The 111538-nt window shown below is 72.7% G+C and carries 106 protein-coding genes, 1 tRNA gene and 2 pseudogenes (2 of these 109 cut by a window edge); 71 read left to right on the top strand and 38 right to left on the bottom strand.

From position 1 onward, the window contains the following. Positions 1 to 517, bottom strand: partial view of a rhomboid family intramembrane serine protease gene (locus ACIPW5_RS13730; protein WP_401244266.1) — the 5' portion only. It extends 98 nt beyond the left edge of the window; 517 of the gene's 615 nt are visible here — the first part of the coding sequence; it begins with the start codon at positions 515 to 517; the stop codon falls past the left edge of the window. Positions 518 to 608: 91 nt separating this feature from the next. Here ACIPW5_RS13730 and ACIPW5_RS13725 point away from each other — a divergent pair, with 91 nt between their 5' ends. Then, positions 609 to 1280, top strand: coding sequence for a UbiX family flavin prenyltransferase (locus ACIPW5_RS13725; RefSeq protein ID WP_401244264.1), 672 nt, complete (start codon positions 609 to 611; stop codon positions 1278 to 1280). A gap of 5 nt (positions 1281 to 1285) precedes the next feature. On the opposite strand, the gene ACIPW5_RS13720 is transcribed toward ACIPW5_RS13725, so the two are convergent. Then, the gene (locus tag ACIPW5_RS13720) at positions 1286 to 1420 is read right to left on the bottom strand and encodes a hypothetical protein (protein WP_260613643.1); all 135 of its coding nucleotides are present in this window, start codon (positions 1418 to 1420) and stop codon (positions 1286 to 1288) included. Between the two features lie 122 nt (positions 1421 to 1542). Between ACIPW5_RS13720 and ACIPW5_RS13715 the strand changes: the two genes are divergently transcribed. The 5 genes from ACIPW5_RS13715 to ACIPW5_RS13695 all read left to right on the top strand — a co-directional run bounded on the left by ACIPW5_RS13715 (position 1543) and on the right by ACIPW5_RS13695 (position 6006). Continuing rightward, on the top strand, positions 1543 to 1998 hold the full coding sequence (locus ACIPW5_RS13715; protein ID WP_401244262.1) for an Lrp/AsnC family transcriptional regulator: 456 nt from the start codon (positions 1543 to 1545) through the stop codon (positions 1996 to 1998). Positions 1999 to 2060: 62 nt separating this feature from the next. Continuing rightward, positions 2061 to 3224, top strand: a complete 1164-nt coding sequence (mqnE, locus tag ACIPW5_RS13710) for an aminofutalosine synthase MqnE (protein ID WP_401244260.1) — start codon at positions 2061 to 2063, stop codon at positions 3222 to 3224. 116 nt (positions 3225 to 3340) lie between these two features. Next, positions 3341 to 3865: a GNAT family N-acetyltransferase gene (locus ACIPW5_RS13705; protein WP_401244258.1), complete on the top strand. Its 525-nt coding sequence runs from the start codon at positions 3341 to 3343 to the stop codon at positions 3863 to 3865. An 80-nt stretch (positions 3866 to 3945) separates the two neighbouring features. Beyond that, a complete protein-coding gene (locus ACIPW5_RS13700; protein ID WP_401244256.1) occupies positions 3946 to 4251 on the top strand; it encodes a DUF4229 domain-containing protein in 306 nt (101 codons plus the stop codon). Positions 4252 to 4677: 426 nt separating this feature from the next. Continuing rightward, positions 4678 to 6006, top strand: a complete 1329-nt coding sequence (locus ACIPW5_RS13695) for a dicarboxylate/amino acid:cation symporter (RefSeq protein WP_401244254.1) — start codon at positions 4678 to 4680, stop codon at positions 6004 to 6006. 68 nt (positions 6007 to 6074) lie between these two features. Here ACIPW5_RS13695 and ACIPW5_RS13690 read toward each other — a convergent pair whose 3' ends face one another. Continuing rightward, complete coding sequence (locus ACIPW5_RS13690) at positions 6075 to 6509, bottom strand: VOC family protein (RefSeq protein WP_401244252.1); 435 nt, start codon at positions 6507 to 6509, stop codon at positions 6075 to 6077. Between the two features lie 154 nt (positions 6510 to 6663). On the opposite strand from ACIPW5_RS13690, the pseudogene ACIPW5_RS13685 reads away from it, so the two are divergent. Next, a pseudogene (locus ACIPW5_RS13685) lies at positions 6664 to 7059 on the top strand (glycosyltransferase); the annotation flags it as partial. A gap of 76 nt (positions 7060 to 7135) precedes the next feature. Then, positions 7136 to 8257 (top strand): hypothetical protein, encoded by a 1122-nt coding sequence (locus tag ACIPW5_RS13680; protein WP_401244250.1) that lies wholly within the window; start codon positions 7136 to 7138, stop codon positions 8255 to 8257. A gap of 7 nt (positions 8258 to 8264) precedes the next feature. Here the strand turns inward: ACIPW5_RS13680 and ACIPW5_RS13675 are convergent, their stop codons facing one another. From ACIPW5_RS13675 to ACIPW5_RS13660, 4 genes are read right to left on the bottom strand one after another with little or no spacing between them, the layout of a single operon-like run. Beyond that, positions 8265 to 8570: a hypothetical protein gene (locus ACIPW5_RS13675; protein WP_401244248.1), complete on the bottom strand. Its 306-nt coding sequence runs from the start codon at positions 8568 to 8570 to the stop codon at positions 8265 to 8267. A gap of 26 nt (positions 8571 to 8596) precedes the next feature. Continuing rightward, a complete protein-coding gene (locus ACIPW5_RS13670; protein ID WP_401244246.1) occupies positions 8597 to 10552 on the bottom strand; it encodes a WD40 repeat domain-containing serine/threonine protein kinase in 1956 nt (651 codons plus the stop codon). A gap of 45 nt (positions 10553 to 10597) precedes the next feature. Continuing rightward, on the bottom strand, positions 10598 to 10786 hold the full coding sequence (locus tag ACIPW5_RS13665) for a DUF397 domain-containing protein (protein WP_401244245.1): 189 nt from the start codon (positions 10784 to 10786) through the stop codon (positions 10598 to 10600). Then, positions 10783 to 11640 (bottom strand): helix-turn-helix transcriptional regulator, encoded by an 858-nt coding sequence (locus ACIPW5_RS13660; RefSeq protein WP_401244243.1) that lies wholly within the window; start codon positions 11638 to 11640, stop codon positions 10783 to 10785. Before ACIPW5_RS13660 ends, ACIPW5_RS13665 begins: the two co-directional genes overlap by 4 nt. Before the next feature lie 156 nt (positions 11641 to 11796). Here ACIPW5_RS13660 and ACIPW5_RS13655 point away from each other — a divergent pair, with 156 nt between their 5' ends. Next, a complete protein-coding gene (locus ACIPW5_RS13655; protein ID WP_401244241.1) occupies positions 11797 to 12225 on the top strand; it encodes an ATP-binding protein in 429 nt (142 codons plus the stop codon). A 118-nt stretch (positions 12226 to 12343) separates the two neighbouring features. Here the strand turns inward: ACIPW5_RS13655 and ACIPW5_RS13650 are convergent, their stop codons facing one another. Beyond that, positions 12344 to 12487 carry a hypothetical protein gene (locus ACIPW5_RS13650; protein WP_401244240.1) on the bottom strand — a complete coding sequence of 48 codons (144 nt, stop codon included), beginning with the start codon at positions 12485 to 12487 and terminating at the stop codon, positions 12344 to 12346. A gap of 316 nt (positions 12488 to 12803) precedes the next feature. Here ACIPW5_RS13650 and ACIPW5_RS13645 point away from each other — a divergent pair, with 316 nt between their 5' ends. The 3 genes from ACIPW5_RS13645 to ACIPW5_RS13635 all read left to right on the top strand — a co-directional run bounded on the left by ACIPW5_RS13645 (position 12804) and on the right by ACIPW5_RS13635 (position 15955). Further along, complete coding sequence (locus tag ACIPW5_RS13645; RefSeq protein WP_401244239.1) at positions 12804 to 13628, top strand: helix-turn-helix domain-containing protein; 825 nt, start codon at positions 12804 to 12806, stop codon at positions 13626 to 13628. A 192-nt stretch (positions 13629 to 13820) separates the two neighbouring features. Continuing rightward, positions 13821 to 14369: a DUF1062 domain-containing protein gene (locus ACIPW5_RS13640; RefSeq protein WP_401244237.1), complete on the top strand. Its 549-nt coding sequence runs from the start codon at positions 13821 to 13823 to the stop codon at positions 14367 to 14369. A 119-nt stretch (positions 14370 to 14488) separates the two neighbouring features. Beyond that, positions 14489 to 15955 carry an FAD-dependent monooxygenase gene (locus ACIPW5_RS13635; RefSeq protein ID WP_401244235.1) on the top strand — a complete coding sequence of 489 codons (1467 nt, stop codon included), beginning with the start codon at positions 14489 to 14491 and terminating at the stop codon, positions 15953 to 15955. Here ACIPW5_RS13635 and ACIPW5_RS13630 read toward each other — a convergent pair. Beyond that, the gene (locus ACIPW5_RS13630) at positions 15948 to 16856 is read right to left on the bottom strand and encodes a DUF2199 domain-containing protein (RefSeq protein ID WP_401244233.1); all 909 of its coding nucleotides are present in this window, start codon (positions 16854 to 16856) and stop codon (positions 15948 to 15950) included. The two genes, ACIPW5_RS13635 and ACIPW5_RS13630, sit on opposite strands and share 8 nt — an antisense overlap. 104 nt (positions 16857 to 16960) lie before the next feature. Between ACIPW5_RS13630 and ACIPW5_RS13625 the strand changes: the two genes are divergently transcribed. From ACIPW5_RS13625 to ACIPW5_RS13615, 3 genes are all read left to right on the top strand, one after another. Next, entirely contained in the window at positions 16961 to 18406 is a 1446-nt protein-coding gene (locus tag ACIPW5_RS13625; RefSeq protein ID WP_401244231.1) for a hypothetical protein, read from the top strand. A 113-nt stretch (positions 18407 to 18519) separates the two neighbouring features. Further along, positions 18520 to 20454 carry a DUF4173 domain-containing protein gene (locus tag ACIPW5_RS13620; protein WP_401244229.1) on the top strand — a complete coding sequence of 645 codons (1935 nt, stop codon included), beginning with the start codon at positions 18520 to 18522 and terminating at the stop codon, positions 20452 to 20454. A gap of 111 nt (positions 20455 to 20565) precedes the next feature. After that, positions 20566 to 21279, top strand: a complete 714-nt coding sequence (locus ACIPW5_RS13615) for a hypothetical protein (protein WP_401244228.1) — start codon at positions 20566 to 20568, stop codon at positions 21277 to 21279. On the opposite strand, the gene ACIPW5_RS13610 is transcribed toward ACIPW5_RS13615, so the two are convergent. Next, positions 21257 to 23572 (bottom strand): HEAT repeat domain-containing protein, encoded by a 2316-nt coding sequence (locus tag ACIPW5_RS13610; protein ID WP_401244226.1) that lies wholly within the window; start codon positions 23570 to 23572, stop codon positions 21257 to 21259. The genes ACIPW5_RS13615 and ACIPW5_RS13610 overlap by 23 nt on opposite strands. Positions 23573 to 23749: 177 nt before the next feature. On the opposite strand from ACIPW5_RS13610, the gene ACIPW5_RS13605 reads away from it, so the two are divergent. Beyond that, positions 23750 to 23881 (top strand): hypothetical protein, encoded by a 132-nt coding sequence (locus ACIPW5_RS13605; protein WP_401244225.1) that lies wholly within the window; start codon positions 23750 to 23752, stop codon positions 23879 to 23881. On the opposite strand, the gene ACIPW5_RS13600 is transcribed toward ACIPW5_RS13605, so the two are convergent. After that, on the bottom strand, positions 23866 to 24597 hold the full coding sequence (locus tag ACIPW5_RS13600) for a hypothetical protein (RefSeq protein ID WP_401244223.1): 732 nt from the start codon (positions 24595 to 24597) through the stop codon (positions 23866 to 23868). The genes ACIPW5_RS13605 and ACIPW5_RS13600 overlap by 16 nt on opposite strands. A 216-nt stretch (positions 24598 to 24813) precedes the next feature. Here ACIPW5_RS13600 and ACIPW5_RS13595 point away from each other — a divergent pair, with 216 nt between their 5' ends. Both ACIPW5_RS13595 and ACIPW5_RS13590 read left to right on the top strand, forming a co-directional pair. Beyond that, positions 24814 to 26709 carry an AMP-dependent synthetase/ligase gene (locus ACIPW5_RS13595; protein WP_401244393.1) on the top strand — a complete coding sequence of 632 codons (1896 nt, stop codon included), beginning with the start codon at positions 24814 to 24816 and terminating at the stop codon, positions 26707 to 26709. A 91-nt stretch (positions 26710 to 26800) separates the two neighbouring features. Beyond that, positions 26801 to 28333, top strand: a complete 1533-nt coding sequence (locus ACIPW5_RS13590) for an alpha/beta hydrolase (RefSeq protein ID WP_401244221.1) — start codon at positions 26801 to 26803, stop codon at positions 28331 to 28333. Between the two features lie 20 nt (positions 28334 to 28353). On the opposite strand, the gene ACIPW5_RS13585 is transcribed toward ACIPW5_RS13590, so the two are convergent. Together ACIPW5_RS13585 and ACIPW5_RS13580 are read right to left on the bottom strand one after the other, a co-directional pair. Next, positions 28354 to 29514: a lipase family protein gene (locus ACIPW5_RS13585; RefSeq protein ID WP_401244219.1), complete on the bottom strand. Its 1161-nt coding sequence runs from the start codon at positions 29512 to 29514 to the stop codon at positions 28354 to 28356. Between the two features lie 282 nt (positions 29515 to 29796). Continuing rightward, entirely contained in the window at positions 29797 to 30807 is a 1011-nt protein-coding gene (locus tag ACIPW5_RS13580; protein WP_401244218.1) for an AraC family transcriptional regulator, read from the bottom strand. Positions 30808 to 30924: 117 nt separating this feature from the next. Between ACIPW5_RS13580 and ACIPW5_RS13575 the strand changes: the two genes are divergently transcribed. Next, positions 30925 to 32718, top strand: a complete 1794-nt coding sequence (locus ACIPW5_RS13575) for an AMP-dependent synthetase/ligase (RefSeq protein ID WP_401244216.1) — start codon at positions 30925 to 30927, stop codon at positions 32716 to 32718. A gap of 49 nt (positions 32719 to 32767) precedes the next feature. After that, positions 32768 to 33661, top strand: a complete 894-nt coding sequence (locus ACIPW5_RS13570) for a hypothetical protein (protein ID WP_401244214.1) — start codon at positions 32768 to 32770, stop codon at positions 33659 to 33661. Positions 33662 to 33771: 110 nt separating this feature from the next. On the opposite strand, the gene ACIPW5_RS13565 is transcribed toward ACIPW5_RS13570, so the two are convergent. From ACIPW5_RS13565 to ACIPW5_RS13555, 3 genes are all read right to left on the bottom strand, one after another. Then, a complete protein-coding gene (locus ACIPW5_RS13565) occupies positions 33772 to 33984 on the bottom strand; it encodes a DUF397 domain-containing protein (RefSeq protein ID WP_125817612.1) in 213 nt (70 codons plus the stop codon). Between the two features lie 221 nt (positions 33985 to 34205). Continuing rightward, the gene (locus tag ACIPW5_RS13560) at positions 34206 to 35090 is read right to left on the bottom strand and encodes a helix-turn-helix domain-containing protein (RefSeq protein ID WP_401244212.1); all 885 of its coding nucleotides are present in this window, start codon (positions 35088 to 35090) and stop codon (positions 34206 to 34208) included. 316 nt (positions 35091 to 35406) lie between these two features. Continuing rightward, a complete protein-coding gene (locus tag ACIPW5_RS13555; RefSeq protein WP_401244210.1) occupies positions 35407 to 36156 on the bottom strand; it encodes a GPP34 family phosphoprotein in 750 nt (249 codons plus the stop codon). A gap of 185 nt (positions 36157 to 36341) precedes the next feature. Here ACIPW5_RS13555 and ACIPW5_RS13550 point away from each other — a divergent pair, with 185 nt between their 5' ends. The 3 genes from ACIPW5_RS13550 (at position 36342) to ACIPW5_RS13540 (ending at position 41286) form a co-directional block, all read left to right on the top strand. Beyond that, a complete protein-coding gene (locus ACIPW5_RS13550; RefSeq protein WP_401244208.1) occupies positions 36342 to 39167 on the top strand; it encodes a hypothetical protein in 2826 nt (941 codons plus the stop codon). Positions 39168 to 39185: 18 nt separating this feature from the next. After that, positions 39186 to 40994 carry an MFS transporter gene (locus tag ACIPW5_RS13545; protein WP_401244206.1) on the top strand — a complete coding sequence of 603 codons (1809 nt, stop codon included), beginning with the start codon at positions 39186 to 39188 and terminating at the stop codon, positions 40992 to 40994. 88 nt (positions 40995 to 41082) lie between these two features. Continuing rightward, positions 41083 to 41286, top strand: coding sequence for a hypothetical protein (locus tag ACIPW5_RS13540; protein ID WP_401244204.1), 204 nt, complete (start codon positions 41083 to 41085; stop codon positions 41284 to 41286). A 65-nt stretch (positions 41287 to 41351) separates the two neighbouring features. Here the strand turns inward: ACIPW5_RS13540 and ACIPW5_RS13535 are convergent. Continuing rightward, a tRNA-Arg gene (locus ACIPW5_RS13535) sits at positions 41352 to 41424 on the bottom strand. Positions 41425 to 41760: 336 nt separating this feature from the next. Between ACIPW5_RS13535 and ACIPW5_RS13530 the strand changes: the two genes are divergently transcribed. From ACIPW5_RS13530 to ACIPW5_RS13475, 12 genes are all read left to right on the top strand, one after another. Then, positions 41761 to 42054, top strand: coding sequence for a hypothetical protein (locus ACIPW5_RS13530; protein WP_401244202.1), 294 nt, complete (start codon positions 41761 to 41763; stop codon positions 42052 to 42054). Between the two features lie 139 nt (positions 42055 to 42193). Beyond that, positions 42194 to 43579: a B12-binding domain-containing radical SAM protein gene (locus ACIPW5_RS13525; RefSeq protein ID WP_401244200.1), complete on the top strand. Its 1386-nt coding sequence runs from the start codon at positions 42194 to 42196 to the stop codon at positions 43577 to 43579. Then, the gene (locus ACIPW5_RS13520) at positions 43563 to 44435 is read left to right on the top strand and encodes a GNAT family N-acetyltransferase (RefSeq protein WP_401244198.1); all 873 of its coding nucleotides are present in this window, start codon (positions 43563 to 43565) and stop codon (positions 44433 to 44435) included. The genes ACIPW5_RS13525 and ACIPW5_RS13520 overlap by 17 nt, the downstream gene beginning before the upstream one ends. After that, positions 44432 to 45667: a dienelactone hydrolase family protein gene (locus tag ACIPW5_RS13515; protein WP_401244196.1), complete on the top strand. Its 1236-nt coding sequence runs from the start codon at positions 44432 to 44434 to the stop codon at positions 45665 to 45667. Before ACIPW5_RS13520 ends, ACIPW5_RS13515 begins: the two co-directional genes overlap by 4 nt. Continuing rightward, the gene (locus ACIPW5_RS13510; RefSeq protein ID WP_401244195.1) at positions 45661 to 46665 is read left to right on the top strand and encodes a radical SAM protein; all 1005 of its coding nucleotides are present in this window, start codon (positions 45661 to 45663) and stop codon (positions 46663 to 46665) included. Before ACIPW5_RS13515 ends, ACIPW5_RS13510 begins: the two co-directional genes overlap by 7 nt. Beyond that, positions 46662 to 47945 carry an MFS transporter gene (locus ACIPW5_RS13505; protein ID WP_401244194.1) on the top strand — a complete coding sequence of 428 codons (1284 nt, stop codon included), beginning with the start codon at positions 46662 to 46664 and terminating at the stop codon, positions 47943 to 47945. The genes ACIPW5_RS13510 and ACIPW5_RS13505 overlap by 4 nt, the downstream gene beginning before the upstream one ends. Beyond that, positions 47938 to 49245, top strand: a complete 1308-nt coding sequence (locus ACIPW5_RS13500) for an AMP-binding protein (RefSeq protein ID WP_401244192.1) — start codon at positions 47938 to 47940, stop codon at positions 49243 to 49245. The genes ACIPW5_RS13505 and ACIPW5_RS13500 overlap by 8 nt, the downstream gene beginning before the upstream one ends. Then, positions 49227 to 49559: a phosphopantetheine-binding protein gene (locus ACIPW5_RS13495; protein WP_401244190.1), complete on the top strand. Its 333-nt coding sequence runs from the start codon at positions 49227 to 49229 to the stop codon at positions 49557 to 49559. Before ACIPW5_RS13500 ends, ACIPW5_RS13495 begins: the two co-directional genes overlap by 19 nt. Positions 49560 to 49587: 28 nt before the next feature. Continuing rightward, positions 49588 to 50310, top strand: a complete 723-nt coding sequence (locus ACIPW5_RS13490) for a 2OG-Fe(II) oxygenase (protein WP_401244188.1) — start codon at positions 49588 to 49590, stop codon at positions 50308 to 50310. 34 nt (positions 50311 to 50344) lie between these two features. Further along, positions 50345 to 51151 carry an aspartyl/asparaginyl beta-hydroxylase domain-containing protein gene (locus tag ACIPW5_RS13485; protein WP_401244186.1) on the top strand — a complete coding sequence of 269 codons (807 nt, stop codon included), beginning with the start codon at positions 50345 to 50347 and terminating at the stop codon, positions 51149 to 51151. A 13-nt stretch (positions 51152 to 51164) separates the two neighbouring features. Beyond that, positions 51165 to 51830: an O-methyltransferase gene (locus ACIPW5_RS13480; protein WP_401244185.1), complete on the top strand. Its 666-nt coding sequence runs from the start codon at positions 51165 to 51167 to the stop codon at positions 51828 to 51830. A 15-nt stretch (positions 51831 to 51845) separates the two neighbouring features. Then, complete coding sequence (locus ACIPW5_RS13475; RefSeq protein ID WP_401244183.1) at positions 51846 to 52571, top strand: class I SAM-dependent methyltransferase; 726 nt, start codon at positions 51846 to 51848, stop codon at positions 52569 to 52571. Positions 52572 to 52641: 70 nt separating this feature from the next. On the opposite strand, the gene ACIPW5_RS13470 is transcribed toward ACIPW5_RS13475, so the two are convergent. Both ACIPW5_RS13470 and ACIPW5_RS13465 read right to left on the bottom strand, forming a co-directional pair. Next, positions 52642 to 52806, bottom strand: coding sequence for a hypothetical protein (locus ACIPW5_RS13470; protein ID WP_401244181.1), 165 nt, complete (start codon positions 52804 to 52806; stop codon positions 52642 to 52644). 131 nt (positions 52807 to 52937) lie between these two features. Beyond that, complete coding sequence (locus ACIPW5_RS13465) at positions 52938 to 53216, bottom strand: hypothetical protein (protein WP_401244179.1); 279 nt, start codon at positions 53214 to 53216, stop codon at positions 52938 to 52940. 120 nt (positions 53217 to 53336) lie between these two features. Between ACIPW5_RS13465 and ACIPW5_RS13460 the strand changes: the two genes are divergently transcribed. Next, positions 53337 to 54356, top strand: coding sequence for a LuxR C-terminal-related transcriptional regulator (locus ACIPW5_RS13460; RefSeq protein WP_401244178.1), 1020 nt, complete (start codon positions 53337 to 53339; stop codon positions 54354 to 54356). An 84-nt stretch (positions 54357 to 54440) separates the two neighbouring features. Here the strand turns inward: ACIPW5_RS13460 and ACIPW5_RS13455 are convergent, their stop codons facing one another. Together ACIPW5_RS13455 and ACIPW5_RS13450 are read right to left on the bottom strand one after the other, a co-directional pair. Then, positions 54441 to 54929, bottom strand: coding sequence for a RidA family protein (locus tag ACIPW5_RS13455; RefSeq protein ID WP_401244176.1), 489 nt, complete (start codon positions 54927 to 54929; stop codon positions 54441 to 54443). A 35-nt stretch (positions 54930 to 54964) separates the two neighbouring features. Continuing rightward, complete coding sequence (locus ACIPW5_RS13450; protein WP_401244174.1) at positions 54965 to 56242, bottom strand: M6 family metalloprotease domain-containing protein; 1278 nt, start codon at positions 56240 to 56242, stop codon at positions 54965 to 54967. Between the two features lie 282 nt (positions 56243 to 56524). Between ACIPW5_RS13450 and ACIPW5_RS13445 the strand changes: the two genes are divergently transcribed. The 3 genes from ACIPW5_RS13445 (at position 56525) to ACIPW5_RS13435 (ending at position 59842) form a co-directional block, all read left to right on the top strand. Beyond that, positions 56525 to 57289 carry a TetR/AcrR family transcriptional regulator gene (locus tag ACIPW5_RS13445; protein WP_401244172.1) on the top strand — a complete coding sequence of 255 codons (765 nt, stop codon included), beginning with the start codon at positions 56525 to 56527 and terminating at the stop codon, positions 57287 to 57289. Positions 57290 to 57379: 90 nt separating this feature from the next. Further along, a complete protein-coding gene (locus ACIPW5_RS13440; RefSeq protein ID WP_401244170.1) occupies positions 57380 to 58921 on the top strand; it encodes an MFS transporter in 1542 nt (513 codons plus the stop codon). Positions 58922 to 59053: 132 nt separating this feature from the next. After that, positions 59054 to 59842 carry a dioxygenase gene (locus ACIPW5_RS13435; RefSeq protein ID WP_401244391.1) on the top strand — a complete coding sequence of 263 codons (789 nt, stop codon included), beginning with the start codon at positions 59054 to 59056 and terminating at the stop codon, positions 59840 to 59842. Here ACIPW5_RS13435 and ACIPW5_RS13430 read toward each other — a convergent pair. Continuing rightward, positions 59839 to 60492 carry a Uma2 family endonuclease gene (locus ACIPW5_RS13430; protein ID WP_401244169.1) on the bottom strand — a complete coding sequence of 218 codons (654 nt, stop codon included), beginning with the start codon at positions 60490 to 60492 and terminating at the stop codon, positions 59839 to 59841. The genes ACIPW5_RS13435 and ACIPW5_RS13430 overlap by 4 nt on opposite strands. A 577-nt stretch (positions 60493 to 61069) precedes the next feature. Here ACIPW5_RS13430 and ACIPW5_RS13425 point away from each other — a divergent pair. Then, entirely contained in the window at positions 61070 to 62047 is a 978-nt protein-coding gene (locus tag ACIPW5_RS13425) for an RNA polymerase sigma factor RpoD/SigA (protein WP_401244167.1), read from the top strand. A 115-nt stretch (positions 62048 to 62162) separates the two neighbouring features. Here the strand turns inward: ACIPW5_RS13425 and ACIPW5_RS13420 are convergent, their stop codons facing one another. After that, the gene (locus tag ACIPW5_RS13420; RefSeq protein ID WP_401244165.1) at positions 62163 to 63104 is read right to left on the bottom strand and encodes a helix-turn-helix transcriptional regulator; all 942 of its coding nucleotides are present in this window, start codon (positions 63102 to 63104) and stop codon (positions 62163 to 62165) included. Between the two features lie 62 nt (positions 63105 to 63166). On the opposite strand from ACIPW5_RS13420, the gene ACIPW5_RS13415 reads away from it, so the two are divergent. Both ACIPW5_RS13415 and pfkB read left to right on the top strand, forming a co-directional pair. After that, positions 63167 to 64726: an MFS transporter gene (locus tag ACIPW5_RS13415; protein WP_401244163.1), complete on the top strand. Its 1560-nt coding sequence runs from the start codon at positions 63167 to 63169 to the stop codon at positions 64724 to 64726. Between the two features lie 157 nt (positions 64727 to 64883). Then, positions 64884 to 65822, top strand: a complete 939-nt coding sequence (pfkB, locus tag ACIPW5_RS13410) for a 1-phosphofructokinase (protein WP_401244161.1) — start codon at positions 64884 to 64886, stop codon at positions 65820 to 65822. Positions 65823 to 65864: 42 nt separating this feature from the next. Here the strand turns inward: pfkB and ACIPW5_RS13405 are convergent, their stop codons facing one another. Further along, positions 65865 to 66647: a DUF6227 family protein gene (locus tag ACIPW5_RS13405; protein ID WP_401244159.1), complete on the bottom strand. Its 783-nt coding sequence runs from the start codon at positions 66645 to 66647 to the stop codon at positions 65865 to 65867. 192 nt (positions 66648 to 66839) lie between these two features. Between ACIPW5_RS13405 and ACIPW5_RS13400 the strand changes: the two genes are divergently transcribed. Then, positions 66840 to 67478, top strand: coding sequence for a vitamin K epoxide reductase family protein (locus ACIPW5_RS13400; protein ID WP_401244158.1), 639 nt, complete (start codon positions 66840 to 66842; stop codon positions 67476 to 67478). A gap of 145 nt (positions 67479 to 67623) precedes the next feature. Here the strand turns inward: ACIPW5_RS13400 and ACIPW5_RS13395 are convergent, their stop codons facing one another. Next, a complete protein-coding gene (locus tag ACIPW5_RS13395) occupies positions 67624 to 68025 on the bottom strand; it encodes a rodlin (protein WP_401244156.1) in 402 nt (133 codons plus the stop codon). Positions 68026 to 68306: 281 nt separating this feature from the next. On the opposite strand from ACIPW5_RS13395, the gene ACIPW5_RS13390 reads away from it, so the two are divergent. Then, entirely contained in the window at positions 68307 to 68843 is a 537-nt protein-coding gene (locus tag ACIPW5_RS13390) for a hypothetical protein (RefSeq protein WP_401244154.1), read from the top strand. A gap of 166 nt (positions 68844 to 69009) precedes the next feature. Further along, on the top strand, positions 69010 to 69252 hold the full coding sequence (locus ACIPW5_RS13385) for a chaplin (protein ID WP_401244152.1): 243 nt from the start codon (positions 69010 to 69012) through the stop codon (positions 69250 to 69252). A gap of 78 nt (positions 69253 to 69330) precedes the next feature. On the opposite strand, the gene ACIPW5_RS13380 is transcribed toward ACIPW5_RS13385, so the two are convergent. From ACIPW5_RS13380 to ACIPW5_RS13360, 5 genes are all read right to left on the bottom strand, one after another. Beyond that, positions 69331 to 69675 carry a hypothetical protein gene (locus ACIPW5_RS13380; RefSeq protein WP_401244151.1) on the bottom strand — a complete coding sequence of 115 codons (345 nt, stop codon included), beginning with the start codon at positions 69673 to 69675 and terminating at the stop codon, positions 69331 to 69333. A gap of 179 nt (positions 69676 to 69854) precedes the next feature. Continuing rightward, a complete protein-coding gene (locus ACIPW5_RS13375; protein WP_401244149.1) occupies positions 69855 to 71078 on the bottom strand; it encodes a chaplin in 1224 nt (407 codons plus the stop codon). Positions 71079 to 71203: 125 nt separating this feature from the next. Further along, on the bottom strand, positions 71204 to 71437 hold the full coding sequence (locus ACIPW5_RS13370; RefSeq protein WP_401244147.1) for a chaplin: 234 nt from the start codon (positions 71435 to 71437) through the stop codon (positions 71204 to 71206). Between the two features lie 246 nt (positions 71438 to 71683). After that, on the bottom strand, positions 71684 to 72094 hold the full coding sequence (locus tag ACIPW5_RS13365; protein ID WP_401244146.1) for a rodlin: 411 nt from the start codon (positions 72092 to 72094) through the stop codon (positions 71684 to 71686). A gap of 118 nt (positions 72095 to 72212) precedes the next feature. Beyond that, complete coding sequence (locus ACIPW5_RS13360; protein ID WP_401244144.1) at positions 72213 to 72461, bottom strand: chaplin; 249 nt, start codon at positions 72459 to 72461, stop codon at positions 72213 to 72215. Positions 72462 to 72635: 174 nt separating this feature from the next. Here ACIPW5_RS13360 and ACIPW5_RS13355 point away from each other — a divergent pair, with 174 nt between their 5' ends. From ACIPW5_RS13355 to ACIPW5_RS13315, 9 genes and pseudogenes are all read left to right on the top strand, one after another. Next, on the top strand, positions 72636 to 73739 hold the full coding sequence (locus tag ACIPW5_RS13355; protein WP_401244142.1) for a DUF3344 domain-containing protein: 1104 nt from the start codon (positions 72636 to 72638) through the stop codon (positions 73737 to 73739). A gap of 19 nt (positions 73740 to 73758) precedes the next feature. Further along, positions 73759 to 74955, top strand: coding sequence for a glycosyltransferase family 4 protein (locus ACIPW5_RS13350; RefSeq protein WP_401244141.1), 1197 nt, complete (start codon positions 73759 to 73761; stop codon positions 74953 to 74955). Next, positions 74952 to 76478, top strand: coding sequence for an exopolysaccharide biosynthesis polyprenyl glycosylphosphotransferase (locus ACIPW5_RS13345; RefSeq protein WP_401244139.1), 1527 nt, complete (start codon positions 74952 to 74954; stop codon positions 76476 to 76478). Before ACIPW5_RS13350 ends, ACIPW5_RS13345 begins: the two co-directional genes overlap by 4 nt. A 2-nt stretch (positions 76479 to 76480) precedes the next feature. After that, positions 76481 to 77857, top strand: a complete 1377-nt coding sequence (locus ACIPW5_RS13340; RefSeq protein ID WP_401244137.1) for an O-antigen ligase family protein — start codon at positions 76481 to 76483, stop codon at positions 77855 to 77857. A gap of 224 nt (positions 77858 to 78081) precedes the next feature. Continuing rightward, the gene (murJ, locus tag ACIPW5_RS13335) at positions 78082 to 79818 is read left to right on the top strand and encodes a murein biosynthesis integral membrane protein MurJ (protein WP_401244389.1); all 1737 of its coding nucleotides are present in this window, start codon (positions 78082 to 78084) and stop codon (positions 79816 to 79818) included. Next, positions 79808 to 80584: a polysaccharide deacetylase family protein gene (locus ACIPW5_RS13330; RefSeq protein ID WP_401244135.1), complete on the top strand. Its 777-nt coding sequence runs from the start codon at positions 79808 to 79810 to the stop codon at positions 80582 to 80584. The genes murJ and ACIPW5_RS13330 overlap by 11 nt, the downstream gene beginning before the upstream one ends. 44 nt (positions 80585 to 80628) lie before the next feature. Continuing rightward, positions 80629 to 81738: pseudogene (locus ACIPW5_RS13325) on the top strand (glycosyltransferase); the annotation flags it as partial. 446 nt (positions 81739 to 82184) lie between these two features. Then, on the top strand, positions 82185 to 82874 hold the full coding sequence (locus ACIPW5_RS13320; RefSeq protein ID WP_401244133.1) for a lipopolysaccharide biosynthesis protein: 690 nt from the start codon (positions 82185 to 82187) through the stop codon (positions 82872 to 82874). Continuing rightward, complete coding sequence (locus ACIPW5_RS13315; protein ID WP_401244132.1) at positions 82871 to 84013, top strand: GNAT family N-acetyltransferase; 1143 nt, start codon at positions 82871 to 82873, stop codon at positions 84011 to 84013. Before ACIPW5_RS13320 ends, ACIPW5_RS13315 begins: the two co-directional genes overlap by 4 nt. Before the next feature lie 11 nt (positions 84014 to 84024). On the opposite strand, the gene ACIPW5_RS13310 is transcribed toward ACIPW5_RS13315, so the two are convergent. After that, positions 84025 to 85758: a glycosyl hydrolase gene (locus tag ACIPW5_RS13310; protein WP_401244131.1), complete on the bottom strand. Its 1734-nt coding sequence runs from the start codon at positions 85756 to 85758 to the stop codon at positions 84025 to 84027. Positions 85759 to 86052: 294 nt separating this feature from the next. Here ACIPW5_RS13310 and ACIPW5_RS13305 point away from each other — a divergent pair, with 294 nt between their 5' ends. From ACIPW5_RS13305 to ACIPW5_RS13290, 4 genes are all read left to right on the top strand, one after another. After that, positions 86053 to 87369 (top strand): ATP-grasp domain-containing protein, encoded by a 1317-nt coding sequence (locus tag ACIPW5_RS13305; RefSeq protein WP_401244129.1) that lies wholly within the window; start codon positions 86053 to 86055, stop codon positions 87367 to 87369. A 196-nt stretch (positions 87370 to 87565) separates the two neighbouring features. Continuing rightward, positions 87566 to 88855, top strand: a complete 1290-nt coding sequence (locus ACIPW5_RS13300; protein ID WP_401244127.1) for an NAD(P)-binding domain-containing protein — start codon at positions 87566 to 87568, stop codon at positions 88853 to 88855. Between the two features lie 424 nt (positions 88856 to 89279). Beyond that, entirely contained in the window at positions 89280 to 91283 is a 2004-nt protein-coding gene (locus ACIPW5_RS13295; protein WP_401244387.1) for a SpoIIE family protein phosphatase, read from the top strand. Between the two features lie 158 nt (positions 91284 to 91441). Continuing rightward, positions 91442 to 91618 carry a hypothetical protein gene (locus ACIPW5_RS13290; RefSeq protein WP_401244126.1) on the top strand — a complete coding sequence of 59 codons (177 nt, stop codon included), beginning with the start codon at positions 91442 to 91444 and terminating at the stop codon, positions 91616 to 91618. A gap of 37 nt (positions 91619 to 91655) precedes the next feature. Here ACIPW5_RS13290 and ACIPW5_RS13285 read toward each other — a convergent pair whose 3' ends face one another. Further along, the gene (locus ACIPW5_RS13285; RefSeq protein WP_401244124.1) at positions 91656 to 92096 is read right to left on the bottom strand and encodes a DUF6299 family protein; all 441 of its coding nucleotides are present in this window, start codon (positions 92094 to 92096) and stop codon (positions 91656 to 91658) included. 172 nt (positions 92097 to 92268) lie between these two features. Between ACIPW5_RS13285 and ACIPW5_RS13280 the strand changes: the two genes are divergently transcribed. Continuing rightward, the gene (locus ACIPW5_RS13280) at positions 92269 to 92901 is read left to right on the top strand and encodes a DUF4352 domain-containing protein (RefSeq protein ID WP_401244122.1); all 633 of its coding nucleotides are present in this window, start codon (positions 92269 to 92271) and stop codon (positions 92899 to 92901) included. A gap of 56 nt (positions 92902 to 92957) precedes the next feature. Continuing rightward, on the top strand, positions 92958 to 93449 hold the full coding sequence (locus tag ACIPW5_RS13275; protein WP_401244120.1) for a DUF5949 family protein: 492 nt from the start codon (positions 92958 to 92960) through the stop codon (positions 93447 to 93449). Positions 93450 to 93559: 110 nt separating this feature from the next. On the opposite strand, the gene ACIPW5_RS13270 is transcribed toward ACIPW5_RS13275, so the two are convergent. Both ACIPW5_RS13270 and ACIPW5_RS13265 read right to left on the bottom strand, forming a co-directional pair. After that, complete coding sequence (locus ACIPW5_RS13270; RefSeq protein WP_401244118.1) at positions 93560 to 94813, bottom strand: cytochrome P450; 1254 nt, start codon at positions 94811 to 94813, stop codon at positions 93560 to 93562. 75 nt (positions 94814 to 94888) lie between these two features. Further along, positions 94889 to 96061: a low temperature requirement protein A gene (locus ACIPW5_RS13265; RefSeq protein WP_401244116.1), complete on the bottom strand. Its 1173-nt coding sequence runs from the start codon at positions 96059 to 96061 to the stop codon at positions 94889 to 94891. Positions 96062 to 96296: 235 nt separating this feature from the next. Between ACIPW5_RS13265 and ACIPW5_RS13260 the strand changes: the two genes are divergently transcribed. The 11 genes from ACIPW5_RS13260 to ACIPW5_RS13210 all read left to right on the top strand — a co-directional run bounded on the left by ACIPW5_RS13260 (position 96297) and on the right by ACIPW5_RS13210 (position 109071). Further along, positions 96297 to 97703: a NarK family nitrate/nitrite MFS transporter gene (locus tag ACIPW5_RS13260; protein WP_401244114.1), complete on the top strand. Its 1407-nt coding sequence runs from the start codon at positions 96297 to 96299 to the stop codon at positions 97701 to 97703. Positions 97704 to 98371: 668 nt separating this feature from the next. Continuing rightward, on the top strand, positions 98372 to 98692 hold the full coding sequence (locus ACIPW5_RS13255; RefSeq protein WP_401244113.1) for a hypothetical protein: 321 nt from the start codon (positions 98372 to 98374) through the stop codon (positions 98690 to 98692). Positions 98693 to 99037: 345 nt separating this feature from the next. Beyond that, entirely contained in the window at positions 99038 to 101308 is a 2271-nt protein-coding gene (gene pflB / locus ACIPW5_RS13250) for a formate C-acetyltransferase (RefSeq protein WP_401244111.1), read from the top strand. 90 nt (positions 101309 to 101398) lie between these two features. Then, positions 101399 to 102250, top strand: coding sequence for a pyruvate formate-lyase-activating protein (gene pflA, locus ACIPW5_RS13245; protein ID WP_401244109.1), 852 nt, complete (start codon positions 101399 to 101401; stop codon positions 102248 to 102250). A 67-nt stretch (positions 102251 to 102317) separates the two neighbouring features. Continuing rightward, positions 102318 to 103412, top strand: a complete 1095-nt coding sequence (locus tag ACIPW5_RS13240) for an MFS transporter (protein WP_401244108.1) — start codon at positions 102318 to 102320, stop codon at positions 103410 to 103412. After that, positions 103409 to 105727, top strand: coding sequence for a molybdopterin oxidoreductase family protein (locus tag ACIPW5_RS13235; protein WP_401244106.1), 2319 nt, complete (start codon positions 103409 to 103411; stop codon positions 105725 to 105727). The genes ACIPW5_RS13240 and ACIPW5_RS13235 overlap by 4 nt, the downstream gene beginning before the upstream one ends. Positions 105728 to 105734: 7 nt before the next feature. Continuing rightward, entirely contained in the window at positions 105735 to 106334 is a 600-nt protein-coding gene (locus ACIPW5_RS13230) for a 4Fe-4S dicluster domain-containing protein (protein ID WP_401244105.1), read from the top strand. Next, positions 106331 to 106990 (top strand): ubiquinol-cytochrome c reductase iron-sulfur subunit, encoded by a 660-nt coding sequence (locus ACIPW5_RS13225; protein WP_401244103.1) that lies wholly within the window; start codon positions 106331 to 106333, stop codon positions 106988 to 106990. The genes ACIPW5_RS13230 and ACIPW5_RS13225 overlap by 4 nt, the downstream gene beginning before the upstream one ends. Next, positions 106987 to 107355, top strand: a complete 369-nt coding sequence (locus tag ACIPW5_RS13220; protein WP_401244102.1) for a hypothetical protein — start codon at positions 106987 to 106989, stop codon at positions 107353 to 107355. Before ACIPW5_RS13225 ends, ACIPW5_RS13220 begins: the two co-directional genes overlap by 4 nt. A 2-nt stretch (positions 107356 to 107357) precedes the next feature. After that, a complete protein-coding gene (locus tag ACIPW5_RS13215) occupies positions 107358 to 108785 on the top strand; it encodes a NarK family nitrate/nitrite MFS transporter (RefSeq protein WP_401244101.1) in 1428 nt (475 codons plus the stop codon). A gap of 64 nt (positions 108786 to 108849) precedes the next feature. Then, positions 108850 to 109071, top strand: coding sequence for a hypothetical protein (locus tag ACIPW5_RS13210; protein ID WP_007264613.1), 222 nt, complete (start codon positions 108850 to 108852; stop codon positions 109069 to 109071). A 13-nt stretch (positions 109072 to 109084) separates the two neighbouring features. Here the strand turns inward: ACIPW5_RS13210 and mscL are convergent, their stop codons facing one another. From mscL to ACIPW5_RS13190, 4 genes are all read right to left on the bottom strand, one after another. Beyond that, complete coding sequence (gene mscL / locus ACIPW5_RS13205) at positions 109085 to 109594, bottom strand: large conductance mechanosensitive channel protein MscL (protein ID WP_401244099.1); 510 nt, start codon at positions 109592 to 109594, stop codon at positions 109085 to 109087. 123 nt (positions 109595 to 109717) lie between these two features. After that, positions 109718 to 110119 (bottom strand): hypothetical protein, encoded by a 402-nt coding sequence (locus tag ACIPW5_RS13200; protein WP_401244097.1) that lies wholly within the window; start codon positions 110117 to 110119, stop codon positions 109718 to 109720. A 304-nt stretch (positions 110120 to 110423) separates the two neighbouring features. After that, positions 110424 to 110981, bottom strand: coding sequence for a carboxymuconolactone decarboxylase family protein (locus ACIPW5_RS13195; RefSeq protein WP_401244096.1), 558 nt, complete (start codon positions 110979 to 110981; stop codon positions 110424 to 110426). A 175-nt stretch (positions 110982 to 111156) separates the two neighbouring features. Beyond that, on the bottom strand, positions 111157 to 111538 hold the 3' portion of the coding sequence (locus ACIPW5_RS13190) for an S-methyl-5'-thioadenosine phosphorylase (protein ID WP_401244094.1). It continues 452 nt past the right edge of the window; the window shows 382 of its 834 coding nt (coding positions 453-834); its start codon lies beyond the right edge, outside the window — the gene reads right to left on this strand; its stop codon occupies positions 111157 to 111159.

Raw genomic sequence — 111538 nt, 5'->3', positions numbered from 1 at the left:
TCGTCGGGTCCAGCGGCAGCAGGCCGAGGAAGAACGTTCCGCCCCAGTACGCGGCGACGGCCACGCCCACCAGGACGCCCAGCACCTTCCGCTCGACGAACCCGCGCACCACCACGTAGCCGAACAGTCCGTAGACGACGCCCGAGGCGCCCAGCGTCATGCCGTCCGACGGGGCGATCAGCCAGGTGCCGATGCCGTCCGCCAGGAGGATCAGCACGGAGACGGCGAGGAACCGCCGGATCCCGGACAGGGCCGTGATGAAGCCGAGGACCAGCAGGGGCACGCTGTTGGAGGCCACGTGCTCGAAGCCGAAGTGCAGGAAGGACCCGGTCAGGACGCCCGTCAGGGTGTCCGGGTCGCGGCCCACGATCCCGTACGCGTCCAGCGCGTGCCCGGTGGCGTAGTCGACGGCCTCGATCGCCCACAGGAGGGCCACCCAGCCCAGCATCAGCTGTGCGGCCGCCTTGGCGCGTTCGGTCCGGCTCCAGGCCGGCTCGGTCGTCGTCGTGGTGCTCATGGTGGTGCTCCCCCTCGTGCCGTCCCACCCCCTGGGACGTCCGGACACCTTACCGAGTGCCCCCGGGCCGTGGCCGGATAGTCTCGGAGGTATGACTGACGGCAAGCGCACCCCGTGGGTGGTCGGGGTTTCCGGGGCGTCCGGGACGCCGTACGCGGCGGCGGTGGTACGGGGGCTGCTGGCGGCCGGCGAGAGTGTGGACCTGGTGGTCAGCCGGGCCTCGCGGCTCACCCTTCTGGACGAGACCGGGATCGCCTTCCGGGACGCGCACTGGCGCGCGGACCTGGCGGAGTGGCTGGGCCGCGGCGCGGACGGCAAGCCCGGGACCTTCGCGGGGTTCGACCTCGACGGAGTGCGGTACTGGGGTGCCGGGGACCTGGCGGCCGGCCCGAGTTCGGGCTCGTACCCGGTGAAGGGGATGCTGATCGTCCCGGCCTCCACCGCGTGCGTGGCGGGTGTGGCGCTCGGGCTCTCGAAGGACCTGCTCCAGCGCGTCGCGAGCGTGACGCTCAAGGAACGGCGCCGACTGGTGGTCGCGGTGCGGGAGACCCCGCTGAACGGACAGACGCTGAAGCACCTGGTGGCGCTGGACGAGGCGGGCGCAGTGGTGCTGCCCGCCTCTCCGGCGTTCTACGCGGGCGCGACGCACATCCAGGATCTGGTGGACTTCGTCGCGGGGCGGGTGCTCGACGCGGCAGGTGTACCGCACGGGCTGTACCGCCGTTGGGAGGGGGAGCTTGGCAGCGCCCGCCCCCGTGAGTGACGGCGCTAGCGCTTCTTGGCGCTGCCCGGGCGACGGGTCTTGTCGACGCGACGGGCGGCGGCGGGCTGGTCGGTGCGGGATCGGTTGGCCAGCTCCTGGAGCTGTCGCATGTGCGCGTAGGCCGCCTCGATCGTGTACACGGTTTAACCACTCCTGAAGATCGTCTTTGATCTGTTGAAAGATTCACAGGGTGTTGACCCTGCGTGCCTTTGATTCTATACCTAAACTTGCAGGATCGCCGAATAATGGAAGGCTCCACGTAATGGACACGGTGGACAGGCAGCTCATCCAGGCGCTTCGGGAGAACGGCCGCGCCTCGTACGCGGAGCTGGGCCGTCTCGTGGGCCTCTCCGGCCCCAGCGTCACCGACCGCATCAACCGGCTGGAGACCGCCGGCGTGATCACCGGCTACCGCGCGACGGTCGCGGCCGCCGAGCTCGGCCTCGGCGTCACCGCGCTGATCGGCATCTCCCTCTCCGACGCCGCCGACCACGAGGACGTGGCCCGCCGGCTGCGCGACTTCGCGGAGATCGAGGACTGCTGGTTCATCGCCGGCGACGACTCGTACATGCTCAAGGTGCGCGCCGGTGACGTCGACGGCCTGGAGAGGATCATCCGCAAGCTCTCCGGAACCAAGGGCGTCTCCCGGACCCGCACCACGATCGTGCTCTCCACCAAGTGGGAGAACCGGGTCGGCGAGCTGCCCGAGGACGCCTGAGAGTACGGTGGGTGGCGGTTGGAGACAGGTGCTGGACAGGGACAGGTAGAGGAGACACCGGCATGGACGCGGGGCTCAAGCGTGAGCTGGAGGAGAAGGTCCGCTCCGGCGAGCGGCTGACGCGTGAGGACGGCATCGCCCTCTACGAGTCGGACGACCTGGCCTGGCTGGGCGGCCTCGCCCACGAGGTGCGCACGCGCAAGAACGGCGACGTGGTGCACTTCAACGTCAACCGTCACCTCAACATGACGAACGTGTGCACCGCCTCCTGCGCCTACTGCTCGTTCCAGCGCAAGCCGGGCGAGAAGGACGCGTACACGATGCGCATCGAGGAAGCCGTTCGCCTGGCCAAGGCCATGGAGAACGAGAACCTCACCGAGCTGCACATCGTCAACGGCCTGCACCCCACCCTCCCGTGGCGGTACTACCCGCGCTCGCTGTCCGCCCTCAAGGAGGCGCTGCCGAACGTCTCCCTGAAGGCGTTCACGGCCACCGAGATCCACCACTTCGAGACGATCTCCGGCCTCTCGGCCTCCGAGATCCTCGACGAGCTGATCGAGGCCGGCCTCGAATCGCTCACCGGCGGCGGCGCGGAGATCTTCGACTGGGAGGTCCGCCAGCACATCGTCGACCACAACACCCACTGGGAGGACTGGTCGCGCATCCACCGCCTGGCGCACGAGAAGGGCCTCAAGACCCCGGCGACGATGCTCTACGGGCACATCGAGGAGCCGCGCCACCGGGTGGACCACGTGCTGCGGCTGCGCGAGCTCCAGGACGAGACCGGCGGCTTCCAGGTCTTCATCCCGCTGCGCTACCAGCACGACTTCGTGGACATGCAGGACGGCAAGGTCCGCAACAAGCTCCAGGCGCGCACGACGATGGCCACGGGCGCCGAGGCGCTGAAGACCTTCGCGGTCTCCCGCCTGCTCTTCGACAACGTGCCGCACGTCAAGGTCTTCTGGGTGATGCACGGCGTGCAGACCGCCCAGCTCGCGCTCCAGCACGGCGCGGACGACATGGACGGCTCGGTGGTCGAGTACAAGATCACGCACGACGCGGACAACTACGGCACCCCGAACAAGCTGGGCCGTGACGACCTCCTGGAGCTCATCCGCGAGGCCGGCTTCCGCCCGGTCGAGCGCAACACGCGCTACGAGGTCATCCGCGAGTACCCCGGCCCGGACGCCTCCCTGCGCGAGACCCCGCAGGCGATGCGCGTCTGACGCGCGACCGCGTACGCGTACAGGAGCCCCGGACCGTCCCCGACGGTCCGGGGCTCCTTCGTACTCCCGGCCGGAAACCCGTTGCCCGGGGAATCGGTAATAGATACTCTCGCTATATGACCCTTACCTTCACCTTCGATCCGGTCGTAGACCCCGCCCTGCGCGACGGCATCGCACAGCTGTGGACCGAGGTCAGCAACGCCGGCGGCGCGGTCGGCTTCGTCCCGCCCGTCACCGTCGACGACATCCGCCCCGCGCTGGTCAAGCACCTCGTCGCACTGGCCGAGGGCCGCCACCGGCTGCTGATCGGACGGGACGCGGAGGGCGCCGTCCAGGCCGTCGCCTTCCTCGCCTTCGAGGCGCACCCGTTGCGGAAGCACTGGGTCTGGGCGTACACGGTCATGGTCGGCCCCGCCCTCCAGGGCCGCGGCGCCGGACGCGAGCTCATGGCCGCCCTCGCCGACGCGGCGCGCTCGCTGGAGGGCATCGAGGCCATCCGCCTGGAGTGCCGCGGGGGCGTCGGACTGGAGCACTTCTACGCGGCGTGCGGCTACAAGGAAGTCGGCCGCGTGCCCGGCGCCATCCGCGTGGCCCCCGGCGACGACCGCGACGACATCACGATGCTGCTGCCCCTGCACTGACCCCACCGGGCCGCAGCGGGGGCCCGGCGTGCTTCACTGGACGGGCACGTGCCGACGTACGAAGAGAGGGAGGGGTCACCGTGGCCCTCAAGCCGAGCGCGACGATCCGCTACACCGCGATGCGCCTGGGCATCTTCGTCGGGTGCCTGGTGCTCGTCGCCGTCCTGGTCAACCTGGGCTGGGTGCCCTCCGGGCTGGGCGACGCCAACTTCGCCTGGATCGTGCTCCTCGCGCTGGTGCTCTCCGCGCCGCTCTCCTTCGTCCTGCTGCGCAAGCAGCGCGACGAGATGTCCGAGCAGATCTCCGGCCGCGTCGCGGGTGCGAAGGACCGGCTCGCCGCGAACCGCAGCCAGGAGGACGCGGCCGACGACGCCGCGCGCGCCTGAGTCCTTCCTCACAGCGGCCCCGTCGCCGCTCCGCCCACCGATACGCCCCAGCGCCGGGAACACCCCCCGCCACGCTGGGGCTTCGTCGTTTCCGGGGCCGTGTCCGGCCGGTGGGTCCACCCCCGCGCGATCCGTGCTCAAAGCATCTCTTTGAGATTCCCAAAGCCGAAGTGTTAGCGTGTTCAACATGTTGACCGCAGCCGCACACCCGATGAGCCGGAGCGTCCCGCTCGTGGCGCTCGTGGCACGCCTGCACGTCGACCTCTGCCGCCGCGTGTCCGCGGCCTGTTGCTGTCGCCGCTCAAGCTGAAGCCCAGCCGCCCCAGCAGCGGTCCCCGGCCGGCCCGGCCCCTTTCCGGCTGCCGCCGTACCGCACCCCTTGCAGAAACCTTCCGCCGTACGTCCGTGCGTCCCCCGGAGAATGCCGTGTCCGCGTCCCCCCAGGCCCAGGCTCCCGCCAAGGCCTCCTTCTCGTTCCCGTTCTGGGCCCAGATCGTCACCGGTCTCGTGCTCGGCGTCCTCTTCGGCTGGATAGCCCGCAGCCAGGACGTCAGCTGGCTCAAGACCACCCTCGAACAGGTCGGCGACATCTTCATCCAGCTCCTCAAGCTGGCCGTCGCCCCGCTCGTCTTCTTCGCCATCCTGGTGTCCATCACCAACCTGCGGAAGGTGAACAACGCCGCCCGGCTCGCCTCCCGCACCCTGCTCTGGTTCATGATCACCTCGCTGATCGCGGTGGGCATCGGCCTCGCGATCGGCCTGCTGACCGACCCGGGCGCCGGCACCGGCCTCACCCCGGCCGACGGCAAGGAGCCCAAGCGGCACGGCTCCTGGATCGACTTCCTGACCGGCATCGTGCCGAAGGACATCGTCACGCCCTTCACCGAGCTGAACGTCCTCCAGATCGTCTTCCTCGCCGCCGTCGCCGGCATCGCCGCCCTCCAGCTCGGCGCCAAGGCCCAGCCCGTCCTGAACCTCGCCGAGTCCGTCCTGGAGCTCCTCCAGAAGGCCCTGTGGTGGGTCATCCGCCTCGCTCCGATCGGCACCGTCGGCCTCATCGGCACCGCCATCGCCAGCTACGGCTGGGACCTCATCGGCAAGTACGCCACCTTCACCGCCGACGTCTACATCGGCTCTGCGCTCGTCATGTTCGGCGTCTACCCGCTGCTGCTGTGGACCGTCGCCAAGGTCAACCCGGTCCAGTTCTTCAAGGGCGCCTGGCCCGCGATCCAGCTGGCCTTCGTCTCCCGCTCCTCGGTCGGCACCATGCCGGTCACCCAGAAGGTCACCGAGCGCCTCGGCGTCCCGAAGGAGTACGCCTCCTTCGCCGTCCCGTTCGGCGCGACCACGAAGATGGACGGCTGCGCCGCGATCTACCCGGCCCTCGCCGCGATCTTCATCGCGAACATCTTCGACGTGCAGCTGGGCATCAAGGAGTACCTGCTCATCGCGTTCGTCTCGGTCGTCGGCTCCGCCGCCACGGCCGGCCTCACCGGCGCGACCGTGATGCTGACCCTGACCCTCTCCACCCTGGGCCTGCCGCTCGCCGGCGTCGGCCTGCTGATGGCGATCGACCCGATCCTGGACATGATGCGCACGGCCACGAACGTCGCCGGCCAGGCGGTCGTCCCGGTGATCGTCTCCGCCCGTGAGGGGATCCTCGACAAGGAGGCCTACGCCGCCGCCTCGTCCTCCCCGCTGGACGAGAAGGCCGCCGCCGAGCCGGCCGCCGCGCCGGTCCCCGTCGCCGCCTGATCGTCGCCCCGCGGAACACGAAGCGGCCCCCGCCCGGGATCCCGGGCGGGGGCCGCTTCGTTCGTGCGTCAGTCCAGGCAGAACTCGTTGCCCTCGGGGTCGGCCAGCACGATGATGCCCTCGTCGATGCCGTCGGGGTCGAGGCGGTAGAGGCGCTTGGCGCCCAGGGCCTCCAGCCGCGCGGCCTCCACCTCCAGGGCGTCCATCCGCTCCGCGCCCTTCAGGCCCGGCGCCGAGCGGACGTCCAGGTGCAGGCGGTTCTTCGCCGTCTTGCCCTCCGGGACCCGCTGGAAGAAGATCCGCGGACCCTTGCCGTCCGGGTCGCTGATCGCCGACCGGCTGTTGTGCTGCTCGGGCGGCACGCCCCACGCTGTCAGGGCGGACGGCCAGTCGGCGAAGCCCTCCGGCGGCGGCTGGACGCGGTAGCCCAGCACCTCGGCCCAGAAGGCCGCCAGCGCGGCGGGATCGGCGCAGTCGTACGTCACCTGGATTTCCTTGGCCATGACCAACGTATAGCGCAGCCCCGGGCTTGCCACAAGATCATCACGGTGGTGCAGACTCTCCAACCTGAGCCGGAACACGGGGGATTGGGAGTACGGAATGCGTGTGGTGCTGTCCGCCTACGATTCGCGCGGGGGAGTCGAGCCGCTGGTCGGCCGCGTGCTGCTCTCCCGGGGCTGGGCCGACCTCGCCCTGACCGGCACCGCGGACGACTGCTTCGTCGTCGGCGAGGCCAATCACCAGGCGCTGTTCCCGCGGGTCGCGGCCGTCGTCCACCACGGCGGCGCGGGCACCACGACCACCGCCACTCGCTCCGGGGCGCCCCAGGTGATCGTCCCGCAGGCGGCGGACCAGCCGTACTTCGCCTCCCGCGTGGCCGGCCTCGGCATCGGCGCGGCCCACGACGGCCCGACCCCGACGGCGGAGTCCCTGTCGGCCGCGCTGGAGGCCGCGCTGACCCCGGAGACCGCCGCCCGGGCGGCCGCGGTGGCCGCCGGGTTCGGGGAGGACGGGGCGGCGGTGGCGGCGAAGCTGCTGGTCGAGCTGGGCTGATGGGCTGATGGGGCAGGTATAGGCGGGATTCCTAACGTCACGGGGAACGTTCGATCCGTTAGACGGGGGAATCCGCATGACTTCGACCGCCAGGCGCGCGGCCACGGCCCTGGCCGTGGCCGCCGCCCTCCTCGCCGGGACCGCCACCGCCGCCACCGCCGCGGGCCCGGCCGCCGGGACCGTCACCCCGGTCGGGCCGCTGCCCGCGAACGGCGACTCGGCCCTCGACGCGGCGATCAGCCCCGACGGGCGCTACGTGGCCTACACCGAGGGCAACGCCTGGTTCCTGGACATGTGGTGGGTCCGTGTCGTCGACCTGGCGACCGGCAAGAGCGAGTGGGCCCTGCCCAACAGCGGCTACGGCGCCGGCCGTACCGCCTTCAGTGCGGACGGCCGGTACGTCGGGTACGGCACCCGCGAGGACAAGACCGCGCGGATCCACGACCAGGTGACCGGGCAGAGCACCGACTTCACCCCGCCCGGCTCCGCCACCTACGCGTGGGGCCGCTTCGAGGCCCTGACGCCGGACGCGCGGTTCGTCGCGTACTCGGTGGGCGCCACCGGCCCGAGCCTGTACCGGGTACGGGACCGGGTGTCCGGCACCGACGAGGGCTTCACTCCGAAGGCCGCCGCCGGCCGCACCGGCGGCACCGTGGGCCCGGTCGGCCTCTCCCGCGACGGCGGCAAGGTCGCCTACGGCTACGACTACATGGGCACGATCGCCGACAAGGGCGACGTCCACGTCCTGGACCGGGCCACGGGCACCGCCCGCCAGGTGGACGCCACCCACAACGGCGCCGCCGCCAACGGCAGTTCCCAGCTGGTCCGGCTCACCGAGGACGGCACCGCCGTCTACTTCAACTCGGCGGCCACGAACCTCCTCCCGACCGCGGTCCCGGCCGGCAGCCAGGCCTACCGCTACGACCTGACGACGAACCGCCTGACGCACATCGGCCCCGCCCTCCAGAGCATCACCGACGACGGCCGGTACGCCGTGGTCGAGGAGAACGGCCTGCTGTACCGCCAGGACCGCACGGCCGGCACCCGGGTCCAGATCGGCACGGCCAAGGCCCACTGGTACGGCCGCCGCGCGATCTCCGCCGACGGGAAGGCCTACGCGTTCAACACCAGCGACAAGGCGATCACCGGCGTGGACAGCTGGTACACGCGGGTGTACCTCCGCCGCTTCGAGCAGTAGCCGCTCCTCAGACCGTCAGCCACCGCCAGTACGCCACCGACGCCAGGAGGAACGGGACGGCGTACCACCACCGCCCCAGGGTGCGGTGGAAGACGGGGACGGCGGTCAGGAGCAGCCCGAGGAACCACAGCCCGACCGAGAGGACGGCGTTGACGCGCGCGTCGTCGCGCATCGGGTCGTACGGGTAGTCCGGCTCCAGCACCAGGGAGCCGTAGAGGAAGAAGGCGGCGGGCAGGTAGAGGAAGAGGGTCAGGGGTACGGCGAGCACCCAGCGCAGGCACCCCTGGTCCTCGGGCCGGTCTATGGAGGTCATCCGGCCATCATGGCCGGAGTCCGCCGTCAGGACCGCTTCCACACCTTGATGCTGTCGTCCTCGCTCGCGCTGACGAAGGCGTCGCCCTTCGGGCTGAACGCGACCGAGGTCACGCCGGCGGTGTGCCCGTTGAGCGTCGCACGGGGCTTGCGGGAAGCGACGTCCCACAGCCGGACGGTACGGCCGCCGCCGCTGACGAGGGTGGTGCCGTCCGGGCTGAACGCCAGCGACCGGACGCTGCTGTTGTGGCCGGGCAGGGTGCCGGTGACGTCGCGGGTGGCCGGGTACCACAGCCGGATGGTGAAGTCGGCGCTGCCGCTGGCGAGGACCTTCCCGTCGGGGCTGAACGCGACCGCGGCGACGGCCTTGGTGTGCCCGGTGAGGGTGGCCGTGGAGGTGCGGTTCGAGGTGTCCCAGAGGCGGATGGTGCCGTCGGCGCAGCCGCTGGCGAGGGTGCCGTCGGGAGCGAACGCCAGGGACAGCACCGGCTTGGTGTGCCCGGTGAGGGTGGCGACGGAGACGGTGGAGCGGGTCGCCACGTCCCAGAGGCGGACGGTGCCGTCGTCGGCACCGCTGGCGAGGGTCCTGCTGTCCGGGCTGAACGCCACCGCCCGCACCAGCCCCGTGTGTTCCGCCAGGACGGCGAGGAGCTCCAGACTGTAGACGTCGTGCAGGCGCAGGACCTTGTCGCTGCCGCCGACGAGGACCTTGCCGTCCGGGCTGTACGACACGCAGGTCACCCCCGCGTCGTGCGTCGGCGAGAGGGGGATGCTGCCTCCGCCGGCGAAGTTGGACACCCGGAGGGTGCGGTCGTTGCCGCCGCTGACGAGGAACCTGCTGTCCGGGCTGATCGCCACCGAGTCCACGGAGCCGGCGTGCTTCCTGAACTCCTGCACCGTGCGGAACCCGTCGGTGCCGGGCCCGTCCGTCCCGTCGTCGGAGGCCCCGCCGGTGTTCTTGTCACCGGTCTTCTTCCCGCCGTCGTTCTTGTTCCCGGTCAGCCGCCAGACGGCGTACGTCCCGCCGCCGGCCCCCGCCAGCACCCCGAGCCCGCCGAGCAGCACGTTGCGGCGGCTCGGGCCCGGGTCTGCGGCGGTGGCCGCGCCGTCGGCGGCGCGCCCGGTCAGGTCCATGGTGGGCACGTCGCGCACGGCGGGCCGCTGCAGCAGGGCGCGCAGCCGCCCGGTGACGGCCGGGGCCTCGGGCCGGTCGGCCGGGTCCTTGGCCAGCATCGACGCCACCAGCTCCACGAGCGCGGGCGGCGCGTCCGGGCGTACGGAGTCCAGGGCCGGGGGCTCCTCCTCCAGGTGCATCCGCATCAGCACCCAGGCCTGGTCGGTGCCGGAGAACGGCGGCGCGCCGGTCAGCAGCGCCCACAGCACGCACCCCAGGGCGTACACGTCGCAGCGCCCGTCGACCTGTTCGCCCCGCCACTGCTCGGGGGCCATGTAGGGCGGCGTGCCGAAGACCCGGCCGGTGGCGGTCAGCCCGCCCGAGGCGTCGGCGGTGCGGGCGATGCCGAAGTCGCAGATTTTGACCCGGCCGTCGGTGAGGAGGAAGAGGTTCCCGGGCTTCAGGTCCCGGTGCACGACCTGCTGGGCGTGCGCGGCGGACAGGGCGTCCGCCGTCTGGAGGGCCAGATCGAGCGCGTGGGCCAGGGGCAGGCCGCCGGCGGGCGCGTCGGCCAGGTGGTCGGAGAGGTCCCGCCCGTTGAGCAGCTCCATGACGATGAAGAGCCGGTCGTCGTGGTGGCCGATGTCGTGCACGACGGTGATGCCGGGGTGCTGGAGCCGGGCCCCGATGGCCGCCTCGCGGCGGAAGCGGGCGAGCAGCTCGTCCGAGGCGTCGAACTTCAGCAGCACCTTCACCGCCACGGCCCGGCCGAGCTCGGTGTCGTGGGCCCGCCACACCTCGCCCATGCCGCCGTGCCCGAGCTCCCCGTCCAGCCGGTACCGCCCGGCCAGCTGCTCCCCCGGCTGCATTTCCGCCCCCTGGCCGCCCCTGTCAACTCCTGCGCGTGCAAGGGGTCATTGTGCCGTAAGGAACCCCGCCCAGGCGGACGGACCGAAGGTGAGGTGGGGGAGGGCGGTGTCCTTGGAGTCGCGGACGTGGATCAGGGTGGGGGTGTGCGCTCGGGCCACCTCGACGCAGTCATTGACGTCCCCGCTGTCGCTGTAGCTGCTTTTGAACCACTCCAGCTCTGCCTTGTGGATCATGTCTCTCCCAGCACTTGCTCGATGAATGCGACGGACTCCCGAGGCGTGAGAGCCTGCGATCGGATCATGGCATGGCGGTGCTCCAGGATTCGGAGCTGCCTCGGCTCGGAGACGGGGCGGCCGCGGAACGCCCCCTCCGAGCGCCCTACGGCAGTGCCGTCCGGGAACTTCAGGATCTGGATCAGCCCGCCCATTCCGGCGTGCTCTTCGATGTCGGTGGGCATGATCTGGATCGTCACGTGCCTCAACTCCGCGAGTTTCAACAGGTGCTCGAGCTGAGCTCGCATCACCATTGTCCCCCCGATCCGGCGGCGCAGGGTCACCTCTTCCTGGACGAAGCAGAGGGCGGGTGCCGGAGTACGCTCGAAGATCGACCGGCGTGCCGTCCTGGCGGCCATGCCGCGCTCCACCACCTCCTTCGTCTGCGGCGGCTGCCACATTTCGAAGAGGGCCCTGGCGTAGTCGTCCGTCTGCAACAGGCCGTGGATGTTGTGGCTGCCGTAGGCGGACAGCTCGACCGCCTGGCCTTCCATCTTGACCAGGCTCCTGACTTTCGTCGGATACCGGATCTGCTCCGTGTCCGCCTTCATGGCGGAGACCTTTCCGGCCGCGCCCAGTACCTTGTCTGCCTTGTCCAGGTACTCCGGGCGGGGGATCCGCTTCCCTCCCTCGATCTTGCGGACCATGTCCTCGCCGTATCCGACCTTCGCTCCGAAGTCGGCTGCCCGCATGCCCGCTTCCTCCCGCCACGCCCTCAGCTGACGGCCGAGCGCGGCCAGCACCGCCACTCCCTGTGTGTCTTCCGGGTCGACGTTCCAGCTCGCGTCTTCCGCACCGTCACCGTCCACAGCCATGTGTGCCCCACCTCCGACGGACCGAAATTCCTCAACGCCCCCTGCCCACACGGCTTCCAGGACAGCCCGGACAGCGCCGGACAAGCGCCGGACAAACCCCGGACGCACCGGCGGCAACGCTTCTCACGGTAGCCACGCCGCCCCACGCTGGGTGACGTGACGATTCAAATCTGGTGCTCTGCACATCAGTTCGGCGCCCAGCTGCCCGCCACGCCCCGTGGCGCCCGGCAGGCGCGGCAGCTCGCCGTCGAGAAGCTGCTCGCGTGGGGGATGCCCACGGACGGGCCCGCGCTGATCGTGGCCGAGCTGGCGGCCAATGCCGTGACCCACGGGCGGGTGCCCGGGCGGGACTTCCTGGTGGTGCTCAGCCTGGCGGGCGGGGCGCTGCGGATCGAGGTGGTGGACACCTGCCGGGACCGGATCCCGCTCCTGCGGGACGCGGGCGCGAGCGACGAGGGCGGCAGGGGGCTGGCGGTGGTGGAGGCGTTGGCCGACCGGTGGGGGGTGGAGCAGGGGCCGCCGCCGCGCAAGGCGGTGTGGGCGGAGGTGGACCTGCCTACAGGCGGGACGCCAGCAGGATCGTGACCGGGACCGGGGCCACCGCGATCCAGCCCGTCCAGCGTCCGGCGGCGATCAGGGCCGGGCGTCGGCGGAGCAGCCGGCCGGCGAGGGCGAGCGCCGGGGTGGCCGTCCAGGAGGCGAGTCAGAACACCTTCAGCACGGCCACCGCCTCGGGGTGGGCCTGCTCGGCCATCCCGCCCAGGGCCCCGAAGAGGAAGGCCACCGGGACCAGGGCCAATGCCAGTGCCGTGGCCCAGGCCAGGGCCGTGTCGTTGCTCTCGCGCATGGGTCCAGCCAAGCCGCCGCGCGGGCCTCCCGCCTGCGCCGCCGTACTCAGGATCCGCCGGTCCGCGTACTCATCCGGGACGTGGGCCGCCCGGATCCGGTGACCCTCGACGTCCTTTAAGTACCGGGGTAAAACCACCCCACCCACCCCCCGGCCCCCGCTCTCACTCGGGCGGGTGAACAATGCCAACTCGACTGGTTTTCCGGGTGGTTGCCGGGCATATGCTCGCCGCGACAACTTGCAGACATGAGACGGCCCCCGCCGGGACTGGCATCCCGGGCGAGGGCCTGACCAACGAGGAAGACGCAACTTCCCAATGGCTTTCCAGAACCCTAGCGCGCCCACGCGCGCGGCGTCCCGTGTTCGAGGCGGGACCATCCCATCAGGTGTCATCCACGTCAACGTGCCGCACACCGGCCACTACGTGGTGATCGGCAACCACCTCGCCCAGCACCAGGCCCTCTCCCTGGTGGCCATCGGGCTCGCGGTGCACATCCAGTCGCTGGCCGCCGGGGCCAGGATCGGCATCAAGGAGCTCGCCGCCCGCTTCCCCGAGGGGGAGATCCGGATCGCCGCCGCGCTGCGGGAGCTGGAGGCGGCCGGGTACCTGGAGCGGAGCCGCGTACGGACCTCCGAGGGCAGGCTCGCGACCCGGACGGTGTCCTACAACCGCCCGCGCGGCAGCGTCCCGCCGGAGGACGACCCGCCGCCGCCCCCGCCGGCCGACCGGACCCCCGTACCGGAGCCGGAGGCAGCGGCACCGGCACCCCGCCAGGACGCCGTCGACCTGCTCGCCCGGCTGCGCGGGGACGACCCCCGGCTGCTGCTCGCCGAGCGGGACGTACGGCGGCTCGCGCCCGGGGTGGCCGCCTGGCTGGACCGGGGGGCCGAGCCGGAGGCCGTACGGCACGCGCTGGCCGGGGACCTGCCGCCCGACATGCGCAGTCCGGCGGCGCTGATCGGGTACCGGCTGCGCGAGGGGATCCCGCCGCGGATGCCGGCCGCGCCACCGCCGCACGCCGGGACGGCCGTCCGGCGGCCCGACCCGATGCAGAACTGCGACGGCTGCGAACGCGCCTTCCGGGCCCCCGCCCCGGGCCGCTGCCGCGACTGCCCGCCCGAGGACCCGCTCGCCGCCTAGGCCGCGGCACGCCGTAAAACCAGTGGAGTTGCGGCGTCGGGTGCCGTTACCGTCCTGCCGAACACGTCGTCGAGGCAAGGGCGTTCCGTTGTACACCGTGTGAGACCCCCCGAGTGCTGATTCGTCGCGCGTCGCGCCTGTGCGCCGCGCTCCTTTCTGCTGCGGTCTTCTCACCGGAACTGGTGTACTTCTGTGCTCAATACCTGGGTGGTCGCTCCCACCTGCCTTCCTGCCGTCCTCCGCCGATGCCACGCGTGCGCGTCCGAGCGCTTCCGGGCGAACGGCAAGTTCCGCGTCAACGCCAACCACAAGCTCCTCGACGCCTGGCTCCTCGTGCTCTGCACCCGTTGTGGGGACACGGCGAAGCTCACGGTCCTGGAGCGGGCCCACGTGCGGTCCGTACGGCCCGAACTGCTGGACCGCATGCACGACAACGACCCGGGCCTGGCGGCCGAGCTGCTCCAGGACCCGGTCCTGCGGCGCCGCAACCGCATCGCCCTCGACTGGGACGGCGCCTGGCGCCTCGACACCGGGGGATCGGACCACCTGGACCGGGAGGTCATCGACGTGTCGGTGCGCTTCGCGGCGCGGATCCCGGTCCGGCCGGTGCGGCTGATCTCCGAGGGGTGCGGTCTGCCGCGGGCCGAGGTCGAGCGGCTGATCGCGGACGGGAAGCTCGTCTCGGCGGCCCGGCTGGGCGGGAAGCTCTCCGGGGACTTCGGCTTCTTGCTCAAGCGCTGATCCCCCCGGGAAACGGCTATGGCGAGGAGCTCATGAGCTCCTCGCCATGATCAAGTTATAGCCCGACGGGGGTCTTGCCGCAAGGCCCCCGTCATGCTCCAGAATTCCCGCTCGTAGCCATGACCTGGGGAAACGGGGAGCAGTTGAAGAAGAGCGACGCCATCGACGTGGTCATCGCGGGCGGCGGGCCCACCGGCCTGATGCTGGCCGCCGAGCTGCGGCTCGCCGGGGTGCGGACGGTCGTGCTGGAACGGCTCACCGAGCCCGCCGGGCAGTCCCGCGGACGCGGGATGCAGGTGCGCAGCGTCGAGATGCTGGACCAGCGGGGGCTGCTGGACCGGTTCCTCGCGGTCGGGGAGCCGTACCGGACCGCCGACTTCGGCGGGCTGGTCAAGCTGCGTCCGGAGCTGATGGACACCGCGCACCCGTACGGCCTCGCCACCCCGCAGACCGTCACCGAACGGCTGCTGACCGAGCGGGCCGTGGAGCTGGGTGCCGAGATCCGGCGCGGCTGCGAGGTCGTCGGGCTGGAGCAGGACGCGGACGGGGTGGACGTCGGACTGTCCGACGGGACGCGGCTGCGGGCGCGCTACCTCGTCGGCTGCGACGGGGGCCGCAGCACGGTGCGCAGGCTGCTCGGCGTCGGCTTCCCGGGGGAGCCCGCCAGGACGGAAACGCTGCTGGGGGACGTGGAGTTCGCCGAGGCCGCCGAGACGGTGGCGGCCGTGACGGCGGAGGTGCGCAAGGTCCACGTCCGGTTCGGCACCGTCCCGATGGGGGAGGGCGTGTACCGGGTCATCGTGCCCGCCGACGGGGTGGCGGAGGACCGTACGGCCGGGACGACCCTCGACGAGGTCAAGGAGCAGCTGCGGGCGTACGCGGGCACCGACTTCGGGGTGCACTCGCCGCGCTGGCTGTCCCGGGTCGGCGACGCCACCCGGCAGGCCGAGCGCTACCGGGTCGGGCGGGTGCTGCTGGCCGGCGACGCGGCGCACGTCCACCCGCCGACGGGCGGCCAGGGCCTCAGCCTGGGCGTCCAGGACGCGTTCAACCTCGGCTGGAAGCTCGCCGCCGAGGTGGGCGGCCGGGCCCCGGCCGGGCTGCTCGACACGTACGAGGCCGAACGGCACCCGGTGGGCGCGGCCGTCATCGCCAACACCCGGGCGCAGACGGCGCTGCTGGAGAACACGGCCGGGGCGGTGGCCCTGCGGGAGCTGTTCTCGAAGCTGCTCGACTTCGAGGAGGTCAACCGGTACGTGACCGAGCTGACCTCGGCCGTCGGCGTCCGCTACGACCTCGGCGGCGGCCACGAGCTGGTGGGCCGCCGGATGCGGGACGTCACGCTGGGGACGGGGCGGCGGCTGTACGAGCTGATGCACGCCGGCCGGGGCCTGCTCCTCGACCGGACGGGCGCCCTGTCGGCGGCGGGCTGGGAGGACCGGGTCGACCACGTCACCGACCCGGGCGCGGAGCCGGGTGCCCCCTCCGTGCTGCTGCGCCCGGACGGCTACGTGGCCTGGGCGGGCGGGGACCCGACCGAGCTCCCCGCCCACCTGGCCCGCTGGTTCGGCGGCCCCGTCAGCTGACTCCGTCGTACGCCAGGGAGCGCCACATCCCCTGCGCCCAGGCCAGGGCGTCGGGCTCCTCGTGGGTGCAGAAGATCCCGGCGCCGCTGCCGGAGGGGTGCAGGGTGAACCCGTAGAACTCGTGGCGCGGGCGGCCGCTGTCCTGGGGGGTCAGCCAGAACGCGTACCGCACGCCGCCGTCGGGGAGTTCCTCGCGCAGCCGCTGGGCGGGGCGGGTGTCGGGGGCGCCCGACAGCAGGGCGGTGAGGAAGTCCGACGGGGCGCGGCCGGGGACGTCGTCGCGCTTCAGGCTGACGGCCGCAGTGCGGTCCGGGGCGGTGAAGCGGTCGTATCCGTCGGCGAAACCCGCCGTGAGGCCGGCGTTCCGCACCACCCGCCAGCCGTCGCCGAGGTCGGTGCGCACGTCCACGGGGAGCGGGTGCGGGAAGCGGCTGAGGACCTCGTCGCGGTCCCAGACCTCCGTGACCACGCGGGCGGCCACGGGGTGGCGTACGGCGGTGACGACGGGCAGTTCGTCCGGGTCGGCGACGCGGGTGGCGACCTCGGCGCCGAGCAGGTCGTCGCCCCAGGGCCGGATGTGGTTGGCGAACGTGCCCGTGAAGGAGAAGTCCGCGTAGCCGGGCTCTTCCCACAGCTCGTGGGCCCGCCGCAGGGTGGCGTCGTCCACCTGCACCCAGGCGCCGAGGGCGAGCTCGGTGTCCTGACTCAGCCGGACGGGCAGCAGGCAGCGGATGAAGGAGCCGACCCCGTCCGCGCGGAGCAGGGCGCGCACGCCGAGCCGGTGGAGGGCCTCCCCGGGCAGGCCGACGGCGGCGTCGGGCAGGTTGAAGCCGAAGTCGATGCGGCGCTCGTCGTGGAGCGCGTCGCCGCAGCAGGAGCAGGTGGGGAGGTGCGTCGTCACCCGGGCACCCTACGGGGGGGGCCGGTCGCGGGCCGGGGAGCGGCCCGGTTCGGTGTGGAGTAGCCCCGGGTGCGGGGGTCCGGTGCGGGGCCGAGCCTGGGGGCATGGGTACGGGTACGCGCAGGGTGGTGGTGCAGGCGCCGGACGCGCGCGGTCTGCGCGCGGTCACCGTCGACGGTGAGCCGGCCGGCAGCGCCTGGTCCCCGGCCGATCTGCGCAGGCAGCTGTGCCGCGCCGGGCTGCCGGCGGACACGGACCTGTCGGACCGTTCCCGGGTGAGCTGGCGCGGGGCGGACGCCGCCACCTGGCCGGACCGCGCGGGCCGTCGGCACGCCGTCATGGCCGGGCTGGCGGCCGGGCTGCTGGTGTCGGCGCTCCTCCTCGCCCGGGTGGGGATGGTGGACGCGCTGGGCGCCCTGACCTTCTCGGCGCGGCTGGCCGGGATGCTGTTCGTGCTCGCCGGGGCGGTGCAGGTCGTCGCGGTGGCCGCGGTCCTCGACTTCTGGGGGAAGCGGACGGTTCCGTACGCGGGCGCGGCGGTGCTGGTGGGCGTACTCGTCACGGTGGGGACCGAGGCGCTGCTGCTGGGGGTGTGGTTCCAGGAGCGGGAGTGGACGCCGTACCTGCCGGTGTTCCTCGCGCTGGCGGTGTGGGCGGTGTGGGCGTCGTGGACGGTGTGGCGGGAGCGGGCGTGGCAGGGGATCCCGCATCCGAAGAGCTTCACGGCCGGTGTGGTGGCGACGGCGGTGCTGGCGTCCGCGAACTTCGCCTACTCGGCGGTGTACCAGCCGAGCGCCGCGCTCTTCCACTTCAAGGTGGAGGCGAAGTTCGGGACGCCGAGGAAGGATGCGGAACGCCCCGTCGCCTACCTCCCGGTGAAGCTCCGCGTCACGAACGACGGGGCGGTTTCCGCGTACGTCGTCAACAGCATCTTCTGGGTGTGGGGGCGGGAGGCCCTCTTCGACGCGGCGAAGACGAGGCTGGACCAGGACCTGTGGCGGGTGGAACTGGAGTCGGGGGGAGACACGGAGCTCCACGTGCGGCCCACCGGGTACACGCTCGTCGACACCGGACCGGTCGTGCAGGGGGAGGGCGCCTGGATCGCGCCGGGGACGGACTTCACCTCGGAGCGGGTGGTCCAGGTGCCCACGGACAAGACGTACGACATCGTCATGACCCGCATGTCCATCACCTTCATGCGGGGTGACCGGGGGGTGATCGACAGCGGCTACTACCTCCCGATCCTGTCGTGGAAGGAGAAGCCGGGCAGGTACTTCGACTGCCGTGAGCCGTGCAGCGACCACGTCATCCACTACGGCCGGGTGCGGCACAACAACAACATCGTCAACGTGACGCGCAGGCCCCGCTACCTCACGTCGATCCGGTGGGTGACCGGGACGGAGAGCGGATCGACCTCTCTGATCGCCCCGCTGGACTCCGGGGGACGTCTGTCGAAGGACTACGAGAGCGCCGACCGGTACGGGGTCACGCAGTACGACTCCGGCCTGACGATGCTCCCTTACGCCGAACTCGTGGCGGCCCGTCCGTAGGCGGGCCGCCGGCTCTGCGTTTGTCACGGTCCTGACACAAGGGCGAGTTGAATGTGTTCAAAACCGGGGGGTGCGGGCCTACGCTGGCGGCTCCGCAACAGGGGAGGGACCCGATGTCCGAGAACGCAGACGGCGCCGCCGAGCAGGCGAGAGCGGGCGACCCCGCGCAGGGCCTGCCGGGCGGCGGGGCTCCGGTTCCGCCGGGCGGCGCGGGGGCGGGGGCGGCGCCCGCCGGCCCGGCTCCGGCTGCGGCCGCGGGGCCGGCTCCGCAGCCCGCGCACGATCCGTGGGCCGTCCGGGCGCCGGGGGCCGGTCCGGCTCCGGGTACGGGGCCGGCTCCGGGTACGGGTCCGGGTCCGGCTCCGGGTACGGGTCCGGTTCCCGGGGCGCAGCCCGGCCAGGCGGCGCCGCCGCCCGGCCAGGGGCCCGTTCCGCCGCCCGGTCCGCCGCCCGTCGCGCCCGGGCTGCCCAGGCACGATCCGGCCGCCTGGCACCTCTGGCAGATGCAGCAGTTCCAGCTGCGCCAGGAGGCGGCCCGCAAGGAGGCCGCCGCGCGGGCCGCGAACTCGATGTGGCGCCGGATACGGCCCGCCGAGGCCGCGCCGGTCCACACCGTCACCCTCGTCGCGGTGCTCGCGGCCGGACTCGCCACCGCCGTCGCCCTCGGGGACGGCATGGGCCCCGGACTGCTGCTCGCGGTACTGCCCGCCGTGGTGGCCGCGTACGCCGCCGCCCGCGCGGCCGGGCGCAAGGCCCGCCCCTGGAGCCTGCTCTGGGCGGCCGGCTGCCTGGCCCTGCTCGCGGTCCCGGCGCTGCGGGACTCCGCCTGGCCCTCCACGCTGGCCATCCTGGCCGCCGTGCTGCTCGCCGCCCTGGCCCTGCACGGCACCAGCCGCTGGCCTGGCGTACTGCTCGCCCCGCTCGGCTTCCTCGACAGCGCGGTCAGCGGCGTCGGCTGGGCCTGGGCGGGCGTACGGGCGCGCGGTGGCGGTGCGGGCCGCGAGCGCTGGGCGTCCGTGGTCAAGGCGACGCTGGTGGCGGTGGTCCTGCTGTTCGTCTTCGGGGCCCTGTTCGCCTCCGCCGACGCGGCCTTCGCGGACCTGCTCGGCGACCTGCTGCCCGACGTCTCCGTCGGAGAGGGGCCGTTCCGGTTCCTGCTCTTCCTGCTCGGCGCGGTCCTGGCGCTCGCCGCCGCCCGCACGGCCGCGGCCCCGCACCGCTGGGACCAGGTCGAGTCCAAGCAGTGGAAGGCGCGTTCCCGGGTGGAGTGGAGCCTGCCCCTGATCGTCCTGAACCTGCTGTTCGCCGGGTTCAACGCGGTCCAGCTGGCCGTGCTGTTCGGCGGCTACGACAAGGTCCTGGAGAGCACCGGCCTCACGTACGCCGAATACGCGCGCCAGGGCTTCTGGCAGCTCCTGTGGGCCACCCTCTTCGTCCTCGCGGTCATCGCCTTCGCGCTGCGCTGGGCGCCGCGCGGCGGGACCGGGGACCGGCGCCTGGTCCGCTCGGTCCTGGGGACGCTGTGCCTGCTGACCCTGGTGGTCGTCGCCTCGGCGGTGCGCCGCATGGACCTGTACGTGGACGCGTACGGCCTGACGCGGCTGCGCCTGTCGGTCGTCACCATGGAACTGTGGCTGGGCCTGGTCATCGTGCTGCTGATGGCGGCTGGGATCGCGGGCGGCCGCTGGCTGGCCCGTGCGGTGGTCGGCAGCGCGGCGGCGGCGGTGCTGGCCTTCGGGCTGGCCTCGCCGGACGGGATCATCGCCGAGTACAACGTGAACCGCTACGAGCAGGACGACAAGCTGGACCTCGCCTACCTCCGCGACCTGTCGTCGGATGCCGCCCCCTACCTGGACCGCCTGCCCGAACCCCGGCGCTCCTGCGCCCTGATGGAGATCGAAGCCACCCTGCGCGACGCGGCGGACGCCCCCTGGTACGCGACGAGCCTGGGCGAACACCGCGCCCGGCAGATCCTGCGGGAGCGCCCGGTGACGGCGACGGTCGCGGAATGCAGCCGGCTGGGCGCGTTCGCGAGCCGGGAGGAGTAGCGGAACGGGCGGGGGCCGAGGACACAACTGTGTCGACTCCGGGACGAAGCGGTCGTGGGCATGCCATCATGACGGCCCGCCAGCCCGCTTCGCCCCAGGAGTAACCCCACCGTGCGGATATCCCGGCACCTCGCTCCCCTCGCCGTCCTCTGCGTCCTCGCCCTCACCGGCTGCGGCGCCGGCACCCAGACCGACCCGAAGGCCAACGCGGCGACGACGTCGTCCCCTTCACCCTCCCCCACCCCCACCGCCACCACCTCCCCTTCCCCGACGCCCACTCCGCCGCCCGCACCCCGGTCCATGCCCGACCTGGCGGGCCGCACCGCGCAGGCGTCGCGGGAGGCGCTCGGGGCCCTGTCCGTGTCGGCCACCCGCATCACCATCACGGCCCTGCACACGGACGTCGTCCTGCCGGACGCCCACGACACCTGGTACGTGTGCACCACCACCCCCAAGGCGGGCGACCCCCTCCCGGCCACGGCCGACGTCACCCTCAACCTGGCGGCCAAGCAGGCGGACTGCTCGGTGAGCCACCACGGCTACCTGGACCAGAAGAACGACCCGGCCTACACCCCGCCCCCGGCCCCGGCCGCGACGAAGACCAAGCCCGCAACGACCGGCGGCGGCAGCACCGGTGGCGGTGGTGGCGGCATGACCACCTGCCCCGACGGCAAGAGCGGCTACGCCTGCACCTCCAACGGCCACCCGGTGGTGGACGGCCAGTTCTGCCCGAACGCCGACCGCGGCCGCACGGCCCGCGCCACGAACGGCACCACGGTCACCTGCTCCTACGACCCGAGCATCAAGCCGTACCGCTGGCAGTAGGGGTCTCGGGCCAGCCCCTGGCGAGCGCCCTGGCGGCGGCGTCGCGGACATCGGGGGCCTGGTCCTCCATCAGTCGCAGGACGATGTCCCGCGCCGCCGGATCGCCGGGGTGGCCCCATGCGAGGGCGTTCGCGACCCGGCGGCGGACGCCCTCGTCCGGGTCGGCGGCCAGCAGGATGACGATGTCCAGGGCGTCCCGCCCGCCGCCCCGGCGATGCCCCAGAGCGAGGGCAACGTTCTCGCGGACTTCGGTGTGCCGGTCTGTGGCCAGCCCTCGTAGCGCTTTCCTGGCCAGGGGATTCCCCAGCCATCCCCGTGCGACCCCGAAGACCGTCCTCGCCCGGACGTCTCCTTCCGCGTCGCAGGCCAGCCGCAGCACGGCCTCCAGAGCGGCGGGTTCCCCCGCCCAGCCGATGGACAGTGCGCCGGCCACGCCCGAGCGGACGGCCGGGTCCACGTCGTTCGACAGCGCGAGCACTGCCCTGAAGACCATGGGGTCGGCCTTCCACCCGCGGGCCAGGGCCCAGGCCGCGTGCGAGCGACCCGGTGCCTGCTCATCATGGGCGAGCCGCAGAAAGGCCTTCCGGACATCGAGGTCACCGGGCCAGCCCTCCGCGAGGGTCCGCGCGGCCGGCCAACGGACCTCCTCGTCCGGGTCACCGAGTAGCCCGATGACGGTGTCGCGGGCCTGCTCGTCGCCCCTCCATCCTTCGGCGAGAGCGGTGACGACCTCCTTGCGGACAGAGGCCAGTCCATCGCCGGACAGCCCTACCAGGGCTTCCCGGGCCACGTAATCGCCGGGCCAGCCCTTTGCGAGTGCCGTGGTCATGTACTGGCGGACGACCGCCGAATCGTCGGAAGCCAGGTGTACTACGGCCTTCAGTGCCTCGGGGTCACCAGCCCAGCCGTTGGCCAGTCCGGCGGCCACCCGGGTGCGGATCTCCGCGCTCTCATCGTTCGTGAGTCTCAGGAGGGCTTCCCGGGCCATCGGGTCACCGGGCCATCCTGCCGCGACTTCGTCCACAGCGCTTCTTCGGATGCGGGGATCGGGGTCGCCGGTCAGTCGCATGATGGTGCCCCGGGCGTTCTGGTCGCCGCGCCACCCTTCCTGGAGGGCAAGGAGGACAGCGAAGCGGACGCCGTCGTGCGGGTCGTGGGCCAGCCTTTGCAAGGCTTCCAGGGCTGCGCGGTCCCCCGGCCAGAGCTGGGGCAACTGGTTGATGGCGCTGCTGCGCACCTGCGCGTCGGGGTCGTGGGCCAGGCGGATGACCGCCTGCCGGGCGGCGTCACTGTGGCCCCAGTGGGACACGAGCTCCCACAGGGCACTGCGACGGGCACTGGGGTCGGCCAAGCGGGTCGAGGCCAGGAGGACCGCGAGTTCAGCGTCCGGGTCGAGGAAGTCCTCCGTGCCGGAGAGGGCCTGGCGCAGCTCCCGACTCTTCTCCTCCTCGCGGGTGTTGACCTCGTGCGCCTTCGTCAGGGCGGCGGCGATGTCCTCAAGGGCGTGTTGCGCGAACAGGTCGGACGGGGGCACCGGGCGGAGAGAGTCGCCGGGGTCCGGTTGGGGGACGGTGAGTTCCGAGACGTCGGGGTGCTGGGCGAGGCGTTGGAGGTCGGCGCGGGCGCGGGACCAGAGCTGTTCCAGGGTGATCCTGCGGGCGAGGACGCGGTCCGCCTCCTGCTGCGCCGTCGACTGGTAGCCCTCCGCCCGGCGGGTCTCGTCGTGGACCCGGGTGAGTTCGTGCGCGTCTGTGGTCCGTAGGGCGCGGAGATCGTTCCCGGCGATGATCTCGCGCAGCGCGCCGGTGATCTGGAACAGCGTCAGGAGCAGCAACTCCGCGTCGCGCAGGGCGTAGCGCAGGCGGATCTCGGTGCCGGCGGCCGAGGCCAGGTCGCGTTCGGCACGCGCCAGGTCCCGTTGGGCGAGGGCCAGGTCCCGCTGGTGGCGGAGGTCGGCGGTGTCGTCCTGCGGCGGGGCCGCTGTCGCGCGGAGCAGGGAGCGGGCCTCGTCACAGCGGCGCTCGTGCTCCTGTGGGGTGAGACCGGCGGCCTTGTTGGTGATGCGCAGGAACTGGATGGTGAAGGGGACCGGAGGCCTGGGCTTCGTCTGGGCGCTGTAGAGGCGGTCGATGTGGGACTTCGAGTACGCCATCTCGCCGATGCGGCGGCCAGGGTTCCGCAGGGCCGCTTCGGCGAAGGCCTGCTCGATCTCGCGCGGGCCCATGCCGGCCTCTGCGGCCTGGGCCCGCAGGAAGGCCCCGTACCGCTGCCAGGCCTCGGTGTCGGACCGCATGTTCCTCCTGCGCTGGTCGTCCCTGGAGCGGATCGGTTCGTCCCCGGTGGTCTGGGGACGTCCAGGTCAGTGGCTCCGGCCGTCCCTGGGCGTCCCTGACCGGGTGGGGACCGGGTGCGGACGGGCGATGGTCTCCTCGGGTCCCGGTTCCGGGGCCGTCGGGTGAAGGAGGGGCGTATGTCCGCTGTGCAGGAGCTGTTGCTCGCCGCCGTGCCGGAGGCGGTCGGTGGGGTGGTGGCCGCCGTTGTCGTCGGGGTGGGCGCCTGGGTGTGGCGGCGGGTGGCCGGGAAGGGTCAGGCGCGGGAGTAGGAGCCGATGCCGACCAGGCAGTAGACGTACTGGTTGATGACGCTTCCGTTGAGGGTGTACTGGTACGAGAAGCCGTACTCGGTACGGGGGTTCGCGTCGCAGCGGCTCATGTCGCTGGTGCCGGGGAAGCGCTGGATGACCCGGTAGTGGGCGTCGGTGGCCGAGCAGGAGACCTCCTTGACGCCGTACACCGTCTGCGCGGTGGTGGAGTCCGGGAGCTGGCCGTTGAGGCAGGTGCCCGTCTGGAAGGGGCTGGGGGCCGCCTCGGTGGTCGGGGCGGGGGCCGGGGCCGCGTCGTACGTGGGCGGGGTGTAGGTGGGTGGGGTGTACGTCGGCGGGGTGTACGGGGTGTACGGGGTGTACGTCGGTGAGGCCGTGGGGGAGGAGGACGCCGTGGTGGTGGAGTCGTCGTCGGAGTTGGCCACGACGAGGCTGATGACCACCGCCGCCACCGCTAACGCCACCAGGCAGCCGAGCGCCCCGCTCTTGCCCGACGGGGCCGGCGGGGCCGGAGTCGGGGGCGGGGTCGGCGGCCCGGACACGCGTATGCGGAGCAGGACTTCAGTGTCGCCCACCCGGGCCCGGACGAGGTCGCCGTTGCGGGCCGGGGGTATGCGCAGGCGCTGGGTGCCGGTCGGCAGGTTGAGGGGGATGACCACGCCCGCGGAGGCCTGGGCGGGGGTGAGCGTCAGCTCGATTTCCTGGGACGGCGACACCGGCTGCTCCTAGGGGTGGGGACGGACCCACGGGGGGATTCTGCCCGGTGCGGGCCCGCTGACGCAGGGGTTCCGGGCATGAGGGGCGGGCGTGTGGGTGCCGTCGACGGGGTGTGGAGCCGGCGGGGAGATGGTGTACGAGGGGTGGTCCCGGGCGCGGGGGCGTGCGTAGATTACCGGCGGTAACAGTGGGCTGCCGAGGGGAACGCCGTGGACGTGGGCAGGGGTGCGGGCGTGGGTGCGGGCGAGGGCGCGGGTGGGCCGGAGCCCGTCGAGCCCGTCAAGACGACGGTCGGCGGGGTGGTGCGCGAGGTGTCCGTGCCGCCGCTCGTGCCGCCGGCCACCAGCGGATCCCTCGGGGACATACCGTTCCGGAACGCCCGCGAGGCCCCCCGGGAGGCCGTGCTCGCCCGCAAGGGGCCCGACGGCGCCTGGCGCGACGTCACCGCCGCCGAGTTCGCGCGCGAGGTGCTCGCCGTCGCCAAGGGGCTGATCGCCGAGGGGCTCGCGGAGGGCGACCGGCTGGCCATCATGGCCCGGACCACCTACGAGTGGACCCTGCTCGACTTCGCCGGATGGGCCGCGGGCCTGGTGACCGTGCCCATCTACCCGACCTCCTCCGCCCTCCAGGCCCGCTGGATCATCCACGACTCCGGGGCCGTGGCCTGCGCCGTCGAGGACACCGTCCAGGCCCGGCTGATCAGCGCCGAACGCGCCAACCTCCCCGGCCTCGCGCACCTGTGGGAGTTCGACACGGGCGCGCTCGCCCGGCTCGTCAAGGCCGGGGAACACCTGCCCGACGCGATCGTCCACGCGCGCCGGGCCGCCCGTACGCCCGAATCCGTCGCCACCCTCGTCTACACCTCCGGCACCACCGGCACGCCCAAGGGCTGCGTGCTCACCCACGGCAACTTCCACGCCGAGGTGGACAACGCCGTGGAGCTGCTGCACCCGGTGTTCAGGTCGGTCAGCAAGGACCCCGCCTCCACCCTGCTGTTCCTGCCGCTCTCGCACGTCTTCGGCCGGATGGTCGCCGTCGGCTGCCTGCGCGCCCGGGTCAAGCTGGGGCACGCGCCGAGCATCGCCACTGAGGAACTGCTCGCCGACCTCGCCGGCTTCCGGCCGACCTTCCTGCTCGCCATCCCCTACGTCCTGGAGAAGGTCTACAACACCGCCCGCGCCACCGCCGAGAAGATGGGCCGGGCCTCCTCCTTCGACCGGGCCGCGCGGATCGCCCGGCGGTACGGGGAGGTGGTGGAGGGGAAACGGCCCGGTATGGGGCTGCGGGCCGCCCGCGCCCTGTACGACCCGCTCGTCTACCGCCGCATCCGGGCCGCCCTCGGGGGCCGCGTCCGCTACGTCCTCAGCGGCGGCTCCCCCCTCGGACGGCGCCTCGCCGCCTTCTACACCGGCGCGGGCATCGACGTCTTCGAGGGCTACGGGCTGACGGAGACCACCGCGGCCTCGACCGTCACCCCGCCCCTGCGCCCCCGGCTCGGCACCGTCGGCTGGCCGCTGCCGGGGACGGCCGTGCGCATCGCCGACGACGGGGAGGTGCTGCTGCGCGGCCGGCACGTCTTCGCCGGGTACTGGAACACCTCCGCCCACCCGCCGGGGGAGTGGCTGGCCACCGGCGACATCGGCGAGCTCGACGCCGACGGCTACCTGACCATCACCGGCCGCAAGAAGGACCTGATCATCACCTCCGGCGGCAAGAACGTCGCCCCCGCCCCCCTGGAGGACTGGCTGCGCGCCCACCCCCTGGTCGGCCAGTGCCTGGTGATCGGCGACAACCGCCCCTACGTCGCGGCCCTCGTCACCCTGGAGCCGGACGGCCTCGCCCACTGGCGGCAGATGCACAAGAAGCAGGGCGTGCCCGTCCGCGAGCTGGTCACCGACCCGGAGCTGCTGGCCGAGCTCCAGCGGGCGGTGGACGAGGCGAACAAGCTGGTGTCGCGGGCCGAGTCCATCCGCCGCTTCACCGTCCTGCCGGGGGAGTTCAGCGAGGCCCGCGGCCACCTGACCCCCTCCCTGAAGCTGAAGCGCGCCGCCATCGCCCGGGACTACGCGAGCGAGATCGACACCCTGTACCGGGCGCCCCGCACCCCCTGACCCGGGCGGCCCGTCCCGAGGGGCGCGGGCGCCGGGCCGCGCATATGGTGAGCTGGGCCGACCGGTCCGGGGGGCGACCCGAGGAGGGCGCATGCCCCGTCGTCCCCGCCACCGCACCACCACCGCGACGGCCTGCGCGGTGGTACTGGCCGGCTCCCTCACGGCCGCCCCCGCCGCCCCCGCGGGACCGGCCCCCGAGCCGGCCGCCACGGCCACCGCCGCGCCCATACGCTGGGGGGACTGCCCCCTCGCCCGCGTGCCCGCCGCGATGCGGTGCGCGGAGGTGACCGTCCCCCTCGACTACGCGGACCCCGCCAAGGGCACCACCCGGGTGGCCGTGGCCCGCATCCCCGCCACCGCCCCCGGCCGCAGGCCCCTCGGCTCCCTGCTGCTGAACTTCGGCGGCCCCGGCGGCCCCGGGATCGCCTCCCTGGCCGCCGACCCCAAGCTCTTCGCGAAGCTCGGCGAACGCCACGACCTCGTCGCCTTCGACCCCCGCGGCGTCGGCCTCAGCACCCCCGTCTCCTGCGGCGGCTCCCAGGAGACCGGCGACGACGTGCCGGGCGACGCCGCCTCGCAGCTGGCCGCCCTCCGCGCCGTCGCGCAGCGGTGCGCCCTGCACTCCGGGCCCGTGCTCCCGTACATCGGCACCGTCAACGTCTCCCGCGACATGGACCGCATCCGCCAGGCCCTCGGCGACGACAAGCTCGACTACCTCGGCTTCTCCTACGGCACCCGGCTCGGCGCCGTCTACGCCGCCCAGTTCCCCCACCGGACCGGCCGGATGGTCCTCGACGGGGTCGACACCCTCACCGAACCCCTCACCGAACAGGCCCTCGTCTCCGCCCGCGGCCAGCAGCGGGCGCTGGAGAACTTCCTCACCTGGTGCGCCCACCGGACCGGCTGCGTCTACGGCACCAACACCCGCACCGCCCGCGAGAAGGTGGAGGCCCTCGTCGAACGGCTCGACGAACGCCCCCTGGTCGGCGACGACGGCTCCCACTTCACCGGCCAGGACGCGGTCGGGGCCATCGGCGCCGCCCTGTACTCCACCAGCCTGTGGCCCGACCTCGCCGAGGCCCTCGCCCGCGTGGAGCGCGACCGCGACCCCGTCCCGCTGATGGAACTCGGCGGCCCGCCCGACGCACCGCCCGACGACGGCCCCGCCAGGATCCCCGAGGACAACGCCGAAGCCGCCCTCACCGCCGTCAACTGCGCCGACGACCCCGACCGGAGCAACGACAAGGCCGGCCCGGATCAAGTCGAGAAGGAGATCCGCGACCTGCGGGACGAGTTCCGCCGGGCCTCCCCCGTCTTCGGGCCGGGCCAGCTGATGACCGTGCTCTCCTGCTACGGCCGCCCCGCCGGCACCGACTTCATCCGCCGCATCGACCGGCCGGGCGCACCCCGGATGCTCCTCGTCGGCACCCGCGGGGACCCGGCGACCCCGTACGAGTGGACCGAGGAGACCGCCCGCCGGCTCGGCTCGGCGGTGGTCATCGACCACAAGGGCGACGGGCACACCGGCTACGCCTCCTCCGCCTGCGTGCGCGGGTACGCCGACGACTTCCTGACCTACGGCAAGCTGCCGGGCGGCACGCGCTCCTGCCCCGCCGGGGAGTGAACCGGCGGGGCAGGGCGCCGTCAGCAGTCGGGGCGGGTGGCACGGCCCGCGAAGCGGTCCGCGAGCCAGTTCGCGACCGCCGGGGCGTGCGTGATGACCCCGCTGACGTGCTCACCCAGCACGATCGTGTCGAACTGGACGTCGGCGCCCCGCGCGCACCACTCCGAGCGCAGCTGCCGCCCCACCCCGTACGGGATCAGCTCGTCGCCGAGCGCGTGGTACTGGAGCACGGGCGCGGCCGGGGCGGTGCGGCCCAGCCGGCTCTGGTTCAGGCGGGCCTGCCAGTCGGGCCGGGCCAGCGGGTCCCGGGTGGTCAGGTCGGAGATCCGCTTGAAGGAGCCGGCGATCGCGTCGACCGCCACGCAGTTCTCCTTCATCCCCGCCACCAGCGCGCGGCCCGCCGGGTTCAGGTACGAGTCCAGGGCCAGCTCGGGGAAGGCCGCGTCCTGCCCGGCCGCCGCCATGAAGACCAGCCCGGATCCGTAGGAGCCGTTGTTGAAGGCGGCCACCTTCAGCAGGTCGGCGGGGACCCCGCCGGTCGCCGTCCCCTTCACCTTCAGCTCGGGGGCGTACGAGCCCTGCAGCTCGGCGGCCCAGCTGCTGGCCTGCCCGCCCTGGGAGTAGCCGACGATCCCGACCGGCGTGTCCGCGGACAGCCCGGTCCCGGGCAGCCGGATCGCTGCGCGGGCGGCGTCGAGCATCGCGTGGCCCGCCGAGGGGCCCACCGTGTAGGTGTGGACGCCGGGGGTGCCGAGGCCCTCGTAGTCGGTGACGACCACGGCCCAGCCGCGCTGCGTGTACTGCTGGATGAGGTTGGCCTCCATGGCGGTGCCGTTCGGGAGGTTGTTGCTCGGCGCGCAGGAGTCGCCCAGCCCCACCGTCCCGACGGCGTACGTGATCAGCGGGCGCGGGCCGGTGCGGCCGTCCTGCGGGACGATGACGGTGCCCGAGACCACGTTCGGGGCGCCGTCGGCGGTGGTCGAGCGGTAGTGCACCTTCCAGGCCCGGGTGCCGGTGGGCTGGCCGGGCAGCGGGTGGAAGGCGGAGGGGGCGCCGGCGACGACGTCGCCGGGGCGGCCCTCGGCGGCCTCCCCGGCGGCGGTGGCGGCGGGTGCGGAGGCCGAGAACACCAGCGCGGTCAGGGCGGCCGTGGCGGCCGTGGCGGTGCTGCGCAGACGCATGGGGATCTCCCGACGGGCGTGGGGGTGGGGGCAGGTGAGGCGAAGGTAGCGACCGACCGGTCGGCACGTCGCTGACCGGAAAGCTCACCTTTCCTGACCGGGCCACCCACCGCGGCCGCGCCGCGCCGCGCCGGGCCGCCGCCGCTCAGCCCCAGGTCTCGCCCGCCACCGGGCCGGGCCCAGGTGGCGGGCGGCGACGGCGGCCGGGGGCGGGGCCACCGGGTATCGGTGCGAGCCGGGGCCGCGGCCGGGTCCGCGCACTCACCGCCCCCGGGCCCCCCGCTACCCGCCCGAGGCGATCCGGTACGCCCCCGGCGTCGTCCCCGTCCAGCGGCGGAACGCGCGGTGGAAGGCGGTGTCCTCCGAGAAGCCCAGCCGGGCGGCGAGTTCCGCGATCGGCTCCCCGCCCTCGGCCAGCCCCGCGATCGCCGCGTCCCGCCGCACCTCGTCCTTGAGCTGCTGGAAGGAGGTCCCCTCCTGCCGCAGCCGGCGCCGCAGCGTCGCCGGGGACACCGCCAGCCGCGCCGCCACCTCCCCGAGTTCGGGCAGCCGCGGCGAGCCGCGCAGCCGCCGCGTCAGGGTCCGGCGCACCTGCTCGGCGACCGTGGTCCCGTACTCGGGGCGCGACAGCAGGTCGAAGGGGGCCCGGCGGAGCATCGCGTCGAGCGCGGCCTCGTCCCGCACCAGCGGCGCGGTCAGCCAGCGCGCGTCGAAGACGGCCTCCGTCCGCCCGGCCCCGAACCGCACCGGGCAGCCGAAGAGGCCGTCGTACTCGTCCCGGTGCGCCGGCGGGGGGTACGCGAACGCGGCCTGCGCCAGCGGGATCCGCCGTCCGACGAGCCAGCTGCACAGCCGGTGCCAGATCGCGAGGACGCACTCGGTCAGGAACTGCTCCTCGTCCCCGTCGAAGTCGTTGCGCACCGTGAACCGGGCCTGCCCGCCCCCGGTTTCCAGGGCCAGCTCCGGCCCGCCCGGGAACAGCCCGTAGAACGCCGCCGCCCGCTCCACCGCCGCGCCCAGGTCCCGGCAGCCCAGGCAGGCGTGGCACATCATCGCGAAGGTGCCCGGCCGGCTCGGCACGGCGGACAGCCCGAGGAACTCGTCCTGGGTGGTGCGGTACAGGGCCCGGAAGAGCCGCGCGAACTGCGCGGGCGTGATCCGCGCCCGGTCGTCGCCGAGCAGCAGCGGCGGGACCTGCGCCTCCTGGAGCAGCGGCACCAGGTCGATGCCGGCGCGCCGCGCCCCCGCCAGCAGGGCCCGCACGTGGTGCACGGTGACCGTCCGCCTCCCCATGGCTTCGAAGGTAGCCCCGATGAGCGCTGCGGTCAGCGGGGCTGACGCGTCCGGTCATGCCGGGCGGGGGCCGGGCGTGCCCACCATCGGGGGTCACCTATCCCGGGAGGGCAAGCGATGGACGGTCGTCCGAGCACGCTGGCGGTGTTCACCCAGTGGACCGAGGAGAGGTACGGGGACGCCCCGGCGCTCCGCTTCCGCACGCCGGACCGCGCCGGCTGGCAGACCCGTACGTACGCCGAACTCGGCGCGGCCGTACGCGAGACCGGGCGCACCCTGATCGGGCTGGGCGTCGGGGCCGGGGAGCGGGTGGCGGTGCTCGCGGAGACCCGGCCCGAGTGGACGTACGCCCACTTCGGGATCCTGGCGGCGGGCGCGGTCCTGGTGCCGGTGTACCCGACGGCGGGGGAGGAGGAGCTCGCCTGGGTGCTCTCCGACTCCGGGGCGGTGGCGGCCGTCTGCGAGGACGCGGCCCAGGCGGCCCGGGTGGAGGCGCTGCGGCCGAAGCTGCCGGCGCTGCGGGCGGTCGTCCGCATGGACGCGCCGCCCTGCGCCGGGGGGAGCGACGGGGCGGGCTCCCCGGACGCCGCGCCGGGCGCCGGGCCCGGGTCCCCGGACGTCCGACTGGCCGCGCGGGCCGCCGCCGTGACCCCCGGGTCCGACGCCGCGATCGTCTACACCTCGGGCACCACGGGCCCGCCCAAGGGCTGCCGGCTCACGCACGGCAACCTCGGAGCCGTCCAGGACGCCACCCTCCCCCTGGTCCAGGGCGGGCCCGGCGACTCCACGTACCTCTACCTGCCGCTGGCGCACCTGCTGGCGCAGCTGATCCAGTTCACCACCCTGCTGGAGGGCGGCGAGCTGTGCTACTTCGGGGGCCGCATCGAGGACGTGGTGGCCGAGCTGGCGGAGGCCCGGCCGACCCATCTGCCGTCGGTGCCGCGGCTGTTCGAGAAGGTCCACGCGGTGGTGCGGGGCCTGGCGGAGACGCGGGAGGGCGGCCGGCAGCGCTTCGAGGAGGCGGTCCGGCTGGGGGTGCTCGCCGCCGACGGGGCCCTGCCGCCCGAGCTGCGCCCGGCGTGGGACGCGGCACAGGAGTCCCTCTACGGCCCGGTCCGGGCCGCCTTCGGGGGCCGGCTCCGGTGGGCCCTGACCGGCGGCGCCCCGATCGACCCCGCCACCCTCGACTTCCTGCGCGCCTGCGGGATCCGGGTGTTCGAGGGCTACGGGATGACCGAGTCGGCCGGGGTGATCAGCCTCAACCACCCGGGCGCCGTCCGGTACGGCACGGTGGGCCGGCCGGTGGCGGGCTGCGAGGTGCGGATCGCCCCGGACGGGGAGGTGCTCGCCCGGGGCCCGATGGTCTTCCCGGGCTACCACGCGGATCCGGGCGCGACCGCCGGCGTCCTGGACGCGGAGGGCTGGTTGCACACCGGGGACCTGGGGGAGGTGGACGCCGACGGCTTCCTGTCCGTCACCGGCCGCAAGAAGGAGCTGATCATTACCTCCGCCGGCAAGAACATCGCCCCGGCCGAGGTGGAGTTCGCCGTCCGGGCCGCCTCCCGGTTCGTCTCGCGGGCGGTGCTGGTCGGCGACCGGCGGCCCCATCCGGTGGCCCTGATCACCCTGGACGCCGAGGAGCTCGCCGCCTGGGCCGCCCGCGAGTCCCTCGACCTCGGCCCGGCCCCGGCCGCGCACCCGGCGGTGCGGGAGCTGGTGGCCGGGGCGGTCGCCGCCGCCAACGCCACCGTCTCCCGCCCGGCCCGCATCCGGGCCTTCCGCGTCCTGGACGAGGAGCTGTCGGTCGACGCCGGCACCCTCACCCCGACGCTGAAGGTCCGCCGCGCGGAGGTGGCCCGGCGCTACGCCGCCGAGATCGAGGAGCTGTACGGCCGGGGGGCGTCCGGGTGAGCACCGCACACCCCTCCCCAACTGACGCGGCATCAGATACACCGGTGGCATGACGAGAGACGAGCGGGAGAAGCGAGAAGATCGAGAAGAGCGGGAAGAGCTGGAAGTGCGGGAGGACACCAGGGCCGGCGACTACGCGGAGCTCGCGGCCGTCGGCCCGTACGGGGTCCGGCCCGGCCACGCCCTGATCACCATGGTGGAGCCGCACCCGGGCCACGAGTACGCGTACAACCGCTGGTACGAGGACGACCACTACTACGCCGGCGCCATGGCCATGCCCTGGATGTACGCCGGCCGCCGCTGGGTGGCCACCCGCGAGCTCCAGGAGCTGCGCTACCCCGAGAAGTCGGCGGTGGCCCAGCCCGTCACCGCGGGCTGCTACCTGTCGACGTACTGGGTCACCGAGGGCCGCTACGACGAGCACATGAAGTGGACCGTCGGCATCAACAAGCGGCTGAACCGCGACGGCCGGGTCTACCAGGACCGCACGCACGTCTTCACGGCCTTCCAGGACCACGAGGCCACGGTCTACCGCGACGGGGCCGCGGGCCCCCGCGACTTCCACTCCCTCGACCACCCGTACGCCGGGCTCGTCCTCCAGGTCGTCGACGCCGACGGGCCCGGCCGGCGCGCGGAGCTGCTCGAGTGGCTGCGCTCGCGGGCGCTGCCGCGCCGGCTGCACGGCTCACCGGCGGCGATGGTCACGGTCTTCCGGCCGACCCCGCTGCCCGGGGACCGGATGACCTACGTCAAGCAGGTCGAGGGGGTCGACACCCGGCTCACGCTGCTGTGGTTCCTGGAGGCCGACCCGCGCACCTGCTGGGACCGCTTCCAGGGGCTCGACGCGGAGGTCGCGGAGTCGGGGCTGGGGCGGGTGGAGCTGGTCGCACCGTTCGTTCCGACGGTGCCGGGCACCGACCGGTACGTGGACCAGCTGCGCTGACGGCCGCCGCGGGCGGTGGCGGAGGACGTGGCCGAGCCCCCTCGGCCAGGACGGCGGGCCGGTCGAGAGGGCTCCGTACGAGGTGCTGCGGTGTGGGGGGTCCGGACGGTTCAGGCGAGGTGACCCAGGCCGCCCTCGACCACACCGGTGACGAAGGAGGTCCAGGAACCGGGCGCGAAGGTGAGGGACGGGCCGTCCTGCACCTTCGAGTCGCGGACGGCGATGGCCTGCGTGACGGGGGACTTGACCTCGACGCAGGCCCCGTTTCCGCCGGAGTAGGAGGACTTGGTCCAGTTTTCCGTACCGCCCTGACGAATAGCCATGTTCTTCTCCGGTTCAGCGAGTAGTTCCGGTTGCGTGCCGGCCGGGGATATCCCCGGCCGACGTGATCGACGCTACCGGCAGCTCTCGATGGCCGAAGGGGGCATTCACTCGACCGGGTGGCATATTCCATTCAGGCCTTCTGTGGCCGGGGATCGACGGTGTACCGTGCTGGCCCCCTCACCACATCCGTCCCGTTCCCGCCGCTCCGCGGAGTGCGCGGTCAGTTCGCCTTGCCCGCGTGCTGCTCGATGATCCCGGCGATGAACTGCCGGGTCTGGTCCACGTTGAGGGCCTGGGCGCGCAGGTGCTCGTACATCACGCTGTATTTCTGGACGTCGTTGGCCTTCTCCAGGTACAGGTCGCTCGTGACGCCCTCGATGTAGACGACCGTCGAGTCCGACGCGTCCGGGAATTCCAGAATGGCGTACTGCCCGTTCATTCCCGGATGGGCGCCCATCGTGAAGGGCATCACCTGCACGGTGATGTACGGCTGCTGCGACTGCTCTATCAAGTACTCCAGCTGCCGGACCATCAACTGCGGATCGCCCACGTGCCGGCGCAGCGCCGCCTCGTCGATGACGGCCCACAGCCGCAGCGGGCCCACGTCGGGATTGTTGTTCTCCGTCTCGGACAACCGTTTCTGGCGGTGCATGCGCACCTGGACGCGCTTCTCCACGTCGGCGGGGGCCGTCTCGGGCAGCGCGCCGCGGATCAGCGCCTGGGCGTACTCGGGCGTCTGGAGCAGGCCCGGGACCATCTGCGGCTCGTAGGTGCGCAGGCTGGCCGCATCGGTCTCCAGACCGATGTAGACGCTGTACGGGATCTCCCCGAAGGCGTGCCACCAGCCCTGCTGCCGGGAGTCCTTGGCCATCTGCATGAGGGAGTCCACGAGCCGGGGGTCCTCGACCTCGTACACCTCGCACAGGTCGCGGACGTCCCGCTGGCTGATGGACCGGCGGCCGTTCTCCAGACGGCTGATCTTGGACTGGGAGACGAGGAGGCGCTCGGCGACCTGCTCGGCCGTCATGCCCTTGTCCTCGCGGAGCTTGCGCAGCTCCATGCCCAGTCGGCGGCGTCGGACGGTGGGATTGACATTGGACGCCACGTGAACGGCACCTCCGCCTTCTTCTGTCGCTGTCTCGCTGAGTGTCTGGTGTTCAGCAGACTGCCACCGAAGGGTGCGACGGCGCTGGGGAACGCGTGAAAGCGGCACGTGGGGTGGCGAAGCCGTCTCGTCGGCCTCGCCACCCCACGTCCGGGCGGCTCCGGGGCCGGGTCTTGGGGGACCTCCGGCCGCGGTGTCGGTGGATCGGTGGATCTGTGCCCCGCTGGCGGATCAAGGGGTGTCGCGGGTCGTTCGGGTCGTACGGGTCATACCGGTCGTGCTGGTCGTGCGGGCGTACGCGTACCCGTGCCGCCGCTCAGTGCGCGGCCGCGCGGGCCATCGCACCCGTCCGGCGCGGCTGCAGCGGAAGACCGCCGGTCGCCGTGGCCCGGACGGCCGGCTGGGGCTGCGGCTGTGCGGCGCGGTCGCGGCGCGGCTGTGCGGCCACGCCGTTCTGGACGTCCATCACGGCGTGCGCGACGAGACCGCCCATCGGGTCGTGCCGGATCAGGTCCCGCAGCCGGGACCTGGACGACCGCCCCTCGTTGCCGGGGTACAGGTGCTTGCCGAGCCCGACCGCGTGGGCCAGTGCGGCGAGCGCCGCGGTCCGCGGGTCCGGCGGTACACCGGTGCGGATCGCATTGTCGAGCCGGGCACGGATCTCCCGGCTGATCGCCGTGTCGGTCGCCTGGTAGCGAGTCGTCGGCAGCACCCCGCACATCTGGCCCGCGACGGCATGCACCATGCCGCAGCGCTCCAGGTGCGCGAGGTAAATCTGGCGGAGCCCCAGCCGGGGTCCGCCGATCCAGTGGACGGCCCGTACCGGGCTGCCGCGCCTGCGCAGCAGTTCCAGTGCGGAGTCCAGAGTCGGATCTCCTGTCGGCCGTGGCATCACCACGGCTATACGATCCCCGTCAGGGGCTATCCGTCCTGCCAGAGCCAGCTCCACTAGCTGTGCCCCGGCCAGGCCGAGGTCGAGCGACTGCGGCTGCGCCGTGGTACCCGTGGTCGGGTCCAAAGCGAGCAGCAGAAGCTCCTCCGGAATTGTTCTGCGGCTCCTGCCCATCCATGCCTCCCCGCGTGGATGAGTGACAGGGTGACGCCTCTCACATTCATCTGTCGAGAGTGCCTGGACGCTTTGTATGGGAACCAGTAGCTATGTCGTTCTCGTCTAGCGGTTGGGCGATGCCCCCTAGACGGGACACTGTTAGACGGTTCGGACAGTGACCGGACAGCGATCGAGGAGGAACGGTGGCGGGCGAGTCCCCCGACAAGTCGGTAGATGAAGGAGCGTCCGGGGAGCAGGACCCGAGGCTGTCGGTCTTCCAGCCGCGAGACCCGCTGAAGGAGGCCGTGGCGGCGTGGGTCGCGACGGCCGGACCGGACGAGCAGGCGGAGGACGCGGCTCCGGAGCCCGAGGCCGCCGCCGCCCCGTCACGCCCGTCCCCCGGTCGGGTGGACCCCAAGACCCCGAAGACCCCGGTGGCGAGCGTGGTCCGCCAGTCCGCTCCGCGGGACGAGGAGGAGCCGGCCCCCGCTCCGGCCGACCCCGCCCCCGAAGCCGGGGCGCCTGCGGCGAAGCCGTCCGGGGGTGCCGCTCCCGCGAAGCCGTCCGGGGACGTGGAGAAGCCCGCCGCTCCCGCGAAGCCGTCCGTCGACGTGCGGACCACCGCGTTCGGCGTGGTGACGACCGACCCCGCTCCCGAGGCGGAGAAGCCGCGTTCCGCTTCGGCGGGCGCCGGGGCGTCTGCGGCGAAGCCGTCCGGGGACGCGGAGAAGCCCGCCGCTCCCGCGAAGCCGTCCGCCGACGTGCGGACCACCGCCTTCGGCGTCGTGACGACCGACTCGGCGGACGCGGACACGGACGCGCCTGCGGCGAAGCCGTCCGGGGGCGCGGACAAGGCGGCCGCCTCGGACGCGCCGTCCGGGGACGCGGAGAAGGGACGTTCCGCTTCGCCCGACGCGGAGGGGAAGAAGACCCCGTCCGCCGACGTCCGGACCACCGCCTTCGGGGTCGTGAAGCCCGGCTCCGCTGCCGGGGCCGACGAGCCCGCCCGGGACCCGCGTACCGCGCCCGCCGACAGCGAGCGCACGGCCGTCTTCCGTACCGTGAAGCCGGCCACGCCCCCGGCCGCCGCCGCCGACGAGCGCACCGCCGTCTTCCGCGCGGTGAAGCCGGGTTCCGCTCCGGCGGACGCGGACAAGCCCGCCGACAAGGCCGAGGACAAGCCCGCCGACAAGCCCGCCCGGGACCCGCGTACCGCGCCCGCCGCCGACGAGCGCACCGCGGTCTTCCGTACCGTGAAGCCGGGTTCCGCTTCCGCGGACGCGGAGAAGCCCGGCTCCGACAGCGAGCGCACCACCGTTTTCCGCGCCGTGAAGCCGGCCGCCGACGGCAAGGACGGCAAGGACGGCAAGAAGCCGGCCACGCCCCCGGCGGAGTCCGACAACGAGCGCACCGCCGCCATCCGTACCGTGAAGCCGGGTTCCGTTTCGCCCGCCCCGGACCAGCGCAAGCCCGCCGACAAGCCCGCCGCCGACGTGAAGCAGGACTCCGCGGGCGGCGCCAAGGGTGCCGACCGGCCCGGTACGGCCAAGGCCGACGCCCCGAAGCCCGGCACGGACCGGCCCGCCAAGCCCGCCGCCGGCGAGAGCGACCGCCGCGTCAGCACCTTCGTACCGCTGCGCGGCGAGGGCGAGCCCGCCGCCAAGCCTCCGGTGAAGCCGGCCCCGCCGGCCCCGCCCCGGCCGAGTCTGGACCCCAGCGAGCGGACCACCCAGCAGCCGCTGCCGCCCCGGCCGCCGCTCGACATGCTGGCGGACCTCACGAACAACCCGCCCCCGCCGCCCACCCCGATGCGGAACGCGATCCGCCGGGTCAAGATCTACGCGCCGCTCGTGCTGCTCCTGATCATCGTGATCGCCGTCGTGCAGCTGGTGCGCCCGCTGCCCGCGCCGAAGCTCAAGCTGACCGCGAAGGGCACGTACACCTTCCCCGGCGGGGCGCCGAACCTGCCCTGGCCGACCGAGGGCCAGGCCTCCATGGCCGCCGCCGGCCTCGGCACGATCGGCAGCTCCGGCGAGCAGAAGCCGGTGCCGATCGCGAGCGTCACGAAGTCGATGACGGCGTACATCATCATGCGCGACCACCCCTTCAAGAAGGGTGAGAAGGGCGCGATGATCGACGTCGACAAGACCGCCGAGACCGAGGGGCAGAAGGACAAGTCCGACAACGAGTCCACCCTCAACACGGTCAAGGAGGGCGAGAAGATCTCGGAGTACGACGCGATCGCCGCCCTGATGATCCCGTCGGCCAACAACATCGCCCGGCTGCTCGCGCGCTGGGACTCCGGTTCCCAGGAGGCGTTCGTCAAGAAGATGAACGACACCGCCAAGGAACTCGGCATGACCAACACCACCTACACCGACCCCTCGGGCCTGGACGCCACCACGGTCTCCACCGCCGAGGACCAGGTGAAGCTGGGTCTGAAGATCGTCGAGATCCCGGCGCTGGTGGACATCACCCGCATGCCGAGCTGGACCGACCAGACCGGCAAGACCTGGCCGAACTGGAACCGCCTGGTTCCGTTCAACGACTCCCTCGGCATCAAGACCGGTACGACGACCAAGGCCGGCGGAAACCTCCTCTTCGCCGCGCAGAAGAAGGTCGGCGACACCAACCAGATGCTCGTCGGCGCGGTCCTCGGCCAGCACAAGCCGCCGATCATCGACACCGTCATCGCACAGAGCCGCTCCCTGCTGATCGCCACGCAGAAGGAGGTCCAGGGCGCGCCCGTCGTGAAGAAGGGCCAGGTCGTGGGCTACGTGGACGACGGCCTCGGCGGCCACACGCCGGTCGTCGCCACCGCCGACGTCCAGGCGGTCGGCTGGTCCTCGCTGACCGTGGACATCAAGCTCGGCGACGGCGGCACCGCGATCCCGGAGTCGGCGAAGGCCGGGACCCAGGTCGGCGTGCTGACCGTCGGCGACGGGGTCAGCCAGGTCAAGGTGCCGGTGGCGCTCCAGCGCGAGCTGGTCACCCCGGGCTTCGGCAGCAAGCTGACCCGGATCGGCTGATCCCGTGCGGCGGACGTCGTGACCACGGCCGAGCAGCAGGCGCAGCAGACGCGGCAGACGCAGCGGCGGCAGGGGCCGTCCGGGCAGCCGGAGCCCCCGCGGGGCCCCGGCACGCCCGGGGCCCCGGCCGTCCGCACGCCCGGCTGGGCGCACCGGCACCCGGTGCTCGTGGCCACCGCGGCGGCGGCGGTCCTGCACGTCGTCTGGTTCTTCTGCTTCGCCAACAGCGGCGGGGACCTCGCCGCGCAGGACGCCTGGGCGGAGTTCGTCGGCCGGCACCCCGACACGGCGTACAACCTCGCCTGGTACGGGGGGATGCACCCGGTCTCGTACAGCGTCGTGTCCCCGTACGTGATGCACGTGCTCGGCGTCCGGACCACGATGATGATCGCCGGGACCGCCTCGGCCGGGCTCCTCGCACTGATCCTCACCCGCTGCCGCGGAGCCGTCCGGCGCCCCCTGTGGCCGGCCCTGGCCGGGGTCTACGGGCTGCTGTGCAACGCCCTCTCGGGCCGGGTCACCTTCGGGCTCGGCACCCTCTTCGCGCTCGGCGCGGTCGCCGCCGTCTTCTGCTGGCCCCGCAAGTGGGCCCGGCGGCGCTGGGCCAAGGCCGCCGTCGCCGCGCCCCTGGCCGGGCTGGCGACCGCCGCGAGCCCGGTGGCGGGGCTCTTCCTCGGGGTGGTCGCGGCCGCGCTGTTCCTGAACCGGCGGCGGCCGGGCGCGTACGCCCTGGGGCTGGCGCCGGTGGCGGTCGTGGGGCTGTCGGCGTGGCTGTTCCCCTTCTCGGGGACCCAGCCGATGAAGATCGGTTCGGCCGGGCTGCCGTTCCTCTTCGGACTGGCCGTCGCCCTCCTCGTCCCCGCAGCGTGGCGGACGGTCCGGGCCGCCGCCGCCGTGTACACCCTCGGGGTGTTCCTGACCTGGGCGGTCGACTCCCAGGTCGGCTCGAACGTCACCCGCCTGGTGATGCTCTTCGGCGGGGCGGTGCTGCTCGCCGCCGTCCCGTACGCGGCCCCGCGCTCGCGGCGCCGGTACGCCCTGCTGCTGGCCTTCGCGGGCCTCACCGCCTGGATCACCACCAACAGCGTCACCGACGTCGTCCGCACCACCCCGGTGGCCGCCTGGAACCGCGAGCTGGCGCCCCTGGTCGACCAGCTGCAGAAGGCGGGCGCCGACCGGGGCCGGGTGGAGGTGGTCCCCGCCAGCAGCCACCGGGAGTCCTCGGCGTTCCCCTCGTACGTGAACCTCGCGCGCGGCTGGAACCGGCAGGCCGACCTGGAGCGCAACCCGCTCTTCTACGACGGCACCCTCACCGCCGAGGGCTACCGGGCCTGGCTGGACCGCTGGGCCGTGCACTACGTGGTGCTGCCCGCCGACAAGCCCGACTCGGGCGGGGAGGCCGAGGCGGAGCTCATCCGCGGGGGCCTGCCCTACCTGAGCCAGGTGTGGGGCGACGAGAACTGGCGGCTGCTGCGCGTGGACGCCCCCGCGAGCCTGGTCTCGGGCCCCGCGAAGGTGGTCCGGGCGGGCGCGGACCAGCTGGTGGTGGAGGTCTCGGCACCCGGTCGCGTACGGGTGCGGATCCCGCACTCCCCGTGGCTGGGGCTGGTGGACGGCGCGGGGAAGCCGGTGGCGCCGCCGCGGGAGGAGAACACGTCCGGCTGCCTCTTCAAGGCGGCCCCGGACGCCGCCGGGGACGTCTGGACGGAGCTGCTGGCCCCGGCACCGGGCGAGTACCGCGTTTCGGCGAAGTACCAGCTCCCGCGCGGTACGCCCTGCCCGGAACAGCTGATCCACCGGACCCTGGGCACCCCGCCGCGCCCCTGATCCAGGTGCACCGGCACCCATATGTGCATAGGATCCGAATAATCCGATTGGATCCGATTGGGTGCTTCCCGAGGGAGTTGACGACGGGATGAGCAAAGAGCAGAAGCGGGACGTCCAGGCGGCGATCGCGCAGGCGGCCGAACGCCTCCAGACCCCGCGGACCCAGGGCCACGGCTTCGAGGGCCCGATCCGCACGAAGGTGAAGGGCGGCGTCCACACCAAGGCGGCCCTCAAGCGCGCCGGCACCCCACAGGGCGACCGCATCGGCGAACGCAGCAGGGGCCTCAGCTGAAGGACGCCCACGACCGGAACGTCGAAGACCCCCAGCCACACCGGGCTGGGGGTCTTCGGTCGCTGTGCCCCCGGCAGGATTCGAACCTGCGACACCCGCTTTAGGAGAGCGGTGCTCTATCCCCTGAGCTACGAAGGCGCGGGTGGCGATCCGCCCGTGAGGGTCGCTCGCCGCCGCCAGTGTAGCGGGTGGAGGGCCCGCCCCACGGGGGATATGGCTCGTTGGGGATCTTGGGTCCCGTACCGGGGCGGCCGGACGCTTCCGCCGCACCCCGCGCGAGGAGCGCACGGGCGGCCGGCCCGCGGCCCCGGCACGAACTGGTCAGAACCAGAATGTGCCATGCCGGACCGCTGGTCCGGCCATTCTCCGTCGACAAGGATCGAAGCATCGGAAGAGACGCCCACCATGTGCTGAACGGCGGGGCGTCTTTGGCTGATATCCGGCTGTTGAAGCATGTCGAGAAGGAGCAATGGAATGACGCAGACTGCCGTGACCTCGTTCACCGCCCAGCAGGTCACCGAAGCGGAAAAGGCGGCGCAGACCCTGGAGGCCCTCGTGGCGCGCCTCGGTTCCGACGAGTCGTTCGCCGCGGCTCTGAAGGACGCCCCGCGCAAGACGCTCGCCGACGCCGGCATCGTCATCGAGAAGGAGTCCATGGAGTCCCTCATGCTCGTCGACGCCGAGCGTTTCGACCGTGCGTGTGAGCTCCTCTTCGACCTGGTCGACTCGGACTTCCTCATCACGATGTCCACCCCGTCCTGCGGCTGAATCAGAAATCTCGGGCACGCCGCGGCTACGTGATCGTTCGTGAGAACTGAGCCGTGCTCGCCCCTCTGGCCGGGGCGCAAGTGCCGGTAATTCCGTCGTCTTGCGCCCCCGGTCTTCTCTCAGGGTGAAGAGGTTTTGTATGTCACGCGTGCTGCTGGTCAATCTGGCCAGCCTTCCCATGGACGGGAACCAACCCATATTCCCCATCGGCGTCCGGTGTGTGCAGGACGCCCTGGACCGCGCGGGCCACGCGACGCGACTCATGGACTTCGTTGCCGAGCCGGACGGCCTGACCGGCCTCGACTGGCTCGACGACGACTGGGACGTCATCGGGTTCACCATCCGGAACATCGACCCCATCGACATCACCTGCAGCACCCATGTCGACGAGTACGTCTCCTTCACGCAGCGCGTGCGGGCCGAGCTCGACCGGCGCGGGCTCGACCCGGTGCTGGTCGGGGGCGGTCCGGGGTTCAGCCTGTTCGGCGACACCCTCGTCGGCCGGCTCGGCCTCGACGTGGGGGTCATCGGCCCGGGTGAGCAGGTCATGCTCGACATCGCGACGGACCCGCGGTCCTTCAAGGGGAGGGGCGGCGTCCTCCAGGGGAGGCGGCACTGCGGATTCCTCACCGACACCCTGCACCACCCGGCCCCGCTCATGGCGGCCTACACGAACGCGCACCAGGCGATGATCGGCGTGGAGACCCGGCGGAAGACCTGTTACCAGACCTGCGGGTACTGCCCGTACGCGTACATCGAAGGAGACAACGCCGGAGACCTCAAGCCGCTGGACGTACTGGCGGACGAGATCAGGAGCATTCACCGTGCCGGATTCCGGCGCATCTTCTTCACGGACGGCATCTTCAACAGCGAACTGCGTTTCGCGAAGGAAGTCGTCCAGCTCGTCAAGGACCTCGACCTGGAGGGCCTGACCTGGTCGGCGTACTTCACGCCGAAGCCTTTCGACGACGAATTCGGCGAAATGCTCCAGGACAGCGGAGTGGAAGCCGTCGTGGTGTCACCCGACAGCCTCGACGACGTCATGATGCGCAACCTGGGCAAGTCCTTCTACAGCCGGCACGTCTCCCGATTCCTGGAGCGCAGCCGGAAGAACCGACTTCCGGTGAAGGTGAACGTCGTGTTCGGCGGACCGGGCGAGAACAGGGAGACGGTCCGCAACACCGCCCGGTTCGTCAACGAGCACCTCCGCGACGACGAACTCGTGATGCACGTCGGCTACCGGGTGCTGCCCGAGACCAACCTCGCACGTCAAATCGGAGCGGACGACGACCAATTGCTCTATCCCGTCTTCTATCCCTTCGAGCTCGACGTCTTCACCTGGATCATCCAGGACCTGGACTCCAGGTTCGTCACCCCCCAGCTCATGATGAACCTGATGGCCGGCCGGGCGGCCGCGCGCAAGATGGCGAGGACGGAGGCGATGCCCTCCGTCGCGCGCCCGGGCACCACCTACCTCGCCCTGGCCGGGGTGGGAGGAGGCGGTGGCAGTGGCTGCGCGAACTGAGGGAGCGCCCCCGGCGGGCCCGTCTTCGGCAACGGCACTGACGGCACGCCGCCTCCGAGGCGAAGAGGCGGCCGCGGCCCTGCGGCTCTGTCCGTTCGACGACGTCGACGCCGACGTCATCCGCCGGGAGCTGGCCGCCGAAGGGGACTACTGCTGGATGGGCCTGTTCACCCCCGACGGAGAACTGGCGGCGGTGCACCGGGCCATGCGGTGGCACCGGCACCTGCTGCTGAAGGGCGTCTTCGTCGACGACGGGTTCCGAGGGACGGGGGCCGCGCTCGGTGCGGCGTTCGCCATCCGGGACTGGGCCCGGGAGGCCGGGTACGACGGCGTCGTCGCCTGGGTGGAGCCGAACAAGCCCGAGGCGCGTCTGGCCGCCAGGCTGCGGCTGCGCCCCGTCGGCCCGCTCCTGCACCGCTACCTCGTCCGGCTGCCGTACGGCACCGGCGCGGAGCGTCCGGCCGGGACACCCCCGCGTGCCTCCGGCACCCTCGTCGTACCGGGCGGGGACGAGGCGGCTCCCATGGTCCGGGAACTGCTCGGCGTTCCGCGCGGTCCCTCGGCCGGCACCCGGCTCGCCTGGGTCCTGGACCGCTCACGACTCGTCCTGAGCGGCACCCCGTGCCGTTCCACGGGCGACCTGGACGGGTTCCTGTCCGCCCTCCGGGACACCGCGGGGCCGGTCGGTGCGACCGCCGCCGAGGTGCTGGTCGAGGCGGCGGACATCCCGGCCGCGCTGGCCATGGCCGGCCTGGGGGCGCGGCGGCTGAGCCGCTCCCCGGTCCGTCTGGGCATGGCGTCCTTCGCGGGCGCCGGCGCGGAAGCCCCGGCCCCGACCGGGCCGAGGACGCCGTGATCACCGCGCACGAGGCACGGCGCCTCTGCCTGGACGAGGACCCCGAGGCGGCGGCGGAGCTGTTCCGGCGGCACGGACTCGACCCGCGGGGTCTCGGACGACTGCTGTCCTCGACGGCCGGCGCGGACGAACCCGCCCGGTCGGAGACCGTGGAGCTGCTGGACGCCTGGGGGCGTGCGGCCGAGGCCGAGCTGTACGTGCCGTCCCGTCGGGACGGGCGCAGCCCGGGCCTGATCGTGGGCCTGCACGGGGTCGGGAGCTCCGGGGCCGTTCTCCGGGACCAGCTCCGGGGGCTCGCCGACGCCTGCGGTGCCGTCCTGCTGTGCCCGAACGCCCTTCGGCCGTACGGGACGAGCAGCAACTTCGACGTGGCCGGAATCTTCGGCAGCCGGTTCCGGGAGGCCCGGTGGACGACGGATCCGGGCGATCTCCCGGCCCGGGCCCTGCGCTGGGCCCGTGAGCACCTGGCCGTCGACGCGAACCGCTGCGCCCTGGTGGGGGTTTCGATGGGGGGCATCGCGACCTGGGGCATGGCGTCGCGCCGCTGGGACGGCCTCGCCATGGCGGCGTCCATCAACGGCGCACCCTCCCTGTGGGAGATGTTCGGGCCCGACAACACGATGCGCGAGCTGCTGCCCAACGCCCTGGGCGTGCCACTGACCGTGGTGCACGGGGTGCGGGACCGGCAGATCCCCCTCGTCCTCGCCCGTGATGCCGTGACGCATCTGAGGGGCCGGGGCCATCGGGGCATCTCGTTCGTCGAGGTGCCGGAGGGCGAGCACAGGCTCGGCACGATGGGCTTCGAGCCGGGCAACCCGCAGTTCGACGAGGTCGTCCGGTGCTTCGGCGCCGCGCAGCGGAAGCCGTGGCCCGGACACGTCCGGCACCGCGCCCGCGAAAGGGCGCACGGCCGGGCCCACTGGGTGGAGATGGCCGACCTCCACCCCGGGACCACGGCGACCGTGGACGCCCGTGCGGTGGACCGCGGGCACCTGGTCGTCCGGGCGTCCGGCTGCTCGCGGCTGCGTCTCTTCCTCGGTGACCGGCTGGTGGACCGCGGCCGGGTGCTGGTGACGGTCAACGACGAGGTCCGAGAGATGGATTTCCGCCCGTCCCTGCTCGACGCCGTATCCACGTATGGAGAGGCGGACGCCGACCCCGGCCGCATGGCGGAGATGGTCGTCGACATGACATTGCCCGAGATTCGTGAGGAAGAAGGTACATCTTGCTGAGCCGTGACGACATGCGCCGTCTGCTGGTGGCGCGCGGTCCTGAGCAGGAGCAGTTGTTCGCGGAGAGCCGGCGGGCGCGGAACGGGCACTTCGGTGCGGCCGTCGTGCTGCGGGGCGTCATCGAGCTGACCAACGTGTGCCGGGTGAACTGCGACTACTGCCCGATGCGCCGTGACAACGTACGCGAGAACGACACCTACTTCCTGTCCGCGGACAAGATCGTCGAGCTGGCCGAACTGATCCGGGACAACGGGATCGACGTCATCCTGCTCCAGGGCGGCGAGACCCCGGCGCTGATGCCGCTCCTGGAGGAGGTGATCCCGCGGATCCGGCGGCTGTACGACGACCGGGTCGAGATCCTGCTGAACGTCGGCAACCTCAAGCGGACCCAGTACGAGCGGCTGCGGGCCGTGGGCGGGACGAGCTACATCCTCAAGCACGAGACGAGCGATCCCGAACTCCACCTGAGGCTCCGGCACGAGACCCTGGAGTCGCGCCTGCGGTGCATGCGCGACCTCCAGGAGGTGGGCTTCAAGGTCGGCACGGGGCTGATCTCCAGCCTTCCGGGGCAGTCGCTGGACAGCGTCATCGACGACATCGAGCTGGCGGGTGAGCTCGGCGTGGACATGTGCAGCGTGAGCCCCTTCATCCCGGCTCCGAACACGCCGATGAGCATCTCGCCGATCGGTGACAACGAGTTGGCGCTCAACGTCATCGCCGTCCTGCGGCTGTGCTACCCGCAGTTGCTGATCCCGTCGGTCAGCGCACTGGAGAAGGTGGGCAGCGGGGGCCAGTCCCGCGGACTCGACGCGGGCGCCAACGTGATGACCGTGAACTTCTCCAGCGCCAGCGACCAGAAGCGCTATCTGATCTACGGGAAGAACCGTTTCGTCGTCACTCTCGACCACGTGCGGGGACTCGTCCGGTCCGCCGGGCTGGAGCTGAGCGGGTCGAGGTTCATCGAGCAGCCCCTGACGAGCGGAGCGGTGGGACGATGAGCGTCTCCGTGTCCGACGCCGCCGCGTCGGAGGTGGGATCCGGCCGGTTCCTGCGGTTCTGGACCGCGCAGACCGTGTCGCAGGCCGGCCAGCGCTTCGGGCTGGTGGCCCTGCCCGTCGTCGCGATCGACACCCTCCACGCCGGGGCGGCGGAGGTCGGGTACCTGACCGCGGCGCTCACCGTGTGCTACCTGCTGATCGGCCTGCCGGCCGGTGCGTGGGTCGACCGCTGGTCGAAGCGGAGCACGATGATCGCAGCGGCCGTGGTGCGGGCGGCCGTCCTGGCCGGCATCCCCGTCCTGTGGGCCTTCGACCGGCTCTCGCTCGTGTGGCTGTACGCGGTCGCGGTGATCGTCGGTGTCGCCTCGGTCTTCTTCGACGTCGCGTACCAGTCCTACGTGCCGTTCATCGTCGCCGACAAGGACATCGAACGGGCCAACGCGAGGCTGGAGTCGTCGGCCCAGATCTCCGCGGCCGGCGGGCCGGCCGTGGCGGGACTCCTCCTCAAGGCCGTCAGCGCACCCGTGGTGATCGCGGTGGACGCGCTGGCCTACGTGGTGTGCGCCGGCTTCCTGACCACCGTCAAGGACTCCGAACCGTCCCGCCGCGCGAAGGAGGGGGAGGACTCCCGGCTGGCGCGGGACATCCTGGACGGCGTGCGGTTCGTCGTGGGCCACCCGGTCCTGCGGCGCCTGTGCGTCACGGTGGGGGTGTCGAACTTCTTCGCCACCCTTGCCATGACGCTGACGCCCCTGCTCATCCTGAGGACGCTGGGGCTGGGCTCCACCGTCATGGGCGTCGTCCTCGGCGTCGGCACGCTCGGCGGCCTGCTGGCCTCCCTCACCCTCCCGAAGGTCCGAGCCCGGTTCGACGCGGGCAAGGTCATGGCGGTCGGCCTCGTGCTGGCGGGCTTCTCCATGGCGGCCTTCCCCCTGGCCGGAACCCTGGCCGGATCCGCCACCGTGATCCCGGTCGCACTGCTCGTCCTCGGCCAGTTCGGCATGACCTGGGGCGCGGTGACCTTCAACATCGCGCAGGTGAGCGTCCGGCAGCGGGTCTGCCCCAAGAACATGCTGGCCCGGATGACCGCCTCGATCCGCTTCGTGGTGTGGGGGAGCATGCCCGTGGCCGCGGTCCTGGCCGGCTGGCTCGGCACGCACATCGGCATCGTCCCCTGCCTGTGGATCGGCGTGGTGGGCGGCTTCCTGACCGCCCTCCCCGTCATCGGAATGGACCGGCTGATCCGCTCCGCCGCCCCGGCCCCCGCATCCGGTGTCTGAGGCCCGGCGCGGACTCGCCGAAGCCGTCCTCTCGTCCGGAGGGCGGATCGGCGGGGTGCTTGCGGAGGAGACCGCGAGCCGCATCGCACGGTACGCCGACCAGTACGGGAAGGCAGGGGTCACGGACGGCGACCTGCTCGTGTTCTCCGGCCTCCGGCCGGAGACGCTCCTGGCAGCCGTGGTCGCGTGCTGGTACGCCGGCGCCGCCGCGTGGGTGACGCCCCGCGAGCCGGCGGCGCTCGGGGCGCACGGCGCGTCCTTCACCGTCACCCCCGGCCCCGCCGAGGAGATCACGGTGGACCGGCACGCCGCCGCGACCGTGCCGGTCCCCTCCGGTCTCGGTCTGCTGCACGAGACGTCCGGATCCACCGCCGAGCCCAAACTCGCGAGGCGCAGTGTCGAGAGCATCCGCGCGGAGCACGTCGGCTACCGCCGGGGCCTGGGACTGGAGGCCGAGGACACGGTGAGGATCCCGGTGCCGCCGGCCCACTCCTTCGGTTCGGGGGTGGCGCTCGCCGCGCTCCTGTCCGGGTGCCGGGTCGACGCCCGTCCGTTCACGACCGCCTCGGGCACGGCCCAGGACCTGGACCGGGGCGGGTGCACCACGCTGGCCGTCACCCCCGCCGTGCTGCGGCTGCTGACGAAGACCCGGCGCAGGGGCGACTGCGGGCCGCGGGCGGTCCTCGTCGGGGCCGGCCCGGTCTCGGACGAGCTGGACGCCGCCTGCGCGGCCCGGTTCGGGGTCCCGGTCACCCGGGGGTACGGGTCGAGCGAGACCGGAGGGATGTTCATCGGATCCCGCGGGCTCGGGCAGCCGATCCCGGCCGTCGCGATCGCCGGTCCGGAACCGGGGACCCGCGGCGAGCTGGTCGTGCGCACGGCGACGCCCGTCTGGGGCTACGCACACGAGCCCGTGCGCGACTCGCCGCTGTGGCGGACCGGGGACGTCGTCGAGCGCGACGCCTCGGGCCAGGTGTGGTTCGTCGGGCGCGAGCAGGGCGCCGTACGCGCCAACGGCAGGTTCGTGGACGTCTCCTCGATCCGGGCCGCCCTCGCCGGTGCGGCGGGGGTGGAGGAGGTCGAGTTCCTGGTCCTCCCCCGGGCCGGGGAAGCGGAGTTCGAGGACCTCTACGTGGCGGTGTCCGGACGGCCGCCCTCGCGGGAGTCCGTGGAGAACGCGCTGCACGCGGGCGCCCCGCCCGGTGTCGCACCCCGCTTGAGGATCTTCCCGGAGTTCCCGCGGAACACCATCGGAAAGCTGGACCGCACCACGCTCACGGAATGGATCACCTCGAAATGACCGAACGGCTGGTGCCGGACTCCCGCGACGGGCTGACGGCGGTGATGGACGCGATCGTCCTCGCGGCCGGGAACGCCGGGGTCGACGACGTCGTACTCGCCCGGCTGCGGTCCCTGCACGAGGCGGACCGGGACACGCTGCTGAAATCGCCCGCGGAGCTGGGGCTGGACTCCCTGACCTGGCTGGAGGTGCTCACGGTGCTCGAAGAGCGCTTCGACGTTCTCCTCCCCGACGCGGTGGCCGTGACCCCCGCATCGCGCACGGTCCTCGGTCTGGCACGTGCACTCGCGGACTGCCGGCGCGCAGGGCGCTGAGCCGGACAGAAAGAAAGGCTGAGAATTCATGAACATCGTCGCCAGTGGCGCACGCTACCGGGTCATCGACGACTTCCTGCCGCCGGACGAGCTCGCGGAGATCCGTTCGCTGATGGAGCGCCGGCGGTTCGAGGAAGTCGCCAGCGTCATCTACCCGGAGTCGGACGGGCACGCCTTCCGCTCCCGCGGAGCCGTGCTCCGGCAGGACACCGGGACGCCCACGGCCGAGTCGCGGGAGCAGGACGCGCAGCCCGCCGCCTTCCGGACGATCCTCCGGGAACTCGGGGCGCACCAGGACATGTTCGGTGTGCCCGGGCAGGACTGGTCGGCCGTCGGGTTCAGCTTCTGGCAGTACCCCGCGGGGAGCCGGCTGGGCTGGCACAACGACGTCGCGACCGGCCGGCTGGGGGAGTTCGTCTTCTTCCTCCACGAGGAGTGGAAGGCGTCCTGGGCCGGCGAACTGCTCATCCTGGACGCCGACCCGGAGACCGTCGACGTCGACACGACCGGCATGTCCGCGATGGAGGTCGTCGAAGCGAAGGCGAGCGCGGCCCCGCACGCGCTGACGGCCGTCGTGCCGAAGCCGAACCGGCTGGTCCTCGTCCGGGAAGGCACGATCCACTGCATCAACCGGGTGGACCGGACGGCGGGGACGACCCTCCGGCAGACGATGACCGGCTTCGTCGCCGGCGCCGCCCCCGAGCCCGAACGGCGCTCCGTGGACCGGCTGACGTCCCTGCTCGGCTCGTAGCGGACCCCTTCTCCCTCTGATTGGAAACAGGAACATGGAAGAACTGTGGATCACCGAAGGCCCCCGGGAGTTCGACCGGTGGCTCGCGCGGGGGAAGGTCGACCCCGCGCAGGTCGAACGCATCAGGGAGGGGCTGGAGATCACCGCCGAGGGGCGGGTCGCCGAGGTGGGCGGCCTGCAGACGCCGGAGATCTACTTCCCCGGTCTCACGGCCCGCCCGTGGTGGAGCCGTGCCGACTTCCCCTGGCTCGACGAGCTGGAGGCCGCCGCTCCCGCGATCCTCGACGAGCTGGAGGGCCGGGGCGTCAACCTCGACGGCTCCGTCTCGCACCCCACGGGGCTGGCCGAGGACGGCAAGTGGCGGGCGCTGTACCTGACGTGCATCGGCCGGCCGTACGCCAAGAACGTCTCCGCCTTCCCGCGCACGCTGAAGACGCTCTCCGCCGTCCACGGTGCCACCGACAGCGGCATGACGTACTTCTCGACCATCATGGGAGGTACGCACATCCGCCCGCACTCCGGGTTCAGCAACGCCCACCTGCGCTGCCACCTCTCCCTGGTGGCGACCGAGGGCTCCCGGATCCGGGTCGCCTCGGAGACGCGCGCCTGGGAAGAGGGCAAGGCGTTCGTCTTCGACGACTCCTACGACCACGAGGTGTGGAACGAGGGCGAGGACCGCCGGACGGTGCTCCTCTTCGACTTCTGGCACCCGGATCTGACGGCGCCGGAGATCGAGGCCCTCACCCACATGATGGGCGTCTGGCGGCGCATGTACGCACGGCACTTCTGGGCGCACCAGATGGACGCCTCGTCCCCCGGCCCGACTTCCCTCGCTGCCTAGGAGCACCTCCGTCATGGCTGTTGACACCTGGTCCGAGACCGAGACCTTCCTCAGCGGCGTGCTGTGCGCGCCCGACCCCGACTTCGCCCGCGCGCTGGTCCTCAGCGAGCAGGCGGACCTGCCGGTCATCAACGTTTCCGCCCTCCAGGGCATGCAGATCGGCATGCTGGCACGGATAGCCGGTGCCCGGCGGATCCTCGAAGTGGGCAGCCTGGGCGGCTACAGCGCCCTGTGGCTGGGCAAGACGCTGCCTCCGGACGGCAGCATGGTGACCATCGAGAACAATCCGGTGCACGCCATGGTCGCCGTCGAGAACATCAGGGCGGCCGGGCTCGACGACCGGGTCGAGGTCCGGGTGGGCAATGCCGCCGAACAGCTGGCACGGCTCGCGGAGGAGGAGGCCGAGCCCTTCGACTTCTTCTTCATCGACGCCGACCAGCACAACAACGTCACCTACTTCGAGAGCTGCCTGCGCCTGGGCCGCTCCGGCAGCGTCATCGTCTTCGACAACGTCGTGAGGTCCGGCGAAGTGCGCAACCTGGAGACGCCGAACGGGGCCGTCCGGGCCACCCAGCGGGTGCTCGAACTGGTCGGCGGCTCCGACCGGGTCGACGGGGTGGTCTTCCAGACGGTGGGCCACCGGGGCCATGACGGCATGCTCGTCATCCGGATGAGCTGAGGGGAGGGAACTCCAGTGACCCGTGACATCCGCACGGTGGACGACGTCCTGAACATGCTGGACCGGCTGTTCACCTCGGAGACGGACCGGTGGACGGACGGGTCCCGCGACTGGTGGGACGACTTCTACGCCAACCGTTCCCGGGACATCCCGTTCTTCGTCGACAAGCCGGACGAGAACCTGGCCTCGTACCTGGAACGCGGTCTCCTCACCCCCGGCCGGGCCCTGGACCTGGGCTGCGGCCCCGGCCGCAACGCCGTCTTCCTCGCCGCGCAGGGCTACGAGGTCGACGCGGTCGACCTGTCCCGCACGGCGGTGACCTGGGGAGAGGAGAGGGCCCGCGAGGCCGGCGTGGACGTCCGCTTCCACTGCGGCGACATCTTCACCGTCGACCTGCCGCCCGGCCGCTACGACCTGGTCTACGACTCCGGCTGCCTGCACCACCTGCCGCCGCACCGCCGGGTCAGCTACCTGGCCCTGCTGGAGCGGGCGCTCGCCCCCGGCGGCCACTTCGCGCTCGCGTGCTTCGCCTCGGGAGCGACGGGTTCGAAGCTGCCCGACGAGGAGTTCTACCGCACGCGCAGCCTGGCCGGCGGTCTGGCGTACACCCTCGACGACCTGCGCGGCCTCTTCCCCGCCTTCGGCGAGGTCGAGCTGCGTGCCATGCGGAGGCAGGCGTCCGACTCCCCGCTCTTCGGGGTGTCGCTCCTGAACACCGGGCTGTTCCAGCGCCCGCTGTGACGCCGCCCCGGAAACCGCTCAGGGGCCCGGCCCGCTCGCGCGGACCGGGCCCCTGAACCTGCCTCGGGGGCTACTGCCAGCCGACGTCGCCGTTGGGGTCCGCCGGGGCGGAGGCGGGCAGGACGACCGGGCCGTCCGCGAGACCGTCGGTCGACGGGGAGACGTCCTGGCCGATTCCGAGGAGCGCGATGGCTCCCAGTGCCGCTGCAGCAAGAAGTCGAAGACCGATACGCACGACGTGTGCCCCCCTGGGAAGATCCGTGTTGACGGACCCCATGCTTTCCGTGCGGCCGCGGCGGGGCCAGAGGGTCGCCGTGGCACAAACGGTCCATGACACAAGCGTGCCTTCCGGCCACTCGGCCGAAGTCATGCCACGGGAAGGAGCGAGCACTCCGAGAGCGCCCACGTGGTCAGCGCCGGCTCGTTGCTCACCGCCCGCCCGAAGAGCTCACGGCCGTACTGCTGCACTTCGTACGCGGCCGGGCCACTGATGAATAGCACGCCCCTCGCCCCGCCGCGCGACAGGTGAATCCGGGCGTGTTCCAGCCGCCCCCGTCCCCTATCGGCCTGCTGCAACGCCTGCATCAGCAGCTCCGGCTCCTTGAGTGACTGCTGCGTATCGCACGTGGCCACCACGTGGAGCATGTACATAGAGAACCTCTAAGAGTAAAGGGTGCATTTCGGGTGACTTGGCTTGCCTGGTCCGGCCGCTCGATCAACAATCAGTGGCCTATGTATTTGGGACGGCGTCCTGTGGGGGGATCGATGCTGAAGAGTGCCAACCTTGACGAAGCGGTGGAACCGGTTTACCTGCTCCTGCTGCGCCGCCCCGGGATCACCGTCGCGGAGATTTCGGCCGCCTTGGACGTCCCGGACGCAGAGGTCAGGAAATACCTGGACGTCCTCGCCGACCTGGCGCTCATAAAGCGGTCGTTGCAGACCCCCGAAACCCTCATGCCCATGAACCCCGAGAAGGTGTTCGAAGCCGCCCTGTCCCAGAAGCAGGCGGAGCTGGCGAAGACGCAGCACGAGATGGAAGAGCTCCGGGCGGTGGCGGCGCGCCTGGCCAGCGAGTACGCGGTCGAGTACTCGTACGGCCAAGGAGGTGCCTTCGAGCGTCTGACCAGCGTCGAAGCGGTCCGGGCGCGGATGGACGAGCTCGTGGCGGCGACCACCGTGGAGACCTTGGCCTTCGCCCCCGGCGGTCCGCAGACCGCGGAGAACAGGGCGGCCAGCCGGCCTCTCGCGCAATCCCTCCTCTCGCGCTCGGTGGTCATGAAGACCATCTACCTCGACAGCGTTCGAAACGACCCGGGCAGCCTGGAGCACGCCCTTTGGCTCTCCGAAAACGGCGCCGAGACGCGCACGGTACCCGTACTGCCCCTGCGGCTACAGATCTTCGACCGGCGCTCCGCTCTTATTCCGATCAACCCCGAGGACAGTTCCCAGGGGGCGATCTTCCTGGAAGAGCCGGGCATGGTGGCCGCTCTGTACGCATTCTTCAGACTGGTGTGGGAGTCGGCCGCGCCGATCGCCCAGCCGAAGCGGACCCGCGACGTCAGCTCCGTCTCCCCTCAGGAAAGGGAACTGCTCCGACTTCTCGCCGACGGTCTCACCGACGAAGCCGCAGCTCGCAAATTGGGCATCTCCCTCCGAACCGAGCGCCGCATGATCACCGAAGTATCCGCACGCCTGGAAGCGCACAGCCGATTCCAATTGGGCCAGCGGGCCGCAGAAAACGGACTGCTTTCACCGGACCCGGGTTTCAGCGCCCAGTCTGCATGAGGCAGGGGCATTCCGGCCCTGGACAACCTGGCAGGAACGTGCAGTGGCGCAAACGTGGCAGGTGCGGACGTACCGGTGGCGGGCTCACACCCCCATCGGAGCGTGCAGCTCCACGGTGATCTCGACCTCGACCGGGGCGTCCAGCGGCAGTACCGCCACCCCGACCGCGCTCCGGGCGTGGATGCCCGCGTCGCCGAAGGCCGTGCCGAGCAGCTCGCTCGCGCCGTTGACCACGCCCGGCTGGCCGGTGAAGTCGGGGGCGCTGGCCACGAAGCCGACCACCTTCACCACCCGCTTCACCGCCGACAGGTCCCCGGCGACGGAGGCCACGGCGGCGAGGGCGTTCAGCGCGCACTGCCGGGCCAGCTCCTTGCCCTGCTCCGGGGTGACCCCGGCGCCCACCTTGCCGGTGACCGCGAGCGCCCCGCCGGCCATGGGCAGCTGGCCGGAGGTGTACACGTAGTGCCCGCTCACCACCGCCGGCACGTACACGGCGACGGGTGCGGGGGCGGGCGGGAGTTCCAGCCCGGCCGCCGCCAGGCGTTCCTCGGGGGTGGTGGGGGTCGCGGTCACGGGTGCCTCCTCGGGGCGGGCGGTGGGGGAAGGGGTCAGGGCCGGGTCACGCGCACCTGGTAGCGGCCGTTGCGGAGCTCGCCCACCACGGCGATGGTGATGCCCGCCTTCTCGTCGGTGAAGGTCTCGCCGGGCCGGAACGGCGCGTCCGACAGCTCGGCGTGCACGTTGGGCCGCCGGGTGCAGCCGCCGCTGCCGGTCGCGCTGTCCGAGACGGTGACCGGCCCGCGCCCGGTGTCCACGTCCGAGTCGACCTTGTAGATGAGGACGCCGGGCTTGCAGACGGCCTCGTCGTTCCCGGCGCGGGTGCGGACCTCGACCGCGTAGCCGGCGCTCTCGGAGAGCGGGACGAAGGCCAGCTTCGTGCCGCCCTCGACGGCCAGCGGGGACAGCACGTGGTCGCTGGTGCCGGAGGTGGAGGCGCAGCTGACCTGGCTGCTGTCGAGCCAGCCCAGCTTCCACTTGTGCCAGCCGAGGAGGTCGTTGTTGGCGCCCCAGTCCTCGCTCATGATGTCCCAGTGCCCGACCGTGCCGCCGCCGTCGGCGGTGTACAGGTCGGGGAGGCCGAAGACGTGTCCGTTCTCGTGGGGTAGCACCCGGTAGCCGGTCTCCCGGTAGGAGCCCGAGCCGTCGTCCTGGCGGCTGTAGACGAAGGACGTGTTCGCGAGCGGGACCCCGTCGGCCACCGGCGCCTCCCCGTTGCCGGAGAAGGTGACCGACAGGACGGTGTCCAGTGCGGACGGTCCGGCGTTCGGGGTGACCAGGATGTTGACCAGGTCGTACCGGCTGAAGTCCACCTCGGCGTCGGCGGCCTTCGCGATGTGCTCGACGAGCTGGCGGTAGCCGGGCTCGTACGGGGACCCGCGCTCGATCCCGTACGCCGCGAACGGCATCGGCATCCGCAGCCAGTCCCGCACCGGTGACTCGGCGCGGTAGGTGAGGCGGCCGTAGGAACTGGTGCGGAACCAGTCGGAGGTCTGGGGGAAGAACTCCGCCAGCCGGTCCGCGGCCGTGCCCTCGCCCTTGGCGTCCGGGAAGTCGATCATCAGGTTCAGTGCGCGGACCTCGCCGGTGGAGCGGGAGTACCCGGGCGGGGTCGGCAGGCCCTCCGACATCTGGACGCCCATGGTCCCGGTGATCCGGCACGGTGCCAGTACGGATTCGGCGCTGGTGGCGACGGGGCCGGAGGCCGACTGGCCGCGGCCGGATATTCCGCCGCTGGCGGTGGCGGTGATGCCCAGGGCCAGTGCGGTGAGGCCGATGAACGCACTGGTGCGACAGGGTCTGCGTATCCGGCGGCGGGTCTGCGGCATGGAGATCGCCTTCGGTCCGCGGCAGCCGGCCGGGTCCGGACTGCTCTGTGGGCTCACCCTCCGACGATTGCGACACGCCCGCGCGTCGAAAGCGCCCGAATGTGATCCGACCGGGGCAAAAGCCCCTCTCTGGGGTGTGGCGCAGCTCACACATGCGAGTGAAATAACCGGGGACCGGATCCCCGTTTGAAGGAGAGTCCCACGAAGCGGGGACCGGCTCCCCGGTTACGGGAGGCCGCAGAGACGGATCCGCCGGATCCCGCGCCCCAGGAAGGCCCCGGAATGAAGAGTCCCGCCCACGCCCCGGCGGCCGTACCCCGAGCGGCCGTGGACCTTGCCGAAGCCGGAGCCGGAGCCGGAGCCGGAGTCGGATCCGAAGCCGCGGCCGGAGCCGCCGCCTGCGCCCCGGCGGCGCCCGGCCGGGTCCCGAAGCCCCGCGCCGACGCCGTCCGCAACCGGGAGCGGATCCTGGTGGCGGCGCGCGAGATGTTCGTGGAGCACGGCGCGGAGGCCCCCCTCGACGAGATCGCCCGCAGGGCCGGCATCGGCAACGCCACCCTGTACCGGCACTTCCCCGACCGGGCCGCCCTCGTCCACCACGTGGTGCTCTACGTGATGGACCGGGTCACCGCCCTGGCCGAGGACTCGCTCGCCGAGGAGCCGGACGCCTTCGCGGCGCTCTGCCGCTTCACCCACGGCGCGGCCGACGAGCGGATCGGCGCCCTGTGCCCGATGCTCGCCGCGGGCTTCGACCGCGACCACCCCGAACTGCTCGCCGCCCGCGCCGCCTTGGAGACGGCCGTGGAGCGGCTGGTCGGCACCGGCCAGGCCACCGGCCTGCTGCGCCCCGACATCGGCGTCGGCGACCTGATGGTCGCGCTGTCGCAGCTCAGCCGCCCCCTCCCGGGCAGCGACTGCGTCGGCGCCGAACGGTTCCTCCACCGTCACCTCCAGCTCTTCCTGGACGGCCTGCGGGCCCCGGGCCGCTCCGAACTGCCCGGTACCGCAGCCACGTTGCAGGACCTCAGGCGCACCCCCCAGGTCTGAGGGACCTCCTCCGGCTTTCCGTAGTCCGTACTTCGTAGTCCGTAGTTCTCACGTCTTTTCAGTCATCCGCACAGTGAAGTGGGTACCCCCATGTCAAAAACAGCCGCGACCTCCCCGCCGGCTGCCGTCGACCCCGGCCGGTGGAAGGCCCTGGTCTTCATCGCCCTGGCGCAGCTGATGGTCGTCCTCGACGCGACGATCGTGAACATCGCCCTCCCCTCCGCCCAGACCGACCTCGGCATCTCGGACGGCAACCGCCAGTGGGTCATCACCGCGTACGCGCTGGCCTTCGGCGGTCTGCTCCTCTTCGGCGGCCGCATCGCCGACAAGTGGGGCCGCAAGAACGCCTTCGTCGTCGGCCTGATCGGCTTCGCCCTGGCCTCCGCCCTCGGCGGCGCCGCGACCGGTGAGGCCATGATGCTGGGCGCCCGCGCCCTCCAGGGCGCCTTCGGCGCGCTGCTCGCCCCGGCCGCGCTCTCCCTGCTCGCGGTCACCTTCACCGACGCCAAGGAGCGCGCCAAGGCCTTCGGCATCTACGGCGCGATCGCGGGCGGCGGCGGCGCCGTCGGCCTGATCCTCGGCGGCTTCCTGACCGAGTACCTCAACTGGCGCTGGACCTTCTTCGTCAACATCCCCTTCGCGATCGTCGCCGCCGTCGGCGCCTGGATGGTCATCCGCGAGCCGGCCGGCTCCCGCAACGGCGCCCGCCTCGACGTCCCCGGCGTGATCCTGTCGACCCTGGGCCTGGTCGCCCTCGTCTACGGCTTCACCCGCGCCGAGTCGGCCGGCTGGTCGGACACGGTCACCGTGGCCATGTTCGTCTCCTCGGTGCTGCTGCTCGCGGCCTTCGTGTTCGTCGAGTCCCGGGTGAAGTCCCCGCTGCTGCCGCTGCGCGTCCTGCTGGAGCGCAACCGCGGCGGTGTCTACCTCTCGCTGGGCCTCGCCGTCATCTCGATGTTCGGCCTGTTCCTCTTCCTCACCTACTACCTCCAGGTCGTGAAGGGCTTCTCGCCCGTCAAGACCGGCTTCGCCTTCCTGCCGATGATCGCGGGCATGATCACGGGCTCCACCCAGATCGGCGCCCGCCTGATGACCCGGGTCGCCCCCCGTCTGCTGATGGGCCCGGGCTTCCTGCTCGCCGGTGCCGGCATGCTGATGCTGACGCAGCTGGAGGTCGGCTCCTCCTACCCGGCGCTGATCCTTCCGGCGCAGCTGCTGCTGGGTCTCGGCATGGGCACGGCCTTCATGCCGGCCATGTCCCTGTCGACGCACGGGGTCGACCCGGCCGACGCCGGCGTGGCCTCGGCCATGGTCAACACCTCGCAGCAGGTGGGCGGCGCGATCGGCACCGCCCTGCTGAACACCATCGCCGCCTCGGCGACCACCGCGTACCTGACCGATCACGCGGCCGAGGCCGCGGCGGGCGGCCCGGCCGCGCAGCTCGTGCAGGCGCAGGCCATGGTCGAGGGCTACGCGTCCGCGATCTGGTGGGCCGTCGGCATCCTCGTCGCCAGCGCGGCCATCGCGTTCACGCTGATCAACACCGGCCGTCCGGGCTCCGGCGGTCCGGTGGCCTCGGGCTCCGGCGCCGAGGAGGACGCCGGGATCAAGGTTCCGGTGATCGCCCACTGACGGGGCCGTGCCCGGTGCGGGAATGACTGGAGACCCCACCTCGTTCAAATTTGAACGAGGCGGGGTCGGTCTTTTCGCGGCACCCCGCACCGACCACCGAGGAGCGCTCCCGTGACCACCGAGACCCCCCGCATGCCGGCGCTGTACCTCAGCCACGGGGCCCCGCCGCTCGCCGACGACCCGCTCTGGCCGGCCGAGCTCGCCGCCTGGTCGGCGGCGCTGCCCAGGCCGCGCGCGATCCTGATGGTCTCCGCCCACTGGGAGGAGGCCCCGCTCGCGCTCGGCGCCGTCGAGACCCTCCCGCTCGTCTACGACTTCTGGGGCTTCCCCGAGCACTACTACCGGGTGCGCTACGGGGCCCCCGGCGCCCCGGAGCTCGCCGCCTCGGTCCGCGCCCTGCTGAAGGCGCCCGGCACCCCGGTCCAGGACGTCCCGGACCGCGGCCTGGACCACGGTGCGTACGTCCCGCTCGTCGAGATGTACCCGGAGGCCGACATACCGGTCCTCCAGATCTCCCTGCCCACGCTGGATCCGGCCCGGCTGATGGACATCGGCCGCAAGCTCGCCCCGCTGCGCGACGAGGGCGTCCTGATCGTCGGGAGCGGCTTCTTCACCCACAACCTGGCCGCGTTGCGGCACACCGGGCCCGGTGTGCCCGGCTGGTCGGCCGAGTTCGACGACTGGGGCCGCGAGGCGCTGGCGGCGCAGGACGTCGACGCCCTGCTCGACTTCGAGGCCAAGTCCCCGGCGGGCCGCCTGGCCCACCCCCGCACGGAGCACTTCGCCCCGCTCTTCGTCACCCTCGGGGCCGCCGGCTCCGACCTCACCGCCCAGCACACCCCGGTGGACGGCTTCTGGATGGGCCTGTCGAAGCGCTCCGTCCAGTTCGGCGCGGGCCTCGCGCCGGGGCTCACCGCCTAGGGGACGCGGGCCGGCCCGGTGATCTGCTCGCCGATCACGAAGCCCCGGGCCGGCCCCTCGGGCACGACCGCCCCGGCCCCGTACGGCGCCCGCACCTCGCAGGCGTACCGGGCCTCGTCGGGCACGGGGCCGGTGAGCACGCTGACCGTGCCGTGGCCGTCGTAGTCGTCGACGATCACGTACACGGGGATCCCGGCCCGGGCGTACGCGCGGCGCTTGCGCACCCGGTCCCGGGCGACGTCCTGCGGTCCCGGGGCGACGACCTCGGCGACCAGGGGCACGCTCGACGCCTTGATCCCGAGCTCGCCCCGGGCGGCGTGCCCGGTCAGGTCGTCCGGTGCGAGGAGCACGTCCGGCGCCCAGGCCTGGTAGCCGCCGACCACGTACATGGCCATGTAGGGGGCGTACGGGCCCCCGCCCAGGTGGGCGGCCAGCCGGGACCGCAGCCGGTTCGCCGTGAGCGCGTGGGTGAACGGCCGGCCCACCCGCCACATCTCGATCAGCCCCTCCACGATCTCGACGCGGAAGGTCTCGGGCGGGTCGATGGCCTGCCAGGCCCGCCACAGGGCCTTGTCGAGCTCGGGGTCTGGTTCGGGACCGGCGCCGGTCGGCGCCGCGGTGCGGGACGGCCGCGGGATGTGTGCGATCACTCCCGGCACGCTACGGCCGGAATGTGGCATGCCGACGGAATATGCCCGCGCTTCACCCGGACGGGGGCCGAATCACCCGGACGGACGCGCGCCCGACGCGTGTCCGATGTACGCGCGTCCGCGGTCCGGCCGCCACCGGGTAGTGGGCGGCCTTTTTACCCGGCCATGCACCCCTTGCCCCGGTTCCGGCGATTCGATCGCCAGTCCAGGCAACCGCGAGCCGATGCCGCCCGTCTTCAGGGTGGGAGCACGCCCGCGGGCGGCGCCGCACCGGGCCGGAACCGGGGGGTGTCGGATGTGACGGCAGTCTCACGGATGTCGTCACCGCACGGCTCCGCGAGCACCCCGGAACGGCCCTCAGGCCCGGCCTGACCTGCGCGTTCCCCGGTTCTTGCGGGAGGTCGCCGCCTCCGGTTCCAGGGGATGGCGGGGCAGGATACTGCAAGATCTCGAAAAAGGAACACCGGCGTGGGAATTCTGTCCCGATTCCAGTCGTTGTTTCCTTTCGGAAGCGGGCACTCGGAAGAGTGTCCGAGGACGCACCGCGACCGATTCATCGCATCGCAAGGGAGCACGCATGGCAACCCGCGCCGTCGCCCGTCGTCAGTCCACGAGCAGCGCCCGCGCTGCGGGCGGGGAGATCGTCGACCGTGACCTGGTCGGCATGTACCTCGACGAGATCGCGCGCACCCCGCTGCTCGACGCCGCCAGGGAAGTGGAGCTCTCGCAGATCATCGAGGCGGGCGTGTACGCCCGGCAGATCCTCGACGGCGAGACGGAGCGGGCCGGGGAGATGCCCGCCCGCGAGGAGCTGGAAGCCCTGGCCGCCGAAGGCGAGCGCGCCAAGGAAGTCTTCATCCGGTCCAACCTCCGCCTGGTCGTGGCCGTCGCCCGCCGCTACCCGCGCAGCGGCCTGCCCCTGCTCGACCTCATCCAGGAGGGCAACGCCGGCCTGGTGAGGGCCGTCGAGAAGTTCGACTACGCCAAGGGCTTCAAGTTCTCCACGTACGCCACGTGGTGGATCCGCCAGGCCATCACCCGGTCCATCGCCGACCAGTCCCGCACCATCCGCCTCCCCGTCCACCTCGTGGAGGAGCTCGGCCGGATCCGCCGGATCCAGCGCGAGTTCAACCGCGAGAACGGCCGCGACCCCGAGCACGCCGAGATCGCCGCCGAGCTCGACTCCACCGAGAAGCGCGTGGGCGACGTCCTGGACTGGGCCCGCGACCCGGTCAGCCTCAACATGTCGGTCGACGACGAGGGCGACACCCAGTTCGGCGACCTGCTGGAGGACACCTCCGCGATCTCGCCCGAGCAGTCGGTGCTCTCGCTGCTCCGCAGCGAGGAACTGGAGGACCTCCTCGGCAAGCTCGACCAGCGCACGGCCTCCATCATCAAGATGCGCTACGGCATCGAGGACGGCCGCGAGCGGACCCTGACCGAGGTAGGCAAGCAGCACGGCCTGACCCGCGAGCGGATCCGCCAGATCGAGAAGCACGCCCTGCTGGAGCTCAAGCGCATGGCCCGCGACACCGGCTTCGACGCGGTGGCCTGACCGGCCCCGCCCGCGCCGCCGCCCGAGCCCCCGCTCGGGCCCCCGAACGAGCCCCGGTGCCCACCCCCCCCTGGCACCGGGGCTCCCCCCTGCCCGGGCACCGCGGCGGCCGGCCTCAGGCCCCGGCCCGGGCCAGCCGTGCGCCCAGCGCCCCGGCCGCCTCCGCCAGGAACTCCGGCCCCCGCACCGTGAACTCCAGCCCCGTGAGCGCCATCCGGGCCGCCAGCCACTCCGGCGCGTCCCCGCTCTCGAAGCGCACCCGCGCCCCGTCCGCCTCCGCGGCGGCCGCCTCCCGCAGCCACGAGGGCAGCTCCTCGGGCGGCGCGGCGAAGGACACGTCGACCGGGTACGTCCGCTCGCCCCGCAGCGCCCGCCGGACGAACTCGGCCGCCTCCATCGGCAGGCCGCGCGGGACGAACCTGGCCCCCGTCGCGAAGGGCTCGCTCACCCGGTCCACCCGGAAGGTGCGCCAGTCCTCCCGGTCCAGGTCGTAGGCCACCAGGTACCAGCGGCTCCCGGTGCTCACCAGCCGGTACGGCTCCACCAGCCGGCGCGAGTCCGCCCCGTCCCGCGCCCGGTACGCGAACCGCAGCCGCTCCGGCCCCGCCACCGCCCCGGCCATCGCCGTCAGCGTCCGCGGGTCCACGCTCGGCCCGTCCCCGCGGGTCACCGCGACCGTCGCCGACTGCAGGGCGCCCACCCGGTGCCGCAGCCGGGCCGGCAGGACCTGCTCCAGCTTCGCCAGGGCCCGTACGGAGGCCTCCTCGACCCCCTCGATGGCGTGCCCGGCCCCCACCCGCAGCCCCACGGCGATCGCCACGGCCTCCTCGTCGTCGAGCAGCAGCGGGGGCATCGCCGCCCCCGCCACCAGCCGGTACCCGCCGTCCGCGCCCAGGGTGGCCTCCACCGGGTACCCCAGCTCCCGCAGCCGCTCGATGTCCCGGCGGATGGTCCGCGGGCTGACTTCCAGCCGCTCCGCCAGCTCGCTGCCCGGCCACTCGCGCGGGGTCTGGAGCAGGGACAGCAGGGTGAGCAGCCGGGCGGGGGTGGTGTTCATAGGCCAAGATTGCCAGGTAAGTAGGACACACCCTGGCCTAGTTCCCGTCTAGGTTTCTCTCCATGAGCACCGAGACGTCCATGGCATCGCCCGAAAGCGAGAACGGGCCCGTACGAGAAGAGCGGAACGCACCCGCCGAAGCAGCACCCGCACCAGACGCCCCCGGCGACCCCGCCGCCCCGGCCGACCGCCGCCGCTGGCTGGCGCTCGCCATCGTGATGACCGCGTCCTTCATGGACCTGGTCGACGTCACGATCGTCAACATCGCGATACCCAGCATGCGCCAGGACTTCGGCGCCTCGACCAGCGCGATCCAGTGGATCACCGCCGGATACGCGCTCGCCTTCGCCGCCGGCCTGATCACGGGCGGCCGTCTCGGTGACATCTACGGCCGCAAGCGCCTCTTCCTCGTCGGCGTCGCCGGCTTCACCGTCGCCTCGCTGCTCTGCGGCATCGCGCCCGACCCGTCCATGCTCGTCGCCTCCCGCCTCCTCCAGGGCGCCATGGCGGCCCTGATGGTCCCGCAGGTCCTCGCGATCATCCACGTCACCTTCCCGCCGCACGAGCGCGGCAAGGTGTTCGGCATGTTCGGCGCGATCGTCGGCCTCGGCGCGGTCTCGGGACCGATGCTCGGCGCGCTGCTCACCGAGTGGAACCTCTTCGGCCTCGAATGGCGCACGATCTTCCTGATCAACCTGCCCGTCGGCATCGCGGCCGTGATCCTGGGCCGCAGGTTCATCTCCGAGTCCAAGGCCCCCAAGGCCCTGCGCCTGGACCTGGTCGGCGTCGTCCTCGCCACGCTCGCGCTGGTCATGCTGATCTACCCGCTCACCCAGGGCCGGGAGAACGCCTGGCCGCTGTGGGGCTTCGTCTGCATGATCGCGTCGCCGGTCGTCTTCGCGGGCTTCATCGCCTACGAGAAGTACAAGATCAAGAAGGACGGCTCCCCGCTCGTCGAGCTCTCCCTCTTCCGGATCAAGAGCTTCGCCGGCGGCATCACGGTCCAGCTGGCCTTCGGCCTGGTCACGGGCATCTTCTTCCTGGTCTGGACGCTCTACATGCAGATGGGCCTGGGCTGGACCCCGCTGCACGCGGGCAGCACCGGCATCCCCTTCTCCATCGCCGTCTCCGTCGCGGCCGGCCTCTCGGTCGAGAAGCTCGTCCCGCGCTTCGGCCGCAAGGTGCTCCAGGCCGGTGCGGTGGTCATGGCCGCGGGCCTGCTCCTCTACATCTGGGAGTCCGAGCACTACGGCATGGACATCTCCACCTGGCAGATGGCCGCCCCGCTGGTCCTCATGGGCATCGGCATGGGTCTGATCGTCGCCCCGCTGAACGACACCATCCTGTCCCAGGTGCCGCGCGAGCACGCCGGCTCGGCCTCGGGCCTGATCAACACCACCGGCCAGGTGGGCAACGCCCTCGGCCTCGCGCTGACCTCCGTCGTCTTCTTCGGCTCCATCGAGGACGACCGGATCTTCGGCGTCCCGTACGTCGAGGCCTTCCGCGGTGCGCTGTGGTGGGTCGTGGCGGTCCTCGTCGTGATCCTCGCGGTGATGTTCGTGCTGCCGCGCCGGCAGGTCCCGATGTCGGAGCGCGAGGGAGCCGTCGAGGGCGCCCACTGAGGACCCCGGGCTCCGGCCCGTGACGTCTGCGGACATGCCCGCTCCATCGAGTGGGTATGTCCGTTTTTCTTTGTTTTCCCCCGGTTCTCCCCGTAGAGTGCGGGGGGAACCGGTCGAATCCGGTGCTGAACGGACACGAACCCACAGGCGGCTCGCAATGATCCTCACGGTCACCCCCAACCCCTCCCTCGACCGGACCTACGAGGTCCCTTCGCTGGACCGCGGTGCGGTGCTCCGGGCCGCGGGGGAGCGGGTCGACCCCGGCGGCAAGGGGGTCAACGTCTCCCGGGCCGTCGCCGCGGCGGGCGGCACCACCACGGCGGTCCTCCCGCTGGGCGGCTCCGCCGGGACCCTGCTCCTGGAGCTGCTGACCGCCGAGGGCGTGGACGTCACCGCCGTGTCGATCGCCGGGCTGACCCGCTCCAACATCGCCGTCGTGGAACCGGACGGCACCCTGACGAAGATCAACGCGGCGGGCCCGGAGCTCTCCGCCCGCGAGTCCGGCCTCCTGCTCGACACCGTGCGCGGCACCACCGGAGCCGACTGGATCGCCTGCTGCGGCAGCCTGCCGCCCGGCCTGGAGCACCGCTGGTACGCCGAACTCGTCACCCGCGCCCGGGAGGCCGGCGCCCGCGTCGCCCTGGACACCTCGGGCCCCGCCCTGGCGGCGGCCCTGCCCGCCCGCCCGGACGTCGTCAAGCCGAACGCCGCCGAGCTCGCCGAAGCGGTGGGCCGCCCGCTGGCCACCCTCGGCGACGCCGTCAAGGCCGCCGAGGAGCTGGTCGGACGCGGCGCCGGCGCGGTACTGGCCTCCCTCGGCCCGCACGGCCAGCTCCTGGTCACCGCCGACGCCGCCCACCACGGCACGGCGCCGGTCACGGCGGTCCGCAGCGACGTCGGCGCGGGCGACGCCGCGCTCGCCGGCTTCCTGACCGCCGGCGGCACCGGCCCCGCCGCCCTCGCCTCGGCCCTCGCCCACGGCGCGGCCGCGGTACAGCTGCCGGGCAGCGTCATGCCGGGCCCGGGGGACCTGCGCCCCGAGGCCGTCCGCATCACCCGGGACCTGCCGCTGGACCTCCCGCTGTCCGCCGGCTGACGCCGGCCGGGGCCCGCCGGCCGTCGCCAGCCGGCGATCCTCTCAGCGGACCCTGGCGCGCAGCTCCATCGCCCCGCGGGCGGCGGCCTCGCTGTCGTAGACCTCGCACATGTGCCGCCCGTCCGGGGTCGCCGTGTGCTCGACCTCCCACAGGCTGAACTCGCTCCCGTCCAGCAGGACGAAGGCGTGCTCGTACAGGCTGAAACCGGCGTCCCGCCCGTCGGCCAGGCACTGCCGGCCGCCGAACGCCTGCGTGATGTGGTGCGCGTACGCCGAGCGCAGCAGCACCGCCACCGCCTCGCCGGGCCGGTCGGCGTTCTCCGCGCGGCGCAGCACCCGCCGGGCGTGGTCGGCGGACTCCTCCACCGTGTACTCGCGGCGGCGCAGCGGGGGCGCCGGGGCCGCGAACAGTGCGCTGAGCACCGCCAGATCGGCCTCCAGGCCGTCGTCCCCGTCCCCGGCATCCGGGCCGTGCTCCGCGGGCGGCACCGGCTCCGCGGGGGACTCGCCGAACAGCCGGGCCACCGCCAGTCCCAGCTCGGCCTTGCTCTCGAACACCTCGTGCCGGGTGCCGCGGTCGCCCCCGAGCCGGTAGGCCAGCTCCCACAGGGAGGCCGCACCCCCGTCGGGCAGCAGATAGGTGTGCCGGTGGGTCTCCCGCCACAGCCCCGCCGACGGGCTGTGGTGGGTGGTGTAGAGCGAAGAGCTGTGGGCGAGCGCCGTGCCGAGGCGCTCGACCAACCTGTCCGGCAGGTCGAAGGAGTTGAGGGCGCGGCCCAGGAGTCGCTCGAGGTGCGCCTCGGTTGTCTCGTACGGATCGCTCAAGGTGGGTCTCCAGGCCGTCGCAGCTTGTCACTTCGCGGAAGCACAACGTAGCCCCTGCGCCTGACATCACGTCCGGGATTCGGTAAAACGTCCGGGAAGCATCAGGGGTTCCCGCCACACCTTCAGGTCAAGTTGGTTACGGAAGACGCTGGTTCGCGGTGGTCCGTCACATTGCGCGGGAGCATGGGCGGTATGGCAACGAACACAGTGGGCGTCCCCCGCCAGCAGGGCCGCTCCTCCATCCGCCCCGAGGGCGAACCCGGCGCCTCCCGGGGGCTGGCCTGGCTGCTGGTGGTGACCGGTGCGGCCGGGCTGCTGGCCTCCTGGGTGATCACCCTGGACAAGTTCCTCCTGCTGGAGGACCCGGACTTCAAGCCCGCCTGCAGCCTCAACCCCGTGGTGTCCTGCGGCAGCGTCATGCAGAGCGAGCAGGCCGCCGCCTTCGGCTTCCCCAACCCGATGCTCGGACTGGCCGGTTACGCCGTCGTCGTCTGCGTCGGCGCGGGCCTGCTGGCCGGCGCCCGGTACCGGGGCTGGTTCTGGCTGGGACTGAACGCCGGGACGCTCTTCGGCACCGGCTTCTGCGCCTGGCTGATGGTCCAGTCCCTGTACGAGATCAACGCCCTGTGCCTGTGGTGCTGCCTGGCGTGGGTGGCGACCCTGCTGATGTTCTGGGCGGTGACCGCCCGCAACGTCCGCACCGGCGACCTGCCCGCGCCCGCCCCGCTGCGGGCCCTGTTCACCGACTTCGCCTGGGCGCCGCCCGCCCTGCACCTCGGGGTGATCGGGATGCTGGTGCTGACCCGCTGGTGGGACTTCTGGACGGGCTGACGGCCTGACGGGCCCGCGGACGGGGCGTACGAGGACGAGGGCCCCGGCGGCTGGACGCCGCCGGGGCCCTCGTCACTTCGTCACGTCTTCACTTCGCTCCACGGGCGCCGGTGGGCCCTGACCGGAAGGGGTCGAGCGGAAGGGGTCAGCTTCCGATGGAGCCGTTGCCCGAGAGGACCGGGATGTTGCTGAGGATGTGCGAGAGCGGCTCGTCGCCCTTGGCCTGGGTGGAGTTCTCGGTGCACTGCTGGTTCTGCGGGTTGGACAGGACGTTGATGTCCTGGACGCCGATGTTGAGCGCGGCGATGAGCGACTGGGCGTTGACCTTCGCGGGCAGGCCGATGCAGGGCTTGTTCAGGGAGCCCTGGACCAGGCCGAGCTGCGGGCTCATGTCACCGGTGGTCTTCTGGTTGCCGTAGATCTGCTGGGCGCCGTTGCCGTTGACGGTGTTGATCCCGTTGTCGTTGCCGATGGCCATGGCCGGAGCGGCGCCCGCGCCGACGGCGGCGGCGGTGACCGCGGCGGCGGCCATGATCTTCTTGAGCATCATTGATCCTTTTGTCGCACGAGTGCCCGCTTGTGGAGCGCCCTGATCAACCGCTCTCCCGGGGGGTTGGTTCCGCTCCTTCACTCGAACGGCCCGTCCGGGGCGGGGATTTCCCCGGTGCGGGTGAGGCGGCTGCGGACGCCTGCGCGAAGCCCGTACGCAGCCCCAGGGCGGGTGCGGCCGACCAAGATCGTGTTGCGCTCCGTAGAAGGGCTGCGCACGGTGGGTGAGGAATCGGATTGTTCCCGTCCGCTTTCGCGACCACCCGTAAGGAAGCCCTCATGCGCACGAAGCCGTCCCGCCTCCGCGTCCTCGTCCCGTCGGCCCTCGCCGTCGTCATACTGTCCGGCGCGGCCGCCCCCGTGATGGCCGCCGACCGCGGTGGCGCGGCAGCGGCCATCGAAGAGCGGGCGGCCGCCGTGCAGGAGCGGATCGAACGGGTCGAGGAGGTCAAGCAGGCCGTCCCCGACCGGGTCGCCGCCGGCCCGATCGACGACCTCCTCGCCGGCCTGACCAAGACCCTGGGCGACCTGCTGGGTTCCCTCTCGGGCCTGCTCGGCGGGCTGGGCCTGCCGGCGATCGAACTGCCGAAGCTCCCCGAGATCAAGATCCCCGAGGTCACGCTCCCGGCCCTGCCGCCGGTCAGCCTCCCGGCGGTGCCCGCCGTCCCCGGAGTCCCCGCCCTCCCCGCGGTTCCGGCCGTGCCCGCGCTGCCGGCCGTCCCGGCGGTCCCTGCGCTGCCGGCGACCGGGACGGTCCCCGCACTGCCCGACATCCCGGATGTGCCCGACATCCCCGACATCCCGATCCACAGCTAGCGCGGGGCGGCGGAGGCCGGCCGGCGGCAAGGTTACGACTATTGGGCTGAACAGGTCTGGTTCGGGTCTTCTTCGGTCCTGGGCCGTGTCGTCGGGGAAGCTGGACCGTTTCGCTTCGTGTGAGCCCCGGATCGGGGCAGGACATCGAAGAGAAGGTGCACTTCCCATGAACTCTGCTGCCAAGAAGGCCGCTGTGGCCCTGGCCTCCGCTGGTCTCGCCGTTGCCGGTGCCGCCGGTGCCGCCTCCGCCGACTCCGCGGCCGAGGGCGCGGCCGTGGGCTCCCCCGGTGTCCTCTCGGGCAACCTGGTCCAGGTCCCCGTCCACATCCCGGTCAACGTCTGCGGCAACTCCGTGAGCGTCATCGGTGCGCTGAACCCCGCGTTCGGCAACGTCTGCATCAACGACTGACGTACGTATCGGTCAGCACCACATGACTGTGGGCGCCCCCGGCATCGCCGGCGGCGCCCACAGTCGTTCCCGGGCTGCTCAGTTCTGACCGCCGTTGAGCTTCACGCCGCCCAGCAGCGGGGAGACCTTGGACGCCTCGTTCGCCACGCCCAGCACCTCGCCGGGGGCGTTGTTGCGGAGCTTGTTGACGCCCTGCGCGGTGCCGACGACCTTGTTGACGGTGTCGCCCTGCTCGGCGAGGGCCATGCCCAGGGTCTCGGGGGCCGAGGCGACGACCGGCTCGACGGCGCTGAGCGCCGTGTTCCAGCCGGCCGACAGGCTCATCGGGGGACCGGCGGGCGCCTCCGCCGCGAAGGCGGGGGCCGCCGCTCCGAGCGCGGCGACGGAGCCGGCGACGACAGCGGCGGCCTTGGAGAGCTTCATTATCGAAAATCCTCTTCTATTCGTGGACAGAGGTTCCAGCGGCGACCGTCGCGCCGCTTTCGACCTGGCTAACGATTACCGGCGGCTACGGAAACGCGGAGCCGGGCGCACGGCAGCGGCCGGAGAATCCGAGGGGGGATTCTCCGGCCGGTATTTCTTCTGATTACCGGTATTCCCGGTCAGTCGATACGGGACCTGCGGTACAGAATCGCGCCGCCGAGGATCAGGGCGGAGGCGAGGGCCGCCATGGCCGCGGCGTCGCCCGCCCCGGTGGCCGCCAGCTCCGGCGCGCCCGCGAGGGCCGGCGCGGGGACGGGGGCCGGCGGAGCCGCCTCGGGAGCCGGGGCGGGGGACGGGGCCGGGGCGGGAGCCGGGGGCAGGTGGACCGGGAGGTCGCCGGCCGGGGCCGCCGGGGGCTGGTCCGCCGGGCGGACGACCTCCGGGACGGGGAGCGGCGCGGGCGCGGGCCGCTCCGGCTGGCTGCCGTGCGGCGGACGCGGTGCCGGAAGCTCCGCGGCGGGGACCGCCGGGGCGGGGAGCGGGGCCGGCTGCGCCTCGGGCTGCGGGGCCGGGGCGGGCAGCGGGACGGGCGCCGGGAGGGTGTGGGGCTGCTCCTCCGGCTGCGGGACCTCCTGGACCGGCGCGGGAGCCGGGGCGGGAGCCGGGGCCGGCCGGGGCATGGGCTGCGGAGCCGGTGCGGGCGCCGGAGCGGGCATCGGGGCCGGCGCCGGGAGCGGGGCCGGGTGTTCGGCCGCGGGCTCCGGCTTCGGTTCGGGCCGGGGGGCGGGGCGGGGCTGCGGCTTGGGGGCGGGCGGTGCCGGGTGCGGCGCCGGCGCGGGGTGCTCCGCGCGGGGCGGCTGCGGCGGGTGGTCGTCGCACTCCTCCTCGCCCTCTCCGGAGCCGCCGTAGCCGCCCTCGTGCCGGGGTGCGGGGGGCTCGTGGCGGGGCGCCCCGGGGCGCGGTGCCGCGTGCTTGGGGGCGTGCGCGCGGGGTTCTCCGTAGCCGCGCTCCTCCTCGTGGCGCTGGCGGGGCAGCGCGTGCCGGCCGCTCTGCTGCTCGTCGAGGTAGCGCTCGAAGGCGGCGCGGTGCTCGGGGCTCAGGTAGCGCTCGTAGTCGCGGCCGGCGTCGCCGCCGGCGTGGGATCCGGTGGAGTTGACGCAGGTGTTGCCCATCGAGGGGTTGAGGGCCGCACCCCCGTCCACGCTGTTGCCGCACAGGTTCGGTGTGACCGTGATCGGTACCGAGACGCTGTTGCCGGACAGCACACCCGGCGAATGCGAGGCCTCGGCCATCGCCCCTGGATGCGCGCAGGCCGCGCCGGTCGCGATCGACAGCAGGCTGGAGGCGGCCGCAGCGGTGAGCACCCCCTTGCCCAGTACCTGTCGGCTCAGTACCTGTCGCATGGGTCCTTCCCTGTCCACCGGCGCGGGGGCCGGTACTGAATCGAAGGTGGCCTCGGAGTGCACCGCCGTGCACTCCGAGGCCACCCCGAGGAGGTCTGCCCTGCCCTCGCGGGCCCAGGGCTTCGTCAGGCGTTGACGCAGGTGTTGCCGAACGCGGGGTTCAGCAGACCGACCAGCTGGGCGGTGTTGCCGCAGACGTTCACCGGGATGTGCACGGGAACCTGGACGAGGTTGCCGGAGAGGACGCCGGGGGAGCCCGTGGCGACGCCGCCGGCGACCGAGTCGGCCATGGCGGGGGAGGCGACACCGGCGGCCATCATCGCGCCGGCGGCCAGCACCACTGCCTTCTTGTGCTTCATTTCTTTTCCAATCCTTCCCGCAGAGGTGTATCCGCTGCACACATAACAACGAGTGGGTCCCGGAAAAGAAACCGGGAATTTCCCCGGGCTTCCGTTCCATTCACTCCGACGCCCCGGGCCGACCGTTCCGTGAATTCGGTACGGCCTGGAAATCGAGGGGGGCGGAGTGGAATTACGCGGGCCCGATATGCGGCGAGGCCGCCGCGACCCCGGGGGTGCGACGGCCTCGCTCGGGGCGCTGTGCGATCAGCTGCCGGCGGAGACGTTGCCGGAGAGGATCGGGATGTTGTCCAGGATGTGCGACAGGGCCTCGTCGCCCTTGGCCTGGGTCGAGTTCTCGGTGCACTGCTGGTTCTGCGGGCTGGACAGGACCGGGATGTCCTGGACGCCGACGTTGACCAGCGCGAGGATCGACTGGGCGTTGACCTTGGCCGGGAGGGCGATGCAGGGCTTGTTGAAGGAGCCCTGGATCAGCGCCATCTGCGGGCTCATGTTGCCGTAGGTGGCCTGGTTGCCGTAGATCTGCGCCGAGTTGTTGCCGTTGACGGTGTTGATGCCGTTGTCGTTCCCGACGGCCATCGCCTGCGGGGCCATGGCGGCGCCGAGGCCCAGGGTGGTGGCGGCAACCGCTGCGCCGGCCGCAAACTTCTTGATCATTATCGTCCCTTTTTTGCAGGATTGCCCGGTACTGGAGCATCCGGATCAACGCTCGCGGCCCGGCTCGGGTTGCGTGGCTTCACCCGGATGCCGCCGTTTCGGGCGGCGCGGTTGACGTTCAGGCGTTCACGCAGGTGTTGCCGAACGCGGGGTTCAGCAGCGCGATCACGTTGACGGTGAGGCCGCAGACGTTCTCCGGGACGTCCACGGGGACCTGGACGACGTTGCCGCTCGCCACGCCGGGGGAGCCGGCCGCCGCGCCGTCCGCCGAGGCGCCGCCGTGCGCGGAGGCGAGGCCCGCGCCGCCCATCAGCATCGCCGCACCCGCGACCGCCACGGTGCTGCCGCGCATCAGCCTCTTCTTCATCTCCGTATTTCCTTTCGGTTCGAGCGATGGTCATCCGCATAACGACGCGCCCATGGGGAGGGTGCGTGCTATCGCCCAAAAGGCCGTACGAGCGAGTCCGACGTGATTTCCAGCCCGATTTCTGACAAAGTTCACTCCTGTTTTGTCCCCTTGATCGAAAATGGAGACAGGGTCATGGGTTCCTCCCGCAGAATCCTCGGCACACTCGGCCTGCTGTCCTGCCTCACACTTTCCGCACACGTACCCCCGGCGGGCGCCGCGGTGCCCGCCGGGGTGCGCGAATTGCCCCGGGTGCCCTTCGCTCAGCGTTACCAGGCCGTCCAGCACGGCGGGCTGGTCAGGGCCTCCAACTCCGCCATCAGCTGCCGCCGGGAGGAGAACGACAAGGCCGAGCCGTGCGCCGAGGTCAAGAAGGGCGCGGCGGGGGTCAACGGCGACTTCGAGATGTTCTACGACGAGGTCGACAAGGACCCGGACACCTACAACTCCACCCGGGCCGAGCTCAAGGTCCCGCAGGGCGCGAAGGTCTCGTACGCCCGCCTGTACTGGGGCGGGAACCTGCGGGTGGGGGAGCAGAAGCCGCCGGAGGACAACGGCCGGGTGCTGGTCGCCGAGCCCGGGGGCGCGTACAAGGCGGTGCTGGCCGACACCGTGATCGGGCACCACACCGACCAGGGCAGCGACGCCTACCAGGCCTCGGCCGACGTGACCCCGATGGTGCGCAAGGGCGGCGCGGGGATGTGGACCGTGGCCCAGCTCAACGTGGCCATGGGCCACTCCGAGGTGGGCGCCTGGGGCGGCTGGACGCTGGTCGTCGCGTATGAGCACCCGCAGGAGCCGCTGCGCCGGGTCTCGGTGTGGGACGGCTTCGAGTCGCTGGCCGCGGGTGCCGGCGAGGCCGCGGGGGAGACGGTGGAGGTCACCGGCCTGGACGTGGCGCCCGGCGCCTCCGGCAAGGCCGGGGTGGTCGCGTACGACGGGGACCGGGGGACCCTCGGCGACTCACTCACCGTGACCGCCGACAGTGGCCGACGGGTCAATGTCAGTGATGCAGAAAATCCTTTTAATGATGTTATGAATTCCACGATCACGGAATTCGGACGCCCCTCGTTCGTGCGACAGCCCGAACATATGAATAATCTCGGATATGACGCGGACGTGTTCGACCTGAGTCCCGCCCTGTCCGGTGGCGCCCGCAGCCTCAGCTTCAAGTTCGCGGGCGAAAGCCAAGGTCAATTCCTCGGTGTGCTCTTCGTTCAGACAGACGCGCGCCGCTGAACGCAGGAGACCACTCCACGTGCGGAAACACCCCTCGCCGGACCCGTCACCGGCCGGTTCCGGTTCCTCCTTCACCGTCCTCCACCTCGTCCAGCCCGTCGACGGAGGCGTCGCCCGCGTCGTCACCGACCTCGTACGGGCGCAGACCGCCGCCGGACTGCGCGTACGCGTCGGCTGCCCCCGCGGCGGACAGCTCGCCGACGCCGCCCGCGACGCCGGGGCCGACGTGCACACCTGGCGCGCCGGACGCTCCCCCGGACCCGGGCTGCCCGCCGAAGTCCTCGGCGCCGCCCGGCTGATCCGCCGCCTCGCCCCCGACCTGCTGCACGCCCACAGCGCCAAGGCCGGACTCGCCGGGCGGCTCGCCGTACGCGGCTCCGTGCCGACCGTGTTCCAGCCCCACGCCTGGTCCTTCGACGCGGTCAGCGGCACCACCGCAGCCCTCGCCCTGCGCTGGGAACGCGTCGGCGCCCGCTGGGCCGACCGGGTGCTCTGCGTCAGCGAAGCCGAACGCCGGGCCGGCGAGGCCGAAGGGATCGCCGCCCGCTGGTCGGTGATCCGCAACGGCGTCGACCTCACCCGCTTCCGTCCCGTCCGCGGCGCCCGCGACGGCGGCCGCGCCGAAGCCCGCGCCGGACTCCGGCTGCCGGACGGCGGACCCCTCGCCGTCTGCATCGGCCGGCTCTGCCCGCAGAAGGGCCAGGACGTCCTGCTCCGTGCCTGGCCGGAGGTGCTCGCCACCGTCCCCGGCGCCCGCCTCGCCCTCGTCGGTGACGGCCCCGACGCCGAACGGCTGCGCCGCACCGCACCCCCCGGCGTCCACTTCGCCGGAGCCGCCGCCGACATCCGACCGTGGCTTCACGCCGCCGATCTCGTTGTACTGCCGTCGCGGTGGGAAGGCATGGCGCTCGCCCCGCTCGAAGCCATGGCCTGTGGCCGCCCGGTCCTGGTCTCCGACGTCAGCGGTGCACGGGAGAGCCTGCCGTCCGGCCAGGGACGGCTCTGCCTGGTACCGCCGGAGGACCCGACGGCACTGGCCAAGGCCCTGGGACGGCTGCTCGCCGAACCGCGGCTGCTCACCGAACTCGGGGAGCAGGCCCAGCAACACGCCCGGACCGAGTTCGACGTGCGGCGGACCACGGACGCGGTCACCGGCCTGTACCACGAACTGCTGGGCAGGCCCCGGCCCTTGAACCAGGAGCGCATCAGCCGATGACGATGGACAGCGCACCCGCCCGGCACACCGGGCAGGGCGGCACGGGGCACGCCGGCGGCAGCGCCTTCGCCCCCGCGGCTCCCGCCGAACCCCGCCGTGCCGTGACCGCCATCCACCCCCCGCGCGGGCCCCGCGCCGACCGGGCCCGCGCCGCCGTCAGGCCGCAGCGGGCCCGCCGCCGCGAAGGCGTCACCGCCCTGCTGACCGCCGACGCGCTCGCCGCCGCCGTCACCGCGACCACCCTGCCCGTCGGCACCCTGCCCCCCGAAGCCGTCCTGCCCGCCGCCGCCCTGCTCACCGCCCTGCACGCCCAGGCCGGGCTGTACCGGCCCCGCCTCGCCCCCTCCGCACTGCGCGAACTCCCCGTACTGGCCGGCCGCGCCGCCGTGCTCTGGGCCGGGGCCGCCGCCCTGCTCGCCGCCGCCGCACCGCAGCGCGCCCTCGGCTGGAGCGTGCTCCTCGGCGCCGTCGGCCTCCAGGCCGTACTCGCCTGCGCGGGACGCGGGTTCGTCAACCAGCTCCGCCGCCGCGCCGCCGTACGACGGCCCGTCTCGGCGCTCGTGGTCGGCCCCGGCGAGGGCACCGGCGCCGTCGCCGCCGCCCTGCACGGCCGCCCCGAGTACGGGCTGCGCCCCGTCGGCATCGCCGACACCGCCGCCCCCGCCGACGGGGACACCGGCCAGCTCCCCGTCCTCGCCACCCACGAGGACGTGCGGCGCGCCGTCATCCAGAACTCCGTCCGCGAAGCCGTCTTCACCTGTCCCCCCGAGGCCGACGAACGCACCGCCTCCCTGGTCCGCCTCTTCCACGACCACGGCTGCCGGCTCTGGCTCGCCGACCCCGCCGGGACCGCCAAGGTCACCGGCATGCGCGTCGCGCAGCCCGCCGACCAGCTGTGGGGATACGCCGTACAGCCGCTGCTGCCCCGCCCCTCCCGGCCGGTGGAACGCGCCGCGAAGCGGGCCATCGACTCCGGCCTCGCCGCCCTCGCCCTGCTCGCCGCCGCCCCCGTCATGGGCGCCTGCGCCCTCGCCGTCCGGCTCTCCGACGGCCCCGGGGTGATCTTCCGTCAGGAGCGGGTCGGCCTCTACGGGCGGCCCTTCACCCTGCTGAAGTTCCGCACCCTGCGCGCCGACGAGCACGAGTCCGCCACCCGCTGGACCGTCGCCGGCGACCGCAGCATGAGCCCCGTCGGCTCCTTCCTGCGCAAGTCCTCGCTGGACGAGCTGCCCCAGCTGTGGAACGTCGTACGGGGTGACATGAGCCTGGTCGGTCCGCGCCCCGAACGCCCCTTCTTCGTCGCCAAGTTCAGCACCGTCCACCCCGGCTACGAGGCCCGCCACCGGATGCCCGTCGGCATCACCGGCCTCGCCCAGATCAACGGGCTGCGCGGCGACACCTCCATCGAGGACCGGGCCCGCTTCGACAACCACTACATCGACACCTGGTCGCTGTGGCAGGACCTGTGGATCCTCACCCGGACCGCGGCCTCCTTCTTCCGCTTCCGGCTGGGAGGGAGCTGAGCATGAGCCTCGCCGCGACCGCCCCGGCGCGGGCCCTCGACGCGGGCGCGCTGCGCCGCCACTGGCCGCTGCTGCCCCTCGCCGCGACCGTCCTGTTCCTCCTCGCCCCGCTCCCCGCCGGCGACGCGACCGCCTCCGGCAAGGTCGGCCCCGCCGACGCGGCCTCCCTGGTCCTCGCCCTCGTCTGCGGGATCCAGGCCCTGCGCGGCCGGGTGCGGACCCTGAGCCCGCTCGGCGTGCTCGTCCTCGGCGCCCCCGGCATCGGGCTCGCCGTGTCCACCATGACCGCCGGCGACCCGTACGCCGCCCTCCCCGGGTTCGTGCGCTACCTCCAGGTCTTCGTCCTCGTCCCGGCGGCCGTGGTGCTGCTGGTGCGCGACGCCCGCGAGTTCCGCATCGCCGCCGGGTGCTTCGTCGTCCTGGGACTGGTCCAGGGAGCGGTGGGCGTCGTCCAGTACGCCACCCACACCGGCGCCTCGTACCAGGGCGAGAACGTCCGCGCCGTGGGCACCTTCGGCCCCGGCGACGTGATGGGCATGGCCACCGTCGTCGCCTACGGGCTCGTCGTCGCCACCGCCGCCGCCCTCGCACCGGGACTGTCCCGACGGGTCCGCCGCACCGCCGCCGCCGCTGCCCTCGCCCTCGTGCTGCCGCTCGTGCTGTCCTTCAGCCGCGGCGCCTGGATCGCCACCCTCGGGGCGGCGGTGCTCGTGATGGCCATGGCCGGGATCCGGCGGGCCCTGCGGGTCCTCGTCGCACTGGCCGCGCTGGGCGTCGTCCTCGTCGGCGGACTCGGCGTCGGCTCCGAGATGGTCGCCGAGCGGCTGACCTCGATCACCCAGGTCTCCAGCGCCCCCGACCAGTCCGTGACCGACCGCTACACGATGTGGGCCGCCGCCGAGTCCATGTGGCGCGAACGGCCGGCCGTGGGCGTGGGCCTCAAGGGCTTCCCCGCGCACCGCGACGGGCACTCCTCGCTCGGCCTGTCCTCCGGCAGCGACACCGCCGGCGCCGGACAGGCCTTCATCAAGCAGCCGCTGCTGTCCCCGCACAACATGTACCTCCTCGTCCTCAGCGAGCAGGGCCTGATCGGCCTGCTCACCCTGGCCGGCGGCTGGGCCGCACTGCTGGTCGCCGGACTGCGGCGGTTCGCCGCCGGGACCGACCGGGCGGTCAGGGACTGCGGGCTGATCGCCACCGGGCTGCTCGTGTGGCAGCTGACCGACTTCCTGTACGCGGACATCGGCGGGCCCTCCACCGTGCTGACCGGCGTGATCATCGGACTCGCGGCGTGGTGGGCCCTGCCCTCCCCGGGATCCGGCGAAGGCTCCGCACCCGGCCCGGTCCCGCCGGCCGCCGAGGGGCCGGCCGGCCGGTGACCGACACGACTCCCTGGCGGCGGCCCGTGGCCGCGGCGACCGATGTCGCCGCGGCCACGGGCTCCGCGGGTCCCGCCCCGGCCGCCCCGCCGGCCGGCCGCGGCCGGCCCGGCACCGCCCCGGTCCCGGCCCCCGGCCCGGGCGCGCCGGAGCCCGGAACCCCGGCGGGCGGACCCGCCGCGGCACCGGGCTCCGACGGCCCGCGCCGGGGAGGGGACGCCGCGGTGCGCCCCGGCACCGGACGGGCCCCCGACCGGCGGGCGCCGGGCCGGCCGGGCGAGCGGCCCGGCGCGGCCGGTCCCGGAACCGGCGAACCCGGCGGCGGGACCGCTCCGCTCGGACGGTTCCTCGCCAAGGCCGCCGCCGTCACCGCCGCACTGACCGCGGCCGGGGCCGTGTTCGGGCTCGTACGCGACCAGACCATCGCCCACCTCTTCGGCGCCGGCCACGACAGCGACGCCTTCCTCATCTCCTGGACCGTCCCCGAGATGGCCTCGACGCTCCTCATCGAGGACGCCATGGCCCTGCTGATGGTCCCCGCCTTCAGCCACGCCCTCGCCCGCCGGGCCGCCAGCCGGGCCGGACTCACCCGCAGGGAAGCCCGCGCCGCCGACCCCGTACGGCTCCTCGTCGGCGCGACCCTGCCCCGGCTCGTCGTGTTCCTCGCCGCCGTGGCCTCCGTGCTCATCGTCGCCGCACCGCTCGTCGTCGGCGTCCTCGCACCCGGCCTGCCCGACCCCGGGCTCGCCGTCCAGTGCACCCGGATGACGGCCCTCACCGTCATCACCTTCGGCATCGCCGGGTACTTCAGCGCCGCCCTGCGCGCCCACCGCTCGTTCCTGCCGCCCGCCGCGATCTACGTCTCGTACAACGTCGGCATCATCGGCACCATGGTCGCCCTCCACACCCTGTGGGGGGTCCGGGCCGCCGCCGCCGGGGTCGCCGTCGGCGGGCTGCTGATGGTCCTCGTCCAGCTCCCCGCCTTCATCCGCAACGTCGGCTTCGCCCCCAGCCGGGCCAAGGGCGCCCCGCGCAGCCAGCGCGACCGCGACCGGCCCACCCTCATCGCCTTCGGCGTCATCGCCCCCGTCATCTTCTTCGCGGTCTTCCGCCAGTCCCAGGTGCTCGTCGAGCGCTTCCTCGCCGCCTCCCTCCCGCCCGGCGCGATCTCGCACCTCAACTACGCGCAGAAGGTCGCGCAGATGCCGATGGTGCTCTCCCTGATGATCTGCACCGTCACCTTCCCCGTGGTCGCCCAGGCGATGGCCGGCGGGGAGCGCGAGAAGGCCCGGCGGCGGGTGGAGCAGGACCTGGCGCTCGCCTCCCTCGCCGTCCTCATGGGCACCGCCCTCGTCATCGGCTACGCCCCGCAGATCATCCAGGTCCTCTTCGAACGCGGGGCCTTCACCCACCAGGACACCCTCGCCACCGCCTCCGCGATGCGGGTCTACGGCCTCGGCCTCCTCGGCCACTGCCTCGTCGGCGCGCTGTCCCGGCCGTTCTTCTCCACCGCCCGGCCCACCTGGTTCCCGGCCCTCGCGATGGGCGCCGGCCTCCTCGTCAACATCGTCGCCGGAACCCTCGCCGTCGGCTGGTGGGGCACCTACGGCATCGCCGCCGCCAACGCCGCCGGCATCACCACCACCGCCGCCCTCCTCCTCACCGGCCTCGGCTCCCGCATCATCGCCATCCAGGTCCGCCGGGTCGCCGTCAGCATCGGCCGGCTCGCCGTCGCCGCGGCCGCCGCCTGCGGCACCGGCTGGCTCGCCGGGCCGATGATCGCCGACCCGCTCGTCAGCGCCGCCCTCGGCTGCCTGCTCGTCCCCGCCATGTTCGGAGCCACCGGAATGGCCATACGGGCACTGGAGATCACCGCCCTGCCCGGCCAGCTCGCCCAGCTCGGCTCCCACACCACCACCCGGATCACCCGGCTCACCCAGAGGTTCCGCAATGTCCGCTGACACCGACACGGCCCCCGCCGCCGTGACGGGCCCCGCCCGCCGGGGCCCGTCCCCGTGGGTCCTGATGTACCACTCGGTCGCCGAGTTCACCGACCCCGCCGAGGACCCGTACGGGATCACCGTCACCCCCGCCGCCCTGGAGGCCCAGCTGCTGTGGCTGCGCTCCCGCGGACTGCGCGGGGTCGGCGTCGGCGAACTGCTCCGGGCCCGCGCCGCCGGCCGCGGCCGCGGCCTCGTCGGCCTCACCTTCGACGACGGCTACACCGACTTCCTGACCCACGCCCTGCCCCTGCTGCGCCGCCACGACTGCACCGCCACCCTGTTCGTGCTGCCCGGCCGGCTCGGCGTCGACAACGTCTGGGACCCGCTGGGCCCGCGCAAGCCCCTGCTCACCGCCGAGCAGATCCGGGAAGTCGCCGCCGCGGGACAGGAGATCGGCTCCCACGGACTGCTCCACCAGGACCTCACCGCCGCCCCCGACGACGTCCTCCAGCAGGAGCTGCGCGGCAGCCGCGAGCTGATCCGCGAACTGACCGGCACCCTCCCCGAAGGGTTCTGCTACCCCTACGGGCACCTCGACGCCCGGGTCGTCGACGCCGCCCGCGCCGCCGGCTACGACTACGCCTGCGCGATCTCCCCCGGCCGGCTCGCCGGCCGCCACGCCCTGCCCCGCACCCACGTCAGCCAGGCCGACGGGGGCGCGCGGCTGCGCGTCAAGCAGCTGCGGCACGAGGTGCGGGCCCTGCGCAGGAGGGCGCTGCGGTGAAGGGGGCCGAGGACGTGAAGCGCGGCGCGGCGGACCTCGCGGGCGTGCGCGCCCTGCACGTCATCACCGGCCTGGGCGTCGGCGGCGCCGAACAGCAGCTGCGGCTGCTGCTGCGGCACATGCCGATGCCCTGCGACGTGCTCACGCTGACCAACCCCGGCCCCGTCGCCGAGGGGTTGCGGGCCGACGGGGTCCGCGTCGTGCACCTGGGCATGCGCGGCAACCGCGACCTCGGCGCACTCCCGAGGCTGGTCCGGTTCATCCGGCGCGGCCGCTACGACCTCGTCCACACCCACCTCTACCGGGCCTGCGTGTACGGGCGCCTCGCGGCCCGGCTCGCCGGCGTCCCGGCCACGGTGGCCACCGAACACTCCCTCGGCGAGGGCGAGATCGAGGGCCGCCCGCTCACCGGCGGGGTGCGCGCCCTCTACCTGGCGAGCGAACGGTTCGGTGCGGCCACCGTCGCCGTCTCCGACACCGTCGCCGCCCGGCTGGCGGGGTGGGGCGTGCCCGCCGCCCGGGTGCACGTGGTCCCGAACGGGATCGAGGCCGCCCGCTTCCGCTTCGACGAGCGCGTACGCCGCGCCGCCCGGGCCCGGACCGGGCTGCCCGAACGCGCCTTCGTGGTGGGTGGGGTGGGGCGCCTGGTGCCGGGCAAGCGGTTCGACGTACTCGTGCGGGCCGTCGCGGCACTTCCCGGCGCGCACCTGCTGCTGGCCGGGGACGGCCCCGAACGGGCCGCGCTGCGGCTGCTCGCCGCCGAACTGGGCGCCCAGAGCCGGATCCACCTGCTCGGCGAGCGCGACCCGCTCGGCGACAGCCCCGACGGGCGCACCCCCGGGATCCCCGCCCTGCTGGCCGCCATGGACGTCTTCGTCTCCCCGTCGCGGGAGGAGGCGTTCGGGCTCGCCGTCGTCGAGGCGCTGGCCGCCGGACTGCCCGTGCTGCACGTGACCTGCCCCGCCATCGACGACCTCCCCGCCGACCAGGCCCCGGGAGCCCGGCGGATCGGCACCGGCACGGAGGAACTGGTCGCCGCCCTGCGCGGGCACATGGAAGCGGGCGCGCGCCGGCTCCCGCCGCCCCCGGTGGTGCGCCGGTACGACATCGCGCGCACCGCCGCGCAGCTGCTGGACGTGTACGCCCTCGCGCTGTCCGCGCCGGGGGAGGGGGCCGGTGCGGCTCCGGCGGGGGCCGCCGCGGACGCGCGGGGCGGGGCCGGGGCGGCGGGGTCCGGGGCGTTGCCCGGCCCGTCCGCCGCGACCGGCCCCGCCGCGTCCGGGGCGGCCGTGCCGGGGCCCGCGCCCGGGGTGCGCCCGCAGGACGCCGCGCCCGTGCCCGCGCCCGTGCCCGGCCCGGCGGGCGGTCCGCAGGACCCCGCGCCCGTCCCCGGTCCCGCGGGCGGTCCGCGCGAGCCCGGGACCGCGCCGGCCGCGGACCCCGGACCCCTGACTCCCCCAGCCCCCGCTGGGAGGTGCCCCCAGGCGGGGCCGGCCCTCGCCGAACCCGGCGGGGACGGCTGATCCCCCCTCGCTCCACCCCCGGCCAGGGGAACGGCCGGGACCGCACGAACCCCCCTCCACCCAGGAAGGCACCGCACATGGCCGACACCCCCGACCAGAAGAAGTCCGACCACCGCTCGGAGCGCAAGCGCCGGCTCCTGCCGCCGCCCGCCTGGTGGCCGCTGCCCGCCTGCGCCCTGCTCGGACTGGCGGCGGGCGGCGCGTACGGGGTGCTCAAGGCCCCCGAGTACGCCGCCACCAGCTACGTCGTGGCCGTACCGAACGAGACCACCGAGCCGGCCACCGCCCTCGGCTTCGCCCAGGCCTACGGCCGGATCGCGACCAGCAGTTCCACCCTCGCCTACGCCCAGCCCCGCGCCGGCATCAGCGCCCAGCGGCTGCGCACCCAGGTCCGCGCCGAGACCTCCCCCGACTCCCCGATGATCGCCATCACCGGCACCTCGAAGAGCCCCTCCGAGGCCGCCGACGTCGCCAACGCCGTCGCCGACGCACTCTCGCTGAGCAGCAACCAGGCCGCGAAGAACACCGGCGTACAGCTGCTCCTGTTCAACCAGGCCGTCGCGCCCAGCGACCCGGCCTCCCCGTCCGCCCCCGTCAGCGGCGCCGTCGGACTGTGTGCCGGCGGGCTCCTCGGCGGGCTGTGGCTGCTGGCCCGCCCGGGCCGCCGCAAGGAGCGGGCGGCGGGCCGCCCGGCCGTGGAGGAGTACGCCTCGCTGCCCGCCCAGGGCGAGCACACCGAGACCAAGGAGAAGGAGTCCGTGCGATGACGCAGGGCTCCGCCGGGGCCCTGACGGTGACGCTGTGCCGAGACCCCCGGCAGTTCGCCGCGCTGGAGGAGTCCTGGAACCGGCTCGTCCGGAACTGCCCCACCGCCACCCCCTTCCAGAGCCACGCCTGGCTCCACTCCTGGTGGCTGTCGTACGGGAAGGACGGCCGGCTCCGGATCCTGCTCGTGCGGCGCGGGGAGGAACTGGTCGGCGCGGCCGCGTTGATGCTCGTACACCGGCCGCTGCCGCGGCTGGTGCCGCTCGGCGGGCCGATCACCGACTACTTCGACGTGCTCGTCGCCGCCGAGTACGCGGACCAGGTCGTCCCGGCGATGGCCAACGGGCTGCACCGGGCCGCCCGCGCCGCCGTCGTCGACCTGCGCGAGGTGCGCCCGGGGGCCGCCGCGGAGGCGCTGTACGAGGCCTGGCCCGGGGTGGCCGCGAAGGCCGCCGACTCCACCTGCATGGAGCTGCCCGCACTGCCCTTCGACCAGCTCGTCAAGCGGATGCCCGCCTCCGGCGCGCAGCGCGTGCGGGCCAAGCTGCGCAAGACGGACGCCGCCGGGATCGAGGAGCACGAGGTCACCGAGCGGGAGGTGCCGCAGGCCGTGCGCACCCTGCTGCGGCTCCACGAGAAGCAGTGGCGGGGCCGCGGGGTGACGCCCGAGCACCTGAGGCCCCGCTTCGCCGAGCACCTGACCCGGGCCACCCGGCGGATGGTGCGGGCGGGGGAGGGCCGGCTGACCGAGTTCCGGCTGGACGGGAAGGTGGTGGCGTCCAACGTGACGCTGCTGTCGGCCGCGCTGAGCGGCGGCTACCTGTACGGGGCCGACCCGGACCTGCGGGAGCGGAAGGTGGACGTCGCGACGCTGCTGCTGCGCTACGAGGCGGGCCGGGCGCTGCAGGAGGGCCGGCCGGTGGTGAGCTTCCTGCGCGGCAACGAGCCGTACAAGAACCACTGGCGGCCCGAGACGGTGGTCAACCAGCGCCTGCTGCTGGCCACGCACGCGCTCGCGCCCCTGCTGCGGCTGCACGAGTCGCAGATCACGGGGCGCGAGCGGGCGGTGGACGCGCTGCGCGAGGCGCTGCCGGCCGCCCGGGACTGGCGGGCGCGGCTGAACGAACTGCGGGTCCGATGACCCGTCCCCGTCTAGAAGGGCCAGAAGCCGGAGTCCTTGCCCCAGTCGAAGCGGAAGCAGAGCGACTGGTTGCCGAAGATGCCGTTCAGCCACCCTCCGAAGTCGAGCGGGAGGCACCACTGCCTGCTGTCGTTGGGCTGGGGCTTCGGTTCGGGTTTCGGCTCGGGCTTGGGTTCGGGCCGGGGTGCGAGCGGGCTCGGGGACAGCACCGGGGGCACGGGCGACGTGACCGCCGGCGACGGCTCCGGGGACGGCCCGGGCGGGAGCGTGACCTCCGGGGACGGGGTGACGGGCACCGGCTCGGGGAGGGCCGGCGTGGGCTCGGCGGGCGCCGGAGCGGGGTCGACCGGTACCGGGTCGACGGGTGCGGGGCCGACCGGCGGCACGGAGGCCTCGGGAGCGGGGGGCTGCGGGGCGGGGACGTCGGGCTTGGGGACCTCCGGCTCGGGGGCTTCGGGCTTGGGGAGCTCGGGCTTGGGGAGCTCGGGCTTGGGGAGGTCCGGCTTCGGGACGTCCGGCTTCGGAGCCTCGGGCTTGGGCGCCTCCGGCTTCGGGACGTCGGGCTTGGGCGCCTCGGGCTTGGGCAGCTCGGGCTTCGGGAGTTCGGGCTTCGGGAGTTCCGGCTTGGGCAGCTCCGGCTTGGGGACCACCGGCGTCGGCAACGGCGGGGTCGGGACCTGGGGCGTCGGGAGGTCCGGCTTGGGGACCACCGGGGGCGTCGGGACCACGGGCGGCGTCGGGACCACGGGCGGGGTCGGCTCGGACGGCCGGTGCTCGCCCATCGCCTCGCGGAAGACCTTCGCCGACTGCGGGTTCTGCTTGCACCGCCAGACGCCGTGCGGGCAGTAGTCGGTGATGGTGTGGTAGAGCGGCTTGTGCTGGTCGATCCACTTCAGCATCTTCCGGACGTACTCCGGGTTGTCCCCGTTCCGGAACAGCCCCCACTCCGGGTACGAGATCCGCTTGCCGTGTGCCTTCGCGAAGTCGACGTGCTGCTGGAGCCCGTACGGCTGGCTGACGTGCTCCTCGAAGGTCCGTCCCGGACCCTGGTCGTACGTGTCCATCCCGATGACGTCGACGACGTCGTCGCCCGGGTAGCACTTGGTCCAGCCGATCGCGTCCGTCCCCCGGTTGGGGGCGAAATCGAACGTGAACCGCTGTCCGGGGACGGACCGCATCGTGGTGACGATGCGCTTCCAGTACTTCTTCCAGTTCTCCGGGTCGGGCCCGCAGCGGTGGGTGTACGTGGTGCCGTTCATCTCCCAGCCGAGCACGATCACGGTGTCCGGGACGCCCAGGGCCACCAGCCGCTCGGCGAGCTTGTGGAAGTGCCGGTCGTACTGGCCCTCCGCGCCCGCCCGGATCAGCTGGACCACCTGCCAGTCGGGCACCCGGTCCTCGTTGCGGGCCTGCATGGGCACGTTGAGCACGAACATCCGGTCGTCCTCGGCCCTGCGCCACTCCGCCCAGTCCGCGAGGAAGTCCACGCCGCCCTCGATGCCCGGCCACTGGTCGCCGGGGAGATAGGTGTGCCCGACCCGGATCTCCCTGCCGCCGAGCCAGTGCGACAGGTAGGGGATGCGGGCCACTCCGGGCGGCCCGTAGCCGAGGTAGGCGCCCACGGCGGTGTCGGAACCCCTGGGGGATTCGTCGTCCGGGGCCGCGAGCGCGGCTCCGGTGGCGAGCAGCCCGGCCGTGACCGTGCCGACGCAGGTACTCACCAGGCGGTGGCGTGGTCTGGGCATGGCGTCTCCCGAGCTATCGCGAACCGGTGTGCTTGCACAAGACGTTAGGCATCAGATCTGACGAATGGCCTGTCCGGTGGCCGCTGGGTAGGCCATTCGCAGGTGCGCATCCTCTCCGCTTGGTCCGACTAGGTGAAAGACACCGTTCCCATGAACGCGTTCGACGGCCGTGTGCCCGCTGTTCTGCTCAGACTCGATCGGAATCCGTTCCACCACGGAACCCTCGGCGCCGTCAGATCCCTTGGGCGCAAGGGCGTGGAGGTCCATGCCGTCGTCGAAGCCGGGGGAGGTCCCGTGGGGCGTTCGCGCTACTTGCGCGCCGTGCACGCCGGTCCCGAGGGCGGAATCGATCCGGAGGAGCCCGAGCCGCTGCTGGAGTGCCTGGTCGGCGTGTCGGAGCGGATCGGGCGGCCCGCGGTGCTCGTGGCCATGGACGACATGAGCGCGATCGCCGTGTCCCGGGTCGCGCCGATGCTGACGGACCGTTTCCGGATCCCCCATCAGCCCGACGACCTGCCCGCCCGGGTGGCGGACAAGGCCGAGCTGTCGCGGCTGTGCGCCCGCTGGGGCGTCCCGCACCCGGAGACGGTGATCCCGGCCAGCGGCGAGGAGGCCGCGCGGGCCGCGTGGCGGCTCGGGCTGCCGGTGGTGGCGAAGTGGAGCCGGCCGTGGCTGCTGCCGGCGGGCGCCGGGCTGCGGAGCACCGTCCTGGTCAACACGGCCGCCGACGCACGCCGGTTGTACGAACGCTCCGACGAGGCCGGGAGCCGGCTGCTGCTCCAGCGGTTCCTGCCCGCGGGGCCGGACACCGACTGGTTCTTCCACGGGGCCTTCGCCCGGGGCGGCCGGCCGCTCCTGGCCGGCTCGGGCCGCAAGGAGCTGTCCTGGCCGGTGCGGACCGGGCTGACGGCGGTGGGGCGCTGGCTGCCGGACCCGGCGGTGGAGGAGTCGGCGCTGCGGCTCGCGGAGCGGCTCGGCTACCAGGGGATCCTGGACCTCGACTTCCGCCGGGACGAGTGCGGCACGTTCCGGCTGGTGGACTTCAACCCGCGTCCGGGGGCGCAGTTCAGGCTGTTCGCCGACGACTCGGGGCTGGACGTGGTCCAGGCCGTGTACCTGGACCTGACGGGTCAGCGGGTGCCGACGCCGGCGGGCGGACCCGGGCGGGTCTTCGTGGCGGAGAACTATGCGCTGCTGGCCGCGGTACGGGGCCGCACGCTGCCGCGCCGCGCCGCCGCCGGGCCGGCCGGTCCCACCGTGGCGGGTCCGGCGGAGACCGCGCCCGGGGCGGGTGGCCGCGACGCGCGGCCCGGCCCGGTCCGGGTGCTGCCGCGCGGGGAACGGGCGCGGGTGGAGGCGGCCTGGTTCGCCCCCGACGACCTGCGGCCGTTCCTGGCGATGCTCGGGGCCTTCCTGGGGCGCGGCTTCGGCAAGGGGGCGCGCGTGCTGCGAGGTGTCCCCGCGCAGGGGCGGCGTACGGTCCGCGCGGTGCGGACCCCGCGCCAGCGCGGCGGCGAACGGCCGTGGCCGGGCTCCCGGCCCCCCGGCCCGGCGGCGGGCGAGGCCCCGCCGGGGGCGTCGGCGGAGCCGGACGAGCTGGTGAGCCGGTGAGCCGGTGAGCCGGTGAGCGGTGAGCCGGTGACGCTCCGGGGGCGGTGACACCCCGGTGGTGCGGTGGTGCGGTGACGCCGTGACATGTGACGCGGCGTCGTGATCCGGCGTGGCGCGGCGCGGTGACGGGGTGTCGTGGAGTCCCGGCGGCTCGGCGACGTGGTGACTCGGTGGCGATCTGGTGGAAGGAGTGGCCGTGAGGCGGACGGACGATCTCGTGGTGGTCGGCGCCGGCCCGTACGGGCTGTCGATCGCCGCGCACGCGGCGGCGGCCGGGCTCGGGGTACGGGTGCTGGGCCGGCCCATGGCGTCCTGGCGGGACCACATGCCCGAGGGCATGTACCTGAAATCGGAGCCCTGGTCCTCCAACCTCTCCGCGCCCGGCGGCCGCTACACCCTGGCCGACTACTGCGCCACCCGGGGCCTGGCCGCCGAGCACGGCAGCCCGCTGCCCATCGGGACCTTCAGCGCGTACGGGCTCTGGTTCGCCCGGCACGCCGGCCTGCCCGGAGTGGAGGAGGCCACCGTCACCGAGGTGACCCCGCAGGGCGACGGCTTCCTCGTCCGCACCGCCGAGGGGCCCCCGCTGCTCGCCCGTACGGTGGCCCTGGCCGTCGGGGTGATGCCCTTCGTCCACTACCCCGAGCCGCTGGCCGGGCTGCCCCCGGGCCACTACTCGCACAGCAGCGGCCACCGCGATCTGTCCCGCTTCGCCGGGCAGGAGGTCGCCGTACTGGGTGCCGGGCAGGCCGCGCTGGAGACGGCCGCGCTGCTCGCCGAGGCGGGGGCCCGGCCGTCCCTGGTGGCCCGGCGGTCCCGGCTGAACTGGAACACCGTCCCGCAGCCGCTGGAGCGTCCGCTGGCCCGGGCCCTGCGCGAGCCGCACAGCGGTCTCGGCACCGGCTGGCGCAGCTGGGTGTGGGCGGAGCTGCCGTGGGCGGTGCGGCGGCTGCCCGCGCCGACGCGGGAGCGGATCGCCGCCACGGCGCTGGGGCCCGCCGGGGCGTGGTGGCTGCGGGACCGCTTCGAGCGGCGGGTGCCCGCGCTGATGGGGCACCGGATCACCCGGGCGGTGGCGGCGGGCGGCGGCCGTACCCGGCTCGGGCTGACCACGGCGGCCGGGGAGTCCCTCGTGCTGGACACCGCGCACGTGATCGCGGCGACCGGGTTCACCCCCCGGCTGGACCGGCTGGAGCTGCTCGACGCGCGCCTGCGGGACGCGCTGGCCACCGTGGGCGACAGCGGCACGCCGGAGCTGAGCGCGGGCTTCGAGTCCTCCTGGCCGGGGCTGTTCTTCGCGGGGCTGCTGACGGCTCCCTCATTCGGACCTTCCATGCGATTCGTGCACGGCGCGGGGTTCACGGCGGGGAGACTGGTGAAGGGAGTCCGCAAGCGCCTCGGCGCCCGGGGTCCGCTGCCGGGCTCCTCCGGTGCTGCCCGGCCGGTCCGGGCCGCCGCCGGGCGACCGGAGACGTATCGACGCTGAGATCCACCTGAGAGGGGTCCGCGATGGGCGCGGAGCGAGCACAGGGCGGCCGTGGCTGGGTGCGCATCCCCGCCAGCCGCGGGGAACAGCCCACGGCCCGGACGGCCGCGGGCCAGCCGTCGTGGACGAGCGCGGGCCAGCCGCCCCGGTCGGCGGCCGGCACACCGTACGGATGGCGGTCCTCCGGCCCTTTCGGGGCCGGCGACCACCCCTCGATCTACCTCTCCCTCGTCAAGCGGTGGCGGGAGGCCGGGCGCACCCTTCCGGGGCATCCTGACGAGGAGTGGGAGCGGCTCGTCTCCCAGCCGTGCTGGCCAGGCCGTTAGGTGGTGTGTCTCTCGTGGCAGCGGCGGACCGAGACGAACCGGAACGAGGTGCTCCAGGGCCGGTGACGGGCCCCGGGGAGCGGCTCGCGCTCAACGGCATGGGCAGCTTCGAATGGGACCTGGACGCGGGCACCCTCGCCCTGGACGAGGCGGGCCTGGCCGTCTTCGACCTGGAGGCGTCCGAGTTCGACCACACCCCCGCGAGCCTCGGCGTGCGGATCCCGCCGGACGACGCGGCCCGGCTCTCGGACACCGTGACGGCGGTACTGGAGGCCGGCGGGTCGACGTACGGCTCGTACTTCACGGTGCGCCGGCGCGACGGCCGCGACCAGTGGACCCACACCACCGGCCGGGTCCTGCGCGACGACGACGGCCGGCCCGTGCGGATCGCCGGGATCGTCCGCGACGCCACCGCCGAGCTCGCCCACGCGACGGTGCTGCGGAGGCTGGAGAGCGCCCGCACCCAGCAGGCCGCCATCGTGCAGCGCACCACCGAGGCCCTGTCGCGGGCGGTGACCGTCGACGACGTGACGGCCGCCCTGACCGGGGCGGGCGCACTGGAGCGGCTCGGCGCGGACGGCCTGGCGCTGGGCCTCGTGGAGAACGGCACCATCAAGATCATCGCGCTCAGCGGGGAGACCCTGGAGATCCTCAGCGAGCGCAGGTTCACCCGGCTGGACGGATCGCTGCCGCTCTCCCAGGCCATCCTCAGCCGGCAGGCGCGCTTCGTCACCTCGCTCACCGAACTCGCCGGCGAGTTCCCGCTGCTCGCCGACTACCTGAACCGCATCCACTACGACGCGGCCGCCTACCTCCCCCTGATCGCCCAGGCCAAGGCCATCGGCGGACTCGTGCTCTTCTACCGCCGGCGCACCGAGTTCAGCCCCGAGGAACGCAACCTCTGCCTCGGCCTCGCCGGCATCGTCGCCCAGTCCCTCCAACGGGCGCTCCTCTTCGACCAGGAACGCGAGTTCGCCACCGGCCTCCAGGCCGCCATGCTGCCCCGCCGCATCCCCGAGATCACCGGCGGGGAGATCGCCGTCCGCTACCACTCCGCCTGGAGCGGGCGCGAGGTCGGCGGCGACTGGTACGACGTGATCGCCCTGCCCCGCGACCGCGTCGGCATCGTCGTCGGCGACGTCCAGGGCCACGACACCCACGCCGCCGCCATCATGGGCCAGCTGCGCATCGCGCTCCGCGCCTACGCCGGCGAGGGCCACCCGCCCTCCACCGTCCTCGCGCGGGCCTCCCGCTTCCTCGCCGAACTCGACACCGAACGCTTCGCCACCTGCATGTACGCCCAGGTCGACCTGGAGACCGGGGGCGTACGGGCCGTCCGCGCCGGCCACCTCGGCCCGCTGATCCGCCACACGGACGGCCGAACCGGCTGGCCCAACGTCCGCGGCGGCCTCCCCCTCGGCGTGGCCTCGACCTTCGAGCAGGAGGACTTCCCCGAGACCCGCCTCGACCTGGTGCCCGGCGAAACGCTCGTGCTGTGCACCGACGGGCTCGTCGAGGAACCCGGCACCGCCATCACCGCCGGCATGGACGCCCTCGCCCACGCCGTCCGCAGCGGCCCGAAGGGCGCCGGGGCCCTCGCCGACCACCTCCTCGACCGGCTCTGGGAGCGCTGGGGCTCCGGCGACGACGTGGCCCTGCTCGTCCTGCGGCGCGCCCCGGACCCCGGCACCCACCGGGCGCCGCGGATCCACCAGTACGTCCACCAGGCCGACCCCGAGGGCCTGTCCGAGGCCCGCTACGCCCTGCGGCAGGCCCTGCGCGACTGGGGCATGGCCGAACTCGCCGACGACGTCGAGCTCGCGGCGGGGGAGCTGCTGGTCAACGCCCTCCTGCACACCGACGGCGGGGCGGTGCTGACCATGGAGGTGCTGCCCGAGCCGGTGCGGCGGATCCGGCTGTGGGTCAAGGACCGCTCCAGCGTGTGGCCGCGCCGGCGCACCCCGGGCGAGGCGGCCACCACGGGGCGCGGGCTGCTGCTGGTGGACGCCCTGGCCACGCACTGGGGGGTGGAGTCCCGGGGCGACGGGAAGGCCGTCTGGTGCGAGTTCGACGCCGGGGGCACCCCGCGCGGCACCGGGTGACGGCCCGGCGGACGGCCCCGGCGACGGCCGGGCGACGGCCGGGCGACGGCCGGGCGACGGGGGCGCGGCGTGACCGGGTGGTCACGCCGGGTTGCGGGGTCCGGGGTCCGGGGTGATGATGCGGCCATGAAACCGATGCGTGGCATTCGGATCGAGCCGTGCGCCGACTGAACCGGGGCGCTGCCACGGGCATCGCGGCGACGCTCGTGGCACTGCTGCTGGCGGCCGGGGGACAGGTTCTGGCGGACCGGACGACGGGGCGCCCCCATACGGCCCCCAGCTGCCGGACGGTCGCGTTCATGTCGATGACGGGCGTCGCCCCGGAGTGCCGGTAGCGGCGGCCACCGGACCTCGCGGGCGTGCCACCCCCGACTACCGGCGCCCGACGACCTTGATGGCCCGGCTGTCCTGGGCGACCGTGTCGATCCCGCGCGGCATCAGGCCGCCCGAGAAGTGGATCTCCTGGAGCTCCGCGACGGCCCTGGCGTCGCCCTCGTGGATCCCCCCGTTGAGCGGGCTGCCGGCCACCCACTCGTGCTCGGCGCCGTCACAGACGACCTCGCCCGCGCCGATGCTCAGCCGGGTGCCGTCCTGGACGACGGTGGCCTTGATCTGAACCGCCCCCGAGGGTGACGCGGCCTCGCAGTGGTAGGTGCCGGAAAGGGTGATCTCGCCCTTCTCGTTGATGTGGGCTTCCGACCGTACGGAAATTCCCTGATGGAAAACGGTGGCGTGGGCGGTGGCCGTGAACAGGGCGGTCGCGGCCAGTGCGGAGAAGGCCCCGAGGGCCATTCGGCGGGCGGGTGTGCGCATGGTGTCTCCAGGTGGGTGCGGGTGGCGGTATTCCACCGGAACGCATTGTGCTGGCAATGGGCGGACGACTCGGTCCGCGCGCACTCGTGTCGGTGTGTGCAATTCCCCGCTCGGGCGCGTGAGACTGGCCGGAAATACTCCCCGCCCCGAAGATCCCCGAAGGGGTTCCCGCATGCGTCAGCCCGCCTCCGTCTCCGCCTCGGTCTCCGTCCTCGCCGCCGCCGCCCTGATGCCCTTCCTGCTGCTCACCGCCACCGCCTGCCAGAGCGCCCCCGAGGGGGCGGCGCTCGCCCCCGCCGCGGCGCCCGCCGTCCCGGTCGACGACGGAGCACCCGGCGCCGACGAGGACCCCGCCGCCCAGGACCGGGCCGGAGCGGCGCCCGCCAGGGCGAAGGACGCCCATGTGGGTGACTCCGTACGGGTGCAAGGCCACGAGGTGGGCCGGCACCTCCAGGTGGTGCTCGGCGCGTTCGTGGACCCGGCCGTCAGCGTCGAACCGAACTACCAGCCGCCCGCCGGGAAGCGCTGGGTGGCCGCCTCGATGTCCTTCGTCAACGTCGGCGGGGCCTCGTACGGGGCACTCGGGCGCATGTGGGCGTACGACGGCGCGGGCAAGCGCCACCCGGTGGTGCGCACCGGTGAACTGACGACCGGCAAACCGCTCGTCTTCGATTCCCTCGCGGTCGGCGAGCGGGCCGAGGGATGGGTCGTGTTCGAAATTCCGGAAAACCAGAAGATCGTGCGGCTCCAGTACCAGGACGCGAACATGCAGGCGAATTCCGGAGGGGGATTCTGGTCGGTCTAGCCCGCGCGGGTGAAAGGCCGTGAAAGGCCCCGGCGCCGGAGCACTAAGGTGCGCGCATGACTTCTACGCACGCCGAAATCGACCGCAACCGGCTCGGCACCCTTTCCGTGCTCGCCTGGATCGGCGACCCCGCCGAGGGCCACGACATCCCCTACCTGCTCGCCTACACCCTCGGTGACGGGCCGGGGGGCCGGGAGGGGACCGAGGAGGCCGCCCGCGGGCTGCTGCAGGAGATGGGCCTGGGCATCGGCGACATGGTGAACGGGGCCGACAGGCCGCAGAAGTTCGACGTGAAGATCGTCCTCGCGGACAACCAGGTCGCGCTGACCCTGCCCGGCCTGAACGCCACCTGCACCGCCCCCGACGAGTGGGTCGCCGCGGCCACCGAGAGCGGCCAGGCCTACTTCCTGTTCGCCACCCGCGCCTGGCCCGAGGCCGTCCCCGGCAAGCCGGTCAGCCCCGAACTCCTCCAGGCCTTCGCCGGCGACGAAGGGGTGCTGACCAGCAGCGCCCACTGCATCGTCGCCGTCCAGAGCCTCCAGCGCTGACGCCGGCACCGACGCCGGCCCGAGTCCGCGGCAGCCGCCGCCGCGCCTGCGGCGGCCGCCGTGCCCCGGCCGCCGGGCTCCCAGCCTGCCCGGCGGCCGGCCCCCGCACATCAGGGGCTTTCGAAGGCGAACCGCAGCGAGCGGACCCGGTTGTCGAAGTTCGAACCCGCCAGATCGGGCAGACCCACCGCACGCAGCCCCACCGGCCGGGTGAGCAGCTCACGGAAGAGCGCCTTCATCTCCACCCGGGCCAGATGGGCCCCCAGGCAGAAGTGCGGTCCACCACCGCCGAACCCCAGGTGCGGATTGGGGGAGCGGGTGATGTCGAACGCATCCGGGTCGGGGAAGACCGCCTCGTCCCGGTTGGCCGACGCGTAGTACAGCACCACCTTCTCCCCCGGCCGGAACAGCCGCCCGCCCAACTCGTGTTCGGCCGTCACCGTCCGACGGAACTGGATGATCGGCGTCGAGTGCCGGATCATCTCGTCCACCGCCCCGTCCGCGTACTTCTCGAAGTCCGACAGCAGCAGGTCCCGCTGCTCCGGGAAGTCCGTCAGCAGGCTCAGACCGTGACTGATGGCGTTCCGGGTCGTCTCCACCCCCGCCACCATCAGCAGACTGAAGAACGCCCCCAGCTGGCGGGCCCCGAGCGCCTGGCCGTCCACGTTCGCGCACACCAGGGCCGAGATCAGGTCGTCGGTGGGATTCCTGCGCCGCTCCCGCCCGATGCCCGCGACCATCCGCTGCATCCGGGCCAGGGCCCGCAGCCCGCGGCCGGGCATCCGCAGCCGGGCCGCCAGCCCCCGCTCCACACCGATGTTCTCCGAGGCGTGGTTGACCCGGTCCGCGATCTCCGCACGGTAGTGCTCCGGGATGCCCATCATGTTGCAGATGACCTCCAGCGGCAGCCGCGAGGACACCGCCGAGACGAACTCGTCCGGACGCTCGGCCAGCACGTCGTCCACGATCCGGGCCGCCACCGCGTGGATGTCCTCCTCGGCCGCCGCCAGCAGCCGCGGCGTGAACGCCCGCTGCACGATCTTCCGCAGCTGTGCATGGTCCGGGCCGTCCAGGTTGACCATGGAATCCCCGAACAGCGCCCGCACCCACCGGGCCGGCTCCGGTGTCGTGACCCCGGGCGCGCTCGCGAACACCCTCGGCAGCCGGCTCGCCTCCTGCACGTCGGCGTGCCGCACGAGCGCCCAGTGGCCACCCCCCTCCGGGACGAACACCGGGGAGTCCAGCGCACGCAGCCGCGCGAACACCGCGAGCCGCTCGCCGGGCGGCCGCTGCCAGAAACCCGGCTCGGCCAGTTCCCCTCCGGGGTCCGTCCCGGAGCCGTGCCGCTGTGGGGGGAGTGTCATGGGGCTGTCTCTTCCTGTCGCCGTTCCGCTGAGCTGCTGAACGGATCCGGGGCCGCGGGAGTGACGGCCCGGGCCTCAGACTTCGCCGCCGGAGCCGGCGGAGACCCCGCCGCGCACCGCCAGCGTCATGCCGACCACCACCGCGGCCGTCGCGACCAGCCCCGCGTACAAGACCGCGTACGAACCCGCCCACGTACAGGCGAGCAGCGCCAGCGCGGACACCGGCAGCACCAGCTGCTGCGCCACGCCCCGCTTGAAGTGCCGGGAGTGCAACACCCACACCATCAGCAGGAACAGCGCCGACGGAACCGTCACGGCCGCGTTCGCGGCGACCTGCGAGATGTGCGCCTTCCCCACCGCGTACTCCACCGCCACCTCGATGCCCGCACCGATCGCCGCACCCGAAGCGAAGATCAGCAGATGGCCGTAGCCCCACGGGAGCGCCTCCCGGTTGGAGTTCAGCCGCTCGTGCATCGGCACCGCGAAGTAGATCCACCACGCCGCGAAGACGATCAGCAGCCCGCCCGCCGCGATGGGCAGCAGCACGTCCAGCGCCTCGTGCTCCTCCAGCGCCGACTTCACCGCCACCGTGCTCGCCGCGATGGTCTCGCCCAGCACGATGATGGTGAACAGGCCGTAGCGCTCCACGATGTGATGCGCGTGCCAGGGCGTCTGGTGCCCCCGCTCCGCCAGCACCGGAACCATCAGCTCGGCCGCCACCAGCACCAGGAACAGCCACCGCTTCGCACCCTCCGGAGCGAACAGCAGCCCCACCCAGCCCGCCTGACAGATCACCAGGCCCGCCGCGTACTTCAGTGCCGCCGTACGCGCCGCACCGCTCTCCCCGGCCGCCGCACGCAGCCACTGCGCCGTCAGCGCCACACGCATGATCAGGTAGCCGATGACGGCCACCGTCCAGTCGTTCTCGTCGAAGGCCTGGCTCACCCCCGCCGCGTAGACCAGCACACCGGCGATCTGCACCAGCGTCGCGACCCGGTACGGCACGTCGTCGCAGTCGTAGGCGGAGGCGAACCACGTGAAGTTCATCCACGCCCACCACACCCCGAAGAAGACGAAGAAGTAGCCCACCACCCCGGCCCCCGGATGGCCCTCCGCCAGCGCGTGCACCAGCCGCGCCCCCGCCTGGGCGATCGCGACGACGAAGCAGAGGTCGAAGAACAGCTCCAGCGAGGTCGCCGTCCGGTGCCCCTCGTCGCGGCTGCGGGCGGTCATCGGTACGTACGTCATACCGCCCAGCACACCAGGGCCCGGTCCCCCGACCTGCGAGGCGCGCGGCCGACGGCCCCCGGGTACCCCGGGCGGACTCGTACCGGCCGCCCGCTCCGCCCGGCCGGGAGACGAAGGGACCGCGCCCGGCGGGACAAGGTCCCGCCACCCCCACGACGTTCGCCCCTGCCGCGGCCCACCCCCCGGAGCGGAGCCTGGATAAGTCAGGACCCCTCTCAATGTTCAGGACCACGACATGAGTTCCGCCACGCAGCAAGCGCCACAGGTCCTCGCCGACCCGGCGCAGTACCGCCCGGGCCGCACCATCACGCAGTGGACCCCCGAGGACCCCTCCTTCTGGCACTCCACCGGGAAGAAGGTCGCCACCAGGAACCTGTGGATCGCCGTCCCGGCCCTGCTCGTGGCCTTCGTGGTCTGGCAGGTGTGGAGCATCACGGCCACCAACCTGAAGGACGTCGGCTTCGGCTTCTCCCAGTCGCAGCTGTTCTGGCTGACGGCCGTCCCCGGCATCACGGGCGGCACCGCCCGGATCTTCTACACCTTCCTCGGCCCGATGGTGGGACAGCGCCGCTTCACCGCCCTCTCCACGGCGGTCCTGGTCGTCCCGCTGCTGTGGCTCGGCTTCGCCGTGCAGGACCCCGACACCTCCTACACCACGATGGTCGCCATCGCCGCCCTCTGCGGAATCGGCGGCGCGAACTTCTCCTCCTCCCTCGCCAACATCGGCTTCTTCTACCCGAAGCAGGAGAAGGGCAACGCCACCGGCATCAACGGAGGCCTCGGCAACCTCGGCGTCTCCGTCGTCCAGTTGCTCACCCCCATCCTGATCACCTCCTCCGTCCTGGCCATCGGAGCCGGCCAGAAGAAGGCGAACGGCTCGGAGATCTACCTCCAGAACGCCGCCTTCGTCTGGATCCCGGTCCTGCTCGTGCTCGCGGCGGTCGCCTGGTTCGGGCAGAACGACCTCAAGGTCGCCTCCACCCCCTTCAGCCAGCAGAAGATCATCTTCAAGCGCAAGCACAACTGGCTGATGACCTGGCTCTACGTCGGCACCTTCGGCTCCTTCATCGGCTTCGCCGCGGCCCTGCCGCTCCTCATCAAGACCACCTTCCCCGCGTACCCGGTGGCCACCTATGCCTGGATGGGCCCGGCCCTGGGCGCACTGGCCCGCTGGGCGGGCGGCTGGATCGCCGACAAGCTCGGCGGCGCCCGGGTGACGATCCTTTCCTTCGTGGGCATGGGAGCGTCGATCATCGGCGTGATCAACTTCCTGCCCGCCGGCTCCGACCACGGTTCGTTCCAAGGCTTCTTCCTCTGCTTCCTGGCCGCCTTCTTCTTCTCGGGCATCGGCAACGGCTCGACCTTCCGGCAGATCCCGGTGATCTTCCGGGCGCAGCACCTGAAGGGCCTGACGGAGGGCACCCCGCAGTACGCGGCCGCCCTCAAGCAGGCGGAGATCGAGTCCGGCGCGGTGACGGGCTTCACCGCCGCCATCGCCGCCTACGGCTTCTTCTTCATCCCGGCGATGTTCGCCAACTTCTCGGTGACCAGCGCAATGTGGGGCTTCGTCGCCTTCTACGCCAGCTGCGTGGCCGTGACCTGGTGGTTCTACGCCCGCAAAAACGCCGAAGCCCCCAGCTGACCCCACCCCAACCCGCCCCGGGGCCCTAAACCGCCCCGGGGCCCGGGCGGACCTCGGGCCTCGGGCCCCGGACTGCGGACCCCGGACCCGGGCCCCGGACTCCGGGCTCCGGGCTCCGGGCTCCGGGCTCCGGGCTCCGGGTCCACCTCGGGCCCCGGGCCTTGGGCCAGGGCCCACCCCGGGGCACCAGGCGGACCTCGGGCCCCGGACCTCGGGCCTCAATCCTGGTCATCGGCTCCGACTCCGGCCCCGGGCTCGGGGCCCGCACGGCCCGACCCCGGAACCTTTGGGGCCCTGCGGGGTCCGAGCCTCGGGTCCCGGGCCCAGGCCGCCCCGACCCGCCCCTTCGCCCCTCGGGCTCCAGGCCGCCCGAACCCCCGGGCTCCGGAGCCGACTCCGGCGCCCGTCCGGGGCCGCCTTCCCCAGGCCCGAGCTCGGCCCCTGTGCCGCCATGCGGGGGCGCAGGGAGGCGGTGGCTCGGAGGGGGGTCCGGGCGGCTGCCCGTAGAGGTCCCGGACCGCTCTGGGGCAGGGTCCTCGGGACGGAGCGACTCACGAGGTCTGCGGTGCACCACTCCGGGCCGCCATCCGCGACCCAGTGCGAGAGGGCTTCGTGCGGCCCGAGCGGTTCATCACCCCCGGGTCGTCACCGCCGACTGCGGTATCACCGTGTTCCCCGTATCCGCAGCCGTGGCCGCCACGGGCGGGGCGGGCGGCCGTGACGGCCGGCACCCGCACCGCCCTATGGCCCCGCCGGGCCCCCTCCGCGTAGGCGTCGCGTGCGCCGCGCAGCCGGGGGTCCGTGAGGAGCTCGGCCAGGGCGACGGATACCCGGTCCGGCCGGCCGCCGCGGAGGCCGAGTCCTCCGCCCCCGGGGCCGTTTCGCAGCCGCAGGCGCGCTGGTCCGCGTACCTCTTCCGCCGCCTCTTCCTCGGCGCCCTCGGACCGCCCGGACCGTCCTGCCCGGACACCGTGCAGGACCACTCCTGACTCTTCGCCATCATGTCGATACCCCTCTCCGTCCCTGCTCTCCTGCCGACTGCCTCCATGCTGCCGAGGTCGCTCACGACGTGCGCTGCGCTATCCACAGGCGCCGCCAGAATGCAGATCTTCCGACTTTTCAGCCCTCGCCCCACATTCTTGTGAATGTGTTCACAAGCGCACTACGGACTTTCGACCCTCGCAAAAGGCCAGGTCAAAGGAAGTAACAGCGCCCCGTTCCCGATCGCCGGGGGACTTTCGGGCCAGAGCTCAGGACCATCGCGGCACCAAATGATCGATCAAAAGGCGTGGAATGGAGACAAGCAATGAGGCGACTCGGAGAAGGTGCCGGCGATGACTGCCACCCCTGTGGAGACCACGAAGAACGGCGAGGCCTGGGAAGGCTTCAAGGGCGGCCTGTGGCGCGATGCCATCGACGTCCGCGACTTCATCCAGCAGAACTACGCGCCCTACGAAGGCGACGACTCCTTCCTCGCCGGCCCCACCGAACGCACCACCGCCGTATGGAAGGCGATCACTGACAAGTTCCCCGAGGAGCGGGAGAAGGGCGTCTACGACGTCGCGCACGACATCCCGTCGTCGATCACCGCGCACGCCCCCGGCTACATCGACCGCGACAAGGACCTGATCGTCGGCCTCCAGACCGACGCCCCGCTCAAGCGCGCGATCATGCCCTACGGCGGCTGGCGGATGGTCGCCGGCGCCCTGGAGACCTACGGCTACCCGGTCTCCGAGGAGCTGGAGAAGGTCTTCACCGAGTACCGCAAGACCCACAACGCCGGCGTCTTCGACGCCTACACCCCCGAGATCCGCGCCGCCCGCAAGGCCGGCATCGTGACCGGCCTCCCGGACGCCTACGGCCGCGGCCGCATCATCGGCGACTACCGCCGCGTGGCCCTCTACGGCGTCGACCGCCTGATCGCCGTCAAGAAGGAGGAGAAGGAGGGGCTGAACTCCCTCCCCGCCGGCGGCCGCCCGCTGGAGGAGACGATCCGCCTGCGCGAGGAACTCGCCGAGCAGATGCGCGCGCTGTCCGAGCTCAAGGCGATGGCCGCCTCCTACGGCTACGACATCTCCGGTCCCGCCGCCACCGGCCGCGAAGCCATCCAGTGGCTGTACTTCGCGTACCTCGGTGCCGTGAAGGAGCAGAACGGCGCGGCCATGTCCCTGGGGCGCACCTCCACCTTTGTCGACATATATCTTCAGCGTGACATCGCGGCCGGTCTCCTCACCGAGGAGCAGGCACAGGAACTCGTCGACGACTTCATCATCAAGCTGCGCATCGTCCGCTTCCTGCGGACCCCCGAGTACGACGAGCTGTTCTCCGGCGACCCGACCTGGGTCACCGAGTCCATCGCCGGCATGGGGGAAGACGGCCGCCCGCTCGTCACCAGGACCTCCTTCCGCTACCTCCAGACCCTCTACAACCTCGGCCCGGCCCCCGAACCGAACATGACGGTCTTCTGGTCGCCTCGGCTGCCCCAGGGCTTCAAGGAGTTCTGCGCCCGCGTCTCCATCGACACCTCCTCGGTGCAGTACGAATCCGACGAGCTGATGCGCCCGCGCTTCGGCGACGACACCGCCATCGCGTGCTGTGTGTCGGCCATGCCGGTGGGCAAGCAGATGCAGTTCTTCGGCGCCCGCGTCAACGTCGCCAAGACCCTCCTCTACGCGATCAACGGCGGCCGGGACGAGAAGTCCGGCGCCCAGGTCGGACCGCGGACCGGCCTGCCGGCCTCCGACGTCCTCGACTACGACGACGTCATGGCCAAGTTCGACGAGCAGATGGAATGGCTCGCCGCGACCTACGTCCACGCCCTCAACGTCATCCACTACATGCACGACCGCTACGCCTACGAGCGCCTCGAAATGGCCCTGCATGACCGTGACGTGCGCCGCACCATGGCCTGCGGCATCGCCGGCCTCTCCGTCGCCGCCGACTCGCTGTCCGCCATCAAGTACGCCAAGGTCACCGCACTGCGCGACGAGAGCGGCCTCGCCACCGACTACGCCGTCGAGGGCGAGTTCCCGGCCTACGGCAACAACGACGACCGCGTCGACGAGATCGCCGTCTGGCTCGTCGAGGAGTTCATGAAGAAGATCCGCAAGCACGAGACGTACCGGGGTGCCGAGCACACCCAGTCCGTGCTGACGATCACCTCGAACGTGGTCTACGGCAAGAAGACCGGCAACACCCCGGACGGACGCCGGGCCGGCGAACCGTTCTCCCCCGGCGCCAACCCGATGAACGGCCGCGACACCCACGGCTACGTCACCTCGGCCCTGTCCGTCGCCAAGCTCCCCTACGAGGACGCGGAGGACGGCATCTCGCTGACCAACACCGTCACCCCCGACGGCCTCGGCCGCACCCCGGAGGAGCGGATCAAGAACCTCGCCGACGTGCTCGACGGCTACATGGCGGTCGACGGCTTCCACATGAACGTCAACGTGCTGAACCGCGACACCCTCATGGACGCCATGGAGCACCCGGAGAAGTACCCGCAGCTGACCATCCGCGTCAGCGGCTACGCGGTGAACTTCGTGCGGCTCACGCGGGCGCAGCAGCTCGACGTGTTGAACCGCACCTTCCACGGCGCGCTGTAGCGCCGTCCGCAGACCGTGCGGCCCGGGGCCGGGCCCTCACCCCGGCCCCGAGCCGTGCGCTCCCACCGGAACACGACTGGAGCACCTGCCATGACCGTCCACTTCGGTACGAGCCTCCCCGTCGGCCCCAGGAACGCCGTCGCCGTCAGCGCCGCCGCGCAGACCCCGGCCAGCCCGGCGCGGACCCCGGCCGCCGCCGCGACGCAGCGCCCGAGCGAGGGCTCGGTGCACTCCTGGGACCTGTCCACCGGAGTCGACGGCCCCGGCACCCGGTTCGTGACCTTCCTCGCCGGCTGTCCGCTGAGCTGCCTGTACTGCCACAACCCCGACACCATGCGGATGCGCAACGGCCGCCGCACCTCGGCCGACGCCGTCATCGCCGAAGCCCGCAAGTACACCCGGTTCATCTCCGCCTCGGGCGGCGGCGCCACCATCTCCGGCGGCGAACCGCTCCTCCAGCCCGTCTTCGCCGGCGAGCTCCTGCACCGCATGAAGAACGACCTGGGCCTGCACACCGCCCTCGACACCTCGGGCTTCCTCGGATCGCGGGCCACCGACGCGCTGCTGCGCGACGTGGACCTCGTACTCCTCGACATCAAGTCCTGGGACCGGGCCACCTACGAGAAGGTCACCGGCCGTCCGCTGGAGCCCACCCTGGACTTCGCGCGCCGCCTCGCGGACCTGGGCAAGGAGGTCCACCTGCGGTTCGTGCTCGTGCCCGGACTCACCGACGCGCGCGAGAACGTCGAAGGGGTCGCCGCCTTCGCCGGTGGCCTCGGGAACGTCTCGCGGGTCGACGTGCTGCCGTTCCACAAGCTCGGCGAGAGCAAGTGGGAAGCCCTGGGGATGCCCTTCACCCTGCACGGCACGCCCTCGCCGACCGCCGCGCAGGTGGCCGAGGCCAAGGCGGTCTTCGAGGCGCACGGGCTGAAGGCCGTATGACCCGTACGGCCCAACCGTAAGTTACTCATAACGGGCTGAATCGGCATAGACCACCTAGCGTGGTGCTGTGTCCGAGCCCACAGAAGTACTCGCCGCAGAGCCACCCCCCGGGCCGCCCCAGGACCCGCCACCGGCCGGGCGGTCCGTCACCGCACGGGCCACCGCGGCCGGCGTCGCCGTGTCCCTCCTGCTCATCGCCGCGATCGTGCTGGGCAGCCGCCTGCTGCGGGACTTCGACTCCGCCCTGCTGCCGTACGCGGTCGCCACGGTCTTCCTCGCCTTCGGCGTGGCCTACCGCTACACGGTCTGGGTCTCCGCACCCGGCGCCCGCCGCCTCTTCAAGAAGGGCTTCGGCAGCTTCTTCTCGGCCGCCAACTTCAAGAAGGCGCCCACCGCCCTGCCGAAGATGATCGCCACCTACCTCGGCTTCCAGAAGTTCCTCGGCGCCCGCTCACGCACCCGCTGGGCCGCCCACCAGCTGATCTTCTGGGGATGCCTGCTGGCCGCCGCGATCACCTTCCCCCTCACCTGGGGCTGGTTCACCTTCACCTCCGACAGCGGCTCCGGGCCCGGCTACGAAATGCGGATCTGGGGCTTCAAAGTCATCGGCTTCAACTCGCTGAACATCCTCGGCTGGCTGATGTTCCACGGCCTGGACATCGCGGCCGTCCTCGTCATCCCCGGAGCCTCGTACTTCCTGTGGCGCCGCATGAAGGACCGCGGAGCCATCACCGGCCAGCGCTTCGCCTACGACATGCTCCCGCTGATCTGCCTGATCGTGATCTCGGTGACCGGTCTGCTGCTCACCTTCTCGTCGATCTTCCTGCACGGCGGCGGCTACGAGTTCCTGGCGATCCTGCACATGGTCTCGGTGGTCTTCACCCTCATCTACATCCCCTTCGGGAAGTTCTTCCACATCGTCCAGCGGCCGGCGGCGGTCGGCATGCAGCTCTTCAAGTACACCGCCCGCCAGGACGAGGAGATCTTCGCCTGCAAGCGCTGCGGCGAACCCATCGACACCACCCCGTACGTGGAGAACCTGCGCGGCACGATGCAGGACCTCCGGCTCGACTTCAACGCCTTCGCCGAATACTGCCCCCGCTGCAAGCGGGTCCTGCGCGGCAACGCCTACCTGACCCACGTCAAGAAGGGCTTCAAGTGACCGCGACGGACCCCGCCAAGCCGGCACCCGTGCCCCTCGACCCGGCCATCGCCCCGCCCGGCACCCGCAACTTCCGCGACGCCGGCGGCATCCCAGCCGACCGGTGGCACGCCGACCAGAACGGCGAGACCCTCGTCCCCACCCACTGCTGCTTCTGCGGAGTGCAGTGCGGCATGTACCTGCGCGTCGACAACGCCGGCAAGGTCTTCGGCGTCGAACCCCGCAACCACGACATCAACCGCATGCGGCTGTGCCCCAAGGGCATCAACGCCTACCAACAGGTCAACCACCCCGACCGGCTGACCTCGCCCCTGATGCGCCGCTCCCGCGACGAGGAGTTCAAGGAGACCTCGTGGGACGAGGCGCTCGACTTCACCGTCTCCGAGATCCGGCGCATCCAGGGCGCCCACGGCAACGACGCCTTCGGAGTGCTCGGGGGCGCCAGCCTCTACTCGGAGAAGACCTACCTCGTCGGCAAGTTCGCCCGGGTCGCCCTCAAGACCAGGCACGTCGACTACAACGGCCGCCTCTGCATGGTCAGCGCCGCCGGCGCCAACAAACTCGCCTTCGGCATCGACCGCGCCGGCAACCCCTTCTCCGACATCCTCCTCACCGACTGCCTGCTGATCGCCGGGTCGAACGTGGGGGAGTGCTTCCCCGTGATGACCCAGTACCTCTGGGGCGCGCGCGACCGGGGTGCGTCACTGATCGTCGTCGACCCGCGCGAGACGGCCATCGCCCGCACCGCCGACATCCACGTCCCCCTCAAACCGGGCACCGACTCGGCCTTCTTCAACGCCGTGCTCCACGTGATCGTCGCCGAGGGCCTCGCCGACGACGCGTACCTCGCCGCCCACACCACCGGCTGGGACGAGGTCAGGAAGACCGTCCAGGAGTACCCGCCCGCCCGGTCCGCCGAGATCTGCGGCATCTCCGCCTCGCAGATCGTCCAGGTCGCCCGCATGTTCGCCGGCGCGGACAAGGCGATGGCCTTCCACGCCCGCGGCATCGAACACCACTCGCAGGGCGTCGAGAACTGCCTGTCCGTCATCAACCTGTGCGTGGCCACCGGCAACCTCGGCAAGCCGGGCGCCGGCTACGGCACCATCACCGGCCAGGGCAACGGCCAGGGTGGCCGCGAGCACGGCCAGAAGTCCGACCTCCTGCCCGGCGGCCGCTCCATCACGAACGAGGAACACCGCCGCCAGATCTGCCGGATCTGGGGCATCGACGAAGCCGACCTCCCGCCCGCCGGCACCTCCATGATGGAAATGGTCTGGCAGATGCAACGGCAGGAGATCCGCGGCCTGATCGGCATCTGCAACAACCCGTTCGTCTCACTCCCCAACTACGGGGCGGTCAAGAACGGCTACGACACCCTCGAGTTCCACGCACAGTTCGACTTCTTCCTCTCCGAGACCGCCACCAACGCACACGTGGTCTTCCCGGTCACCGTCTGGGCCGAGGACGAGGGTGTCATGGCCAACACCGAAGCCCGGGTGGTCAAGCACAACAAGGCGCAGGAGCCGCCCGCCGGGGTGCGCACCGACACCTGGGTGATGTGCGAACTGGCCAGACGCCTCGGCGCAGGCGACAAGTTCGACTTCGCCGGCTCCCGCGAGGTGTTCGAAGAACTGCGCGTCGCCTCCGCCGGCACCGTCAACGACTACTACGGCATCACGTACGAGCGGCTCGAAGCGACCGGAGGCATCGCCTGGCCCTGCCCGTCCACCGAGCACCCCGGCACGCCCCGGCTGTTCGAGGGCGGCAGGACCTACCACCCCGACGGCAAGATCCACATGCAGGTCGTGGAATGGCACCCGCCGATGGACGCGTACACCGAGGAGTTCCCGCTCTCCCTCACCACCGGCCGTACCGTCGCGCACTTCCTGTCCGGCAACCAGACCCGCCGCCTCGGCGCCCTCGTCGAGCAGACCCCGCGCCCATGGGTGGAGGTGCACCCCTCGCACGGGTTCCGCGACGGCGATCCCGTCAGGGTCGTCACCCGACGCGGCAGTGAGGTCTTCCCGGCCCTCGTCACGGAGGCCATCCGCCCCGACACCGTCTTCATCCCCTACCACTGGCCCGTCCCGACGGCCGCGAACGCCCTGACCATCGACGCCCTCGACCCCCGCTCGAAGATCCCTGAGTACAAGGTCTGCGCCGCCCGGATCGAGCCGGCGGAGCGGGTCGACGAGGTCCCCGCACCGCCCACGGCCCCCGGCCGAGAGGCCTATCCGGAGGCCCAGGTCTCCCGCACCGACCCCCTGCCCCCCACGTCCTCGCAGGGCCGTGGCACGGCGGAGAGGAGCTGACGCCGCCATGATGGGCCGCACGATCTTCATCGACCCCGGCCGCTGCATCGGCTGTCAGGCCTGCGTGTCCGCCTGCCGCGAATGCGACTCGCACCGCGGCAAATCGATGATCCACCTGGACTACACCGACGCCGGCCAGTCCGTCGCCTCGCTCCCCACCGTCTGCATGCACTGCGAGGACCCCGTCGCGCCCTGCGCCGAGGTCTGCCCCGCCGACGCCATCCTGGTGACGGCGGACGGCGTGGTCCAACAGGCCGACACCACCCGCTGCATCGGCTGCGCCAACTGCGTCAACGCCTGCCCCTTCGGCGTCCCGAAGATCGACCTGCAGGCGAAGCTCCAGATGAAGTGCAACCTCTGCTACGACCGCACCGCCTACGGCCTGGCCCCCATGTGCGCCACGGTCTGCCCGACCGGGGCCCTCTTCTACGGCACGCTCGAAGAGCTCCAGGCCGAACGCCCCGGCGTCCAGGTCGCCGACTCCTTCGCCTTCGGCGACGTGGTCGTCTCCACCGGCGTGGCGATGGTCGTGCCCGCAGACAAGGTCCAGTGGCCCGTTCCCGGCGGCCTGCCCGTCGTGGAGGTGAATGGGGTGGATGTCCGATGAGCGTGACCCAGCAGCCCGCACCCGGCTCCGGTCCGGGCCCGGACGCCGGCGGTGACGACGCTGCCGACCGGCTGCGCGACCGGATCAGCGCCGACTCCCTCACCACCCGGCGCGACTACCTGCGGATCGTCGCCACCGTCTCGGGCGGCCTGGCCATCGGAGGGGTCGGAGTCGCCTCCGGCATCCTGCACCGCCACGGGGACAGCGAGACCGCGCCCGAAGCCAAGAAGGTCACGGACCAGCTCGCCCCGGGCGAGTCCGTGGCCTTCCGGTACCCCGGCGACGAGGACCGGGCACTCGCCGTACGGCTCGGCGACGGCAGCCTCGTCGCCTACTCCGCCGTCTGCACCCACCTGGCCTGCGCCGTGCTCTGGCGCGAGGACCGCGGCCCCGAGGGGGAGCTGTACTGCCCCTGCCACGAAGGCGTCTTCGACGCCCGCACCGGCGAGGTGACCGCAGGTCCGCCACCCCGCCCACTCCCGAGGATCTTCCTGACCGAGCAGGCCGACGGCAGCGTGTGGGCCATCGCCACCGCCCGCTCCGGCGAATCCGCCAAGGAAGCCCTGTGCCGGCAGTTCGGCGACTCCCGGCCCGACATGGCCCAGCGCCTCGGCTGCCCCGGAGCGGCCCGCGCCGTCGAGAGCAGGCGGACATGAGCGACGCGCAGCTCCCTCCCCGCCCCGAATACCACCCGGGGAGCGCCCAGCCCCGGCTGAACCGGCCGGTCCGCGAGCGGTACCCGCAGATCCGCCCCACCAGCGGCTACGGCGACCCGCGCGTCCGGCACACCGGCCCCGGCCCGGGCGCCGGCACCGAGCAGGAGCCGGAGCGCTCCTCCAAGCTCAACGCCCGCCTGGCCCTCGCCCTCACGGTCGTGATCGGGCAGCTCTGGGCCCTGACCGTCACCGTCAACGAGTGGATGAAGGGCAACACCGGCACGGCCTGGTGGGGGGCGGGATTCCTGATCCTGTCCTTCCTCGTCGTGATCGCCCTGTGGCTCCTCGACCCGAAGGACCGATGACCATGTCGATACCCACGCCCACCCCGCCCGCGGTGCGCTCGCACCGCAAGGAGACCTACAAGCCGGGCGCCGTCATCGGTGACTGGCGTCCCGAGGACGCGGGCTTCTGGCAGACCACCGGCCGCCGGGTCGCCCAGCGCAACCTGTGGGTCTCCATCCCGGCGCTGATGCTCGGCTTCGTGGTCTGGCAGGTGTGGTCGGTCACCGTGGTCAAGCTGAACGACGTCGGCTTCGGCTTCTCCAAGTCCCAGCTGTTCTGGCTGACCGCCATCCCCGGCATCACCGGTGGCACCTTCCGGATCCTCTACACCTTCATCGGCCCGATCTTCGGCGAGCGGAAGTTCACCGCCTTCAGCACCTTCATCCTGATCGCCCCCATGCTGTGGCTGGGATTCGCGCTCCAGGACACGGGCACCCCGTACTGGGAGCTGGCGCTCATCGCGGCCGTCTGCGGCATCGGCGGCGCGAACTTCGCCTCGTCCATGGCCAACATCGGCTTCTTCTTCCCCAAGCGGGAGAAGGGCAGCGCCAACGGCCTCAACGGCGGCCTCGGCAACCTCGGCGTGAGCGTCGTCCAGCTGGTCGCGCCGCTGGTGGTCACCGCCGCAGTGCTCGGCCCCCCGGCGGGCGGCCCGCAGCACGACGCGAAGCAGAACACGGACATCTGGCTCCAGAACGGCGCCTTCCTCTGGGTGCCGCTGCTGGTGATCATGGCCCTGCTGGCCTGGTTCCTGATGAACGACCTCAAGGTGGCCGCGGCCCCCTTCAGCCAGCAGAAGATCATCTTCAAGCGCAAGCACAACTGGCTGATGACCTGGCTCTACGTCGGCACCTTCGGCTCCTTCATCGGATTCGCGGCCGGCCTGCCCCTGCTGATCAAGAACAACTTCGAGTCGCAGGGCTACCAGGCCACCACCTACGCCTGGATCGGCCCGTTCATCGGCGCGCTCATGCGCTGGGCCGGCGGCTGGCTCTCCGACAAGATCGGCGGCGCCAGGGTGACCATGCTGTCCTTCGTCGGCATGGCGGCGGCCCTGGTGGTGGTGATCTTCGCGCTGCCGTCCGGCGGCGACCAGGGAAGCTTCTGGGCCTTCTTCATCGGCTTCCTGGTGGCCTTCGCCTTCTCCGGACTGGGCAACGGCTCGACCTTCCGGCAGATCCCGGTGATCTTCCGCGACCAGCACATGCGCCAGGCGGAGGGCCAGGGCCCCCAGGCGCAGGCGGCCGCGCTGAAGCAGTCGGAGATGGAGGCGGGCGCCGTCACCGGCTTCTCCTCCGCCATCGCCGCCTACGGCTTCTTCTTCATCCCCGCGATGTTCGCCGCCATGGCGGTCACCCGCGCACTGTGGCTGTTCATCGGCTTCTACGCGACCTGCCTCGCGGTCTGCTGGTGGTTCTACGCCCGCAAGGGCGCGGAGGCCCCCAGCTGACCCGGACAGCGGCAGCACCAGCAGGAGCCGGGGGCGGGGGCGCGGGCGGCCGTACCCTTGGGGCATGAGCACCGCCCCCGCCTCCGACCCGCAGTCCCCGAAGCCCGAAGCCGGGGCGAAGCCCGAGACGAAGCCGAAGCCCAGGCCGAAACTCGTCTTCGACGACCCGCTGGACCAGCAGTCCTCGGACGACACCGACCGGGGCTGGGGCGAGCGGCCGCCCGCCGGCGGGAGCGCGGCCGACCTGGCCCGCTTCCTCGACGAGAAGCCCCCGCACCACATCTGATCCTCCGCGGCCGTCAGAACGCGTCGCGCGCCCCCGGCGTCCCCTGAGCCCGGGTGCCCTCGCCGTTCCCGCTCCGCTGCGCGACCAGTGCGTCGCGGATGTCCTTGAGCACCTCCAGCTCGGTGATCTCCATGGTTTCCTGCACGCCCTCCTTGGCCTTGCGGCGCGCCTCCACCTTGGAGAGGTACTTCGCCATGGGCAGCACCATCAGGAAGTACACGACCGCCGCGGTGATCAGGAAGCTGAGCGCGGCGTTCAGCACCGAGCCCCACATGATGTTGACGCCGGTCGGCTCGCCCTTCGCGTCGACCCCACAAGGTGCCTTCAGACACGAGGTGTAGACATCCAGGTTCTTGGTGCCGATGGCGCCCACGAGAGGGCTGATGATGCCCTTGACGATCGAGTTCACGATGTTCGTGAACGCCGCGCCGATGACCACGGCCACCGCCAGGTCGACCACGTTCCCGCGCATCAGGAAGGCCTTGAAGCCCGCCAGTACGCTCTCCTTCTTCTTCTCGCTCACGACTGAGCCTCTCTTTGTGCCTGCTGTAGACGGAGCCAACGGTTCCGAAAGCTACGGCAGGCACGGCCCGGCGTGTCCAATCAGGGCCCACTCCAGAGCGACTTGACTGCTCCTCAGTACGAATCAGCACACCGTCACCGCCAGACGTGCCACGGCACCCGCCCCCACGAGGGCACGGGCCGTGTCCCGTGGCACGGACAGCACCACCAGTGCCCCTCCGTCCCCGACACCCGCCTCCGCAGCGGGCACTCCAGCCACCCGGGCACCCGTCGCCACCACCCTCGGCGGCCCGCCGCGCTCCGCCGCGACCACGTCGACCCGGTCCCCGGGACGCAACAGCCGGACCGCCCCCGCATCCGCGATGCGTACGGGTGCCGACACCATCGGGACCGCCGCGGGCGCCGGTTTCACCACCGGCGCGGGTGCGGGCGCGTCCCGGGAGGCCTGCGCCTCCGTACCGCCCACCGCGAGAGCGCCCGCCACCACCGCCAGCCCGGCCGAGGCGAGCCGCCGCTTCCGGCGCACGGCACGCCGCAGGCGGCCTCCGGCCCGGCCCACACGGAGCGGTGGAAAGGCGGGCACGGGGCGTGCGGGGGGACACGGTGAAGAGCAGAGGGGGCGGGAGCCCCCGGGCGGCGAGGAGGCCGGGGCGGGGGAGGGGACGGGGGAGCGGGGGGAGGTCCTGGTCATGAGGGGCACCGCCAAGCTGGTCGTGGTCCGGTGTCCGGGCCCACTGCCCGGACCTCCCCCACGATCCGCCGCCCCGCCGGCGCCCGCCCGGACCTGTGGACAATCCCCAGGCTGTGGACAACGCCGTCACCCTCAGGTGTCAGCGCCCGGCCGGAACCTGGCAGGCCTCCGAGAACCCCTGGCTGGTCAGGCCGAACGCGCTGTTCACCCGCGACCGCCAGTTCTCCAGTGCGACCATGGCGGTGAGCTCGACGAACGCCGCCTCACCGAGCCGGGCGATCAGCTCGGCCGCCAGCTCGTCGGTGACTGACGGCTCGGTCTCGGTCATCGCCTCGGCGTACTCCATGACCAGCAGCTCCAGCTCGGTGAACACCTCGCGCGACTCGCGCCACTGCGGCACCCGCTCGATCTTCTCCGGCGAGAGCCCCTTCTCGCGGCCCTCCCAGTACCCGAAGTCCATGCACCACGAGCAGTTGATGCGCGCGGCCGCAGCCATCACCGCGAGGTGCTTGAGGCCGGCGTCGAGCTTGTTCCACTTCGCCGCCTGCTGCTCCATGCGCACGTACGAGAACAGCACGCGCGAGTTGTGCCCGTACGCCTGACCCGGGTCCAGCACCTTGCCGTAGGTGCGGCGCGAGTACCAGGCACCGATGCGCATGAGCAGGGTGCGGGGCGGGGTGAGCGAGATGCGCGGCATGACGGGCCTCTTCCGGCTCGGGGGTCCCGGTGACCCCTTCGCCATGGAGACAGGACGGCCCCGCGGAATGTGACACCGCCCGGGAAGTTCTTTTCGCCGGGCGGTCGCAGGCCCCGGGCCCCAGGCCCCGGGCTCCTGGTGACGCCCCAGGGCCTCCACCGCCCCTCAGCCGCCGCTACGGCAGTTCGATGCCCAGGTCCCAGCCGTCGTGGGCGTGGGTGCACAGGCAGTCGCGGGACCCGGTCGGCGGCAGCGCCGCCACGGCGTCGAAGAGGACCTCGCGCAGCCGGCCGACGTTCTCGCCGAACACCTTGAGGACCTCCGTGTGGGAAACGCCCTCACCCGTCTCGGCGCCCGCGTCCAGGTCCGTGACCAGGGCCATCGAGGTGTAGCAGAGCCCCAGCTCGCGGGCGAGCACCGCCTCCGGGTGCCCGGTCATGCCGACCACCGACCAGCCGGCCGCCGCGTGCCACCGCGACTCCGCCCGCGTCGAGAACCGCGGCCCCTCGATGACGACCATGGTGCCGCCGTCCACCGGCTCCCACTCCCGTCCCCGG

The organism is Streptomyces sp. NPDC090077 (assembly GCF_044747545.1).
Taxonomy (GTDB): domain Bacteria; phylum Actinomycetota; class Actinomycetes; order Streptomycetales; family Streptomycetaceae; genus Streptomyces.
The sequence above is the reverse complement of the archived record's forward strand: the minus strand, read 5'-3'. Positions and strand labels throughout refer to the sequence as shown.

Bases quoted from the DNA above. Each gene is read 5' to 3' on its own strand.
- ACIPW5_RS13725 (WP_401244264.1), top strand. From the start codon at position 609: ATGACTGACGGCAAGCGCACCCCGTGGGTGGTCGGGGTTTCCGGGGCG.
- ACIPW5_RS13715 (WP_401244262.1), top strand. From the start codon at position 1,543: ATGGACACGGTGGACAGGCAGCTCATCCAGGCGCTTCGGGAGAACGGC.
- mqnE (WP_401244260.1), top strand. From the start codon at position 2,061: ATGGACGCGGGGCTCAAGCGTGAGCTGGAGGAGAAGGTCCGCTCCGGC.
- ACIPW5_RS13705 (WP_401244258.1), top strand. From the start codon at position 3,341: ATGACCCTTACCTTCACCTTCGATCCGGTCGTAGACCCCGCCCTGCGC.
- ACIPW5_RS13690 (WP_401244252.1), bottom strand. From the start codon at position 6,509: ATGGCCAAGGAAATCCAGGTGACGTACGACTGCGCCGATCCCGCCGCG.
- ACIPW5_RS13680 (WP_401244250.1), top strand. From the start codon at position 7,136: ATGACTTCGACCGCCAGGCGCGCGGCCACGGCCCTGGCCGTGGCCGCC.
- ACIPW5_RS13675 (WP_401244248.1), bottom strand. From the start codon at position 8,570: ATGACCTCCATAGACCGGCCCGAGGACCAGGGGTGCCTGCGCTGGGTG.
- ACIPW5_RS13670 (WP_401244246.1), bottom strand. From the start codon at position 10,552: ATGCAGCCGGGGGAGCAGCTGGCCGGGCGGTACCGGCTGGACGGGGAG.
- ACIPW5_RS13665 (WP_401244245.1), bottom strand. From the start codon at position 10,786: ATGATCCACAAGGCAGAGCTGGAGTGGTTCAAAAGCAGCTACAGCGAC.
- ACIPW5_RS13660 (WP_401244243.1), bottom strand. From the start codon at position 11,640: ATGGCTGTGGACGGTGACGGTGCGGAAGACGCGAGCTGGAACGTCGAC.
- ACIPW5_RS13650 (WP_401244240.1), bottom strand. From the start codon at position 12,487: ATGCGCGAGAGCAACGACACGGCCCTGGCCTGGGCCACGGCACTGGCA.
- ACIPW5_RS13645 (WP_401244239.1), top strand. From the start codon at position 12,804: ATGGCTTTCCAGAACCCTAGCGCGCCCACGCGCGCGGCGTCCCGTGTT.
- ACIPW5_RS13635 (WP_401244235.1), top strand. From the start codon at position 14,489: ATGACCTGGGGAAACGGGGAGCAGTTGAAGAAGAGCGACGCCATCGAC.
- ACIPW5_RS13625 (WP_401244231.1), top strand. From the start codon at position 16,961: ATGGGTACGGGTACGCGCAGGGTGGTGGTGCAGGCGCCGGACGCGCGC.
- ACIPW5_RS13620 (WP_401244229.1), top strand. From the start codon at position 18,520: ATGTCCGAGAACGCAGACGGCGCCGCCGAGCAGGCGAGAGCGGGCGAC.
- ACIPW5_RS13610 (WP_401244226.1), bottom strand. From the start codon at position 23,572: ATGCGGTCCGACACCGAGGCCTGGCAGCGGTACGGGGCCTTCCTGCGG.
- ACIPW5_RS13605 (WP_401244225.1), top strand. From the start codon at position 23,750: ATGTCCGCTGTGCAGGAGCTGTTGCTCGCCGCCGTGCCGGAGGCGGTC.
- ACIPW5_RS13590 (WP_401244221.1), top strand. From the start codon at position 26,801: ATGCCCCGTCGTCCCCGCCACCGCACCACCACCGCGACGGCCTGCGCG.
- ACIPW5_RS13585 (WP_401244219.1), bottom strand. From the start codon at position 29,514: ATGCGTCTGCGCAGCACCGCCACGGCCGCCACGGCCGCCCTGACCGCG.
- ACIPW5_RS13580 (WP_401244218.1), bottom strand. From the start codon at position 30,807: ATGGGGAGGCGGACGGTCACCGTGCACCACGTGCGGGCCCTGCTGGCG.
- ACIPW5_RS13575 (WP_401244216.1), top strand. From the start codon at position 30,925: ATGGACGGTCGTCCGAGCACGCTGGCGGTGTTCACCCAGTGGACCGAG.
- ACIPW5_RS13570 (WP_401244214.1), top strand. From the start codon at position 32,768: ATGACGAGAGACGAGCGGGAGAAGCGAGAAGATCGAGAAGAGCGGGAA.
- ACIPW5_RS13565 (WP_125817612.1), bottom strand. From the start codon at position 33,984: ATGGCTATTCGTCAGGGCGGTACGGAAAACTGGACCAAGTCCTCCTAC.
- ACIPW5_RS13555 (WP_401244210.1), bottom strand. From the start codon at position 36,156: ATGGGCAGGAGCCGCAGAACAATTCCGGAGGAGCTTCTGCTGCTCGCT.
- ACIPW5_RS13540 (WP_401244204.1), top strand. From the start codon at position 41,083: ATGAGCAAAGAGCAGAAGCGGGACGTCCAGGCGGCGATCGCGCAGGCG.
- ACIPW5_RS13530 (WP_401244202.1), top strand. From the start codon at position 41,761: ATGACGCAGACTGCCGTGACCTCGTTCACCGCCCAGCAGGTCACCGAA.
- ACIPW5_RS13525 (WP_401244200.1), top strand. From the start codon at position 42,194: ATGTCACGCGTGCTGCTGGTCAATCTGGCCAGCCTTCCCATGGACGGG.
- ACIPW5_RS13505 (WP_401244194.1), top strand. From the start codon at position 46,662: ATGAGCGTCTCCGTGTCCGACGCCGCCGCGTCGGAGGTGGGATCCGGC.
- ACIPW5_RS13495 (WP_401244190.1), top strand. From the start codon at position 49,227: ATGGATCACCTCGAAATGACCGAACGGCTGGTGCCGGACTCCCGCGAC.
- ACIPW5_RS13490 (WP_401244188.1), top strand. From the start codon at position 49,588: ATGAACATCGTCGCCAGTGGCGCACGCTACCGGGTCATCGACGACTTC.
- ACIPW5_RS13485 (WP_401244186.1), top strand. From the start codon at position 50,345: ATGGAAGAACTGTGGATCACCGAAGGCCCCCGGGAGTTCGACCGGTGG.
- ACIPW5_RS13480 (WP_401244185.1), top strand. From the start codon at position 51,165: ATGGCTGTTGACACCTGGTCCGAGACCGAGACCTTCCTCAGCGGCGTG.
- ACIPW5_RS13465 (WP_401244179.1), bottom strand. From the start codon at position 53,216: ATGCTCCACGTGGTGGCCACGTGCGATACGCAGCAGTCACTCAAGGAG.
- ACIPW5_RS13460 (WP_401244178.1), top strand. From the start codon at position 53,337: ATGCTGAAGAGTGCCAACCTTGACGAAGCGGTGGAACCGGTTTACCTG.
- ACIPW5_RS13450 (WP_401244174.1), bottom strand. From the start codon at position 56,242: ATGCCGCAGACCCGCCGCCGGATACGCAGACCCTGTCGCACCAGTGCG.
- ACIPW5_RS13445 (WP_401244172.1), top strand. From the start codon at position 56,525: ATGAAGAGTCCCGCCCACGCCCCGGCGGCCGTACCCCGAGCGGCCGTG.
- ACIPW5_RS13440 (WP_401244170.1), top strand. From the start codon at position 57,380: ATGTCAAAAACAGCCGCGACCTCCCCGCCGGCTGCCGTCGACCCCGGC.
- ACIPW5_RS13435 (WP_401244391.1), top strand. From the start codon at position 59,054: ATGCCGGCGCTGTACCTCAGCCACGGGGCCCCGCCGCTCGCCGACGAC.
- ACIPW5_RS13425 (WP_401244167.1), top strand. From the start codon at position 61,070: ATGGCAACCCGCGCCGTCGCCCGTCGTCAGTCCACGAGCAGCGCCCGC.
- ACIPW5_RS13420 (WP_401244165.1), bottom strand. From the start codon at position 63,104: ATGAACACCACCCCCGCCCGGCTGCTCACCCTGCTGTCCCTGCTCCAG.
- ACIPW5_RS13415 (WP_401244163.1), top strand. From the start codon at position 63,167: ATGAGCACCGAGACGTCCATGGCATCGCCCGAAAGCGAGAACGGGCCC.
- pfkB (WP_401244161.1), top strand. From the start codon at position 64,884: ATGATCCTCACGGTCACCCCCAACCCCTCCCTCGACCGGACCTACGAG.
- ACIPW5_RS13400 (WP_401244158.1), top strand. From the start codon at position 66,840: ATGGCAACGAACACAGTGGGCGTCCCCCGCCAGCAGGGCCGCTCCTCC.
- ACIPW5_RS13395 (WP_401244156.1), bottom strand. From the start codon at position 68,025: ATGCTCAAGAAGATCATGGCCGCCGCCGCGGTCACCGCCGCCGCCGTC.
- ACIPW5_RS13390 (WP_401244154.1), top strand. From the start codon at position 68,307: ATGCGCACGAAGCCGTCCCGCCTCCGCGTCCTCGTCCCGTCGGCCCTC.
- ACIPW5_RS13385 (WP_401244152.1), top strand. From the start codon at position 69,010: ATGAACTCTGCTGCCAAGAAGGCCGCTGTGGCCCTGGCCTCCGCTGGT.
- ACIPW5_RS13380 (WP_401244151.1), bottom strand. From the start codon at position 69,675: ATGAAGCTCTCCAAGGCCGCCGCTGTCGTCGCCGGCTCCGTCGCCGCG.
- ACIPW5_RS13375 (WP_401244149.1), bottom strand. From the start codon at position 71,078: ATGCGACAGGTACTGAGCCGACAGGTACTGGGCAAGGGGGTGCTCACC.
- ACIPW5_RS13370 (WP_401244147.1), bottom strand. From the start codon at position 71,437: ATGAAGCACAAGAAGGCAGTGGTGCTGGCCGCCGGCGCGATGATGGCC.
- ACIPW5_RS13365 (WP_401244146.1), bottom strand. From the start codon at position 72,094: ATGATCAAGAAGTTTGCGGCCGGCGCAGCGGTTGCCGCCACCACCCTG.
- ACIPW5_RS13360 (WP_401244144.1), bottom strand. From the start codon at position 72,461: ATGAAGAAGAGGCTGATGCGCGGCAGCACCGTGGCGGTCGCGGGTGCG.
- ACIPW5_RS13355 (WP_401244142.1), top strand. From the start codon at position 72,636: ATGGGTTCCTCCCGCAGAATCCTCGGCACACTCGGCCTGCTGTCCTGC.
- ACIPW5_RS13345 (WP_401244139.1), top strand. From the start codon at position 74,952: ATGACGATGGACAGCGCACCCGCCCGGCACACCGGGCAGGGCGGCACG.
- ACIPW5_RS13340 (WP_401244137.1), top strand. From the start codon at position 76,481: ATGAGCCTCGCCGCGACCGCCCCGGCGCGGGCCCTCGACGCGGGCGCG.
- ACIPW5_RS13330 (WP_401244135.1), top strand. From the start codon at position 79,808: ATGTCCGCTGACACCGACACGGCCCCCGCCGCCGTGACGGGCCCCGCC.
- ACIPW5_RS13320 (WP_401244133.1), top strand. From the start codon at position 82,185: ATGGCCGACACCCCCGACCAGAAGAAGTCCGACCACCGCTCGGAGCGC.
- ACIPW5_RS13315 (WP_401244132.1), top strand. From the start codon at position 82,871: ATGACGCAGGGCTCCGCCGGGGCCCTGACGGTGACGCTGTGCCGAGAC.
- ACIPW5_RS13310 (WP_401244131.1), bottom strand. From the start codon at position 85,758: ATGCCCAGACCACGCCACCGCCTGGTGAGTACCTGCGTCGGCACGGTC.
- ACIPW5_RS13295 (WP_401244387.1), top strand. From the start codon at position 89,280: ATGGGCAGCTTCGAATGGGACCTGGACGCGGGCACCCTCGCCCTGGAC.
- ACIPW5_RS13285 (WP_401244124.1), bottom strand. From the start codon at position 92,096: ATGCGCACACCCGCCCGCCGAATGGCCCTCGGGGCCTTCTCCGCACTG.
- ACIPW5_RS13280 (WP_401244122.1), top strand. From the start codon at position 92,269: ATGCGTCAGCCCGCCTCCGTCTCCGCCTCGGTCTCCGTCCTCGCCGCC.
- ACIPW5_RS13275 (WP_401244120.1), top strand. From the start codon at position 92,958: ATGACTTCTACGCACGCCGAAATCGACCGCAACCGGCTCGGCACCCTT.
- ACIPW5_RS13270 (WP_401244118.1), bottom strand. From the start codon at position 94,813: ATGACACTCCCCCCACAGCGGCACGGCTCCGGGACGGACCCCGGAGGG.
- ACIPW5_RS13265 (WP_401244116.1), bottom strand. From the start codon at position 96,061: ATGACGTACGTACCGATGACCGCCCGCAGCCGCGACGAGGGGCACCGG.
- ACIPW5_RS13260 (WP_401244114.1), top strand. From the start codon at position 96,297: ATGAGTTCCGCCACGCAGCAAGCGCCACAGGTCCTCGCCGACCCGGCG.
- pflB (WP_401244111.1), top strand. From the start codon at position 99,038: ATGACTGCCACCCCTGTGGAGACCACGAAGAACGGCGAGGCCTGGGAA.
- pflA (WP_401244109.1), top strand. From the start codon at position 101,399: ATGACCGTCCACTTCGGTACGAGCCTCCCCGTCGGCCCCAGGAACGCC.
- ACIPW5_RS13230 (WP_401244105.1), top strand. From the start codon at position 105,735: ATGATGGGCCGCACGATCTTCATCGACCCCGGCCGCTGCATCGGCTGT.
- ACIPW5_RS13225 (WP_401244103.1), top strand. From the start codon at position 106,331: ATGAGCGTGACCCAGCAGCCCGCACCCGGCTCCGGTCCGGGCCCGGAC.
- ACIPW5_RS13220 (WP_401244102.1), top strand. From the start codon at position 106,987: ATGAGCGACGCGCAGCTCCCTCCCCGCCCCGAATACCACCCGGGGAGC.
- ACIPW5_RS13215 (WP_401244101.1), top strand. From the start codon at position 107,358: ATGTCGATACCCACGCCCACCCCGCCCGCGGTGCGCTCGCACCGCAAG.
- ACIPW5_RS13210 (WP_007264613.1), top strand. From the start codon at position 108,850: ATGAGCACCGCCCCCGCCTCCGACCCGCAGTCCCCGAAGCCCGAAGCC.
- ACIPW5_RS13195 (WP_401244096.1), bottom strand. From the start codon at position 110,981: ATGCCGCGCATCTCGCTCACCCCGCCCCGCACCCTGCTCATGCGCATC.